The following is a 100136-nucleotide window of genomic DNA, read 5'->3' as shown; positions in this document are numbered from 1 at the left end:
GGCTGGGCGTGCGCGCCCGCGCGCTGGACGCCGAGCAGGCTCGGGCGCTGAGCGCCGCCGCCGGCTACCACGGCGGCCTGCTGTTCGAAGACGGCGGCCAGATCGACCCGCTGGCGCTGGCGCGCGGCCTGGCCGAACGCTGCCGCCGGCGCGGCGTGGTGCTGCTGGAGCGCTGCCCGGCCAAGCTGGTGGAAGCCAGCCCGCGCGACGGCATGCACGTGATCCGCACCCCGCGCGGCAGCCTGCGCGCCGGCCGCGTGCTGATGGCGGGCAACGCCTACAGCCGCGACGGCGTCGCCGAAGTCGCCCGCCACAGCGTGCCGCTGACGCTGGCGCTCGGACAGTTCGAACTGAGCCCGGAACAACAGGCGCGGGTGCTGCCCGCCGACATCCCCTTCTCCGACAACCGCCGCGACATGTGGTTTTTCCGCAAAATGCCGGAAGGCCAATTGCTGACCGGCCTGTTCGCGCTGCGCGCCGACGCCGAAGCGGAGCAATACGCCGCCGCCTTGCGCCAGCGCGTCCGCGCCGTCTTCGGGCTGGAGCTCGACGCCGCGCCGCGGCTATGGGCCGGTCAGGTCGGCCTCACCCCGTCCGGCCTGCCCAGCCTGCGCCGCGTCGGCGACGGCGTCCTGGCCTGGACCGGCTGCAACGGCCGCGGCCTGGCGCTATCCTTCATGCTGGGCCGAACCCTGGCGCGCCAGCTGATAGGCGCCGGCCCGGCCCTCTTGCCCTTCAACTCGCGACCGCTGCGCGGCCGCGCGCTGCTAAAGTGGATGGCCGAAACGGCCATCGCCCACGACCGCCGCCGGCGCGCCCGGCTCGCGCAGACCGAAGCGCCTACGCAAAAGGACACCCTCCAGTGAGTTCATGCGCCTTCCATTATCAGGAATACTGCTGTAGCCGCCCCGAGCTGATAGACCGGATGATCGCCCGCTACCCGCTGGCGCTGATCAGCAGCGAACACCAGGGCCGGCTGCACGCCAGCCACATCCCGCTGTTCCGCGTCGCGGACCGCAGCCTGTTCGGCCACGTCGACCGCCGCAATCCCCAATTCCAGGGCCGCGGCCGCTTTCCCGCGCATCTGGTGTTCATGGGCCCGCAAAGCTATATCCCGCCGGAAGCCTACCGCAGCCGGCTGCTGCCCACCTGGAACTACGTCGCCGTGCATATGGACGTCGAAATCGAAGTGCTGGACGACCTGGAATCCGCCCGCCGCGCGCTGAGCGACACCTGCGAACGGCTGCAGCCGTCGCAAGCGCCGTTCCAGTACGAGGCCGCCGATCCCCGGGTGATCGCCAACGCGCCGCACATCCTCGGCCTGCGCGTCCATGTGCTGCGCGAGGAAGGCCGCTTCAAACTGTCGCAGGATAAAAAGCCGGAAGACCAGCAAGCGGCGCTGGACCATCTGCTGCGCCGCGACGAAGCCGGCGAGCGCGCGCTGCTGGACGCCTTGCTGCGCTTCGCCGAAACCGCGGAGCCGGCGCATGGCTGAACCCTCCGCCCTGAGCCGGCGCTTCATCGATCAGGGCGTCGTGCTGGACCCCGGCCAGCGCCGCGCCGCCGACGCGCTGGACGCGCTGCGCCTCCAGGCGCGGCCCGGCCCCGCCTGGCCGCTGCGCCGGCCGTCGCCGCAAACCGGCGCCTACCTGTGGGGCGAGCCCGGCCGCGGCAAGACCATGCTGATGGACGGCCTGTTCGCCTTGTCCGCCGAGCCGGCGCAGCGCATCCATTACCACCAGTTCCTGCGTGATCTGCACCGCGGCCTGGCCCAGGCCGGCGGCGAACAAGCCAACTACCTGCCGGCGCTGGCGCGGCGCGTGGCCGCGCAAAGCCGTTTGTTCTGCCTGGACGAATTCCATCTGCACGACATCGCCGACGCCATCCTGATGGAGCGTTTTCTGACCGTTCTGCTGGAAGAGCGGGTGCGGGTGATCCTGACCTCCAACTACGCGCCGGAACAACTGCTGCCGGACCCGCAGCTGCACCGTTACGCGCTGCGGGTGATCGCGCTGATCCAGCGCCATATGCAAGTGCTGCACCTGGACGGCGAGCGCGACTACCGCTACCGCGAAGCCGCCGCCGGCGAACACTATCTGCACCCCTGCGGCGCGGACACGGAACAACACCTGCGCCGGCTGCTGCAAGAACAGGGCCGGACCGTGGGCCCCGCCGCCGCCGTCTCCCTGTCCGGCCGGCCGCTGCCCGCGCGGGCGCATAGCCCGGACTGCGTCTGGTTCGATTTCGAAACCCTCTGCCTGGGCCCGCGCTCGCATCTGGATTACCTGGAAATGTCGGAACGCTGGCACACCGTGGTCGTCTCCGACATCGTCCAGGCGCAGCTGAACAAGGCGGACGGCCTGCGCCGCTTCATCTGGCTGGTGGACGTGCTCTACGACCGCCGCCAGCGCCTGCTGCTGATCTCGGAACGCCCGATCGAAACCATGTTGCGCGAAATCACGCTGTCGGCGGACACCCACCGCACGCTGAGCCGGCTCGCCGAAATGCAATCCGCCTCCTTCGCCGCCGCCACCGCCATCGAAATGAGCCCCCTATGCCAATAGTCAGAATCGAAGACGCCGCCGCGCGCACGCCGGCCCAGCGCCAAGCCATCGTCCACTGCGTCTACGACGCGCTGCGCGCCGTGTTCGGCGTCAGCGACGAAGAGCTGCAAGCGCGCTACCAGCGCTACGCGCCGGAAGACCTGCTGCCGCCGGGCGGCGATCCGGACTACCTGCACATCGAAATCACCGTCTTCGCCGGCCGCAAGCCGGAAACCAAGAAAAAGCTCTACGCCAGGCTGGCCGCGGATCTGGCCGCGCTGCTGAACATCGCGCCCGCCTCGGTGCTGATCCTGCTGCGCGAAGAAGCCGCCGACAACTGGGGCATGCGCGGCGGCCAGGCCGCCAGCGAAATCGATTTCGGCTACGCCATCGCCGTCTGACGATGGGCCAAGACCAGCAGGCCCTGCGCCAAACCCTGGGCAGCTTCGCCACCGGCGTCGCCGTCGCCTCCGTCCTGGACCCCGAGCGCGGCCCGCTGGGGCTGACCATCAACGCCTTCAGCGCGCTGTCCCTGGAGCCGCCGCTGATCCTGTGGTGTCTGCGCCGGCAATCGCGCGCCGCCGCCAGCTTTCTCTCCGCCGATCGCTTCGGCATCCAGGTGCTGAGCCGGCAACAACTGGACCTGTGCCGGCTGTTCGCCGGCCCCGATCTCGACGAGCGCAAGCGCGCCCAGTTCACGCTGCGGCGCCACGGCGCGCCGCTGATCGACGGCGCCGCCGCCTGGCTGGCCTGCCGCCGCAAAAGCCATTATGAAGAAGGCGACCACCTGATCTTCATCGGCGAGGTGCTGGAAACCCATCACGACCCCGCGCGCCAGCCGCTGGTCTACTGGCGCGGCCGCTACCATCAAACCCATCCCCTAGCCCCTCTGGAACCGCAAACATGACGCAAAACAGCAAACACGTCCTGCGCAGCCTGATAGCAAGCCGCTCCGGCCTGCTGGTGCCCGGCGCCTACAACGCCCTCAGCGCGCGCCTCGTCGAAGACCTCGGCTTCGGCGCCCTCTATCTGACCGGCGCCGGACTGACCAATATGCAGCTGGGTCTGCCCGACCTGGGCTTCGTCGGCCTGAAGGAAGTGGCGGACCAGACCGCCGCCATCCGCGACGCGGTGTCCATCCCCATCATCGTCGACGCCGACACCGGCTTCGGCAACGCGCTCAATGTGCGCCGCACCGTGCGCGTGCTGGAACGCGCCGGCGCCGACGCCATCCAGCTGGAAGACCAGGTCCTGCCCAAGAAATGCGGCCATTTCGCCGGCCAGAGCCTGATCAGCGCCGCCGAAATGTGCGGCAAGCTTCAGGCGGCGGCGGACGCGCGCCAGGATGAGAACCTGCTGATCATCGCCCGCACCGACGCCTGCGCGGTGGACGGCATAGACGCCGCCATCGAACGCGCCGGCCGCTACGCCGAGGCCGGCGCCGACGTGCTGTTCATCGAAGCGGTGCGCGAACTGGACGACATCCGCCGGCTGCCGGCGCTGTTCGACCGCCCCTTGCTGATGAATATCGTCATCGGCGGCAAGACCCCGGCGCTCAGCGCCGCCGATCTGAAAGAACTGGGCTACGGTCTGGTGCTGTACGCCAACGCCGCGCTGCAAGGCGCGGTGCTCGGCATGCAGCGGGCGCTGGGCGCGCTGTCCCGCGACGGCATTCTGCAAGAAGACCCGCAACTGGTGGCCCCGTTCGCCGAACGTCAGCGCCTGGTCAACAAGCCGCTCTACGACGAACTGGACGCGCGCTACGGCGCGGCCGGGCGGGAGTGAGCGCGGCCGGGCCGCGACGAAGGGCGGGCGCCCAGCCCGCCCGTCTATTGGATTTCGTCCTTGATGAAATACAGCTCGTGGTCCGACTTCAGACCCAGCTTCTTGATCGCGGCCTGTTTCTGGCCGCTGATGGTCTTGATGCTCTTGGAGAACTTGTCCGCGATTTCGCTGACCGTCATGCCTTCCAGAAAACAGCGCAGCACCTCCAGCTCCCGCGGCGACAAGGCGGACAGGCGGACCACCCGGTCCATCGCGTCCGGCGCATGCGTGGAACTGTCGGCGGGCACGCTATCCGCCTGCTGGGCCTGCGCCAATTCCAGCGCCATTTCCGCGGTCAGATACACGCGCCCTGACGCCGCCACCCGGACCGCCCGCACCAGCTCGTCCAGGTCCTGCTGTTTGCCGACGAAGCCGCGCGCGCCGGCCCTCAAAGCCAGGGACACCGTGGCCGTGTTGTAATAAGAGGACATGATCAGGATCACCACCTCGGGAAAACGTGCGCGGATGGCGCGGATCAGGTTCAAACCGTCCATGTCCTGAGGCTGCAGCGCGTAATCCAGCACCAGCACGTCCGGCCGCTCATGATTCAAGGCCGCCAGAAAAGAGCGGCTGTCGCCGAAGCTGCCCGCCAAGACGATATCGCCCTCCTGCGACAATCTAAAGCCCAAGCCCTGTCTGACCACCTCGTGGTCGTCCAATAACATCACTTTGATTTTTCTTTTCTTCATTCCTCCTCCATGGCGATAAAAATCACTTCAGCATCAATTCAAACTCCCGCTCTTTGAAAAGCACGTCCCAATATAGCATGCGCCGTCAGCACGCCGCAGCCGGCCCCTCTCTCTTTCAAAACCCGCCGCAATATTTCAAGCGCCAACTTTGACCCATGATAAAACAAGGCAAAACAATTAAGACGCCGGACACCAATATCATGCAATAAAATCAAGCAAAATAAATATTTCTCAAAAGATCAAAATACAAAAACATACTCTGCGCGCGCAAACGCGCTTGCGCGCCGGATTGATAAAAAATGCTAAATGCCCGGACAAATCGGCGTCAACAAGACCATTCTCAAAGCCGGGCGTTCGCTAAGCGCTTATTTTCCAGGTAAAATAAGCCGCATGCAATTAACCGCCTTCCAGAACGCCGCATCGCCAAAACGGCCGGACCGACTATAATGCCCAAGAAAACACAGCAAAGACGGCGGCCGCATGGCAAACAATACAGCTAAGCAATCTATTCTCCCCTTTGCCGCCCCGCCCCTGCGCCCGCTCCTTAATACCGCGTTTCACGCCCTGCTTTGGTCCGCGCTGTTTATTATCTGGCTGGGCGCATCCAGCGCGGCCAGCCAGGCGGAGCCGCCGTCCTATACCACGGAAGAAATCGCCTGGATCAAACAGCACCCCACCATCTACTATTCCATCGATCCCTACTGGCCGCTGGAATATATTGAAAACGGCAGCCACAAGGGGCTGAGCTGCGCCTACCTGAAAGCCATTGCCCAAAAGAGCGGCCTGCGGTTTCAATTAGTCGCCGCGGCGAACACCCAGGACATGATAGGCAAGTTGAAAAGCGGGCAGATCTATCTGGCCACCATGGGCGCGACGCAGCTGATTCCCAAGGAATATGGCATACCGCTGCTGAATAGCCAGCCCTACGCCTCCACCGCCACCATCATCATCACCAAGGCCGGCGCCGAAGGCTTGTTCAACCCGTCCCAACTGGAACGCAAGGCCGTCGCGGTCAAGGGCGGGGGCGGTTATGAGCAGTATCTGCGCGCGCACTACCCTTATCTGCAACTGGTGCTGATCAACGACCCGGTGGCGGCCTTGAAGGCCGTCGCCGACGGCAAGGTGTTCGCCGCCATCGGCGCGGAAATCGTGTTCCGCCCGGTGTTGCAGGGACGCTTCCCCAAAACCCTGCAAATCTCCGGCACCATGCCGGAAATGTTCACCGGCCTGAACATCAAGGTGGCGCAGCAATATCCGGAGCTGCGCTCCATCATCGACAAGTCCCTGCTCCAGCTCAGCCCGTCCGAGACCGACGAGATTTTTGACGATTGGGTCGCCGACATCGACTTCGGCAAACCGTCCATGCATCAGATCAGCCGCTACTACCTGCCGGAAATCCTGCTGGTGATCTGCGTGCTGTCGGTGATGGTCTTCCTGTTCACGCAGGCCCGCTGGGCCAAACGCCGGGCGGTGGCCAGCGAGGAGGCGAAGTCGAAATTCATCGCCATGATGAGCCACGAAATCAGAACGCCGATGAATGCGATACTCGCCGCCATCGAACTCCTGCAGCAAACCCGGCAAAGCAAGCAGCAGCAGGAGCTCGCCGCGCTGGCCGGCTCCTCCGCCCTCAATCTGCTGGAGCTGCTGGACGATGTGCTGGACACCGCCAAGCTGGAAGCGCGGCATCTGGCGCTGGAAACACTGCCCACCGATCTGCTGGAACTGGCCAGAGGGATCAGCGACAGCCAACGCCTGAGCGCCAGCCGCAAAGGACTGGAACTGACCCTGGCCGCGGACGGGCTGGAAAACCGCCTGTTGATCCTGGACCCGTTGCGCATGCGTCAGATCATGACCAATCTGCTGTCCAACGCCATCAAATTCACCGATCGCGGCGAGGTGGCGCTCTTGATGCAGTTCAATCTGCAAAGCGCCAAATCCGGGAAGCTTCTGGTCACGGTGCGCGACACCGGCGTCGGCATCGCCAAGGCGCAACAGGAAAAACTCTTCCGCGCCTACAGCCAGGCGGAACGCTCCACCAGCCGCCGCTACGGCGGCAGCGGCCTGGGCCTGAGCATCTGCAAGCAATTGATCGAGCTGATGGGCGGCAGCATTCTGCTGGAGAGCGCCGAGGGCAAGGGCACCGCCGTCAGCTTTGTCCTGCATGTCGATGTCGCCGAACCCTCCGCCGCCGACGCGCAGGCCCCCGCCTCCGGACCCGCGCCCGACGCCCTGCCGCCGCAACGCCTGCTGGTGGTGGAAGACATGGAGGTGAACCAGCAGGCCATCCGCCGGCAGCTCGCGCAGCTGGGCTGCGACGCCGTCATCGCGGAAGACGGCCAGACCGCCTTGCGGCTACTGCGGCAAGGCGAAGCCTTCGCGATGATCCTGATGGACTGCAATCTGCCCGGCATCGACGGCTACGAAACCGCCAGGCGCATCCGCCAGTTGGAGGCGGAACGGAATCTGACCTTCACCCCCATCATCGCCATCTCCGCGATCACCGATCTGGCGCACAAGAACCGCTGCATCGCCAGCGGCATGGACGGTATGCTGTCCAAGCCGCTCAGCCTGCGGGATATCGAGGACATATTGCGTTTGTGGTTGACGACGGAAGGCGCCGCGCCGCCGCCGCTCGCCCTGCCCGCCTCGGCGCTGGACCTGGCCCGGCTGTACAGCCGCAGCGCGCGGCAGGACCTGCTCCAGTTCCGGCAAGCCGCCGCCAACCAACTGCCGGACATCATGCTCCACCATGTGCACCGGCTCAAAGGCGGCGCGCTGACGGTGGGCGCGGAGCCCCTGGCGCGGCTGGCCGCCCGGATGGAGCACGCGCTGCGGACGGAAGGCGAGCGCCCGGAGGAGGAAGCGCTGCTGGCCTGGCATCGGGAGTTCGAGCAGGCCTTGGCGCAATGGCGGCGGCAAGAAGCGCCCGAGGACGACGCCTAAAGCCGTTCAAAGCCTCGCAAGCAAGGACGAGACAAGGCCTTGCGGCGGAAGAAGCGGAATGGCCGGACGACGCATGGGCGTTTCGAAGCGGTTTTCAACGCCGTATCGCCGACGCGCGGCAGATCGTAAACAGGCTCTTAGCCCTGCTCGCCCGCGCACTGATCCACCACCACCCGGATCTCGTCGCCCAGGCCCACCCGCACCAGCGAGCGCCCCGTCAGCGGCGCCAATCGCGCCGCGCTGCCGGGCGCCTGTATCTTGGTGCTGCCGGTTTTGCCGCCGCAGGCCTCGTCCTGCAGCAGCCAGAAAGCCGCGTTGCCGGTATTGCGCAAAACACCGTGATCCAGATGGAAGTCCAGATAGGCCGCGCGCGGCCGGACAATCAACACGCTGCCCAGCGCCAGCGGATAATCCACCCAAGCCCCGGCCCGGCGCGCGCCCTGCGCGCCGGCCGCCGCCACCTCCACCACTTGCAAACGATAGTAGCGCTCCCGCCCCTCCATCGCCGCGCCGCGGTAACGCAGCTTGATCGCGCCGCTGGCGCCGGCCTTCAAGCTCAAACGCGCCGGCGCCGCGTCCACCGTGGCCGGTTCGGCGTCCTCGCCCGCGCCGGCCTCCAGGCCGGCCAAGGGCCGCAGAACGATGCGGTAGCTGTGCGGCTGCCGGGAATCGTTTTTCAACTCCACCCGCATCTCGTTCCGGTCGGCGTCCAACTCGATCACCGGGGCCATCTGCAAGGACCAGGCCGACATCGCCGGCAAGGCGCACAGCAGCGCCGGCAAGGCCTTTCGCATATTCATGAACATCTTCGTTTCCTTCCGCCGACGCGCGGGCCGAGACGGCCGCGCGCATCCGCCTGCTTATTGGGCGAGCTCCAGGCTCATGTCCACCCGCACCGCGCCCGAGCCCAGCGCGCGGCCATACCACGGCGCGCCCTCGGTGGTCAGCAGCGACACCGGATCGTCCAGCTGGAACCACAGGCTGAACGGCAGCTTCCGTTTCTCCAACCCTTGGGCGGGATCGCTGCCCTCGTCCAGCCAGGCGCCGGCGCTCAAATCGTGGCTTACCGTACCGGAACAATTGTCCGGCTCGCGCCGGCCGCCGCCGTCGGCGTCGAAGGTGAGCCAGGCCGGGAACAGCACCCCTTGCCGCGCATCGCTTTGCAGCGCAAAACGGCACATGCCCTCCCGCTGGCTCGCGCCGTGCTTGCCGTCCAGCGACAAGCTCGCCTTGACCGCGCCCAGGCCGCGCTGACTCAGGTAGCGCCGCGTCGCGCCGCGCTCCGGCCCGCCCGCCGGCGGCAGATTGGCCATTTGCGCGCGGATCAGGTAATCCAGCCGAATCCGGCCGTCCGGCGCGCCCACCCAGCCGCTGCCGCGATTCGAACCCTCGCTGGCCGGCAATACCGAAACACTGGACTTGGGCTGATAAATCCGCCCGATGGCGTATTTGGCGGCGGGCGGTTCCGCCTCCGGCTTGTCTTCGCTCAAGGCCGCGCCCAGCTCAAGCGCGCGCGTGTTGCGGACGCCATCGTCAAAGCTTCGCGTCGGCACCTCCACCACCATGCTCTCGCTGCCCTGCGGCAGAGTCACCGCGCCCCAATCGCCGGTGTTCAGCGCGGCGGCCAGCACCTTGTCCCCGTCCTTCACCGTCACCCGGCCGCCCTCGTAGCCATCGTCCACGGCCTGGCCGTCCTGAGGCCGGGTCCGCAGCCACAGGGTCAGCGCCTGGGCCGCCGGCGCGTTCAAGCGCAGCCGGTAACGCAGCGGCGCGCCGGCCGCCACATCGCCGCTGGACACCAGCGACTCCAGCGCCCAGTTCGGCACAATGGAGAAATCCTTGTCCAAGGTCTTGTCCCCCTCCAGGCTGACCGCGATATGGTAGGCGTCGCGGCGGCCGCTGACCGATTTGCCCTTGATGCCCAGCTGAAGCGTCACCTTATTGCCCTCGGCGGGCTTGAAAGTGAATACGCAATCCTTGCCGCATTGCGGCTTGATCTCGGTCTCGCCGAAATGGAGCGTGGGGATGTCCAGCCCCCAGGGCACGTCCTTGCCCGCCACGGTAACGGTCAGATTGCGCTTTCCAAGGGAGATCCCGTCGGTGAAGATCCGGTATTCCAAATCCTCCCCAACCCGGCCCTCGTCCGGCCCCTCGATCGAGGCCAGACTCAGGTCTTCCTCGATGATCTTCACCGAGGGATAGGACCAGCCGGAATAGTTGTACTCGCAAGACAGTCTAACAAGGCCTGGCTTTTCCCCAGCCTTGGTGCGCAAGGAGAACTTCACCGGGAACGAATATTGGCTGGGCAAAATTTCCAGTGTTTGGCTGCCCTTCAAGGGCAGCCTGCCGATAAACCTTTCATTGCTATCCATGAGCTCGACAAAGTCGGGATCGCCAAACAACTTATTGGCAGTGCCCAGATCGCACTCCAACGCGTGGTCATGCGTCCCCGCGCCAAGCCCATCGGCGATATCGATGGCGAACTCGACGTTGGTCTCCACAGCGGTGTTGACCCTATCCGGGCTGACGCTAACGTTATTGATTCTCGCCGCGGGCTTCTCAAACCAGCGGAACCATGGCGGTTGAGCGACTCCCCGGCCGTTGAAGGTCACCCCGACCGCCTTGGTTCCGGAATCCTTATCGATTGTGCACTCCTTCTTTTCATTCTTTTCAAAGCAGGCATGCTTAAAGTCGAAACTCAGCGCCTCGGTGCCTACCGGCAGTTTCAGCGTCTCGAGCAGTGAAATGTCTTGGTCGCCGAGCATGGCCGGCGAAAACGTCACATGCGCTTTTTTCTCCAATACCGAGTCGCTGACGCCGGCAAACCGGATCTCGTTCGGCCCGCCCGCCACCACCGACTCATTCAGCATCAGAGTGATGGAAGCCGGCACCGTTTTCATCATGCCCTCGTGACTGGAGCCGAAGACGAAGTCCACCTCGCCGCCCGCCGCCTCTGGCTTGGGCGCGTCTAGCGGCAAGACCAGAACATCGTCGCGCTCCCCGGAATAAAACACGGCCTCCATCCCCTGCGCCTGGCGGCCGCGCCCGGCCGGCGGCAGAAACAGCTCCACCGCCTTGGCGCCGGCGAACTCCGCCGCTTCCACGCTCTCGCCCAGCCGGCGCCAAGGCTGCGTCCCCACCCGGAAACGCGCCTTGGCCGCGATCTGCGGCCCGCGGACGCTGAAGCGGACGCCGCCGCCGCTCTGCGCCTGGGACTCGCCCGCGACCGAGCGCAGCGCACAGACCCGTCCCGCCATCCCGTCCACCGTCTCCGGACGGCAAGCGGCCTGCGGCGGGCCCAGGCGCAACATCGCGCTTTTTTCCGCCTGCGCCCGCACCGTCACCGGCTGGCCGCCGCGCTCCGCCTCCAGCGTCAGCAACTGGCGGCCGCCCAGAGGCAGACGCAGCCATTCCGCAAAGGCGCGCTCATTGAATACCGGATGGATTTGCCCCGGCTGCCGCATGGCGCGGCCGACGCTGACCCGCCCTTGGCGGTCGGAGAAACCGGCGATCAAGGCCGCGGGCAACGCCTGTCTGGCTTGCAGCTCGCCGCTTCGCCCGCTGGCCGTCTCCGCCTCCACATACCAGGTGGCGGCGCGCTGGCCCGCCCGCGGTCGCCGCGCGCCGTACAGGCTTTGCCCCGGCTCGGCTTGCAAGGTGGTGATGTAGTGTTGCTGGCTGGGTTCGTCCTCTATCGTCAGCAGCTTGAGCGCGCCGGCCTTGGCCTGCGGCGCCGGCAGATAGCCGTCCCTCAAGCTCAGCGCGAAGCGGTCCCCCTGGTGCTGGCGGCCGCTGGAATAGAAATAGGCCTCCACCAGCGAGGACAGCGCCTGCCCGCCCGCCGGCGCCGACGGCCCGCGCAGCAAGCCGGACGCGGCCGGCAGGAACAGCTCCAACTCACGGGCGCCGCTCAATTCGGCAACAGCCGCGCTCTCGCCCAGCCGGCGCCACTCCCGGCCCGCGCGGAAGCGCCCTCCGGGCAAGGGGCGCTTGGCGCGGATCAAGAGGCGGATGTCGCCGCCCGCGCGGCTCTCCGCCGCCAGCCGCCGCAACACGCAGCGCTGGCCGGCCACGCCGTCCACCGTGTCCGGCCGGCAAGCCGGCCCCTCCGGCGCGGCCAGGGTCAGCCTGGCCTGCTGGCTGGCGTTCAATTGGTAGCTGACCGCCTCCCCGCCGCTGCGCAAGCCCTCCACCGTCAAGCGCTGTTGCCCGCCCAGCGGCTGGTGCAGCAGCGCGGCGAACGCCGCCTCGCTGAACACCGGATTGAGATAGGGCGCGGCGGCGCTGAGGCCGCCCCGCACCTGGCCCTGAGCGTCGGCAAAACCGGCGAAACCGCCGGCGGGGCTGGCGCGGCCCAGCTGCTGCAGCGCGAACAAGGGCGGTCTCGCGCCGGCTTCCAGATACCAGGCGGCGGCGCGGCTGCCGTCTTGCGGATGGCGCTCGCCGTAAATGGCCTGATCCCGGCTGCCGCTGACCGTGGTCACGTACTGACGGCCGCTGGACTGATCGTCGATCAACAACAGACCCAGCCGCGAATAGCGCCGCTGGACCGGCGGCTTGCCCCCGCCCATGGCGGGCAATTGCAGATTGAAGCGGTCGCCGCGGAACAAGCGCGAGCGCGAGTAAAAACCGGCCTCCACCAAGCTATCCAGCCGGATCTTGGGATGGGCCGTCATAAAGGCTTGCAACTGCTCCGCCGGCGGCGGCACAAAGAAGACCTCCACCGCCCTGGCGCGGGCGAAGGCGGCGATGGGCACGCTGTCGTTGATATGCCGCCATTCCCCGCCCACCCGGAAACGGGCCTTGGGCGTTGCCAGCATCTTGGCGCGCACCGTGAACATCAGATCGCCGCCGCTGCCGGCATTGCTTTGGCCGGCAATGGTCCGCAACACGCACAGCTTGCCGGCGACGCCGTCCACCGTTTCATTGCGGCAGCTATTGGCCGGCGCGGGATTGAGGATCAGATGGGCGCGTTTGCTGAGCTGGGTCACAAAGCGGCGTTCGCCGCCGCCGGCCAGGGTTTCCACGAAGGACAGCTCGCGCGACGCGCCCGGCGCCGCTTTGGCGATGGTGTCGAAAGCCAGTTCGCTCAACACCGGGTTGACCTGGCGGCCCTGCGCCGGCCTGAAGCCGTCGCCGCTCAGGCCCATGGCCGCGCCGTGCGCGTCCGCCATGCCGCGGAAAGCCTGCAGCGGCTGCAACTGGCGGATCTCCCGCACCTGGGCGTCCGGCTGATGGGTATACCAGATGGCCACTTTCTTGGCGCCGCCGCGCGGCGCGCGCGCGCCGAAAACGGCCTGGGCCTGGCTGCCGGGCAGGATGCCGCCGCTGCTGCCCAGGGTGCTCAGATACTGAGTGCCGGCCAGCCGGTCTTCAATCAGGATCAAGTCCTGCTGGCTGCGCCACTCCTGCCGGCCCAAGGGTTCCGGCGGCTTGGCCGGCGCCGGAAGGGGCCGCACCGGGAGAAATCCCGCGCCGGGCGCGGCCTGCGAAACGCCGGCCGGCGTCGTTTGCGCCAGCCCCGCGCCGAGGCCGGCCATGAAGATCAGAGTTGAGATCCAGTATTTCATTTCAGTCCGTCTGTCCTGCTGGGATGGGGTGATGAGGGGATTGCGCACGCCGGCTCAGCCTTCGTCTTCGCGCAAGGGCGCGTAAATCCGGTCCGCGTCCCGGCCATAGACGATCTTGCCCAGCCAGGCCGTGGCGCCGGCGTCCTTCAAATCCAGATTGACCCGGAAGCGTTCCGCCGCGCCGGGTTCGACGCTGACCTCCGGATAACGCTGATCCACGTCGATGGCGAAGTTGCCCTGCTCGTCGGTCCGGGCCTGGCCGATATGGTTGCGCACCATGACATGCCGCAGCGGCGCGCCGTCGACGCCGGTCAGCTGACCGAACACCGTCACCATCCGTTTGATCTTGGGCGTCACCCGCACCACATTGCCCGGGTACAGCGTGTACTCATGGTCGGTGTCGGACACCTCGTAGCTGGCCTGCCCGCTTTCCGCGTCGCGCACATAGAAGTGATAAGTGTTGTAGGCCGGCGCCGCGATCCAATTGCGCCCCTGGCGCAAGCTGTGGCTTTGCTCGTTCAGCACCGCCTCCAGCGCACCGTCCGGCGCTCCCGGCACATCGACGACGATGCCGGCCTCGTCCTGCCCGCCGCCGGCGGCGACCGCGCCGCCGCCCCAGGCCAGGCCGCCCTGCATATTGACGCTGGCGCTGCGGCTGTCCCGCTCCGCGTCCACCGACACATTGCCCTGGCCGTAGCGGCCGTTGAAGCCGACGTAAGCGCCGAAGCTGGAAGACTGGCCGCCTGCGCCTTCGCGGCTGATGCTGGCATTGGCGCCCACATCGTCGATCACGCTGTTTTCAAACGACTTGCTGGCCGACAGGTCCAGCGTGTCGCCGCCGTCTCGATGCGACATGCCCACGCTGAAATTGCCGTCCATGGCCAGGTTGAAAGTCAGCATCGCGTAATACTGCTGATCCACCGAGCCGCCGTTGAGATTGCGGCTGCTGCCGAGCTGCAACTGAGCGCCGCCCCATTTGCCGTTGTACATCTGCCGCGAATAATCGGCGCGCATATAGCGATAGCCGCTGCTCCGGTCCCGGTCGTAACTGAGGTTGATCGACCCGGCGTCCACGCCCCAGCCGTGCAAATTGAAATTAGCGCCCAGCGAATCGTAATCCCGGGCGTAGAAATTCAGACGCCGGCCCTTGGCGCCGCGCTCCCCGGTCAGCCACAGGCTGCCGATGCCGCGAGGCAGCGCCAGATTGAGCGTGCCTACCCGGCGCCGGGCGCCGTCGCTGGCCAACAGGTTTTGCACGCTGGCGCGCAGCGCGCTGGACAGCTGCCAAGAGGCGAAACCTTCCTGCACCGTGGTCTTGTCGTTTTGATACAGGGTCAGATTCCAGTCCACCTCATGCCACAGCGCCCCCACCGACACACCGAACAAGGGCCGGTAAGCCCCGCCCTCGTCCTCCGGCGCGCCCTGATCGCCGTAGCGGGCCATCGCCTCTCCGGCGCCGCCCCACAGCTGCCAGTTCAAGCCGTCGCGCAGGCTGGAGCCGCCCACCGGCTTGTTGATCCGGTACACGCGGCGGCTTTGCACCTGGCCGGCCACCAGTATCTCCACCTCCACGTCGTAGACGCCGGCCTGCAAGGCCGAGGTGTCCAGCCGGTGATTGCCCATGCCCAGCCTTTGCGTGCTCAACAAGCGGCCTTCGCGCTTGACGCGCACCTCCCCGGTGGCCGGCAGATAGACATCGATGGGATTCAAGGACTGGCCGGGGTCCAGCTTCAGAGTCTGGCTGACGTTGCCGTAGGAGAACCCGTACATCCGGCTGCCGTTCAAGGTGGACACATTGCCCAGGCTTTGCAGGTTCCAGCCGTCCACCATGCCCAGCGCCAGCCGCTTGCCGTCGATATCGCGCTCATACATGACGCGGTCCAGCGTTACGGACTGATCCGCCGCCGAATCGTCCAGATAGGCGGAGCCCATCACATTGACGTGGTCCACGCCCAAGGACGTGGTGTCGTCGAAAGTGAGATAGCCGGAAGAATGGCCGCGCCCCTGATTGCGCGAGCTATAGCCGTTGAACGCGTACTTGAGCACGCTGGACAGCCCGCCCGAGGACGGCGCCTGCAACACGGACTCCCGCAGATGCGCATCGTCGGCGGCGAAACCGGCCGGCTCCAGAAACAGATCCACCCGCATCGCCATCATGTCCAGCTGCAAGCGCTCGGCGTCGCCCAGACTCAAGGCCCCGCCCGGCAAAAACGTCCGCCCCGTCGCCTGCCGCAAAGCCTGGACCGCGGACGGGCTCAACACGCTCTTGTTGTTGGCCAGCAGCGGTTTGACCTTGTCCAGCCGCATCGAACCGTCGGCCTGCAGCCTCACCGTCAGCGTGGCCGACACCACGCCCTCGTCCGAGGCTTGCCGCGCCGAACGCGCCACCAGCGGCATGGACACGCCTTCGCGCAGCAGGTCCTTGATCTCCGCCGACAAGGCAAGCTTGTTTAACTGCACTTGCTGCGCCAAAGGCCGCCGCTCGGCATCCGCCGCCGCCAGCGCCGTCTCCGCCAACAGCAGCGCACTTAAAAAAGCCATCCCGTTTTTAAGAACGATATCCCGCGCACGCTTCATCTCGCCTCACCCACCGTCGTCGCCGTCATGCGTCGTCAAGCGGCGCATCTTTCTCCGCGTCCAAGAATTTTCCATCCCGCTGCAACATCACTTTGTCCTGGCCCTGGCTGCTGTCTATCGTCTTGAAATTCACCGCGTAGCCCGGCCCAATCCAATAGCGCTCCTTGCAGACCTCGCCCAGCCGCTTTTGCTTGCACGGCCCGTAGGCAATCGCCTGAAACGACACATTGCCCCGGTTTTCCAGATGGCCGCGCCGATAGGCGTAGTCAAAACGCGGCTGCTTGGGCAGCACCAGCAGATTGGTCCTGATGCCGGTCAAAAACTCGACGTCGCCGCTTTTCTCGGAATCCGCGCCCTCGTCCGCCAAGCCCAGCAAGGCGTTCTTCCAGGTCACCTTGTAATAGCGCTCCCTGTCGTCCTTGGGGCCGCTGTAGATGAAGCGGACCGCCTGATCCTGCCCCGCCGCCAGCAACACCCGCGCCGGCGTGAATTGCAGGCTGGCGCCGTCCGTATTCAGCTCGCGCGCGCCCTCGTACGGAGAGTCCACCTGCGTCACGCTCACCGACAGCAAAGACGCCTGCTGCTCGGTGTTTCTGGCGTGGATCGTGACCGCCTCTTTATTGGACGGCATCGCCGCCGTCATATCGGAAACCTGAATCGCCCCGGCCCATGCCGGCAGCAGCAAACAGGCCAAAGCGTGAAATCTGAAGCACCCTGGCATAAGCTGAAACTCCTCAAAATAAAAAGGGAGCTAGGCTCCCTTTTTTGGCGCTACCCTTTGAAATCAGCGAACGGAGAATTGCGTATTCTCTTCTTCGGTTTTGACTGTTTTCTGCCAGGACGCGTCCAGGATCAAATCGAATTTGCCCACGTATTGGCCATCGCTCAATTTAGACGCTTCGGTCACCATGACGCCGCTGGAATCCTTACCGCCGGCAAACTCCGCTTTCAGCTGAGAAGTGCCTTTATTCTCTCCGGCGATGGAAGCCACTTTTGCGAATTCGCCAAAACCGGACAGGCCGTCCAGATCCTTCGGTTCGGCCGACAGTTTCACCTGCTTGCCGGCATGGTCCGTCACGCTGAGGTCAAAATCCATTTCCCCGATGGACGCGGTATGGCTCAGCTGATGCTGGACCGAGGAGGCTTTCACCTTATAGCCGCTGATGGTGTATTCATCCGAATTCAGCATGCGGATATCGAAATCCAGGTTTTTGGATTCAATGGTTTTGGAAATCGGGCTGTACACGAAATGCACATTCGGCTTTTTAGCCGTGATTTCGATAGCGTGCGAGCTATCCTTATCCGCGGTCACATCCCATTCGGCGGAAGCGCGAGTGGAACCAGGAATGGGGTCGGCGGCATGGGCGCCGACGCTGAATACCGCAGCCAGCAATGCAGGCAGCACGACTTTATTCATCATTTCGCTTTCAATAGAGGTCTATAAAATAAAACCTGCAAATACGGCCTTAAGCTGTACTTGGCACGTCATTATCGAAAAGCCGACGATCAAACTCTATAAGAGCACTCTCAAAACACCCGGCGGACGAGAACGCGCGGATGCCATCCTCCCCTCTCGACTCAGAGCGAATGGACCCGCTGGCGCGCAAAACAAGGGGAAAACACGAAGAAAGCCGGATGAAAGCGGAATGAAAATGGGATGAAAGCGGAATGCGGGAGCGGGATAAAAGCCTGTCCAAGAGGGCACTCACAGCCAGTCCCGCAGGGCCGGCAGCGCCCTCCCCGGCTTAGCGCCTCTTCTTCCGCCCCAGCTTGCGCGGCAAGGCGTCCAACTCGTCCAGGCTCAGGTAGAGCTGCTGCACCGCCGCCACATGCCGCGGCAGATCAATCTGCGCCACACCCAGGCTCAACAACATCTCCAGATAATTGAAGAAGCTCTTGCACATGCTGCGGCGGTGGCTGTGGTCGCGGAAATCCATATCGCAAGCGATGCGGAACAACAGCCCGCGCGCGGCGTGCTGGCGGTTGAGTTTCAGCAGCTGCGCCAGATGGGCCGCGTATTGACGGCCCAAGGCGCTGGCCTTGAACGCATTCTCCGCCTCGGCCGGCTGCCAGTAATGCGGATAAGTGCGGCCTTTGACGCGGCGGACAAAGGGCAGGCTGAGGTCTTTGGCTTCGCTGCCGACAAAACGGTAGCGCGAGCGCGGCCCTAGCGGCGGGAGTGGGGATGCGGCGTCCTGACGGATGTCTTGAGTTTCAGCAGGGGACGAAGAGAGATCGATGCCAAGCACCGGACGGACAAGCTTTACCATTTGCAACCTCCTGAGCAGAAGGGCCATGCCGCAAAGCGGCAGGGCGGGCACATGACAAGAGTTAGTCTACCGGTGGACTTCTACTAAAACCGGCGCGCCCGCGAGGGCGCCACTTGCCACGGCCCGCCCGAATAGGCAAAGCAATGGCAACGGATACGCTGTGGAAACAGCGCATCCGCGGTAGAAGTCCAAGTCGGGAGACTAAACCCGAGCACCGCGATTGCTGCGGCGCGGGGGCTATTGTTGGGGAGGAGCGGGAGAGCGTCAAGCCGGCGGCACCCGGCAGCACAAGAAAGCCGCGCCTGGCGCACCGTGCGCGGCGGAGGCAAGCCATCGCTGGGGCGCTGAAGCCGATCTGAAATAGCGTTAAGAGCCGCTCACAAAACTCAGTTTTACGGCTAAGAACCTGTTTACGATCTCGCGAGCAAGGGCGAGACAAGGCGTTGCGGCTGAAAAAGCGGAGTGTACATCCGGTACATGAGCATTTTGACGATGTTTTCAACGCGGTATCGCCGACGCGCAGCAGATCGTAAACAGGTTCGCGCAACACAGCATCAGGGGTTTGGTTAGCGACCCTAAACAGACTGCTTCGCAAAATGCTGGCGCACCCACTGCTCGCACAACAGCCAAAGCTGCGGCGCGCCCTTTTGGATCACCGGGCCATAACGGGACAGCACCTGCTCCAGCGAAACATCGCTCTGCGTCCAAGTCCCGCCGCCGGTAAAGACATTGATCAGCAAAGGCTGGAAACGGTCCAGCGCCTTGGCGAAACAGGCATCGGCGCTTTCCGCGCGCTCAAACTCCCGCCACAGCGCCAACAGCTCAGCGCCCTGCTCCGGCGGCAGCAAGCCAAACAAACGCTCCGCCGCCCTCGCCTCCGCTTCCGCCTGCGCCCCGGGCACAGCCTGGCCGTGGATGGGAAAATCCCCGGCGTCCACCTCCACCACATCGTGCAGCAGCAGCATCTTGATCACCCGGTCCGTGTTGACCGGACCGCTGGCGTAATCGCCCAGCAGCAAGGCGTACATCGCCAGATGCCAGGAATGCTCGGCCGAGTTCTCCCGGCGGCTCTGGTCCAGCAACGGCGATTGCCGCAGCACCGACTTCAAGCGGTCTATCTCTCTCAGAAAATTCAGTTGCCGTTCCAAGGCCGATACTTGCATCGCTTATCCCGCATTCAGATCTGTTTCGCCACGGAGGGGGATTATAGCTGTGGTCTGGGCCTTCGGCCCGGCTCAGAGCCTGCCCAAAGTCCCTCGAGCAAGGACGAGACAAGGCAAAAACGAATGAAAAAGCAAAGTGTACGAGTGGTGTGAGCTTGCTTTTTAACGCCCTTGCCTAGCAATCCCACCGGCCCTCAGCAAATCAGACCTCGCCCTCCCGCACCGGAATAGAAGGAGCGGTCTACAAAAACCAGGGCAGTCCACGATATTAGCTGCGCCCCAAGAACGCCAAAAGTCAGGCCGACTCTGACCTGCCGTTCAATGATCAATTACAGCAACTCAAGATAGATATTATTCAAATTTTAAGCTTATATACTTTATTCGCCGTACCAAAAAACAAAGCTTCCCTCTCACAAGTCGACATACTGTGAGTAAGCTTTTTAAATGCATTCCAACAATTCACATAACTATAAGAACCTTTGTCGACAGGAAAATTGCTTTCGAACATCGCCCTCTCTGGCCCGAATGCATCAATACAGGTTTCAACCCATGGCCGCCAGGCCTGCGCCAATATTTTTGACGAAGGCGCTTCTTCCAGTCTATCAAAATTGAAGCCATTTATTCTCATGCCGAGCCCGCCAATTTTAATATATACATTAGGCAGAGAGCTAATATTATAAATATACTTTCTCCATGTAGAGAAGACTTCATCTTGGCAATCAGCGTAAACACCTACGCGGACGCACCCTCCACAATGATCGATAATAACCGGTATTTCAGGATAAACTTTCGCAAGCTCAAAAAGCTCTGGAAGCTGAGGAAAGAATAGCCATGCATCATAGCTCAAACCAAACACAGCAAGCCGCGAAAAACCATCACGATAGCATTTATCTTGGAGCAAACCTTTTGACGCTGCAGACAAAGGATTAGCCAAAGAGCTATCGGCATCCCAGGCAACAAGATGGCGCACCCCCTTTACTCTACCTCCTCCTGCCTCAATATGTGCTTGTAAAACCCTATCAACCTCCCTTCCTATCCTCAAGTCGGCATAGCTTACGATGCCTCGAGCAATCTCTACTTGCTCACCTGCGTTGCGGTCAGCAAGCTCACGAACATACTCGGTCTCGCCAATTGGCATCAACAACTCATCACCCTCTGTTCTGTATCGTGTTAATGCCTGCATATAAACGGAGGCAACGATGTTATGCCCCATAGTAAGATCGGAGAGATATTCTTTTTCTTTGTAGTTCCAATCAGGCCTCTCATAGAAGTGGTGATGAGCATCCACTATCGGCAGCATAGGTTCAATGACTGCCTCCACTCCTTTTGATAACCAATCTTCACGTACAGGCAAGTAGTTGCCCGCCATTCCCCCTCCTAACAGACTCCGCCAACTATATTTTTGCGTTTAGTTTTTGAGAAATTCATTGCCACAACACGCATCAACCATTAATTACACCGGCATTCCGCATGACAGCCACGTCTTTAGCGGAATAGCCCAGTTCCTTCAGTAGTGCTTCAGAATGGCTACCAGGCAAAGGAACATCCAATCTAGAACCAAAACGTCGACCGTCCATCTCAAATGGCAGCATGGGTACCTTGACTGTGCGACCATCTGGCAAGGTCACATCCGTTAACCCTTGAGACTCCACCAAGTGCTTATCATCAAAGAGATCTTGCGGCCTTTGGATCGGAGCAAATGGCAATCCAGCGCGCTCGCAGATCAACATCAACTCCTGTTTGCTCATTTGACCAAAGTGTTTACGCACTACAGGCAGAAAACGATCACGCGCTTGCACTCGTTGGTTGTTCACAACCAATGACTCGTCAGCCGCTAGCTTGCGGAAGCCAAAAGCCTCACAGAACACCCTCCATTGGGAATCGCTCACCACTCCTACAAATACCTGCTCACCATCCCCCGTAATAAACACATCGTAAATGGCCCAGGCAGAGATACGGCTGGGCATGGGTGCCGCCGGTTTGCCAGTCACGGCATACTGCATCATATGTTGAGCCACTAAAAATACTGAGTTTTCATAAAGGCCGGACTGCACAAACTGCCCCTTTCCAGTACTTCTTCTCTCATGCAGTGCAGCCAGGATGGCGATAGCTCCAAACATGCCGCCCATGATGTCGTTGACGGAGGCGCCAGCCCGGAGTGGACGTCCTTCCGGACCCGTCATGTAAGCCACCCCCGTCATCATCTGCACGACCTCGTCAAGAGCCGTTCGATGATCATACGGACCAGGCAAAAAACCTTTCATTGAGCAGTAAATCACTTCAGGATTGATAGCCTTTACCCCGTCATATCCAATACCCAGCTTGTCCATTGAGCCGGGACGGAAGTTCTCGGTGACAATATCCGCAGTTGCCAATAATCTTTTGACTGCAGCCATCCCCTCTTCCGATTTGAGGTCAACAGCAAAGCTCTTTTTATTACGGTTATAAGTCATCCAATATCCAGCCCCCGACCCACCTAGGCGGCGGGTATTATCCCCTTCGGGAGCAGGCTCCACTTTGATGACTTCCGCCCCCAAGTCGGCTAGCACTAGCCCACAGGTTGGCCCCATAACCATGTGGACAAATTCCACGACACGTACGCCGGTTAGCGGCAATGGCTTAGCGTCTTGATTCATACAAGCTCCTTGGCATAGCGAAAACTTTTATGCAAACCCGCTCCTGGCACGTAGCCATAGAGCGGCTCACCTAGCAAACCACTGGCAAGAACCTCTCGCGCGGCTATGAGCCGATCTATATCCACGCCTGTACGCAAACCCATTGATTCAAGCAAAAACACCAGATCCTCAGTAACGATATTGCCGGTAGCGCCTGGCGCATAAGGGCAGCCGCCAATTCCACCCTGCGACGAATCAAAGGTCGTCACCCCCACATCAAGGGCGGCCACCACATTTGCCAGGCCCTGCCCATACGTATTGTGCAAATGCGCGCTACCCGTTTTATCAACACCGATCTCTGAGCGCAGACGCGGAAACATATGACGAATTTGACTGGGATTAGCCATTCCAGATGTATCAGACAAACCCACTTCATCCACTCCGCACTCGACCATCAGCGAAGCTAACCGGATCACGTCATCTTCAGGCACAACGCCTTGGATGCTGCATCCAAATGCCGTCGACAAACCCGCTTCGATCTGAATAGCTGGATACTGCTCATTACGAAGTGCCACCACCGCTTTGACTTCATCAATCATTTGCGCATGGCTTTTACGCACATTGGCAAGAGAATGAGACTCACTCACTGACACCGGTAAGGTGATTTTGTGAACACCTGCAACAAAGGCAGCTTGAGCTCCACGCAAATTGGGGCTTAGCGCCGTAACAGACAAATCAGGCAATGTCAGGGCATACGCCACCACCTCTGCTACGTCGGCCATTTGTGGCAACAGCTTGGCCGGAACAAACGAACCAACTTCGATCTCACGGAGCCCTGCCTCAGCTAATGCTGAAATCCAGTGGAATTTATGTTTTGTCGGCATGGTGGCTTTTACACTTTGCAAGCCATCACGCGGCCCTACTTCGCTAACCAGCACATCAACCTCTACCAAGCCTCTCATCGCTTGCTTCTCCTTCACAGATCTTGGGTATCCACTTCATAGGGACGGCTTTCATGCCCTCACCTAAGCAGGGATTGAAGCCCCTAAGTTTGTTCTACCTAACAGAACACAATTCTGTCAGACGGTACAATATAGAAACTGCTGATTTCAGTGTCAAGGGCGTTAGGAGCGCGCCAAAAGCCAGGAATACATGCTGAATAGCTATTTTGAAGATCAAAAATTCACTTTTATTTCAATCTGTTAAACAAAGCAGAGTGGCATGACGAGATTTCGTTACAGCCTGTCCCCTGACATGCGGCTCAGTTCTCTCCTCCATCTATCTCGCTCAGACGTACAGCTCAACAGGGAACTGTTCCGCATGAGAAGAAGTAGGTGTTGGCAAAATTACGACAGCTCCTTCCCCTACTTCAGCGCCCATCCCGACAGGCAATGTCGCCTCGTCAATCCCTTGTCAATTCATGCTTTGCACCGCTCTACCTTCCATCTCTCCCCTCTATCGGGTTTTCGTAAAACCGCGAGTCACCACATGTGCAGCATGTTCGTGGCGTTGACAGTACCCACATGCAGTTCTATCTTACAGAACATCGTTCTGCCAAATAGAACAACAATATTGACCGAATCAGGTATTCACCAAAGGAGACAAAGGATGAATCTAGACAATCTTTCCGAACCGTCCATATCACTGAAAGATGTAGCCGTGCAGTTCGGTCAATTCACTGCTGTGCGAGAGGTCAACCTTGATGTCAGGGAAGGCGAGTTCGTCGCAGTGGTGGGACCAACGGGCTGTGGCAAAAGCACGCTACTCAACGTGATCACTGGCTTGTTGCCGCATGTCCTAGGCAAGGTAATGGTGTATGGCAAGCCGCTGCAGGGCTTGAATCCGGTGGCTGGCTATATGCTGCAACAGGACGCGCTCCTTCCGTGGAAGACGGCGCTGGATAATGTCGCCATTGGCCTAGTATTTCAGGGCGTACCACAGGGCGAAGCGCGTGAGCGTGCGCGTCGGTGGATGCAGAAAGTAGGCCTATCTGGTTTCGAGGCCCGATATCCACACCAGTTATCGGGAGGGCAGAAGAAACGAGTCAGTATGGCGCAGATGCTCATCCTAGCCCCCAAGATCGTCCTGATGGACGAGCCCTTCTCAGCGCTCGATGTACATACCCGCCACCTGATGCAGAACGAATTGCTTCGCCTCTGGCAGGAAGATCGCAAGACCTTGATCTTCATTACTCACGACTTGGAAGAGGCCATTGCTTTAGCGGACCGCGTGGTGGTCATTTCCGCAGGCCCAGCGGCTCGTCCCATCGCTGAGATTGCGATCAATCTACCGCGTCCACGCATCGTCGAAGAAATAAACATGACAGATGACTACATAAGACTTTATCGGGAAATCTGGAGCATCCTCGGTGCCGAAGTGGAGAAGAGTCATGCTACGAGTTTCTAAGATTCGACGGATTCAGCTGATCATCCTGCTGGGGAGTCTCGGCCTTTGGCAACTCGGTACGCATAATGCTTGGATTGATCCGTTCTTTTTCTCTTCGCCCGTCAGCATTGCTGACCGCGTGTGGGTCTGGTTTACCTCTGGTGAGATTTATCGACACCTGTACATTACTCTGCTCGAGACTATTCTCTCCTTCATCTTCGGCACACTGATCGGTGTTGGATTGGGGGTATGGCTTGGGCTGTCGCCAACCGCCTCCGAGGTACTCGATCCATTTCTCAAGCTCCTCAACGCCATTCCTCGCATCCTTTTCGCCCCGATCTTCGTAATGTGGTTCGGCCTCGGAATGACCTCCAAAGTGGCACTGGGTGTGACCATCGTATTTTTCCTCGCCTTCTTCAATACCTATCAGGGAGTGCGTGAAGTGAACCCCGTGGTACTGGCTAACGCTCGCTTGCTCAGGGCGCGCAAGACAGCCTTGCTGCGGCACGTCTACCTACCCTCTGCAGCCTCCTGGATCCTATCCAGCCTGCGTGCCTCGGTTGGCTTTGCCGTAATGGGCGCGGTGGTGGCCGAGTACTTGGGTTCGTCCTCCGGTCTGGGACACCTAATTGCGCAAGCCGAAGGCGTATTCGATGCCACTGGGGTGTTTTCCGGAATTCTCGTGCTGTCGTTGTTCGTTATCGCGCTTGATCGTGTCGTCGACTTCATCGAGAACCACGTAATGGCATGGAAAAAAGCTGCACACTAAGGAGAGGACATCATGATCAATTTTAAGAAACTATACAGTCTGACAATTATTGCTCTGGGTTTGACGACACAACCGATTCAAGCCGCAACGCCAGAAAAGACCGAGCTCTCCATTTCGGTTGGTTCACAAATTCTGAATTACTTGCCCTTGTCTCTCACCGTATCCTTGGGTCATTTCAAGGAGCAGGGCTTGAACGTTCGCACCGAGAACTTCCAGGCGGGAGGCAGCAAGGCGCTGCAAGCCCTGGTCGCCGGCTCAACCGATGCTGTGGTTGGATTTTACGATCACACCATTTCGATGCAGTCTAAGGGCAAGGATATCGTGTCCGTTGTCCTGCTCAACGACATGCCAGGCATAGTGCTAGCCGCCCGAAACGAAGCCGGTCTCAAAAAAGGCAGCGATCTCAAGGGACATACGGTGGGGATTACCGCTCCCGGATCTTCTTCGGACATGATCGCCCGCTACTACGTCAAACGTAATGGCCTTTCTCAGAAGGATGTAAGCTTCATCGCTGTTGGTTCGGGAGCGCCTGGCATGGCGGCTTTGGAACGCAAGGAGGTCGATAGTCTGGTCAATTTCGATCCAGTCGCGACCTTGCTTCAGCAGCGGAGTACCACACATTTTCTGTTCGACACACGAACAGCAGCCGGTTCCAAAGCCTTATTCGACGGCAACTATCCGACAGCCTGCCTGTATGTAACGCGCCAATTCATGCGGCGTCACCCTGAAACTGTTCAGCGCCTAGTCAATGCCTTTGTTAAAACACTGAAATGGATCTACCGCAATACAGCAGAAACTATTGCTGACAAGACTCCGAAGGAGGCCATCACCGGCGACAAGGGAAGCTTCATCCGGGCCCTAAAAGGCTCCAAGGCGATCTTCTCCAGCAATGGCATGATGCAGCCTCAGGATGCCTTGACCGTTCAGAAGGTGCTAAGCGATTACGACGAGAATGTCGCGCGCGCCAAGATTGACCTGAGCAAAACTTTCACCAATCAGTTTGTGGCAAAAGCCAAGTAACGCACACGTGTCCGGCGGCGGGATCCAGATGAGACAATGGTAATATCACATCAAAGGCTCAACTGAATAAGGGATCTGGTCATGAGTGCCGAGAAAGTTTCGGAATCAAAAGAACAAACGGGTGGCGTTGCCGCAGTAGACAGAGCGCTACTGTTGCTAACGGTATTTCACCTAGGCGAAGCTGAATTATCTCTGGCTGATCTCGCCCGCCGCACGGGGCTTTACAAGAGCACTATCCTGCGATTGACAGAGTCGCTGCAGCGCTATGGTTTTTTGTGCCGCTTGGAAAGCGGCGCCTATGCGCTCGGACCGGAGTTGTTCCGGCTCGGCACGCAGTATCAGCGCTCGTTTCACCTCGAAGAACTGGTTCGTCCACGGCTAGCCATGCTGGCCAAAACACTGGGAGAAACCAGTTCCTTTTATATCAGGGAGGGCGAATGGCGGACCTGCTTAATGCGAGTGGAGCCCGACTCCGCCATCCGCTTGGTGCTGCATGAAGGAGATCGCCTACCCATTGCTCGGGGGGCGGCGGGTAAGGTGCTGCTGGCTTTTGGCGAATCTATGGCCCCAGAGTTCGCTGCTATACATGAGCAGGGTTGGGCCGCGTCATTTGGAGAGCGTGATCCCGAGGCAGCCTCAGTGGCGACACCCGTGTTCGGCGCTCAAGGCATCCTTCTCGGCGCACTGGCTGTCTCCGGCGTGCGAAGCCGTTACGATGACAAACGGGTTCAACAACTCAAATCCGTGCTGCTAGAAACCTCCACGGAGTTGTCCCACTTACTTGGTTACAAACCCTGATTGGCTTTGTTACACAAACCGGTTGCAAGGCCAAACTTGAGGCTCCCCCAGAATACGGATCGGTAGATAGTGGGACCTTCCGATTCTGGGGATTTATGAAACGTAGAAGTTCAGACCTGATCTGACAATCTCCCATTTTGACGGTACTAGACTGTCAGATCATTGATCGGAGAGAATAAAGTCTGTCATGACAACAAATCATAAGTCTATGATTTTGTTACCCTAAAACAACGTAACCGCCATAATTTTAAGTCTGTCACACAGTGACGATTTCAAGGGGTTACGTACATGCTTGTTGCCATAGTCTGTCAAAGCCAGCAATAGCAAGGGTTTCAGGACGGGGAGCGAAGAAACCGGTCAGCCAAACCCAGCGGTCAATGATGCGATGGTAATGGGCAGTTTACACAGAATTTCAGACACGCCCGTATTTGAGCAGTATGTGCAAATATTGCACGTGCAGTGGTATTACCACGCCGAACTCTGCCAGTAATCCTCGCATCTGATTGGCTTGCGCCGTCCGGGCTTTCACAAATCCCGCCCTAGCCCGGTGCACGGCGAGTAGCACCTGCTGTTCGGCTTGTTTTACAGGAACAAACCGCATGTTCGGCCGGGAAACGGCTTCACAGATCGCCTCAGCATCGGCGGCATCCGTTTTACTACCTTTGACATAGGGTTTTACAAACTGCGGCGCCATCAGTTTGACCAAATACCCCTGTGCCATGAGCTTCCTGGCCCAAAAATGTGCACTTCCACAAGCTTCCATGCCGACTATGCACGGCGGCAGGTTTGCGAAGAAAGCCGCTAGCTGCTGACGGGGTATTTGCTTACGGAGTACGACTTTGCCGTGCTCATCAACGCCGTGAATCTGGAACACCTGCTTGGCGAGATCGAGCCCAATGGTTCTACAGTTCATGGTAACGCTCCCTTCAGTCAGTGAGGCGGTTGCACTCTCACTGTGGCACCTCGATGCCGCTACTGGTAGGGGGCGTCCATTCCATTAACAAAGTCACTCAGAACCAGCTCATCCGGGAGGAAGGAGGCGAAAGGCGATACGGCGGCCACTCTCCACCATCCATACTGCAGTGAATGGCTCTATGGTTGCGGTTTGCCTAAAAATGACAATGGCATTGCTAACAAGTTCATCGTCTTCCTGCGTATCTTCGCCATCAACAGATATAAGCAAGGTCCGCGTATCCGAGTAGTGTTTCCCTTGTTTTTTTTGGAGTGCATTCAAGAGCATTAATGCAAGCTTTTCGGAGGAGTAGCTAGCTCTGGATGTGTAAAGGCTTTCCGGCGCGGAGCCGTGTGCGACCTGCCGTCGGATTTCGTGAGCATTATCCGGCAGCGCTCGGACGACCACCAAGATAGTCCCTCCAATTTGCGCATCAAAGTTCTCTGCCTCTCCACCGATCTTAATGTCGCAAGATTCGGGAACGTTTGTGGTTCGCACAAAGCCATAGATTGCAGTTAATTCATCTCGGAATTGCTTTGCGTCTTTTGACTTGTGTGTCAAGAAGCTCACAAGAGAGTCAAGCCCACCTGACAGAATAGAGTGAGCTTGTTGTTCGTATTGTACTTTGAAATCGGAGACATTCACGATGCCTGTCCTTAGTTTTGAATTTCGCTATTGCAATAGCCTAATTTATAATTAACCATCTTTGACAACAACTGGGAAAAGTTAATTATTTATCGTGATTCACTCTAGCAATGCCGTTCAGTTCGCGCTTGAAAGCACACTCTCGAAAATATTAATTATTGCACGTTGATTATTATCAAATTGCCCATAAACTGAATTTTCCAGCATGCTTAACAAAACATTATCATCAAATGGAACAATAACGCTCCTTCCCTTGCAGTTTCGTCTATGGTCGGCAACACACCCAAGGAGCTCATGTGAGAGGGGTTTTCTGGTCACCAAGAAGCCTACGGAAGCAAGGGCTGAAGGAGAGAGATACCTCTCAAGTTGGTGTATATGATCACCCTCATTTACTTTACAGTTCTTTGCTTCAACTATAATATTATTGGCTGTGAGACCTGCATAGAAAAAGTGGCTTTGCAATAAACAACCTTGCCTCAAACGGAGTACAATATCTCGCCTTACTCTTCCATTATAAGATCTTGATTGATTGTCAACTGAAGACAGGCAGGTATTTAAGGAAAAAACGAGTATCTCACTAACCAAATTTTCGTACGCAGCTCCATCACCAGTTGCTAGATTAACAAGCCGGCTTTTCAATATATTGGCAACACCCGATCTAACGTAATAACCAAGCGGCTCCTCCTCCATTAGAAGTTGAGGATAGCCTCTCCATGCATCAAGTACGTTGCAGGCATAGATGCGAAAATCAGGCGAAATATCATATACATAATCTCCAATATAGTAAAGCTCTAGCCTTCTAATATTTGAGAATTCTGAAACTTCATTTATCAGCGATTGTTTTGCCGAAAAATAATCACTGGACAAGCAAAATTTAATCACAGACCTAAAACCATCATCATGGTCCACATAAAGCGAGCCATTTCCCCAACTAAGCTCAGAGAACGACGCTTCCTGGTCATAAATAAATTGAAAAAATTCATTCAGAATATCATTATTTGCCATATGATCACCTTTTTTACTTCCACTGAATCGCCCCTCCCTTCCTAGATACCTCAAGAGCCACACAGCTTTGTCCCAAGGGCCGAGGTAGTTCAGCTTTCTTATCTCACTGTCTGACAGGACTGGAACAGGCTAGGGATTGGCTCCCATACAACCTTCACGCCGTATGTGGGCTCAATTTGAGTTGCATATCTGCTCATAAGCCTCGTCCCTTGCCCCTCCGAGATGGGCGTGAAGGCTGAGAGCCAGAAGGTGCTCCGCTGTACCCCTCTTCAAGAAGCTTTAGATCGTCTTGAAACTGCATGTCAACGTATTGTTTCTTGCGGACAAGCCACCCCCGCTCGTCTCTTGGTTTACCAGTATCCCCCCTGAAAGACAGCCAGTTAAAGCTAGTCGTCACTGCAAAGGAGTCATCACAGACCAACGATTTCCGATGGGTATTACCTACGTAGACAAAACGGAAATTTTTGTATTTATGTACCAAGCCTTCAAGGTCGTTCTTAGCTTGCAGGGTGATGGGAAGCTTATTCTGGGCTCCGTTGTTCTTTTGTGCATCGCCAGCATCAATGCCATAGCCGATGTATACCTGTACTCCCCGCTTCAAGGCGTCTCCCAAACAGGTAATGAACTCCCAGTTGACTACCTGGTGACGAATCCAAGGGGAAATGATTAGGAGCCTTTGCTTTGCGTTCAGCAGGGCATCCTTGAGCAGCCCCGGATGTTCATGGCAAAGAACGGACTGCATCGTATCTACCATAACCTCCTGAGGCCTCTCAGGCGACGAAGACTCCGCTTGGAGTTCGACTGTATCAAGGAGAAGCCGAGGTGCAGACAGCGTTTGTGAGGGCTGCAAGCTCTCATCCGGCATGCTTGGGGCAGACTCAGCCAACACCTGGGCGCCAATCAACCCAGGGCCTCCGAATGCCCGGAAATAGTTCTCGTGCTCGAGGCTTGGGCCGTCCTCCCGCCAGAAAGCGACTTCAATTTCGTCACGTTTTGACAGACTGCGATAGAACAGGGTGACGCATTTCAAGTAGCGTAACTCGCGACGCTCAATGCGGCGTATCGCAAGCAGCTCACCCTTGTCTTCTTCTCGCGCCTGCATGCGCTGTAGCATTCTATCGAAATCATCTATGGGGATGTCATCCACGTCAGGCCGCTTACTGTTACAGTGGGGTACCTCAAAGTACCCGTAATCCTTCATCTCGCGAGGCTTGTTCAATTGCTCTGGTGCGATGAACAGGAGTTTCTTGGCCAGCGCATCAAAGCAAACACGGACCATTCGCTCTTGAGGTCGAACGGATGATGCCTCTGCCAGGGCCAATCTGCCCTTGGCTGACAAAGTAACCTTTGCAGAATCGTCAACTGAGGCGCGAGAGTAGTTGATGAGCTCGTTCGTGTTGAGACCGGCGAGGACTGGAGTGATGACAGATGACTGTAACCCCAGAAAAGCAACAATGTCCTGCGGTTCTGAAAGGCCAGCCCTCACCGCGCGCAGGACAGCCTCATCAATCGGGCCGAGCGGCTTTCGCTCCAGGACCAGGATTCGAAGGGTCAGGACATAAACCGGAAGACCCGCTTCCTTGAAAGTCGACAGCTCATAGCCTGGCCGAGCATGCGCAGCTTCCATGAGAGTGTTCTCCAGCGTCATTACGACAACTCCTCCAGCATGCATGTATCCGGGTTCCGGCGGATGTAATCAAGCACATCCTTCAAAGGGTTCACGACATCAGGTACGGTCTGGCAGTAAAGATGGTCACCCACAATGGCCAACAACTCTTTCCCACGGGACAGCGCCACATTGATGCGTTCCATTTCACGAAGAAAACCCAAACCTCTGGCCTCAGAACGGGTAACCGAGAACAGCACAATGTCTGCCTCGCGTCCTTGGAATGCATCCACCACGTTCACAAATATCTCGGAGTAGCTCGACCAAATATGGCGCTTGGTTTCAACAGCGGTTTGTAATCGCTGACGCTGCTCCCCATAGCCGGTCAGGACAGCAACGCTGACTTGCTTGTCTTTTCCCTTGCCGTTCTGGATGCGAAAGTCCATGCGGCCCAGCAGGGTGATAATGAACTCGACTTCCAAATCGTTGTAATGTGAAGAGCCAACTTTCCTTGATGTATGATGCGGCTTCAGGCTGGTTGAGTACCAGGTGACCGGGAGGGGGAGGGCCCCTTTCAAGTACGAGGCAGGCGGTCTCTCCACACTACGAAGCTCACTGCAATAGAAGCACTCTGACACGAGATTGCCGATGGCAGGCAGCATCCTATGTTGCGTTGTAAGCGTCTTACGCAACTCTGCGGGCAGACTCTCACTGAGATAGTTGAACAGGGTCGACTTCTGGTCCTCAGCCCGCAATCTGAAGCGATCAAGCAACCCTGAAGTTCGCAGCTCAGGATCCTGAAATGGTGAAAGCTGCTTGCTGTCGCCCACCAACACAGTACGCCTTGCCCTAGACATAGGCACCAGGACCTCGGTTGGTGTAGCAATCGAGGCTTCATCCACGATACACAGGTCGTAGACGATCTCACTCCTGCCGGGAACGCTCATCACGCCCAAGCAAGTACCGGCAACGATCTGGGCGGAAGCTATCACCGCAGCCTTGAACTCGCGGCTTCGGCCAAACCGAGTTTCCCAATCCGCGTGAGCCAGAAGCATTTCTTTCAGTTGCCCTCCCTCTGGCGTTCCGACGGCAAATGCCTCAGCCCATCCCCTCAAGTCTGCCGCAGAACACTCTGAGAACTCCTTGAACTCCTCTTTCGTTTCGACGTGTTCCTCCAGGTCCTGGAGGGACTCCTTCAAAGCTTTGACCAGCTCCTCCCGCTCTTTGCTCAGCCCTTGGTATTGGTCATCCAACTCCGCTCGAGCTTCCGAGTCCAGCGTCTTGCGGTAGTCATCCGAAACCTTGGGCGCAAGCTCTTGTAACTCGCCTTGCACACTTTCAAGGCGGTCTTTCAGGCCAGCATGTCGCTCAAGGGCCATGGCCCTTCGAGTTTCCTTGAGGCTGAGCCCGTGATCCTGAGCCCATTGCTCTATAAAGGCACGGCCCGACGCTAGCGCGGTTTTGCGCAGTTCAGGCAACTTGGCGTCTAAGAGCAGCTTTCTGGTACTGTCAGCAATCCGGTCATCGGATTCATGACCAATACGAACAGCGCTGACTCGCCCCCCTGAACGGTGCACGATACGTTCGAGTGAATTATCCAGCGCAACGTGGGTCTGGGATGTCAGCAGTACTCGTGCATTCGGATTAGCGAGCAGGGTCTGGAGTACAAGCTCCGTGATGAATGTGGTCTTGCCCGTTCCTGGAGGGCCCTCCACTACCATCAAATCCGGACCTGCCAGAGCGGTCAACACCGCCTGCTTCTTATCCTCGTCGATTTCCTTCTGAAAGAATTCGATTTCCACCGCCGGCGGAACTTGCACTTCTGCTGGATTGACGATGAGTTTTCCCAGCTCGGGATTGACGGACCGGCCGTATCGGACTGTTTCAACAGCAAACTTCTGCTTGTCTAGGGCAACGTCCGACTTCGTGGTGTCGGTCTCGACAAATCCGTGTTCAGGGACGAACGACAATTCAAGCTTATTCCGCTCTCCTGGACGAATTACGATACCGGCGTCAGAGGCGGATGTGACCGTACCTGTGAAATTGCCCAAAGCACCAGCGCCGATTATGACATCCTGATGCAACAGGGAGGCTGCACCCGACTCCGGCTTTGGGATGAGTCGTAGGAACTCACCGGACACCTCACGGAAAAGGTACTGGATGCGTACCTTGCGCTTCTTTTCCAGTTCAGTCTTGGCACTCAACAGGTTCAGCCATGTTCTGTAAAGCGCCTGTTCTTTTTCCTCAAGGCGTCTTTGCTTCTGGTCACCAGCAAAGATCAACAGCCGCTCGTGCATTGCCTCAATGGTCTCAAGGGACGCTTGGCTACCTGCACCCGAAAATGCAAACCTGACCTGCAAGTCGCAGGCGTTAGTGCGCTTGCGCTCCAAATCTGATGGTGCGAACTCCAGCGCATCTACGATACGCAGCTTGCTTTCCGTCTCGTCAGGGACCACGGTGTAGCCGTACTTCGCCCCAAAGACCCGCATGCTACGTCCTGGACGTTCAGCCGTGGAGGGAATTTCTTCCCCCTTGGATTCAGTGAGATCACGCTCTAGGAAGCGCTCTGCCAGGTTACCTCGAAGCCCCATATCGGACTCCACAATGCTCCTCACCCGAGAGGTAACGACGATGAGCACAATTGGCAGAGGCTCTGTAATCGCAGGGGCGGCGCGCCCCAACTCTGCCTGGAGCATTACCGCGTTCTGTGGCCGAGCACCAGGAATATTCAAGGACAGGCAACCACGCAGCACTCGCCTCACCGGTTCATCGATGGGGCCCCTTTCCAAGGCTGCCAGTATGTCCTCATGCGTAGTGACGGTTTCCCCACTGAGAAGTACAGCGCTCAGGGCAGCGAACCCGAAGACGTCTCGGCTATAGCTGTAGCTCCCGTCGTCTAGCTCCGGCGGTGCATACGGTGCTGACGCGAACTGAGCCAGAGTTACCCCTGGAGCCAGGAAATTTCGTATCTTCGAGATGCCAAAGTCGCAGAGTTTGACCTGGCCCTCTGTGCTGACCAGCACGTTAGTCGGCTTAATGTCACGATGGGCCGTCGAATGCGAGTGTGCGTAGACCAATGCCTCCAGGATGCCTCGGCCAATGGACTGAAAGTAATCAGCCCAGTTGGCAAATTTGTTCGACTCACAATAGCTTTTCAGATCCTGCGCCACCCACTCCATGACAATGTAGTGAGCATCGTTATCTTCATCTCTACCTGACCCCAGAATCCGCACTATGTTGGGATGCTTCAGATCAGACAAGGCTTGCACTTCACGACGGAAAGACTCTTCAATGACCTCATCTGTACAACCACCTGACCGAAACACCTTGAGAGCGACCATACTGCCCGTATCGGTATCCATCGCTTGATACACAGAGGCAAGGCCACCGCTCCGAGGAGCTCCCCGGGTCACATATCGACCATTGGCGAAGAAGAGTTTTTTAGTCTCCTTACGGGTGGTGGTTTGCTCCGTCAGTGCAGAGTCATCACTCATACTTGCTCATCTCCCTAGATCACCGCGTAATTTTTTCTTTCTCACTTAGCAGTCTGTGCTGCAACTGAGACCACTAGCTTGAGCCAATATGCCATATGTGTTATATGTCAAAACCGTATTTTGTATTAGTTTTAGCCAAGAATACATGCAAATGACCTAATGACCGAAGAGTAGTCTGGATAAAGGGGCTGGTCTGTCCCATTCACCGAGGACACTAGCTTATGGGAGCTCAACTGTCCCGGCTCGTGCGGGCAGAGCAACCGGAAGATACGGTACGGTAGCCCTACCCTGAAATGCCTGGCAGAAGACTACTGCCATGAAACGGCATGGGCACTCAACGGTGGTGACTCCGCTTCAATTTTCGGTATCCAGGGGCATCTCCCAGTATCACCCGCACGATTGAGCGATTCGCGTCCAAAAGATGGCCTTGTCCAACGTGATAGCCATACAGTTGATGTAACGCCCTTGCTATCGCGCATGAACGTGAGTAGCCACCTTCGCAATGAATAATCAGGGTCGAAACCTCCTCGGGCAGCGCTTCGACAAAGGTGCAGACTGCGTCTCTTTGCTCTTCCGTAAAAGCATGTGCGAGCTTTTTCCGGGCTTTATCGGACAGGACGGGGTTGAGGAAATCGACATCAGCGAAGCTCATGCGCAGCACGTGGCGAAAGTCACCGATATTGGCCGGTGGCCGTTCGGGAGCGGTGATGGAGATGAGCGCAATCGATGGCAGCTCCGGCAGCCTTTCCGCATCAGCCCTCGATAGCGTAAACACTTGCCGCCCACCGTCAGTTGGAGGCGTGCACAGTCTGCTGAAAATGTTCTTCAATCGCTGTGCCATTCCGTCGCCCTCAATTGCCGGCCCCAAAAACACCGCGGCCGACCGGACCATGCAAGCAGGGCAGCCCTAAGAGGGCGGCAAAGTTGCTTGCCTCCATGACACGAACCCAGATCGTAAGGCATAAGCATCTGCCAAGGCATGATGCGGGGGCAGGTCTGCACTATAAGTGGCAGCCAATGCGCGCTGGAAAACCTCCGTGCCCATCACCTCGGGGGTCAGTAGCCATTTCTCGCCCAGGTTGGTCGGAAATGGCAGACCTGCCTCACCTTGCAGGGCATCAGCGAGCAGATCCCAGTCAGCCGCGTAATCGAACACCAATGTAACTTGCTGATCGAAGGCGGCAAACCATCCGTGCAGCCTAGTTGTCAGCTCCTGGGCGGAGCAGCTGGCATTCTCCATGCGACCTAACAGAGGAAGGACGTAGGCGCGAACGAAGTCACTGCAATCTTCACGACGATAGTCATTCCGTTCGGCATAGAACTCTCGACCATCCTCAGCCACTAGGCCGATCGAAACCAGTTCTATCTGGATGAAGTCCGTGAACTCCGTATCAACAAAGACGAGCATGTGGCCCACCCCCTATCAGGTAGCGGCACTTGGGAGACACCTATATATAAGTAGCTGATCGCCCCGATCAGCAGCCTGCTCCCTGGGTATCTGCACGGTAATGCCTCATCGGGGCACTACGGTTACCGTCTCGTACGATCCAGTACCTCATCCCTGACACCACGCATGGCGCCAATCAACGGGGCAAAATACAAACGTGGCCCTTCTTTTGCCGCCAGCCAAAATTCCTGCACAAATCTGCGCATGATTGTGCTCCTTTCATTATGGTTTGAGCGTCAGCCGCTCACCTTGCTTGGTCAGCACCGACCAACGTTTGCCTTTGCTAATGCGATCAACGTGCTTCTGCAAGTCACGTCCCCATTCGTAACCTGCAGCCAATCCCAGATCACGTACTAGCCGTACAACTTTTACCCGAGGGCAGTGTGAAAGCAGCGCATCTAAAACGGGTATCCGTAGGGTTCGCAGAGACACTGCCAAATTGTTAGCCTCTTCTAATGATTGGCCCTTTCCGACATCCGATACCAGTTCAAGCAGCCCTCTTTCGACACTTGAAACAAGCACACCAGAATGACCAACCGGCAGGGGAGTCAGCCATGACTCGTATGCCAGTCCCTCATCAAATAGCAGTGTGGTCTGGTAAGAGTAGAGCATGACGCCGCTGACCCACTCAGGAAACTTATAGGGTGTTCGCCCCCAGAGTACTACTCGCTCCCTGAAGGCGATGTTGTGCCTTACCCCCCGCCATGCCAGAGCAGTCTTGCCCCCAACATGCAAACCTTGGATCTTTCGACTGAGGAAAGCAATCGCACCGTCGCGGGTAGGCTTGTCACCGACCAGCATGTACGCCCCTGGCGACAGGCGGTACATCCACCCCAGCTTCACCAGGTAGGACGCCATCGCCATGCTGACTCCCAGCTCTACTAGCTGCTTGGTATCCATCGGCTGCCCCTTAGGCGCCATTTGCATCAAGCGTTGCACGATATGCCGAGTCATCATCGGTCCAGCTGCATAGGTTATTCGTACATTCCCATCGTATGCTTTGAATTTCACAACTCAAAACACGCAATATTAGTGGAATGACTTAGCCAGCCAATTACTTCCTGCCACTCAAAGCATAGACAGGGCGGATTGCCATCCCCCCGAAGGACCGGACGTGTAACTCCTTCAGCCTTCCTGACCATAGCGTTTCCGTCCACCTTCCAACAGCGACTCGAGGGTCCTTGGCGGCGCCTTTTTACGCTTCTCCCCAGACGGTTTGCGCCCACTTCCTTTGGCCCCCTTCACAGTGCCACCGGCAGCAACGTACGAGCGCTTCTCTGCAGGAGAAAGCGAGGCAGCAGTAGCTTGATCTGTGACCTTCTCGAAGTGTCGTGCTTCCTGCTCCTCCATCCTGATCTGGGTTTCCTCTGCATCCATTTCAAATGGAAAAATAAGGTCTTTGCGTGAACTGGGACGCCCCAATTGGATGCTGATCAGCTCTTCGACATCCACACGGTGTTCGCAATACTCCCCTGAACAATAGGCCCATTCGATATCTTGCATAGTTGCAGCGTACCGGCCCTGCAGACGAGCATGCCCATAAGCAATCCGGAAAAGATCGAGCAACTTCCGTCGTAAACCGAAGGTATAGCAATGAAGTGGCTCCGCGTCATTTTCTGGATTAAAAGCCAGCGAACCACCGGAAATCACAATGCATTCCTCCAAGTACGCTTTCCATGCCTGAAAATCTTCAGGAATAGCAAGCATCTCTGGCAATAAAGGCACATGCCGTGAAAGTAGGCGATCTCGATCTTGCTGTCCCCTATTTTTCAAACGATGCACCATGTCATAGTTGGATGCAAAAACCAGAGGTGGACCAAGGTATGTCATCTCCAGCAATGTCTTAGTCACTGCAGTATTAGCCGCCGTGCTTTGAGTAAGAAACTGGAGTTCATCAAGAATCACGGCTGCGATGCCATCTCGACTTGCCAATCTCTGAGCCAAAGCAAGTGCCTTCGTGACCGATTTCACTGTTTCCGACTGCGGCTCGTTTATACTCCCCTCTTTCAGGGTTAATGCCAAACAGCTTTCAATAAATGCCTGTAAAATTTGAGCATCACGACAACCTCGATAGACTTTGTAATAAAAAAAAGTCCGCATTGGAAGCCTGTGCCCACCGCCGGCATCAATCTGGTCAGTCTCATCAAACAAGCGACTCATGGCTTTCAGCAGAGTGCTTTTCCCTACACCCGCCGGACCAGTAAGGCATATTGCAGGCAACGGATCGACTACCGGGTTGTAAAGTCGGCTCTTAAATACCTTTTGATCTGAATATGCCTGCCCAGAATAAGCACTCGCCTCGGCAATAATTCGCCTGATTACTTTTAAAGTCCTCGGCGTGAGAATAAAAATTTCGCGCAGCGTATTCCACAACAGGTTTGCGGCCTCGTATGCGGGATACGCATCCAGGTTTAGCAGCGGCGACGGAGTGAATCGAGTACGAGCCTCAACCACCCCGTCACTGAGCTCCATAAACCTTGTTGCCCATGGAGTCATTACCATACGGACCTACCTATGCATCGTAGCTTTTTTAGTTACACCAGCAGCCGCCTTGCGACTACGAGACCGATTTTTCTTGCCAGCACGCCAGCGGCCAGCAGTCGGCTCCTTACCGGTGGCAATCACACACGCTTTTCTGTAGCTCATAGTGACGGCCACATTAAAATCCTCCTGCTTGGCCTTTCCCTGATTAAGCGAGGCCTGCTCGGCTTTAAACTCATCCAAGCTGACATATAATTGCCGCTCATCATCACGGATTGGCAACAATGCCTGAACCTCGACTAACCGGTTATCAACCTCTAGCCAGGCATATTTTACACAGAGATTCATGGCATAGCCACTTACCTTCAGGGTCTGGCCTTTGGGTATCCGTCCCCGAAAACCTAGCTCACATAATTCAGCAGAGTCAAACCGGCGATGCCCCAGCTTGATACAGTTTCGGGTAACCGTAAATTGAACAGGGGTAAGGAATGTCCGGATCGCCTTTTCAAGACTAATTTCGTAGCCACTTGTTCTGGCTCGCCGATCTAAGTAGGCCCATATTGCCGTCGGATTAGGAGCAACCCCAGACCTTATCATATCGGGTGTCATACGCTCGCTCGCATCACCACTCCAATTAGCCTTGATGGCGCGGAGCACCTCGCGCTTAGCAGCCTCTACCGGAGTGAAGGCACTCTGGTAGGTCATAGGAGCACCTTCCATTTGGGTCATTCGGGGATGCGAGGACTCAACGGTAGCTTTACTTTTCGGCTGAAATGATCCAACCATCTCAATAAATGGGATCAGGTCTTTACTCGCTACCAGATTTACACTTGCCCCAGGGCCCCGATCGACAATCACGTGTGCAGGCAAGCCGCGGCAGGGCCACTCCTCATCGCTAATCTCCACGCCCAATAGTCTGCCAAAGTATGACTTTGATACAGCAGCACAAAAAAGTGCCATTTGATACGCAGAAAGGTTTTCCGCTCCCGTTGCGAACCCAATTCCTAATCGGCAGTTAGTCGCCTGATCAATAAACGTCACTCTACAGAAGCTGTCGCCAAATGGTTGCCCATCGAAATCTACGAGCTGCTCATCCAGATAATCGCCATCCGCCTCTGCCTTTTCCAGAATATTGGCGACACCCTCGCTAAAACGCCCGGCATCTGGCGTCATATTGTTACGCACGCGTGCAGTGCCATATCGCGTTTCTCGCAACATATCCGGCTTAAATAATTTTCGAACACGATAGCGAAACTGATTAAAGGTCGGGTAAGGCTTACCACCTGGCGAAATAATTCGCCTGCCTTCCCCTTTACCTTTTACCGTACACCCAAACTCAGTTTCCAAAGTGTTGCTGTAAACGGTCACCTCCGTCACACCATGGCCAGCGTGCCTGACATAGCCATTCTCAATTTTCTTCTCTACGTCTTTGTCAATCTTACACTTTCCGCGACAAACCGCACGAGCGGGGCGGCCTGCCGAATAGTTCTTGCCAGAGCGCGGAGTCCGATCATACTGCCCTATCCGGCAATAGCTTGGATAAAGAGCCGCAGAATCTCTACCAAATACCAAATAGCATGAAAGCCAAAAACGGACCCGCGTAGCATTTTGATCAGGGGCATTATCCTTCACCCAGTCAGCAATGAACTTAGCAGGGTCAGAAGATGAAAAGATCTCTTTTTCCCTGGCAACCAAGGGCTGAATAATGCACTCTCTAGCCTCAGCACACTCATAGTTAGAGCGCTTCGCTCCCGTTCTTTCGGCCTCGAACGTTTGAATATTCAAACCCTTAATGCGCTCAAGCCAGACCGGAACCTTCTCTTCCGACATCGATATCTGGCCATCAAGCAATCCTTGCTCAAATTCTTCACGTTGAAAAAAATGAAAATCAGCTCGGCGAGTATTTTTCGCAAAAACAAGCTCAACGCAGATAACCCGATCAGCCGATGAAGAGTTACTCAGCAGGTATAGCGTCTGATTGCTGGAAATCGAACCGAAACCATTTGGAAATTTAAACTGAGTACCAACGTTCATTTTCCGCTCCTCGAGAAAAATTGCGAGTACTTGACATACCACTCTTCCTTAGCCGATTGCATAGGCGCATCGAACAAGACAGCGCGGAACAAATTAACCTGCAGCTGGCGGTACCAGACAGCCTGATAAAAAACGGTCAGACAGTCTTGCCGCGAGCAGTCGAATCGGTGCATGAGTTCTTCAAGTAGATCGAGGGGGGTGTATTTGGTATCGATGATCCTGCGGTAGTACCTAATCATCTCGTTCTGAGAGACCAGAGTCAGCCTAGTTGGTCGAGACAGCCATGCCATACACATTCTGAGATTGGCAACGAATACCTTATCGAAGGTGATGCCCGTGATCCGGCGCGTCGGAATCCCTGCCTGTGCATAGCACTCAGTTTCAATACGTAACCGGGCCTCCGCCTTTTGTTGGCTTACCAAGCTTTGCCTTCGAAGTGGTCTCCGATTCTGCCTTTCAAGGAAGCCAGACTCATCCAACTTGATCGTCCAGTTCACCCCATACAAACCCTCTTGGTCGCGAAGAATGAGCAGAATGTCCCCGACCAACGGCAGCGGCACGTGGGATAACTCATCGCCATCGTCATCTAGTAGTGATGGGTGGAATGCAAGCAAGCCGCATTGTTCAGCAACGGCCAAAGTTCCTGGCAGCCCTGGCAGGCGATGACCGCGCATTTCGGGATATAGCGCGATCGGATTGATATCCAGCAATGGAGGTAGGCAGCGTTGCTCCAGAATATCCCTGATCCGAGGATGTGCTGCCGCCACAGTAACAGCCGCAGTTTCCGACGCACTCAAGGTATGGATCGCTCGGTCGTATCGTGGAACAAAGATACGAGCACACCGCCCTAGTGACGGCGCCTCGCCCTTGACCGCCTGAATGGCCGGTTGATACTCAGCCCCGATGCGTGGCACCCCTTGGCGTGCTTTGTAGCGGTCGACCAAGGACTTCATACGTTTATTCACCATGATTTTCCCTTCCACAGGCAAAACTGATCCCGACCACCGCTCGTGCTGAGCCGGTGGATTCCGGTATTTGCTGTAACGATGGGGAAAGCGGGCCGACAACGGACCTTGACAACGGCCACGCTGTGGTTGAGGATGAAAGCAGATCTCCCTCGAAAGTGATCTACTGCACCCCAAAGGACCGTCTGCTCCTGCAAGAGCTACGGTCCTTGTGCTTTTCCCCTACTGGACTACTCCTCAGCCATCGGGGCCTCCTTTTCTTCTGTCGATTCCTGCGTTATCCGTTTGATCAGACCATCGCTCACACTGGGATCCTTCAGGCCTAGGGCCACAGCAATCCTGTGAGCCTCCCCCCTTGCACCTCGTACCCGTCCCCGCAAAACGCTATAGACCAGGTCCGTCTTGAAGCCATTCTGCTTCGCCCAGTCTGCGATGGTCAGACCGCGTGCGAGGAAGGCCAAGCGTACCTCCTCAGCGGTGTAGATCTGCATGACTGCGTTTTTCCTCCATTTATCACCAGTTCTCTCCAGTTCACACCAAAAGAGCTGATCTCGCTCCTGCTCGATCCAGCTTCACTATGGTCTACACTGCAGTCACTAGCAAGAAATATTTAAAAATACCCTAGTATTGATAATCAAATACTTACATGTAGACATACGCCGTGAGTATCGAAAACCATGCTTAACAACGTACTGGACCTCGAAACCCCACAGCACCGGCTTCCTGGCTGGTTGCCTGATGAGAGCCTTTTCAGCTGGGCTAGTCGGTTTCACTGGCTCTCGGGGCATGTACAAAGTGCAAGAACAAGCCGAATGCTGTTTGGCCATGCACGGTCTGGAACAGCTCATGATCTGCCCGGAGGGCTTGGCCATCTCGTCGAAGGCTCAGGAGGAGAATTGGGAGGGGTTGAGACGATCCTGCAATGGCACACCATCGCCCCTGTGCTGCTAGCTTTTCAGCCGCTAGAAAAGATTGAGCACGTCATCGACCAGTTGCGTACCTCAAGTCCGGGCATGCTGAAATTTCAACTCGGGCTCGTCACAGCACAATTCAGGGCAAACTTTCCACTGAAGGCGTGCCCTGAGTGCATGGCCCGCGATTACGTTGAGCATCAGATCGCCTATTGGCATCGCGTTCATCAACTCCCTGGCGTCTGGATCTGCCCCTTGCATGGTGCTGCGCTGCTCGAGGCGCAATGCAAGGCTAATGGTGTAGGGCGGTTTGAATGGGTTCTGCCTGCAGCTGCGGAATTAAGCGCCCCACAGAGCGCCGATGGCCGATCTGTCATGGCCACGGAGAACACTGTCTTGACTCAACTGGCCAGCTTTGCCGTGGTCCTTGCGGAAAAGTCACTGCGCCAGCCACTAGTAGCAAACGCCGTTGTGCATAGTCATACAAAGGCATTGACCGAGGCGGGCTATGCAACACTGACCGGTAAACCCCGTATCAGCTTGGCGGTACCGAGCTATCTGGAACATTGCACCAAACTACGCGAAATCCCGGAGCTCGCTTCCCTACCTGCCACCCCGTTGGAGGCAGAGAACCACCTTCGTCGGCTGCTTTCCATCCCACGTTTCGTACGCCACCCGCTGCACCAGATGGTCATGATCAGTTGGCTTTATCCCACCCCTGATGCGTTCCTGGCCGCGTACAACGCTGAGCAGGTGTCGACACCAGGCAGCCCAGGATTGAAGCAGCATAAAGCGCTGAAAAGCACAGCCGTCACATCAACTGTGATGGATTGCTATGCCAGGGGAGAAATCTCGGCTCGTAAAGCTTCGGCCTTGGCAGGTGTAGATATCAAAACCTTCATGGCGCATGCAGCAAGCCATGGCCTGACGAGTACTCGTCGCCCCAAGAAACTTAAGCCTGATCTCTACCTGCGACTGGTCCAAGATCTCGAATCAGGAACGGACAAGACCGTTGCAGCCGACAAGTATGGGATTTCCCCACACACAGTCACTACCATTTTACGAACGGTTCCAGGCTTACAGTCTCTCTGGCACACAAAGCGGCAACAGGCTGCAAAAACACAGGCGAGGCAAAGCTGGCAGAAAGCTCGGCAAGAGGCTCCAGAGCTCAATAACAAAGCACTTCGCCTATTACTACCAGCCGTCTATGCCTGGTTGTACCGCAACGATCGAGAGTGGCTCCAGATCCACGCCGGTCCAAGTTTTCCTGACACCCCAAAGGTCAGGGTCCGCTGGGACCAACGTGACATCGAACTTGCGCATCTCGTGGAACAAGCTGCATTGGAAATTGCTCAGGCTGAACCACACAAGCGCATCACCCTCCAGGCGCTGTATAAAAAACTGCCACTTTTACGCATGCGGCTTGGCGCCCTTGCGCGTCTGCCGCTCACCTTGCAAATAATCAAACGAATCACAAAGAAGCAGCCCCAACCCTCGACGACCCTCTTTCCAGAAAAGTAGCCCACACCTGGCACTTGCCTTAATGCATTTATGTGATTTATATGCATAATGAAGGCATGACCGCAAGTACCCCAAAACAACTCGCTCTTGCCCTTGCACCTCAGTTCAAGTCGGCCGGATTGACACAAGCTGAAATAGCCAATGCGATTGGAGTAAGTCAGTCACAGGTTAGCCGGGTGCTGTCTGGCCACATCAAGCGTCGTACCAAGTTGCTTGAAAAATTATGCATTTATGCAAATAAGCAGATGCCACACATCGAAAGACCGGATGTGCGGACAAACAGTGAGCTGATGTCGGCTTTAGCTGAGGTATGGGATGGAACCGAAGAGCATGCGCAGGCATTGGCGCAGGTAATACGTAGCCTGGCGCAACTTCACCCAGTGACAACAAAGTTGCCGTAGCAAGGAGGATACCCATGGTCATGGTTGTCGAACCACTGCCTGATGAGCTTGGGAAGGCTCATGCAGGTCGGATTGCCTACCTCAACGCTCTACCTAGATTGGAAAAGCTTCTACACCACACCTTGGGTCCCGCGAAGGACCACCTGAAGCGAGATGAATTCCGGCAACAGTTTCACTATCTCGCCACGCAATTAGCCATGAAGCCAGAGCAGTATCTGGCACAGCATTCCATGCTCCCCTTTCTTTATGCCTACGTGGGACGGAGGAACACGGGGCAGACCTATATTCCCCTTATCCGCCAATGGCTCAAGCAAGCAGATAGCCCCATTCTGCAATACGTCCGCTCTTGTCCTCATTGCATTGAGAAACAAGAAGCAGACATAGCTAAGCTGGTGGGTACGGAGGCACCAGATTCCTGGCCTCGACGTTTGCCCGCAACACAAGGTTCCACTCATCCAAGTTCAACGCCAAAATACCTTCTTGTACACCCCCGGCGTTTACCTAGCTAACTCACTTTGCTCTACGGAGTCGGCCCCTTCCTGGAATCATCCGACAGTAGCCCGCTACCACGAGTTTGCATTGTGGTTCCTGTCCCAACCGGTACGGCTCCATCCAAAGGATCTCGAACGTTGTATCAAGGTACGATGTGACGAACTAGATATCGCTATCGCCATCAAGACCCCCATTCAACACTCCTCGCTGAGCCTGTACGTCAGATCGGCATTTCCCGTAGACTGGCTAACAAAGCACTATCCCGCACTTCTGAGCGAAAACTATCAAGGGCGTGAAGTGGGGATCGATGCAGCCTTCAGGGGGCAGGGTGCATCTGGACAAGTTATTGCAATGATTTTGGCTTCGTTATACGAAAACCCCACCCTTTTACTCGCAAAATTGGAAGAGAAACTCGAGCAGTCCCCACGTAGACGGAGCAGGAACTCTCAGTCGATGCCAAATACACCGATCCGATCACGCGAAGGATTCGTCCAGAGCTATATTCAAGCCCATGGCCAAGCAGATCGAATTGCGCCCCTGCTCAGCTGCCATATCGATGTCATCTATCGACGGCTTCAACGATACGGGTTACCCGCAATGGGACGCGCTCAACCTCACCATAGGACAAAAATCCTACAACGGTTAAAAGACGCGACTCTGGCTGAACTTCAGGTGTGGGGAAAGGCCATGCAGGCGCATTGGGAGCGGAATGGCAAGGGGCATGCTAGTCAAGACATCCTTGTCTTTGCCGCGCTGCTAGGGATCGGTTAAAAAGGCCTAATGGGAATATAGGCAGATCTTCGGCCAAAGTCGCCATTAACAAGGAATACCGCGGTCGTCCGGTGATATTCCTAAATCGGCCGTTGCGGCTCCCGATATTCCGCCTCTTCTGGCTATCGAGCACAACTGCAAAAGAGAATGTCGAGTACACTCTACTGCAGCGTGTAGTAATGCCCTGCCTTATTCAGCCGCTTCACTTCCTGCCAGCTTGATCCCATCCCAACGTATACCACATGTGCCCTTCAGCGAGTCAGATCAAGTGATCCATTCAACACCGGCATGGTCACCCCGTCTGAAGCAGGCACTGTTTAGGGATGCTGCCGCTTGCATCGGCTCACTCATCAGCTCCCAGCCAATGGCAGTTTGCATCGACTGCAGGCCGTTGGGTGCTACCGCGCAGAAGTAGACATTGCGTATCTGTCCGGCCGAGTGGCGATGAACGATACGTCGGCGAGGCAACATGGCGATTGCTGCGGGGCCGAGGTAGAAAAGATGCAACAACGTTTATGCGGCCTTCCCGCTATCCCCTTGGGGGCAGGCATAGCCGATGAATGCTATCAAGATGAAAACATTGTGCTCGAAGCGCTGCATAGGCCTGTATAGAGCCTAGCTGGAAGAACTGTTCAGCCATCTATGCGTCCTTGCTATGAGTGCTACCAGTCGATTTGTGCAGCCCCGTTAGCTATGACAATAGGGCATCACAGGAGGGCGATGCCATATTTCACGGGAGAGGGGGGGCTCCATCTTTCGGGATTATGATCCGGTCGGCATTACAATTTTGCTCTGCAGGTTGTTGTCCGTTTTGGAAGGGATACGGTACAGGCCCGTGATTCTTCAAGTTCCAATCCGTAACCTTCAGACCTCTCTCGTTAAGAAAGTTGCGAAGCTCGACGAAAAAACTGACCCAGAATGATTGTCCCTTGCAGAAAAGATTCTCCTCCTTTGGGTTTGCCCGTAACAGTAGATTCATTAGGGAGGTTGAATCTCGATCGACAGCCTTCGAGTAGAAGGTCCATGTTTGCCCATCGGAGCTGGCCATTAACCCGAATCCACGATTACCCGCCACAGGGTGCATGCCCCCGGCCTCCGATTCGACGGTAGAGAATATGAAATCTGATTGAGAAGCGCACGTCACCTGAACATCCCCGGCTTTCTCTATTATTGCCAAACGTCCCTTTCCGGGCCTCCCCGACCCAACGGCTCCAGCGGCTGGCCATGCCGAATCCAAATTAAAGCTCATCAGAGCTCCGGTCGGATCGTCTGAATCCCACTTGGAGAGATTGGTGACGCGGACGGGGTCATTCGACGCTGTGCTTGCCTCGTAAGGTCCAAAGCCGAAGATGTGGCTGGTGCCACGAGCAAATTTTTGGAAATTTAGTCGCATGGCTTTAAAAAACTGAGGGATCGTTACACCCATTGGCGCAGAGAAGCTGACGTACAGGAAGTCGATGTTGGCGTTGCCCTTACCGGAGGTCACTGGCTCGAATTTTTTCACTCCTTTCGCTGGAGCAGCGGTGGTCGGCGCCTGAATATCCAAGAAGTGCGCGGGGTCTCGATCCGAGAAATCAGCTAAGGGACTAAAGCACTTTGTTTCGCCTGCTAAGGCAGCGGTCCCTGCTACCAAAGAAAGTAAAGCCAATGTATACGGTGTCCATCTCATGATTGTCAGCCCTCTAGGCTGAAGGAAGAGAGATCAAATCCGAAACGCCTCCTTACAACGCACAGGGGCTTGGATGACACATCAAAGATCCCCTCGAAGTAAGTTCGATCTTCGACAGCGAATGTGTCGAATGGCAGTCTCGCGCTGGCATCGCGCCCTAAGGGCTCGCTCACACCGTCTCGAAAGTGTTCTCGCGCCACCTCGAAGCTCAATGTCTTGTCGAAAACCGGTCCAATGGTGACGTGTACGCGGTCGCCATGCCGCACCCATGACACCTGTTCTCCTTGGATAACCATGCTGTAAACCCAAGTGGCGGAACGGGAGAGCTGTAGCCCATCGTGCGCGTGGGGTTGATGGCGGTAGAGCGCGAGGCCCACCCAGCCGGCGAAGGGCTTTGCCAGTTCGAGATCACAGTACCAGAGCTTGAGCACGTCATCCCAGTGCAGGGCGAGACTTGCAAGGGCCAGACGCGCGTCATCGGAGGCGAGCGCATCTGTGTCCCGGATGACGTCGTCGAAATAAAGTACTGGATCAGAACCTTCCGGGCTGTCGGGCGGATAAAGCGCGTCTTCCAGAGCGAAAGGATCGTTCGACAATGCTCCGCGAAAGTCCATAGCGCGTGGTAGAGCGCGGCTTGCGTCTAGCTCTAAACGTTGGATTGGATCCTCGCCCCATTGTGTGAAAAGCTTATTTAGATTCGCGCGAGGGCCGGTTGGCACCGCACCTGTGTGACAGCCAATTGCTAGGCGCTCTCCTAAGCCTGAAAGGAACCAGGGCCGCCGAACATAGATTCGGAACCCATACAACCTTCGCGCTTCGTTTCGATTTCCATCCCTTGTTTTGAATTCGCGAACGATGGGAAGGATGTGACTGATTTGCGGCGCAGGAAGCGGCATGGACGCCGGCACATCACAAACCACGGCTTCGGAGCGCGCCTCAACCGCCGTGGCTGATTTGTCGGGAAAATGCGCCTCATAGCGGCCACGTCCGGTTGCAATGCAACTGATGCGGCGCCTGCGGGTATCCGGCAGCGGTAGCGCGCACTCGGCCGTATCTGGATTCACACCAGGGAGCGGCGTAACCCCTCCAAGGAATAACTTGTTCTCAGCGCAGTGCTTTCCGATGTTCTGGACGGAATGGGATATGACCGACGCACCTTTGCCTCCGAGGAGGGACGCCATGGCCGCGGTTGGCGCCGGTGGTACATAGTCGCTGAATGTCAGGCTCCTCGGGCGAGAGACGCAACGGCCCGCTTGTAGAAGAAAGCGTGGATGGAAGGGTGAGTCGTCGATTTCTTCCCAGGAGCCCTCGATTTGGAGGGAGCCTGTGGATGCTGCATCGACATCTATTCGCCCAATCAACTGAGCCGGCGCCGAGAGTCGCTCGCGCTTCAATAATGGAACAAAGGCGGACCGAGGACCAACGGCGCCGACTTCCGTGACAATCACCGGTCGCATTGCTGGTTCCGGAGCGCAGTGGATGACTCGGATTCTATGCTCGACTACTGGCCAGTCAGAGGTGAGTCCCTCAGACGCTGCATCCAGGGCGCGCGTCAATCTTTCGGAGGACAGCATGGGCGTGAACACTACGTCGATCTCGGCAAAGAGCGGCACCAATACCTCGACTCTGGAGCCATCTCGATCGACATGAAGCTTGGGCTTGGCGTCACAGGTCGTTTTGAACGCCACTTCGATCGGACGGAAGCGGCGCCAGTCCCCATTTGCGCCGAAGCGTGCCGAGGCTGGTCCGAGGTGCAGGGGCTGCACGACTTCGCAGTAAGCACCCTCCCGGTATATGAAGCTTCGCCCGGTCGATTCTGGGGCGCCGTTTCGCATCCAAAGTTCGACACCAATTTCACTGACTTCTGGGTCGCAATAATATGGGGCTTCGATCCCTTCTTTTGCCAAATAGTTGGGGAGATCACTAACGAATGCCCGGTCGGCATCACGTTCTGGCTCATCCGCCCCGTTTAGAAACTGCCCATTGTAACGAGCGATGTCCGGATCCACAGGTGCTGGCGCAATAAGTATCTTTAACTTTGGGGCATCCTCAGAGAGGAACACGAACATCTGTTTGGTATCGCGGTCGGGACCACCGTGCACAGATCCGACAATTTCTCCTGCGCGGAAGGATCGCCCGCGTTCGAATCGTGTAGTCCCCACGTAAGTGGATTGCCCCATTGGCAGTCCGGGATCGTCATGTCGCAGACTCACGCCACCTTGAAAGACGTTTCGCAAGCGATATGCATAGTTTTGCCCGAAACGGAGCGGCGTCGCGTCGATGCCTTGTTCTGCGGTTGCAGTGAAAGGAGCGCCGGGCGTGGCTGCAGGTTGTTGGTAAGTGCCTAGGAACCGAGAGTATTCCACCGCCTGGGCGGTGGACATCCCCGTGTAACGCAGAATCTCGGTACTGACAGCAGTGTCCATCTGGTTGGCGGGTTCGCGGGGTGTAAAGTCCTCGGATTCGCCGCGAAGCACTTTACCGGAAGAAAACGTTACACACCGTATCTGCCTGTGGGTGCTTCGGAGAGGATCGCCTTCGGCGGCAAGGTCAAGTTTGTAGCCCGTCCAGAGATCTTCCAGAAATAGGCAGGGCAGATCCGCCTCGCGTGTGGTGGACTTTAGCGGGTCGGGAACCACCAAATCCTCCGCGGGTGCGGAGAAAGTGAGGCCGACGGCCTCCATCTCATTCACTCCAAACTGTTCGGAAGAAAGTTCCACAGGCGGGCGATCATCACGTTGCCCAGCTGCGGGGGGGGCTGCCGGCGCTCCGCTGTTAGAGAGGGAGTTCCCGGCCTGCAGAATAGTGGCTTGCACTATGGCCGTTTCAGCGTTTACCGAAATACAGGTGTAACGAGGATGGCCTGCCGTGTCGGTCACCATCGCGAGCCCGCCGTTGGTGGTGGCCCTCCCAAGGTCGGCGTGGGACAGAGGGTGAGTTGCCTCATTGCGGCGTAGCGCTGTCTTGCGAAAAACGACGGTCCCATCAGCCGGAAATGCAGCTGGATCCAGGACCAGCACGTAGTCTCCTTTCAGCGGGGCAGCGCTGTCCGCCGTCCACGACGTCACCAAGCCGCAGGCGCGCGCGACGAGCTCCTCCGTCAGGGCCGCGTGGATCGCAACGTTGGGATCGTCCGCTGACGCGCCCCCATTGGGTCCGCCCTGTATTCTGAACTTGCTGCCGCTAGGGCGCGGAGCAGTCGTGGCTGGGTCAAGCCGCCTTGCAACAGCTCCAATGTCCCGATGAAGCTTCGATATATCGGACGGCGTGGCCTGTAATTCGATATTCGCGATCTCAACCCTGTTGCGAAGCAGGTGAAGGAGCGCCGACTGGACTCCGGCGTGCAGCCAACGACGGCGTGCATAAGCTACTGACTGGTCCGAAAGATCGCGGGGAGTGGTAAAGGAACTTAAAGTTGCCGCATGGGCAACGTGGGTTGCCAGAGTTTTCCTAAGCTGAACGATCTGCTTGTGCGTCGCCCCTAGGTCCACGAAATCTAAGGCACTACGCTTGTCATGCGTGTCGTCATGTCGGACTGCCTCGACATGCATGGGGGACGATCTGAAAAGGTAGGTGCGCAGGTTATCGAGAAGAGTGCCGAACTCTGTGTCACCGGCATAGTGTAGTGTGACCGACGTTACACCCGCTCCTCCAGCAACGAATCGTTGCGGAGCGGCGCGCCAGTCGTCGTAATGCATCACAAGCGCACGCAAAGTCTGCGGAGCTCTTCCAGCAAACAACGGGTGGGCGGCCAGAACACTAGCGATCTCCGACGGGGACACTACCCCGGAGGAAAACTCAGGAATCGCCAGAATTTCCACGCGAAAACGTGCAGGTGAATTGGCAGCAGAAGCAGAATCTAGCGGTATCGGAATCAGGGAATAGGATGCAGTCATTGCAGACCTCCAGATCTATAGCCGGCAAGTAAGGTTTCGAATGCCCTCCGCCGCTCAATCGAGAAGCCCTCTCCGAACGGTGCGATCGCTGAAATAGGTGCCACCAAGGGTGATTTGGATTCCTCCGTAGCGACAAGTCTCATATGTGTCGCTGCACCACCTGACATTGTGGGATGTGCGGCTTGGCCGCCGTGCTGCCTTTCTTCATGCTTTGCAGTGAACGTATATGACACGCGCACAAAGCCGATCTTGATTGAGACGCTAACGCCTGCCTCCCCTCGAATCAGTCGGCCATTGGCGTCAATGACATAGCTTAAGCTGATATAGATTAGCCCGTAGAACTGGATGATCCCGGCGACGGTGAGGTTGGCGCTGGCTTTCACGAAGCCAGCCAGTACGACTTGACCGCTGTCATGAGCGTCGTCCTGCTGGAGAAGGTAGAACAATCCGGCAGTAAGTGAAGCCTGCCCTGTCGCGAGGCCCCCGCTCCAAGTAATTGGGATCAGAGCCCCATACTCCATACTGAATTCGACCAATCGGCAGCCGCGCGTTGTGACTTCCAGCAGCAGGTAGGCTTTCCCACCGTACCAGGGAGGAACAAAGATAGTCAGCGGCTTTTCGCGAGAGGCAATGGCGAACGACGCGGACAGCACGTCACGGCCCATCAGTGGAACGGTTACGGCCCAGCTCAGGGTAAGATTTGTAACCTGGGCCGGGCCAATGAAAAGAGGCTCTCCATTTGTCGGGAAGGCTAAGGTCTGCAATATCTTTGCGCGCTGCGGACTAATATCGACGCGGATCTGGGATCCGCCACCCAGTCCGCCGAACAGGCTTTGGACCTGGTTGATGAAGTCCAAAGGAGGTAGGAGATCAACCGAGGCAAGCTTCGGGGAAAATGTCTTCGAACCGTCTGCGGCGATGTTAAAGGAGACAGAGGAGAAATTGAGCCGGATTGCGCTGAATACTTCGACGGAAAAGTCTCGAAGGGAGGTAGAGGCGGTGACCGTTGGCTTACCAGGTGCGAACGACAAATTAGGCGGGTCGCCCTCAATCATGACAACGCCGAGATCGACCCTTGTGACTGCGTCAATTTCTATGCTTGTGTCACCTGTAGGCACGAACTTGGCAGGGCCTATGTCCTTCTCGAAGAAGACATTGTTCGACCACGATAAGGTCGCTTCCACTCCCATCGACAATGGCGTAGCTGCGGAGTCGGGTCGGGCCTCTGCAACGATCGCTGGCAGTAATTGAGACAGTATGGCAGCAGCGTCCGCCTGGGTCTGCAGTTTGGTCAGCCATTCTATGCCAGTGAGCTTGACGTTCCAGGCAAGCGGCTCCGCAGCCAGTTTATTGGTGCCCATGTTCCCAGAAAGGGGAGCAACGCTTTCAGGTGAACCGGCAAGTGGTACGTCCGAAAAAAGGTCGGAGAACCGCATCCCGGGGATAAGCTGAGCGTCGATCCCGAACAAGTCTCCAAGCTTTAATTCGGGTGCGAAGGTGCTACCAAGTCGCGGCTCCGGCGAAAGAGCAGGTGCCTGCGCGGCGGCAGCGGGGAACCCCATCATGCTGCGCGCTGCCGCAACGGCGGCCGCACGATCAGCAGGCGTGACAGTATGATCAAAGGGAGCTTGATCCAGCGGTGCCCGCTGAGTTTGCGCGTAGGCTGCGAAGTCAAGTCGATGGGCGGCCGCGAGCTTCGATTTCATGGCCGCAAAGCCCGGCCATCGCCGCTCATTGAAGGTTGCGTCACCGACCAGCCCCAGACGACGATTAAGGGCGCTCAAATGCGTATCGGGCACAGTAAGACCACCGACCCCCTCTGCCGATGCGGTGGCTCCAAATCGAACTTCGTTGTTGATCCCAGCGAATAGACTGGTCGGCGGTGCGTGTCCGGTATCCGAAACCCGGAAATACAGGTCTCGGATATCCATTGCCACCTGGGCAGCAGCTCGCGAAGCTGGCGTTCCGACTTCGGGCGCCAGCGGTCGCGTTTCAAGGACGTATATGTATGGTAAGTCCGGATCTGATGACCCGGACGTCACGTTCGTGAAGTAGATGTTCGCCGGTGTTGTCGGTTCTGGATCTAGGAATGGGGCGCTAGTAAATCGAATGTCTCTATAGGTCGCCAGAATCGCAGACGGCTCGTCAGAAAGATATTCGGTCGCATGCAACCGTAAGCGCATCGTTCGCGCCCGCGGTCGGAACGGGGCGGCCATAGCGGTACACGGCGCTAGATCAGGAATGTTTCCGCGTGTCCACTCGATCCACTCGACCTTCTGCGCGGTATCACCCTTACTTTGCCCGCCCGCCAGTGAAACTGTCACGCCACCATACTGGGCGAAGCGGCCAGCTTGGAGCGCCCAAAGCTTGTCCACAACTCGAAACCCGTCGCCTCCTCGCGGTATTGTATGAGGTGACGCCGGTGGCGCACCGGCGGTGTCCGGAGCCCAAGGGTATCCCGGCTCCCAGATCAGCCCATTTGGCGCGAGGGAAGCATTGCTCACGAAAACGAGCGGCATCGACGCGCGTAGGGTGTCTCCTCCCCAATCGGTCCCTACGTGTTCGAAGGCAAAAGGAATCCCGTTTACGGTAGGAAGGAAGTAATCAAACCTCCCGTAATCGCTTGGGTCGCCGCTTGGAGGCAAATCGAGCGGCAGCGTTTGCGGGGTCAGTACCGACAAGTAGACGAAAGGGCTCTCCGTATGTCCCACAGTCACACTGTTGGGCTGGGGTATCCGCAGAAACACCTGTTTGATCAGGGGTGCAACGAAGTGGCCTTTGCTGTCCTTGGCGAAGACACGATCTGAGAGCGTAACGAGCTCGCATGGCGTGCCGAAGGGATATAGGAACCCACGCCGAACAATCTCCACATGATTGTAGCGGCCGCCAGTGGTTGATACGGTTAGGCCTGATAGCGCCGACCCAGGAAAGGGCGCCCACTGACCATGCAAGTCGAGGTAGCCGCCACGGCCGGAGATCCTATATTGGTCCACTTGGAGTGCGCGCCCTGCAGCGTAACTCGCATTGAAAGTAGTGCTTTCGTCGACGAGCCGGATCTTGGCGGTATAGCCTAATGAGCAGATTTTTCCCGTGTATGTGAATCGCCGCGAGAGGTTCGCTGCGAACTCTGCCCTCTCCCAGTTCTCGATGGGGGGGGACTTCGCAGGTAGACTGTCGCCCAGGTTCGTCTTGTAGGTCACCACGAGGTCACCGGTTGCGATGGCTCCCGTCGTCGTCGTACGGGTAAAGCCCCGAATGCTAAATATCTCCATGGGGAGAGAGGGTGTCTGCCCAGGCGGGCTCGATGGTCGCAGCGCTGACGACCACAGTTCTGTCCAGCCGCGCTCGCTCTTTGCCTTGGAACTTCCCGTGAAAATGAGCCTTTGGGACATGTTTTCTGGCGCAAACTCAATCCCCCAGAGCATTTCCACCCGGCTCAATGGCTTTTGCTCATTGAGGGGAACCTCGAGATCGTAAGGTGTTCCGGAGGTATTGAGATCCGGAAATAGAGCCTCAAACTGTTCCCAGGCTAGCAGCGATTCCACACGCAGTGGCATGGGTCTTGGGGGGACGCGGAAAACCAGTCGGCCAGGGACGGAGGGCGAAAGCGTGATGGCGCGCAAGTACTGTTCGTCGAGTACCTCGGGAATTACGGGCAGCGCAATGGCCGGCTCGGAGAACTGCTGAGGCGGTATCTCGAAGACCAGAAGGTGATCGACAGCGTCCAGAGCCGGGTCCAATATCCGGCTGCCTGGCTTCATTCGGAAGCCGACCGCCTTAACTCGCAGAAACAGTTCATCCTCTTCGCGTACTACGAAGAACTCGAGTATGGAGCCAGACTCTTCACCGCTTGACAGTCGACCAGCGCCAAGTTCAGCACAGCCGCTGACCGCGCATCCGCCAAGGACGACGCTATATCGAATGAAGTCGCGCCGTGAGATCCAAAAGCGCTTTTTCGAGTACCCCTCTTCCATTGAAGGCTCCTTACAGACTTTCCGATGTCGTGTGCAGTAGGCAGTACGGCTGCGATCTAAGCGAAACCCTCCTGAGAGGCATGACGGTGCTTTCGTGAATCGTCATCTTACGGGGGGGGGCAATCCGGATTATGCCATATGAGTATCTGACTATGCGCGCGCTACTCTTCACGTGCGTGCGCCTAGAACACGGATCATTTCCGTCCTCCTTGAACGCCTGCCAGTCGGCACTGATGGTTCGACTCGGCTGGTTCTCGATCCCATGCCTGCAGGGTATCCGGCGAAACAGAACTTGCCATCGTTCTAGCTCAGGGCGATTTGAAGGACAAGGTGTCAGAAGAAATACTTCAAGAATATTTTTGTTAAATTTGTCAGAAGGCTGCTGAAGCGCCTCCGCGAGAAGGTCGAGAGATATGCATCGAATGTTCAATATGGTGACGTAAATGGTACGGCCGTTGCCTTGAGTTTGACAGGAGGGCGCACCAAGCGCTTTTCTGGATTACTCTTGAGCTAAGCACTTGTACCATCGTTAGCCAGCTTCCCGCGCAACCCCATCCAGTGCATCAAGATGCGGGATGCTTTGGGCATGAGAATACTTTTTGGCGCGGCGGCTAATGCCATCCAGTGTGGATGGTCGCATGGTGCTCACTACCCCTGCAGCTGCGTCACCCATCTACCGCCGCACCCAGGGTTAAAGATAACTATGGAAAGTGAATTACGTGGACAGGCAATACCAGAACTACACGCGCGCTCGGCAGATACTCTCATCTGGAGTAACGGAGCCGGTTACCGGTCTTTGCCTTTAAAGAAGGCGTAGGATGTCTTGCACGAAGTTTCGCACCAGTATGATCGACTAGCGCTTTCGGCCGAGGAAGTTTGAAGTGACCAAAGGTGGAGACAATTGATCGGCCTATGGGGGGCTAGCCCAGATATCCTTTGGCTTGAGCGGCGGCTTCTGGCCGACAAGCTTGCCCTTGTTCCAAGCTTCGTGCGTATGGATAGTTTCCATCACAGACTCCTTGGTTGTTGATCGGAGTCTGATTGTTCAATGGGGACGACAGCTTAGGTTTACCGATACATAGTGAAATTGAAGATGTGCGACGTTACAAACTCGTCACCATTCCACCCCACGATAGCCAAATCTTCTGGAGCGCGAAGGCCAAACTCACCCTACGCCGTCTTGTCCGAAGGCAAGCACGGCGTCGAGATGCCGCATCACCTGCTCGAAATCGGAGCCGAGCACTGGTGGGCGATCCCCTACCTTCTCGGCAAAGGCCCGGTGAAGAAGCACTCGCGAGCGAGCGTTAGGGGTCCGGTAGGCAAAGGCTACCTTCTCCGGAGAATCCAGACCGCGACGAATTGCATAAGCCAATATCTCAAGAACTGCCGGATTTGCAGTTACCTTTCCCTTGGCCGCCAGTGTCTGCCGAATGACCTCGGATGTAGCTGCGGCGACCATATAGAGCTGCCGGTTAGCGATCTGATTGATGAGGTCGCGTGTACGCTTGCAGACACCGATCTTGGCAGAGGGGACGCCAAGCGACGCCTCAATTCGATTGAAAGGCTCGCCCTTCAACCACGCGGCCAGTCCAGTTTTCAAGAGAGCCATCTCTGCAGCACTGCTTTCCCCGCCGGTCTTTTTCCCTCGCGTCACAGCCTTCACGGTTTCGACGGCAGGCCCAAAAAGCAAGGTGTAGCTGACGCGATCGGCAATCATGAAATCGACAAGCCATTCCATCCAACCACAGACGGTCGATGGCAGAACGTCAATGTCCTCCTCGGCCTTCGCTGCGATAGCTGCGAGCGGTTCAACGGCCAGGCCTGTGAAGGCGGCGATCTGCATGACGGGCGCCGAGGCCTCCTCCGTCGCGGTTACGAGCGCAATCTTCAACGCACTAAGCTTTTCGTCGAAATCCGCATTTTCCTTGGCCTGTCGCGCCTGATAGCCGGCAAAGGAACGACTGATCATCTCGACCGCACTGTCGACCGCTGTCGCTTCAGCCTCGCCCGCACGAAGTCGGCTCATGAAGTAGCGAACGTCAGCACCCGACAGCGCACCGGCTTGGATGCTGTCAAGCAGCGGGGTCAGCGGATCGTCGATATTGACGCATTGATCATTCTGCGGCAGCACCGCCTTGAGCATCTTGAAGGCTTCCTCCTCGGGCACCGAGTTTGCGTCGAATTGCACGACCGGTTCGGGAATCAGCAATACCGTCCCATTGGCGAGATGGCCGGCGCGCCCCGCTCGACCGGCCGCATTCAGTATCTCATGCCCTTCGAGCGGCTTACGGCCCTCAACGTCATGCCGCATCGTCCCGGCAAGAATAGCAACCTGCGCCGGGAGGTTCATGCCTTGTGCAAGAGTCGGCGTCGCAACGATGACATTCACACCTTCGACCTTCTTGAAAACAGATTCCGCGAGACGACGTTCAAGCGGGATCATGTCTCCGTTATGTGGAATCGCCGGGGCTACGGGATCGAACAGCGAGCAGCTTTCCGCACCTAGCTCCGCCACGGCATCCCCCCACAGGCTGTTCTCGTTTTCTGTGAGATCGGATGGTGGCGGTAACTGTCCAAGAAGGCGCTTTGCCGTTGAAGGTGCATGATCGGCCTGCTGTACGAACATGATCGTCTTAAGCCCCGCGACGGCAGCGTTCTTGGCCAAGGCCGCGCCCACATCATTGGCGTTGGGGCTGGCACCGCCAACCCCGTGTCCGAGCTCGATGGGAGCATCCGACAATCGAACAAGCCTGGTGTCGGTCGCGACAGTCTTAAGCCAGGCATGGTGAAGGCCGAACAGTGCGTAAGGGTCGGCATGGAGCCTTGGCGCTTTATAGGCCTTTTTAAGTTTTTTCTTCCGCCGGACTACGATATTTGCTGCATCGACCTGCCTTTTAGGATAGAGCACCACGCCACGCGCCTGCCGGCTCGGCTTCCACGAATCATGAAAACTGATGCACGGACGCTCGGTTATTGTGGAGAGCCAATCTGCTACTTCATCGGCATTTTTGAGCATGGCCGAGAGCATAAGGAGATCAGCGTTTGGCGCGCGCTTGATGGCGTGGAGTAGGCTCAACATCGCGTCAACGCTACGCGCCCCGCCGCCATCGGGACTCAACAGATGGCATTCATCAAAGACCAGCAAGCCGAGATCGCTCATATCCGTCTCGGCGAAACTCAGAAGCGCCAGGCACCGTTCTGGGGTCATGACCTCAATCGACTCGAGTTCCGGACCACGGATCAAAGCGGTAAGGTCGCCATCGGCCGACACCACACTGGCGATCAGGCTTTCGGGGAAACTCTCTGCAAGATCGTCGCGAAGCTGGTCGACTAGGGCGAGCGTCGGGACAAGGAAGATGACCTTCTTACCGGCAGACAAGGTCGACGCGATTTTGAGTTCGGACAGCGTGGTCTTCCCGGCCCCGGTCGGTAGCACGAGAATCGCCGACTTCCCGATATCGAGAAAGTCAGTCGCCACCGCCGCACGATGGTTTGGCCAGAGCACGGGCTTGCTCGACGCACGATGGCGAACCCATAGCTTCCACGCATTCTCTCCCGTGCCGGCAGGCGGCGGGATCTTAGTAACACCGGCGTGCTCAAGACCGTCTGATACGTGCATGAGCAGCCGCGCCAGATGGCGCGGTCCCGCATAGCTGGATATGATGTTGAGACCGCTGTTTTCCGGGAGATCAAGCGAGCGGGTCGCCAGTTCTACCACTCGGAGGAAGGTCTGCCTCGGCGTGCCGAACTCCTGATAGGCGGATGTAACACGGGGGCGATCTAGTAGGCTCGTGACCATCTGCACCAGCCCACTCCAACATAAACCATACAAGGCCTGTGTGGCGCGTTCGTCAAAAGGCGCATCTGCTTCCGGTCGTAATCCCGCCAAACGATCAGCCCGATCGAGGATGGCTTCAAAGCGCTCCAAGGCCAAGTCTTCGATGCTTTCGATCAGCGCACCACGATGGATATCGTCCAGCCGTGGTCCAGCGAGATCACGAACTGCCTCGCGCGCATCCGGGCTTTGTTCGGCGATCAAGAAAAGAAGCGGAGCAGACACACGCGGGTCGATCGCATGTGCCGTCAAAAGATCGCCACGCACCTGCAGAGCTGGGCGGATTCTCACCAGCAGCTGGTAAGCGGTCGCTGCGACGAAGGCTGCGGCACGCCGCTCGTGACCCTCGGCACCGCTGTCGACGAGTGCCTCATAAATAGTCGCGATTCGCTCGATCCGCTGGAGTTGTGCCAGGTAGCCTGGTTGGTCGGCGAGCACCGCCGCGCGCAGTCGCAGCCCAGCAAGCTCAGCGTAGATACCGGTCAATTCCTGGGGCAGCATCTCCGGGTCAACTCCGGCTAGGGCTGGCGCGCTGCGGATCAGTGTGGCTGTCTGAGCGTCAAACATCAAACTTCTCGATTTGTCCCCAGACGCGATCTGCGAAATCAGCAAACCAAGCCCGCACGTCGTCTAGCGGCAGCGTGTTACCACCACGCATATCCGACTCGACTGAAAGCGAATCATAGTCCTTGAAGAGCGCGATGCACTTAGCCTCCGGAAACACAGACGGAGAGACGGTCAGAGAAGCTTCAAATGCTAGCGGGCGAGTCTGGATCAGCGTGTCGTAGGCGGCCTTGAGTTGTATCCCAGTGAATCCGAAATTTTCGAGCAATGCCAACACTGCTTGGGCAAGTTGGTTATCACGTTCGCCCGAAATATACTCCCGGAACGACTTCAGAACCTGGCTTTGGAATTTCTGCCGGGCGTGAATCGTGCATTTATATTCATAGACCGTCGCCTTCGTCAGCGTCTTCGTTGCAGGATTGACCGTGACTTTGACGCCATCGGTACCTTGGTTGGTCGATTTAAGGTGGGAACTATCGATTTTCTCGTCGCCAGTCTTACCTTTGCGGGCAGCTATCCAGCAGATAATTTCAAACAAAAGGCCATCGCGATGTTCAATGCCTTTATCAGTCGTCGGATGCAGATCTTTGTCGAGCGTCTCCTTCAAATTCGCTGTGATTTTCGGCGCGCCCAGCTGCGTTCCCTCAAGGATCAAGCCCGCGTGGAAGGCCTGACCGACCAGTACAAGCGCCACCAGATGCGCGAGCTGGTCGGGGGCATTAACGATCCACTGCTCACCCTCACATTGTGGGAGCGCGGACATTGGGTTGAGGGTGATCGGCATGGTTATCTAGAATTTTCAAGCAGCATTCAATAGTCATCAATGATTTTGCATCGCCTTGATCGCGGAAACAAGCGTATTCCGATCTGAATAGGCCATCTTCAGTAGACGTCTCAGAATCCATAATTTCAGTCCGGGAGCATCCTCTCAGATTGAAAGTATGGGTGCGGACGCAATGAAACCGGAAGTTGGAAGATACTAAGCCCCCAATGTCTGGTATCTGATAGATAGAGGACCGCTTTAACCAAGCAACAGGCAGTCGATCTGCCCTACCTCCAGAACGATCGTGGCGACGGGTTCCCCCATACACAATGAGGCCCTGAAGGGCCTCATCGATTTCTATCCGCTGCGAGGCAATCATGCCGATAGCATTACAGACTTCATTACCTCGTGACAGACTTTATTCTTTCTGATCATCATCGGCCTGACAACCCCGCCTCACTCCACCGTCACGCTCTTGGCCAGGTTGCGTGGCTTGTCGACATCGGTGCCGCGCGCCAGCGCCACGTGGTAGGCCAGCATCTGCACCGGGATGGCGTGCACCACCGGGCTGAGCACGCCGACATGGCGCGGGGTGCGGATCACGTGCACGCCGTCGGATTCGCTGAAATGGCTGTCCAGGTCGGCGAACACGAACAGCTCGCCGCCGCGCGCGCGCACTTCCTGCATATTGGATTTCACCTTTTCCAGCAGCGCGTCGTTGGGGGCGATCACCACCACCGGCATGTCTTCGTCCACCAGCGCCAGCGGGCCGTGCTTGAGCTCGCCGGCCGGGTAGGCTTCGGCGTGGATGTAGGAGATTTCCTTCAGCTTGAGCGCGCCTTCCAGCGCGATGGGGAAATGCAGGCCGCGGCCCAGGAACAGCGCATTGTCCTTGGCGGCGAACTTGTCGGCCCAAGCCTTGATCTGCGGCTCCAGGTTCAGCGCATGCTGCACGCTGCCCGGCAGGTGGCGCAGTTCGTCCAGGTAGCGCGCCTCGTCGGCCGCGCTGACCTTGCCGCGCATCTTGCCCAGGGTCACCGCCAGCGCGAACAGGCCCACCAATTGGGTGGTGAAGGCCTTGGTGGAAGCCACGCCGATCTCGGCGCCGGCGCGGGTGAAGAACACCAGTTCGCTGGCGCGTGGAATCGCGGATTCGCGCACATTGCAGATAGACAGCGCGTAGCGGTGGCCCAGTTCCTTGGCGTATTTCAGCGCTTCCATGGTGTCCAGCGTCTCGCCGGATTGGGAGATGGTGGTCACCAGGTAATTGGGGTTGGCCCAGGCGCTGCGGTAGCGGTATTCGCTGGCGATTTCCACATCGCACTGCACGCCGGCGATGGTTTCGATCCAGTATTTGGCGGTCAGGCCGGCGTAGTAGCTGGTGCCGCAGGCCAGGATCTTGACGCCTTCCAGCTGCGGCAGCACTTCGCCGGCGCGCTCGCCGAACAGCTCGGGATTGAAGCCGTAGTCCTGCACCGCGTCTATGGTGTCGGACAGCGCCTTCGGCTGTTCGTGGATTTCCTTCTGCATGAAGTGGCTGTACGGGCCCAGTTCCAGCGAGGCCAGCGACACATCGGACACGTGCACCGGGCGTTGCGCCGGCTGGTCGTCCTTGTCCAGCAGTTCCACGCCGTCGCGGGTCAGCCGGCCGATGTCGCCCTCTTCCAGGAAGATCACGCGGCGGGTGGCGGACACGATGGCGGAAACGTCGGAGGCGATGAAGTTTTCGCCGTCGCCCAGGCCCACCAGCAGCGGGCAGCCCATGCGCGCGCACACCAGTTCGTCCGGGCGGTCCACCGCGATCACGCCGATGGCGTAAGCGCCGGTCAGCTCGCGGCTGGCGCGCTTGACCGCGTCGAACAGGCTGTCGCCGGCCTGGTAGTAGTGATGCACCAGGTGAGCGATGACTTCGGTGTCGGTCTGGGATTCGAAGGCGTAACCCAGGCCTTTCAGGCGTTCGCGTTGCTCTTCGTGGTTTTCGATGATGCCGTTGTGCACCACGGCGATCTTGCCGAAGGATACGTGCGGGTGGGCATTGGGTTCGGTGACGCCGCCGTGGGTGGCCCAGCGGGTGTGGCCGATGCCCACCTGCCCTTGCAGGCTTTCTTCCGCCGCGGCGTTTTCCATCTCCGCGACGCGGCCGACGCGGCGCACGCGACGGATGGCGTCGCCAGCCAAGACCGCCACGCCGGCGGAGTCATAGCCGCGGTATTCCAGCCGCTTCAGGCCGTCCACCAATACCGGAACCACATTACGCGCCGCGATGGCGCCGACAATGCCGCACATTACTTTCTCCTTGGACTATCAGTGGGCGAGGACGCGCAGATCAGCGCAATGCCCTTCGCCTGAATTTGGGTTCTGGCCTCCGCCGACAAGGCGTCGTCGGTCACCAGGGTATGGATGCGCTCCCACGGCAATTCCAGATTGGGGATGCGCCGGCCTATCTTTTCCGATTCCACCATCACGATGACTTCGCGCGCCACTTCGGCCATCACCCGCGACAAGCCCACCAGTTCGTTGAAGGTGGTGGTGCCGCGCTCCAGGTCGATACCGTCCGCGCCGATGAACAGCTGATCAAAATCATAGGAACGCAGCACCTGTTCCGCCACCTGGCCCTGAAAGGATTCGGAATGCGGGTCCCAGGTGCCGCCGGTCATCAGCAGCGTGGGTTCGTTCTCCAGCTCGCGCAGCGCGCCGGCCACGTTCAGGGAGTTGGTCATCACCACCAGGCCGCGCTTATTGCCCAGCAGCGGAATCATCGCGCTGGTGGTGGTGCCGCTGTCTATGATCACGCGGTTGTGGTCGCGCAGCCGCTCGGCGGCGGCGCGGGCGATGGCGATCTTTCGTTTTGAAACCTGCTCCGCGTCTTCCTCAACCACCATCTCCGACGGCAAGGACACCGCGCCGCCGTAGCGGCGCAGCAGCAGGCCGCCGGTTTCCAGCAGGGCCAGGTCTTTGCGTATGGTCACTTCGGAGGTGGAGAAGCGCTTGGTCAGCTCGTCCACGCTGACCTCGCCGCGTTCCTGCACCAGGGCGGCGATGGCGTGACGGCGTTGCTGAGTGTTTCGCTTGGTCATTTTATGTTTCGTTTCGAAAGTTTCGCGATCATAGCAGCGCCGCTTCGGCTTTGACAAGCGCCGGCCGCGGAAGCGTCGCGCCGCGGCAAGGGGCTGTCGCAAGAATGCCGCCATGAAAAACGGCGCCCATCCTCCAAATCAGGAGAATGGGCGCCGCATGGCGACGGAAGGGAATCAGTCGGTTTTTTTCTGCGGCCGCTTCCAGCCCGGCACCGTGACCTGACGCGCGCGCGCCACCGTCAGTTCGCCGGCCGGCGCGGTCCGGCTGATCACCGAACCGGCACCTATGGTGCTGTAGGATTCCAGCGTCACCGGCGCCACCATCAGGGTGCCGGAGCCGACGAAGACGTTGTCGCCGATCACGGTCTTGAACTTGTTGATGCCGTCGTAATTGCAGGTCACCGAGCCGGCGCCTACATTCACCTTGCCGCCGATCTCGGCATCGCCGATATAGCTCAGGTGGTTGACCTTGGAGCCTTCGCCGATCACGCTTTTCTTCACTTCGACGAAGTTGCCGATATGCACGTGGCCGGCCAGTTTCGCGCCGGGGCGCAGCCGGGCGTAAGGCCCGATCCGGCATCCCTCGCCCACCACCGCGTCTTCCAGATGCGAGAACGGCGCGATCTTGGTCCCGGCGGCCACTTTGACGTTTTTCAGCACGCAGTGCGCGCCGATGTCCACTTGTTCGCCCAGCTCCACCACGCCTTCGAACACGCAGCCCACGTCTATGCTCACGTCCATGCCGTGGCTGAGTTCGCCGCGGATATCGATGCGCGCCGGGTCCGCCAGCGTGACGCCGGCTTCCAGCAAGGCTTGCGCCTGGTTGCGCTGCAAGATGCGCTCCAGCTCGGCCAGCTGCACCTTGTTGTTGACGCCGGCCGCTTCCCAGCTGGCGTCCACGCTGGCGCTGTCCACGCTCACGCCGTCCGCCACCGCTAGGGCCAGCACGTCGGTCAGATAGTATTCGCCCTGGGCGTTGCCGTTGTTGAGCGCGGCGAGCCAGCCGGCCAGCCGCGCATTGGGCAGGGCCATCATGCCGGTGTTAATTTCGCGGATCGCCAGCTGCTCCGGCGTGCAGTCCTTGTGCTCGACGATGGCCTGGAGCTTGCCGTCCGCGCCGCGCACCATGCGGCCGTAGCCGCTGGCGTCGTCCAGCACGTCGGTCAGCACCGCCATGCCGGCGCCGGCGGCGTCGGACAAGCGATGCAGCGTGTCCGCCTTGGTCAGCGGCACATCGCCGTACAACACCATGGTCTTGCCGTCCCGCGGCAGATGCGGCAGGGCCATCTTCAGCGCGTGGCCGGTGCCCAGCTGCTCGGCCTGTTCCGCCCAGATCAGGTCCGCGTCCGGAATCGCCGCCCGCACTTGCTCGCCGCCGTGGCCGTACACCACGATCAGCCGCGCCGGCTTCAAGGCGCGCGCGGTGCGGATCACCCGCGCCAGCATCGGCTCGCCGCCTATGGGGTGCAATACCTTGGGTTTGGAGGAGTACATGCGCTTGCCCTTGCCGGCAGCGAGAATGACGATGCTGAGACTATCCATGGTTTTTTCACGACTCGAAAACGGAAAAAGGCTGCCACTTGCGTGGCAGCCTACTATACACGATTACATCTCTTATCAGTGGGCGCGCTTCTTGAGGAAATCCAGCGCCTTCAACTCCGCGATGGCCACTGCCAGAGCAGCGTGCGCCTTCGCGGTGGAGAGGTCGTCGGTGGCGCGCTTGAGAGAATCCTCCGCAGCGCGTTTTGCCTCATTGGCGCGGGCCTCGTCGAGATCCTCGCCGCGAATCGCCGTATCGGCCAGCACGGTGATCAGGCTGGGCTGCACTTCCATCATGCCGCCAGACACTGCCACCAGAACTTCTTCGCTGCTGCCCGGCACTTTCAGACGCAGCACGCCGGGCTTGATACGGGTCAGGAGCGGCACGTGTTGGGGATACACACCGATCTCGCCTTCGGTAGCCGGCGCAACCACGAACTCAGCTTCGCCGGAGAAGATCATTTGCTCGGTGCTGACCACTTCCACACGCATCTTGGACATCAGCCCTCTCCTTAGTTAAGGGTCTTGGCTTTCTCGGCAGCTTCTTCAATGGAGCCAACCATGTAGAACGCTTGTTCCGGCAGATGGTCGTACTCGCCAGCGAGAATGGCCTTGAAACCCTTGATGGTTTCGCGCAGCGGCACGTATTTGCCCGGCGAGCCGGTAAATACTTCAGCCACGTGGAACGGCTGGGACAGGAAGCGCTGGATCTTACGGGCGCGAGCCACGACCAGTTTGTCTTCCTCGGACAGTTCGTCCATGCCCAGAATCGCGATGATGTCGCGCAGTTCCTTGTAACGCTGCAGCGTGGACTGCACGCCACGGGCTACCGTGTAGTGCTCGTCGCCAACCACCAGCGGATCCAGCTGACGCGAGGTGGAGTCGAGCGGATCCACCGCCGGGTAGATACCCAGCGAAGCGATGTCGCGCGACAGAACCACGGTGGCGTCCAAGTGGGCGAAGGTGGTCGCCGGGGACGGGTCGGTCAAGTCATCCGCAGGCACGTATACGGCCTGGATGGAGGTGATCGAGCCATCGCGGGTCGAGGTAATGCGCTCTTGCAGACGGCCCATTTCTTCCGCCAGCGTCGGCTGATAGCCCACGGCGGAAGGCATACGGCCCAGCAGAGCGGATACTTCGGTACCGGCCAGGGTGTAGCGGTAGATGTTGTCCACGAAGAACAGCACGTCGCGGCCCTTGCCGCTTTCGTCCTTCTCGTCGCGGAAGTGCTCGGCCATGGTCAGACCGGTCAGCGCCACGCGCAGACGGTTGCCCGGCGGCTCGTTCATCTGGCCGTACACCATCGCCACTTTGTCCAGTACGTTGGAGTCCTTCATCTCGTGATAGAAGTCATTGCCTTCACGAGTGCGCTCACCAACGCCGGCAAACACGGACAAACCGGAGTGTGCCTTGGCGATGTTGTTGATCAGTTCCATCATGTTCACGGTCTTGCCCACGCCGGCGCCGCCGAACAGGCCCACTTTGCCGCCTTTGGCGAACGGGCACAGCAGGTCGATCACCTTGATGCCGGTTTCCAGCAGGTCGGTGGCGGGGGACAGTTCGTCGAACTTCGGAGCGGGCTGGTGGATGGCGCGGCGAACATCGGTCGCTACCGCGCCGGCTTCGTCCACCGGGTTGCCCAAGACATCCATGATGCGGCCCAGGGTGGCGCTGCCCACCGGCACCGAGATCGGTGCGCCGGTGTTGACTACGCTCATGCCACGCTTCAGGCCGTCAGAGCTGCCCATGGCGATGGTGCGCGCTACGCCGTCGCCCAGCTGCTGCTGGACTTCGAGCGTCAGGTCGGCATCAACCAGCTTCAGGGCATCATAAACCTTTGGCATGGCGTCGCGCGGAAACTCCACGTCGATCACCGCGCCAATGATTTGTACGATTTTACCTTGGCTCATTATCGGTTCCTAAACATTAAACTTTTTCAGTCTGCGACGGCTTACACCGCTGCGGCGCCTGCCACGATTTCAGACAATTCGGTAGTGATCGCCGCTTGACGCGCCTTGTTGTACACAAGTCGCAGTTGCTTGATCGTGTTACCGGCGTTGTCCGTGGCGGATTTCATCGCCACCATGCGGGCAGCTTGCTCGGAGGCCATGTTCTCGGCCATCGCCTCGAACACAACCGACTCGATATAGCGTTTGACCAGGAACTCCATCACGGCAAGGGCGCTCGGCTCGTACAGGTAATCCCACGAGTGCGAGTGCTCCACCACCATGTGTTCCGAGGTCAACGGCAGCAGCTGTTCAGTCGCCGGCTCCTGCTTCATCGTGTTGATGAAACGGGAGTAAACGATGTAGAGCGCGTCCAGTTCGCCTTCGGCGTACTGCTTGAACAGCACCGTAAGCGGGCCAATCAGTTTTTCCATCTTCGGCACATCGCCGAGCTGGGTTGCGCTGGCCACAACGTTGAGGCGCGCGCGCTGGCATGCCGCCAGGCCTTTTTGGCCCAGGCAGCAGACATCCACTTCGATGCCCTGATCCTGCAGATCCTTGACTTGGGCGAAGAAGCGCTTGAGCGTGTTCACGTTCAAGCCGCCGCACAGGCCCTTGTCGGAGGTCATCAGGATGATGCCGGCGCGTTTGACTACGTCGCGGCTTTGCAACAGCGGGTGCTCAAGATCCGTGTTCGCCTGAGCAAGGTGCGCCATGACTGTGCGCACCTTCTCGGCGTAAGGACGGGCAGCGCGCATACGCTCTTGCGTTTTGCGCATCTTGGAGGTCGCCACCATTTGCATTGCGCGAGTGATCTTCTGCGTGTTTTGCACGCTTCGGATCTTGGTGAGAATCTCTTTGCCGACTGCCATTCCTGAACCTTTCCTAGTAACTGTTTGCGTTAACCGAAAAGACTCAGTTGTAGCTGAAGCCAGCCTTGAACGATTCCATCGCCTTGGCCAGGATTTTCTCGTTGTCGCCGGACAGATCGCCGGAAGCGTTCACCGCGGCCAACACGTCGTGGTGGTTCGCGCGCACATAGGCGAGGAACGCCGCTTCGAAAGCCAGGGCCTTCTTCACCGGAACGTCTTCGTAGCTGCCCTTGTTCACAGCCCACAGGGTCAACGCCATTTCGGCGGTGGCCAGCGGCAGGAACTGCTTCTGCTTCATCAGCTCGGTCACCACTTCGCCGTGTTGCAGTTGCTTGCGGGTAGCCTCGTCCAGATCGGAAGCGAACTGCGAGAACGCAGCCAATTCACGGTACTGGGCCAGGGCCAGACGAATACCGCCGCCCAGCTTCTTGATCACCTTGGTCTGCGCGGCGCCGCCAACGCGGGATACCGAGATACCGGCGTTGATGGCCGGGCGGATGCCTGCGTTGAAGAGGTCGGTTTCCAGGAAGATCTGACCGTCGGTGATCGAGATCACGTTGGTCGGCACGAAGGCGGAAACGTCGCCGGCCTGGGTTTCGATGATAGGCAGCGCGGTCAGGGAACCGGTCTTGCCTTTCACTTCGCCGTTGGTCAGCTTGGCCACTTCGTCTTCATTGATGCGGGAAGCGCGTTCCAGCAGACGGGAGTGCAGATAGAACACGTCGCCAGGGTAGGCTTCGCGGCCCGGCGGACGGCGCAGCAGCAGCGAAATCTGACGGTAGGCGACGGCTTGCTTGGACAAGTCGTCGTACACGATCAGCGCGTCTTCGCCGATGTCGCGGAAGTATTCGCCCATCGCGCAGCCGGAGTACGGGGCGATGAACTGCAGCGCGGCGGCTTCGGAAGCGGTCGCGGCCACCACGATGGTGTGGCCCAGCGCGCCGTGTTCTTCCAGCTTGCGCACCACGTTGGCGATGGAGGAGGCCTTTTGGCCAATCGCCACGTAGATGCACACTACGCCGGTGCCTTTTTGGTTGATGATCGCATCCAGCGCCACCGCGGTCTTGCCGGTCTGGCGGTCGCCGATGATCAGCTCGCGCTGACCGCGGCCAACCGGAACCATCGAGTCGATGGCCTTCAGGCCGGTCTGCATCGGCTGGGATACCGATTGACGCGCAATCACGCCCGGCGCGATCTTTTCGATCGGGCTGGACAGCTTGGCGTTAACCGGGCCCTTGCCGTCGATCGGCTGACCCAGGGCGTTGACCACGCGGCCAACCAGTTCCGGACCTACCGGAACTTCCAGAATGCGACCGGTACAAGTAACTTCGTCGCCTTCCGAGATGTGCTCGTACTCGCCCAGAACCACGGCGCCGACAGAGTCGCGCTCCAGGTTCATCGCGAGGCCGAAGGTGTTGCCCGGGAATTCGAGCATTTCACCCTGCATCACGTCTGCCAGGCCATGGATACGAACGATGCCGTCGGTCACGGAAATCACGGTACCTTTGGTACGGGTTTCTGCGCCTTCGGCCAGGTTCTGAATCTTCGCCTTGATCAGATCGCTGATTTCAGAGGGGTTCAACTGCATGATCTCTCCTAATTCTTGAGGCTTACTGCCATGGCTTGCAGTTTGCCGCGCACGGAAGCGTCGATGACATCGTCGCCTACCAACACACGAACCCCGCCGATCAGGTCAGGGTTGTCACGCACATCAATCCGTACGGATTTGCCGTACTTCTTGGAAAGCGTGTCGGTCAGTTCGGCTTGCTGTGCATCGTTCATTGCAAACGCCGTTTCCACCACGGCATCCACAACGCCTTCCGCTTGCGCCTTGAACACTTCAAACTGTTCGGCGATTTGCGGCAGCAGCGTCAAACGGTTGTTCTCGATCAGCGCGGCCAGAAAACGTTTTACGTCTTCGTTGCCGCGCGCGCCCAGAACATCCAGCATCAGCGCCTCAAGCTCTTGTGCGGTATGTTTCGGATTGGTGATGACGGCTTCCAAATCCGGGTTCTTCACCATGGCAGCCAGCCACGACAGCGATTCCGACCATTGCTGGGTGGCGTGCTGCTCGGTGGCGAGGCTGTATACCGCTTCGGCATAGGGCCTAGCTACGGTAATGAGTTCTGCCATGAGTTAATTAAAACTCCGCTTTGATGGAGGCAAGCAGATCAGCGTGCTTGGCCGAGTCGATCTCTTTGCGCAGGATCTTCTCTGCGCCCGCAACCGCCAGGTCGGCCACTTGCGCGCGCAGGGTTTCCTTGGCGCGCAGGACTTCCTGATCGATCTCAGACTTGGCGTCGGCCACAATGCGCGCGCCTTCAACGCGTGCGGCATCCTTGGCTTCGTCCACGATCTGGCTGGCGCGCTTTTCAGCGGCCATCACGATTTCGGTCGCTTGCTGTTTGGCCTTGCGGAGTTCATCCGCAACGCGCTTTTCAGCGGCTTCCAGATCTTGCTTGCCACGCTCGCCGGCGGCCAGGCCGTCTGCGATGCGCTTGGCGCGCTCATCCATCATGTTGGTAAGCGGAGGCCAAACAAACTTCATGGTGAACCATACCAGGATGGCGAACGTGATCGCCTGGCCCAGTAGTGTTACGTTGAATTCCACGCTTGTTTTCCTCCAGTAGTATTACTGCAACAACCAATTCCGCTTAAAAATTAAGCGCCGGCTTTCAGAGCGGCCAGAGCGGCGGACAGGAACGGGTTATTGAAGGTGTACAGCATGGCGATACCAACACCGATCATGGAGATGGCGTCCAGCAGACCGGCCAGAATGAACAGTTTGGTTTGCAGAACCGGGATCATTTCCGGTTGACGGGCGGAGGACTCGAGGAATTTGCCACCCAGGATGGCAAAACCCAGAGCAGTACCGATGGCGCCCAGGCCAATGATCAGGGCAGCGGCCAGTACGGTCATGGACTGGATCTGAGAAACGAGTGCTTCCATTGTGTATCTCCTAAGACTTAATCAAGGATGGTTGGTAAAAAAGCTAAAAAAACAAAGGTAAAACAAAGAAACCGGTATTAGTGCGCTTCCACCGCCAGGCTCAGGTACACGATGGTCAGCATCATGAACACGAAGGCCTGCAGGGTGATGATCAGGATATGGAAGATCGCCCACGGCGCGCCCAGCAGCCATTGCAGGCCCCAAGGCAGCAGCGCGATCAGGATGAAGATCATTTCGCCGGCGTACATATTGCCGAACAAACGCAGGGACAGCGAAATCGGCTTGGCCAGCAGTTCCACCATCTGCAACAGGAAGTTGGCCGGAGCCAGCAGGATCTTGCCCACGGTGCCTTCCGCGTGGAAAGGCGCGGTGAACAGTTCTTTGGTGTAACCGCCCACGCCCTTGGCGCTGATGGAGAAGCCGATGATGCAGAACATCACGGACAAGGACATCGCGAAGGTGGCGTTGACGTCGGCGGACGGCACGACGCGGAAGTAAACATGATGCGGCTCGGCGCCGAAGAATGTGTAACCCACCCACTGGGCCAGCGTCGGCAGCAGGTCAACCGGCAGCAGGTCCATGAAGTTCATCAGGAAGATCCAGCAGAAAATGGTCAGCGCCAGCGGAGCGATCACCTTGCTCTGGCCGTGGAATACGTCGCGCACCTGCTTGTCCACCATCTCCACGATGCTTTCCACAAACAGCTGCAGCCGGCCCGGATTCTCCAGCTTGGCCTTGCGCGCCACGACGGCGAACACGCCGGCGAAGATGAAGGCGAGAACCAGCGAAATGGAGAAGGTATCAAGGTGCAGGCTCCAGAAGCCGGCGGAAGGATCCGAATTCCAGAAGGTGAGGTGGTGCTTGATGTAGTCAGTTGCGTTGCTTGCCATCGCTCATTTTCTCAATTTTTGATTAAAAGCCCGAACCAGTAGCCGGATACGGCGGCAAAAAATCCGCCAAAAAGACCGACTATCGATAAATCCTTGAAAAATACCAAAGTCGCACCAAATATCAGGATGGTGAGGACGTATTTGACGGCCTCTGCCCTGAAATGCGCTTTCATCAGTTCCGCGGGAGCGACATGGCGCTTGGCGTAGGCGATTCTGGCGTACACCAGAGCCGGCACCAAGGCCGACAATCCGCCAAGCAAGACAGAAACCGGAACGGCCAGGTTTCCTCCCCCTGCAACCATTCCGATCAGCAGCGCGACCCCCACCAGGGTGCACTGCAGGCGCAGTATACGCTTAACTTCTGGATTAACCATGTTTACCCAGCAAAAAAACCGCCGAATTATAGGCTTCACGCTTGATTTGCGTCAACTTGCCTGTCATTGACATGCTGCGTTGCAACAGTCTCATTTGCTTGAAGTTTTCTGCAGCTTTTCCAACAAGCCTTCCAGCTCGTCCAGCGTTGCATATTCTATGACCAGCCTGCCGTTGCCGCGGTTTGCGTGACGGATGCTGACGCGCGCGCCTATGCGTTCCGACACCTGTTCCGCCAGCCGGCTCACGTCCGGGTCTGTCTGTTTTTGCTGCGGTGCAACTGTGGTTTTTTCCACAGCTTTCTGCTGTACCCTGCGCTCCACCTCGCGCACGGACAGGCCTTTCTCGCCCACCTCCTGCGCCAGACCCAGCTGCTCAACCACCGGCAGCGCCAGCAAGGCGCGCGCATGGCCCATCTCCAGCCGCCCCTGATGCAGCATGGTCTGCACCGGCTCCGGCAGGGCCAGCAGACGCAATAGATTGCTGACCGCGCTGCGCGAACGGCCCACCGCGTCGGCGGCGGCCTCGTGGGTCAGGCCGAACTCGTCGATCAGGCGCTTGAGGCCCTGGGCCTCCTCGATGGGGTCCAGTTCCTGGCGCTGAATGTTTTCGATCAGCGCCATCGCCAGCGCCGCTTCGTCCGGCACGCTCTTGATCACCGCGGGCACTTCGGACAAGCCGGCCTTGCGCGAGGCGCGCCAGCGCCGCTCGCCGGCGATCAGTTCGTAATCGCCAAAGCCGATTTCGCGCACCACCAGCGGCTGAATCACGCCCTGGGAGCGAATGGACGCGGCCAATTCGTCCAGCGCGCCCTCGTCCATGAAGCTGCGCGGCTGGTATTTGCCGGGACGGATGCTGTCGATGGGAAGGGAAGTCAATCTGTCGTCCACTGTCTCGGCAGTGGACAGGAGCGCGTCCAGGCCGCGCCCCAATCCTTTTAATTTGGCCATATCGCTTAGACGGAGGGGGTTGTGGTTGCGGGCTCTAGCCTGTCCGCCAGCTCTTGCGCCAGCGCAAGATAGGCTTGCGCGCCGCGCGAGGCGCGATCGTAGACCAGGCCAGGCAAGCCGTGGCTGGGCGCTTCCGCCAGCCGCACATTGCGCGGTATCACGGTGTCGAACACCTTGGCGCCGAAATGGCGGGCCAGTTGCTCGGACACCTGCTGCGACAAATTATTGCGCGCGTCGAACATGGTGCGCAGCAGGCCCATGATCTCGATCTTGGGATTCACCGCCACTCGCACCTTGCGCAAGGTCGCCACCAGGTCGGACAGGCCTTCCAGCGCGTAGTATTCGCACACCATCGGGATCAGCACGCTGTGCGCCGCCACCAGCCCGTTCAGGGTCAGCAGGTTCAGCGAGGGCGGGCAGTCTATCAGCACGTAGTCGTACTGCTCCTCCACCGCCTGCAGCGCGTTCTTCAGCCGCGCCTCGCGCGCCAGCTCGTTGACCAGTTCCAGCTCCGCGCCGCCCAGATCGCGGTTGGCGGGCAGCACGTCGTAACCGCCCTCCTTCGCCGGCTGGCGCGCGTCTTCGATCGAAGCCTCGCCCAGCAGCACGTCGTAGCCGGACAGTTTCAGGGATTGCTTGGCGATGCCGCTACCCATGGTGGCATTGCCCTGCGGGTCGAGATCGACAATCAGCACGCGCCGGCCCAAGTCGGCCAGGCCCGCCGCCAGATTCACCACAGTCGTGGTCTTGCCGACCCCGCCCTTCTGGTTGGCGACCGCGATCACCCTTGAATTCATTGCGCACCCACCCCTTCCAGGCGCATTCTCACCAGGTGCCGTTCGGCATCCAGGCCCGGCACTGTCACCGGCAATACTTCGGAAACCACCGTACCCTGCGGCAACAAGGCGATTTCCTCGTAAGGATAGACACCCTTCATTGCTACATATTGACCGTGATCCGCCAGCAAGTGGCGGGTCAGCTTGACGAACTCGGCCAGCTCGGAAAACGCCCGGCTGGTGATGCGGTCGAACTTCTGTTCCGGCTGGTAGGCCTCCACCCGCTCGGTCATCACCTGCACATTGGGCAGGCCCAGTTCCACCACCACCTGACGCAGGAAGGTGGTTTTCTTATGGTTGGAATCCAGCAGCACCACTTGCAGATCCGGGCGGGCGATCGCCGCCGGAATGCCGGGCATGCCGCCGCCGGAGCCGACGTCCAGCAGGCGGCTGCCGCCGTCCAGATGCGGCACCAGGCTCAGGCTGTCCAGCAGATGGTAGCTGACCATGCGCTTTTCCTCGCGCACCGCGGTCAGGTTATAGGTCTGGTTCCACTTGGCCAGCAGCGCCAGATAGCGGTCCAGCAAATCGATTTGCGCGTCGCTCAGTTCCAGTTTCAGCTGCGACAGGCCTTGTTGTAGTTCTGCGTTATGTGTCATGCGGTTTTCGTTGCGTCGGCAAAGCCGCGTTTCAGGTGGACCATCAAAAGAGCAACCGCCGCCGGGGTAATGCCCTGGATGCGCGAAGCCTGCCCCAGGGTTTCCGGGCGTTGCTGGTTCAGTTTCTGCTGCACTTCCTTGGACAGGCCCTTGACCAGACCGTAGTCGATGTCGGCCGGCAGGCGCACGTCTTCAAGGTTGTCGCGGCGCGCCAGTTCTTCGTTCTGGCGGTTGATATAGCCTTGGTATTTGACCTGAATTTCCACCTGCTCGGCAACCGCCTCGTCCGCCACCGCGCCGCCGGCCTCCGGCAGCGTCATCAAATCGGCGTAGGCGACATTGGGCCGCTTCAGCAAATCGTACAGGCTGTATTCGCGCTCTATCGCCTTGCCCAGCAACGCTTGCAGCGCGGCGGCGTCGCTCAGGCGCGCCGGATGCAGCCAGGTGGCCTTCAGGCGGGCCTTCTCCGCCTCCACCGCGTCGCGCTTGCGGCAGAAGCTGTCCCATTGGGCATCGCCGATCAGGCCGTGTTGGCGGGCAATCTCGGTCAGGCGCAGGTCGGCGTTGTCTTCGCGCAACTGCAGGCGGAATTCGGCGCGGCTGGTGAACATGCGGTAAGGCTCGGCCACGCCCTTGGTGATCAGATCGTCCACCAATACGCCCAGATAGGCTTCATCGCGGCGCGGACACCAGCTAGCCTGGTCCCGAGCGAACAGGGCGGCGTTCATGCCGGCCAGCAGGCCCTGGGCGGCGGCTTCTTCATAGCCGGTGGTGCCGTTGATCTGGCCGGCGAAGAACAGACCCTGGATCGCCTTGGTCTCCAGCGAGGCCTTCAGGCCGCGCGGGTCGAAGTAGTCGTATTCGATCGCGTAGCCGGGCCGCAGGATGTGGGCGTTCTCCATGCCGCGGATCGAACGCACCGCCGCCAGTTGGATGTCGAAGGGCAGGCTGGTGGAAATCCCGTTAGGGTAGAACTCGTGCGTGGTCAGGCCTTCCGGCTCCAGGAAGACCTGGTGGCTGTCCTTGTCGGCGAAGCGGTTGATCTTGTCTTCGATCGACGGGCAGTAACGCGGGCCAACGCCTTCTATCACCCCGGTGAACATCGGGCTGCGGTCGAAGCCGGAGCGGATGATCTCGTGGGTGCGTTCATTGGTGTGAGTGATCCAGCACGGCAGTTGCTTGGGATGCAGCGCGCGGCTGCCGCGGTAGGAGAACACCGGCTCCGGCGTGTCACCCGGCTGCTCTTCCATCACCGAAAAATCGACGCTGCGGCCGTCGATGCGCGGCGGCGTGCCGGTTTTCAGCCGTCCCACCGGCAGGGCCAGTTCGCGCAAGCGCGCGCCCAGCGTGGACGCGGCCTGATCGCCGGCGCGGCCGCCGGTGTAGTTCTCCATGCCGACGTGGATCTTGCCGGACAGGAAGGTGCCGGCGGTCAACACCACGGTCTTGGCGCGGAAGGTGATGCCGATGGCGGTGATGGCCCCGGCGACGCGGTCGCCCTCTATCAGCAGATCGTCCACCGGCTGCTGAAACAGCGTCAGATTGGGCTGGTTCTCCAGCATCTCGCGGATCGCCGCCTTGTACAGGATGCGGTCGGCCTGGGCGCGGGTGGCGCGCACCGCCGGGCCCTTGGAGGCGTTGAGGGTGCGGAACTGGATGCCGCCGATGTCGGTGGCCAGCGCCATCGCGCCGCCCAGGGCATCCACTTCCTTGACCAGATGGCCCTTGCCGATGCCGCCGATCGACGGATTGCACGACATCTGACCCAAGGTCTCGATGTTGTGCGTCAAAAGAAGGGTGTCGCAGCCCATGCGCGCGGCCGCCAGCGCGGCCTCGGTGCCGGCATGGCCGCCGCCCACCACTATCACGTCGAAGTTTGTCGGATAAATCATGGCTTTGTCGGAAAGAGCAAATCGAACGGAAAAACGGCCTATTCTACGCCAAATCCTGAACCAGCGTAAGTCGTTGATTTCAATAAATCCAGCCGGTAACGACGGCGTCAAGCGCCGGTCACCCGATAGTCATATTAAAGACATCGCCGCGTCAAACAAGCTGCCTAGCATGGGACTCACCACAAAAGGGAGCAAAACATGCTGCTAAATGAACAGCTTGCCGTGAGCGCCAAACCGCGCCTAAGCGTGCGCGTGGCCAGTGAAGCGCGGGATATCCGCCGCGCGCAGAAGCTGCGCTTCGATGTGTTCGCCGGGGAAATGGGCGCGGAGCTCGGCTCCCGCGACCTGGGCATCGATTGCGACGAATACGACGAGTTGTGCGATCACCTGATCGTGGAAGACGCCGCCAGCGGCCTGGTGGTGGGCACTTACCGCATGCTGTCCCCGGCCATGGCGCGCCGCGCGCCCAGCCTGTATTCCGAACACGAATTCGATCTGACCCGGCTGGCCCACCTGCGCGCCGGCCTGATCGAAGTGGGCCGTTCCTGCGTGCACCGCGACTTCCGCTCCGGCGCGGTGATCGCCCTGCTCTGGTCCGGCCTCGCCGATTACGTGCAACAGCACGGCGGCCAATACCTGGCCGGCTGCGCCAGCGTCTCGCTGAGCGACGGCGGCCACCAGGCGGTCAGCCTCTACCGCCAATTGGAGGCCAAGCATCTGTCGCCGCCGGAATGGCGGGTGTTCCCCCACCTGCCGCTGCCGCTGGACCGGGTCCGCGACGACGCCCCCTCCGCGCCGCTGCCGGCGCTGATCAAGGGCTATCTGCGCGCCGGCGCCTATATCTGCGGCGAACCGGCCTGGGACCCGGACTTCAACTGCGCGGATTTCTTCATGCTGCTGCCAATGGGCCGGCTGAGCAGCCGCTACAACAAGCACTTCGTCGGCTAGCCGCCGCAGATCGCGCCCCTGGCCGGATGCTACAATCCGGCCATGAGCTACACCTTCGACACGGTGGGCGTGATCCGCTCGCCCTACCGCGAAAAATTCGGCATCCCGCGCCAGCCCTCGCTGGTCAACGCCGCCCGCATCACGCTGGAGCTGCTGCCGCCCTACGACCACCCCGACATGGTGCGCGGGCTGGACGCGTTTTCCCACGTCTGGATCAGCTTCGTGTTCCATCAAACCGCCGAGCGCGGCTGGCAGCCGCTGGTGCGGCCGCCGCGGCTGGGCGGCAACGCCAAGGTCGGCGTGTTCGCCAGCCGCGCCACCCATCGCCCCAATCCGCTGGGCCTGTCCCTGGTGCGGCTGCTGCGCGTGGACACCCAGCCCAAGGTGGTGCTGACGCTGGAGGGCGCCGATCTGCTGGACGGCACCCCGGTGCTGGACATCAAGCCCTATATTCCCTTCGTCGAAGCCCGGCCGGAAGCCCGCGGCGGCTTTGTCGACGGCCCGCCGCCGCAATTGAGCGTGGGCTGGGACCCCGCCGCGCGCGCGCAGCTGGCCGCCGAAGCCGGCCTGCCCGGCGATTTCGCCGCGCTGGTGGAACAGGTGCTGGCCCAGGACCCGCGCCCGGCCTATCAAGACGACCCGCAGCGGGTCTACGGCGTGGCGCTGCACCACTGGAATGTGCGTTTCCGCGTGGAAAAAAACCATGCGCAAGTCATTGAAATTCAGCCGTTGACCCCGAACTAATCTTTTGCGCCCCAGTCATACCGGGGCGATACCAACCACTCAGGAAAAAAGCAAATATGACCACCCGCGCGAAGACGATCATGCTCGCCTTCACCATGGTTTCCATGTTGGCCGCTCCGTTCGCGGAAGCGGCCCGCCTAGGTAAAGGCAAGAGCGCCGGCATGCAGCGCTCGGCCCCCACCCGTTCTTACCAACAACAAGCGCCGGCGCGCCCGGTTGCGCCGCCCGCGCAAGCGCCCGCTCCGGTTCAAGCTCAACCCAAGTCCGGCCCGGGCATCGGCACCGCCGTAGCCGCAGGCGCCGCGGGCGCGGCCGCCGGCTATATGCTGGGCTCCGCCATGAGCGACAAAGGCGGCCAGCAACAAGCGCCGGCCGCGGCCAACGGCAACGCCGATCCGGCGCTGGCGGCGCAAGCCCAAAGTCAGCAGCCGCAGAAGAGCGGCGGCATGCCCTGGGGCACGCTGGCCCTGCTGGGCCTGGTGCTGGCAGGCGGCTACATGTTCTTCCGCCGCAAGGCCGGCGCGGCGCGTCCGGCCATGGCTGCGCCGCAAGCAGCGGGCATGCCGCAGAATATGGGCGGCTATCAAGAACCGGCCCGTTTCGACTCCATCCCGAAAATCGGCTCCGGCCTGGGCGGCGCGCAAGCCGGCTTTGGCGGCGGCGCGATCAGCGAGGCGCCTGCGCGCCTGCCGGACGGCACCGAGACCCCGCACTTCCTGCGTCAGGCCAAGGCCACCTTCTTGCACCTGCAAAACCTGAACAGCACGGAAAGCCTGGAAGAAGTGCGCAAGTACATGACGCCGGATCTGTTCAACGCGCTGCGCGAAGACATCGCCGCCAATACCGAAGTGGCCGATTTCCCGCAACTGGACTGCCAGCTGTCCGAAGCCAGCATGGAAGGCGGCCGCTACATCGCCAGCGTGCGCTTCTCCGGCACGGTCAGCGAGGCCGTGGGCGCGTCGGCGGAGCCGTTCTCCGAATACTGGCACTACATCAAGGACGACAGCACCAACGGCAAGTGGTTGGTGGCGGGCATCCAACAGTAGCAAGCTTCTTAACATCTTTATCCAAACGGGCCGCATGGCCCGTTTTTTATTTTTAATGGCGATGCACTAAACTGGAATGCCGATTGCTTCAGGCAAAAAAACAATACCGGCCGTAGAGTCCGCGCCACGGAGGGCAGCTATTCCATGAAAGAATTCGAGCATGCCGGCTTGAAACTCGGCAGTCACTTCCAGCCTATCTACAGTCTGGCGCATCGCCGCACGATAGGCATGGAAGCTTTGCTGCGCGCCAGACAGGACACGTCCCCGCTGACGCCGGCGGAGGCTTTTTATTCCGTCGTCTCGCCCGAACGCCGCCACCAGCTGGATCTGGCGGTGAGCGAAGCCCATGCCGTCCGTTTCAGCCAGATGCAAAGCGATCATCCCTGCTGGCTGTTTCTCAATATCGACGCCGCGTCCTTGTCGCGGCCGGAACGCGCGATGGCGCTGGCCAACGGCATCAAGGCCGCCGGGCTGGACCCCAGCCAGGTGGTGCTGGAAGTGCTGGAACATGTGCTGGAAGTGGACGAGGCCTTGATCGAAGGCGTCAATGTGCTGAAAAGCAGCGGCTTCCTGATCGCCATCGATGACTTCGGCGTCGGCCATTCCAATCTGGACCGCGTCTGCCAGCTGGAGCCGGACCTGGTCAAATTCGACCGCCACCTGCTGCGCGCCGCCGTCCACCAGCCGCGCACCCGCAACCTGCTGGCCAAGCTGGTGCGGCTGATGCACGAAATTGGTGCCTTGGTGGTGGAGGAAGGGATAGAAACCGATCAGGACGTGCTGATCGCGCTGGAATCGGGCTGCGATTTGGTGCAAGGCTATTTCGTCGCCCACCCCAGCGATCAGCCGGATCAGGACCACGTCATCACGCCGCGCATCGACGAACGCTGGGACGAGCTGATGGCGCGCGAGCTGCTCAAGCGCAAACTGACGCGACGCCAGATCGAGCTGGCGCGGCAATCCTTCGTGCAAAGCGCCATCTCGCTGATGCAGGGCACGCCGTTCGATCTGGCCGCCAAGCCCATGCTGGCGCTGCCCGACGTGGTGCGTTGCTTCCTGCTGGACAGCGCCGGACGCCAGATCGGCCGCAACCTGAACAGCCGCCAGCCGCGGGCCGCCGCCAATCCCAAGTTCGCGCCGCTGGTGGACACCACCGGCGCGGTCTGGTCGCGGCGCAGCTACTTTCAACACGCGGTGGATCAGCCCGGCGTGCTGTATATGAGCGAGCCTTATCTGTCCATGACCGACACCCGCTCCTGCGTCACCATCTCGATGGCGATAGAAATCGACGAGATCATGCACGTGCTGTGCGCCGACGTGCTGATTCCCCAGCACTGACGCCAGCCGCGCGCCAGGATCAGCGAAACTTCAGGATGTCCTCGGCCGCGGGCTGCGGCGTGTAGGCGGCCTTCAAGGATTCGTCCTCCTCGCCGGCCTCCGGCGCGGCGCCCGGCTTGGGCGACATCTTGATCCGGGCCACTTCCGCCTTCATCGCGGCGCTGGCGCTGGATTGCAGCAATTCGCCGCGCAGTTTGGCCAGCGCCGTTTCCGCCGCCTGGCCGTCGGCGGCGCTCAGGCGCAACTCGTTCTGAGACCGCAACAACAGGCTTTTCGCCTCGGACAGCTCCCGCTCCAGTTCGCCAACCCGGACCTCGGCCTTGTCCATCCGCTCCCGAAACGCCTCCGCCTGCGGCTGCGCCACCGCCAGGTCCTGCGCCTGCTGCGCGGTCAAGGCCAGGGAGGCCGACAACTGGCGGCGCGTGGCGTCCAGCTCCGCCGCCTGGCGTTCGAAAGCGCCGGCGAGTTCGGCGCGCAGATGATCCAGTTCGGCCCGCTCGCGCTCCCAGGCCGCCTGGGCGGCGCTCAGGCTGTCGTTGGCCAGCGCCTTGGCCTGGGTCCAGATCGCCTCCAGCGCGGCCATCCCCGCCTGGCTGACGCCTTCCGGCACCTCGCCGTCCAGGGCCGCCGCCGTCGCCGGCTGCACCCGTCGCCAGTCTTTCAGCACCACGCTGGCGGCGTCCATGTCCACCCCCGCCAGCTGGCGGACCTGGTCGACGGCAGGGTGCCGCTGGCGGCCGGACTTCTCGTATAGTTCCGTCGCCGCCGCGATGATGCGCTCCCGCGCCTCCGCCGATATCTTGCCCGCCTGGTTCATAAAGCCGCGTCCTCGCCCATCTTTGCCAACTGCGTTGCCGGTACCGCCCGGCCAAAACCGGGCGTCAGAAATTGCGCCGAAACGCGAGGTTTCGGCAGCAAGGCAGATTGCAGCAGAAGCGCCGGCGAGCGGACATAGGATTTTTCCTAAAAAACCCAGGAATTCTCCGCCGCCCCGCCGCCGAACAATGAAAAAGCCCGGCCTAAGCCGGGCGTGTGATCGCGGGACATCCGCCTTACTGCGCGATGTCGTTGATGTATTCGAACAAGGTCACCACTTTCTGCACGCCGGAGGTCTCGCTGACCACCTTGGCCGCCGCCGCGCCTTCCGCCTGGGTCACCATGCCCAGCATGTAGACCACGCCGCGCTCGGTCACCACTTTGACGTTGTTCGGGTTATAGCCCTTGCCGTCCAGCAGGCGGGTGCGCGCCTTGCTGGTCACCCAGGTGTCGCTGCTGCGCTCGGAGAAGCCGGACGCCGGCGCCACCACGGTGTAGTTGAACACGCGGCGCACATTGGGGATGCCGCGCGCGGTCAGCTCCGCCTGCTGGCGCGCCTGCTCGCTGGGCACTTCGCCGGTCAGCAACACCGCGCGGTTGAAGCTGGTGGTGTTGACGTGGGCAGACGGCAACAGCTTGCCGATCTGGTCGGCGGCTTTCAATTCTATGCCCTGGTCGTCCACATAGGCGCCGCTGGTGCGGCGATCCGTGGCCACCAAGGCGCCGCCGGCCGCGCCCGCCGCCACAACGCCGAAACAACCGCTCAGAGCGCTGCTGAAGCCAGCAGCCAGCAATACCGCGAATACGCGACGCTTCATCATTCACCTCCCAACAACATGTAATCGATGGTGTCGCACAGGGCGTGGACCATCAGGGTGTGCACTTCCTGAATCCGGCAACGACGCAGCGCCGGCACAATCAGCTGTATGTCTTCCGGCGACAGGATTTCGGCCACCTTGCCGCCGTCCATGCCGGTCAGGGCGATCACGCTCATGCCGCGCTCATGCGCCGCGTAGATGGCCTCGATCACATTGGCGGCGTTGCCGGACGCGGAAATCGCCAGCAGCAGGTCGTTGGTGTGGCCCAAGGCCCTGACCTGTTTGGAAAACACCATGTCGAAATCGTAATCGTTGCCGATCGCGCTCAGGACCGAGCTGTCGGTGGCCAATGAAATCGCCGCCAGGCCCGGGCGTTCCTTCTCGAAGCGCCCGACCATTTCCGCGGCGAAGTTCTGCGCGTCCGCCGCCGAACCGCCGTTGCCGCAAGTCAGAATCTTGCCTTCGTTCATCAGGCAAGCCACCATCTGTTCCGCCGCCGCGGCTATCGCCGGCGACAACAACTCCATCGCCTCTTGCTTGACGGCGATGCTTTCCAGGAAATGCCCGCTGACGCGGTCAATCAAATCCATGGGACATCCTTATCTTTTAGGGTCGGTCGACCCATCGCACTACATGAAAATATTCTGCAACCACTGCGGCTCCGCCTCGCCCACGGTCAATACCGCGTCAAAACGGCATGGCGCGTCTATTCCCTTTTGGGACAGATAGACCTCGGCGGCCAGCATGAGTTTCCTTTGCTTGGCCGCCCCTATGCTGGCGGCCGCGCCGCCGAAGGCCGCGCTGGCGCGATGGCGCACCTCGATAAACACCCAGTAGCGCCCATCGCGCATGATCAGATCGATTTCGCCGCCGCGGCAGGACCAGTTGCGCTCCACCAGCGTCAGGCCCCGCCTCAGCAGCCAGGCCAGCGCCTTGTCCTCGGCAAGCCGGCCTTGAAGATTCACTACGGCTGCTCCACGCTCAGCACCGCCATCGGCAGCTGGCGCTCGAACAGGCGGTCGCGCCCCAGCCTCAAATCGCCGGTGACGCCGTCCAGCCTCAGGCCCAGCGGCTGCCGCGCGCCCGCCAGCAGCACCGCCAGCCGCCAGGCGTCCACGCCCAGCGCGTACAGGCGCTCGGTCTGCATCGTCAACGCCGCCGCCGGCCGCGGATAGCGTTTCACCGCCGGATGCTCCGGCATCAGGAACCAGGGCATGTCTATCACCCTCACCCCGGCCAGCGCCACCGCGCTGCCGCGGCCGTTGAGCTGGGAGGTGCCGTACACCGGCAGTTCCGGCGCCAGCGCGGCCTTGACGATGCCGGCCTCGTGCGCGTCCAGCGCCATGAACACGGCGTCGGCGCCGGCCGCCGCCTGCAGAATCGCCGGCAGGCTGTCCGGCTTGGCTTCCAGCGCCATCGGGGATTTGCCGCGGCTCAGGCTTCGCCATTCGTCGATGAAGGCCTGGCGCAGCCGCTGCGACAGGCTGTCCGCGCCGAACAGCAGCAAGGGGTTGGCGCGGCCGTCTTCGTACATCAGGCGCGCCACCTGGCGCGCCTCGCCCTCGACGATCAGCGACAGCGAGAACAGCTTGGGATTGGCCGGCACTTCGCGGCCTATCGAGTTCAAAGCCAGCGTAGGCACCGTGACCGCGGGCGCCACCGCGGCGATGGCCCCGCGCGACAGCGGGCCGATCACCACATTGACCCCGCTGGCCAAGGCCTGTTTGTAGCCGGCCACGGCGGTGTCCTCGGACGCCTCTATGGGCACCAGCTCGGCGTTCTGATCCACGCGCGCCGCCGCCTCCACGCCGCTGCGCACCACCGCGGCGGCCTCGCCCAGGGTGGCGGAGCCGGTGGGCAGCAGCAGGCCGACGCGCAGGCGGCCGCCGGCCGGCTGCGGTTTCGCCGCCGTCGCGCTGGCGTCCCGCGGCGCGGTCGCCGGCACGGCCGGTTTCGGCGCCTGCTGGCCCAACAACTTGAGCGGCGCGGTATTGCTTTGGATGATATAGTCCGGGGTTTGCGCCATTGTCGGCGTCAACCAAGTCATCAAGACGCCAACCAACAGCGGAGTCAGTCTTTGCATACTTCGTTCGCTCATCTGCTTGAATCAGCCAGGGAAAGTTTCTGTCGCGGCACATTATATGTGGTGGCCACGCCCATTGGAAATCTGGCCGACATCAGCGCCCGCGCCTTGGCCGCTTTCAGCGCCGCCGACGTGGTCTGCGCCGAGGATACCCGCGTGACCGGACAGCTGCTGTCCGCCTACGGCATTCACGCCAAACGCCTGGTCAGCCTGCGCGAGCACAATGAGCGCGGCATGTCGGAACAAGTGGTGCGCTGGCTGTCCGAAGACCATATCGTGGTGCAGGTGTCCGACGCCGGCACGCCGGCGGTGTCCGATCCCGGCGCGCGGCTGGCGGAGGCGGTGCGCGCCGCCGGCCTGCCGGTGCGGCCGGTGCCCGGCTCCAGCGCGGTGATCGCCGCCTTGTCCGCCAGCGGCCTGACCGCGCCGTCCTTCCTGTTCCACGGCTTCTTGCCGCCCAAGAGCGGCGAGCGCCGCAAGACGCTGCGCCAATGGCTGTCCGCGCCGCATCTGACCGTGTGCTACGAGGCGCCGCACCGCATCGTCGACACCTTGCGCGACATCGTCGCGGAGCTGGGCGCGGAGCGCCGGCTGCTGCTGGCGCGCGAGTTGACCAAGACTTTCGAAACCTTCCGCAATCTGCCGGCCCAGGACATGCTGGAGTGGGTGGAGTCCGACTCCAATCAGCAGCGCGGCGAGATCGTGCTGATTCTGGACGCCGCGCCGGCGCGCGAGGACGCCGACGACGCGGTGCCGGAAGACACCGTGCGCGTGCTCAAGCTGCTGGCGGCGGAATTGCCCACCAAGCAGGCGGCGTCGCTGACCGCGCAGATCTGCGACGGCAACCGCAAACAGCTCTACGACTTGGCGCTTAAATTGAAGCAGGAGTGAACCGCGGCCAAGCGCCGGGGAAAAAAGGATTTACAAAGCGATTTGCTATCGCTATTATTCTCCTTCTCGGAATGCCGAAGACGCCCGGATGGCGAAATTGGTAGACGCAGGGGATTCAAAATCCCCCGCCGCAAGGTGTGTCGGTTCGAGTCCGACTCTGGGCACCAGCGATTTTGGCAGGCCGAAACATCAAAAACCCCGCACAGCGCGAGCTCTGCGGGTTTTTTGTTGTCTCAAGCAGCCGTTCTTATTCCGGCAGGCGCACCGCCGACAGTTTCCAGCCCAACCAGCCGTCGCGCTTGAACACCAGACCCAGCGACTGTTCGGCTTTGTCTTTCTGCTTGACCGTCACCACGAAACGATCGATGTCTTCATAGCCCATGGCCGTGTCGACGCCGGCGCGCGGCTCCGTCGACGCTGCGCCGTCTCCGCCGGCCGCCGGCTCATCCGCGCCGCCTTGCGGCAGGCCCGGCTTGGGCTTGATCCCTCGCATCATCAAAGCCAGGCTTTCCGGCGTCACCATGGCGTCCACCACCGGGGCGACCACCGCGTCGGCAATGGCCGCGCCCATCGCCGCCAGCGGGTTCTTGTCCTTGGATTGGTTCAGGTCCAGCACCGATTTGGGCACGACGGACTCTTTCAGGCTGTTGCGCAAGGCCGGGTAGTCCACATAGCCGGACAGTTTGGCCGCGTCGCGCGCGTCCAAGGCCTGCTGCATGCCCCGCACCGCCAAATACGGCGTCGCGTAGAACCACGCCCCCAGGGCCACGACCGCCGCGCCCAGCGTCAACTTCATTTTCATGCTCATGTTTATCCCCCTGAATCAAGCGGCCGCCTCATGCGGCTCATAAAGTCTACAGACCGCCGGCCGGCGCGCAGATTCCCGCCGGCCGCGGCAAAAAACGCGCGGCCGGCGGCTCAGAGCCTGTTCAACGTCTCGCGAGCCAGAGCGAGACAAGGCGAAAACGAGCAAAAAAGCGGAATGTACGAGGGGTACATGAGCATTTTGAGCTTGTACTCGCCGTGCAACGCTCCACGAAGCACAGCGGACTCTGAACAGGTTCTCAGAAGCGCGCTTCCATCCCCATCCGTATGGTCCGCCCCGGTATCGGCATGCTGATCACGGAACCGGTGTCCACCGCATAGCGGTTGGTCAGGTTGTCCACATTGAAATTCAGATTGACCTGCTTGTTCAGCCGGTACTCGATGAACAGGTCCACCAGCCGCTCGGACGCCAGTTCCAGCACCGGCTGCGCGCCGGTGCCTTTCAGCCACCCGGCCGGATTGGTCTTGCCGGCATGGTATTTCAGGCGGCCGCCCACGGTCAGGTCGCCGTTCAGCCAATGCTTGCCGGCGGAAATCACGTACACGCTCTTGGGCGGGATGCGGGTCGGAATCAGGCTCCAGGCGAAGCCGTTCTGATTGCACACCGCGGCGTCGCGCCGGCTCGCCTGGTTCACCGAGCACACTTCCGGGTCCAGGTAGCGCGTGGCGGCGGCCTCCACGAAGAAGGACGGGCTGTGGTAGTCCACGCCGAACTCGAAGCCGCGCAGCTCCACCTTGTCGTAGTTGAGGAAGGTCAGATTGCCCTGCCACGACGGCATGCCCGGCGTCCGGTCCAGCCAGGCGCTGGAAATATAATCCGCCACCTTGTTGTTGAAATAAGCGGCCTTGAAGCCGATGCGTTCCTGATCGCGGAACACATCCTGGAAGCTCGCCTTCAAGCCCAGTTCCAGGTTCAGCGAACGTTCCGGCCGCAAGGGATTGTACGGGTTGTAGCTGAACACCTCGGAGGAGGTGGTGGTTTCATACAGGCTGGGAGTGCGATAGGCGCGGCCGCCCTTGGCGTAGACATCCAGCCACTTGGCCAGGTGCACGTCGACCTGGCCGGTCAAATCCAGCTTGGGCGCGTAATCCGCTTCCAGATTGGTCGCATAGTCGCGCGTGGTCGAACCATGCAGATTCGCGCCCAGGGAGAAGCTGGCCCAGCGATAGGACAGCACGGCGTTGCCGAACAGGCTGCGCTCGTTGCGCACGCCGTTGCGCGAGGCGACCAGCGTCCGCGGCTGCTCGGTGTAGCGGCTGGTGGGCTGGGTGCGCTCCTGCTGGAAGGCCAGGCCGTAGCTCAGGCTCAAGGGCAGCGCCTCCAGTTCCGAGCGGTTGAGCAAATTGAAGCCATGGCGCTTGTTGTTGTAGGCATGCATGTACTGATCGCCGTAGGACGCGCCGGGACGGCCGGCCCACAAGCCGTTGTGCTGGTCCAGATCCGCCTCGGTGGCCCACAGGCCCAGGTTCAGGTCGATCAGCTTGTTGTCGCTGGGCGTATAGCTGTAGTTGGCGCTGTAGGCGTGCACGACGGCGCTGCCCAGCGCCCATTGCGGCATGGACTCCACGCCCGGCGGCAGTTCCTGGAAGTTCTTGTCGTTGGAGTTCTTGTACCAGTAGGCGGCCAGCAGTTCGCCGGCCTGCTGGCGGTGGCGGCGGAAGATCAGCTTCAGTCGCTGCGCGTCGTTCAGCGCGAAGCCCAGCTTGGCCAGCAGCGAATCGCTTTCGTAACTGGTGTTCACCACTTCCTGGCCGCGCGACACCACCGCCTCCGGGTAGCCGTCGAAACCGTGGCTGCCGGCGAAGTAATTGCCGGTGCGCCGCTTGCTGTAGGCCAGCAAGGCGTCCAGGCCGGGCTGCCGATAGGCCAGCGCCAGCGTGGCCGAGCCGTTGTTGAAGGTGCGCGGGCTGAGGCCGTTGTTGAGCTGGTAATACACCTGGTCGCGCTCATCGTCCGGCACCCGGGGCGTCTTGTTGTTGTTGTACACGCTGCCCTTCAGCAGCACGCCGAAATCCTTGCCGGGGCGCAGCACGTCCTCGACGCCCAAGGTGCGCATCTGCACCAGGCCTCCGATCGCGCCGCTGGAGAAGGCGCCGTTGCTGGCGCCCTCCTCCACGCTGACCTTGCTGATCAGGTCCGAATCGATATAGGTGCGGTCGCTGGTGCCCTGGTAGCCGCGGGCGGTGTGGGTGGATTGCAGGCTGCCGTCTATCAAGACCGGCACCCGGCCTTCGCCTTGCAGGCCGCGGATGCCCAGATCGATGGCGCCGGCTTCGTTGCGGATATTGTTGACCTGCACGCTGGGCAGGCCGGAGAAGATGTCGGCGTTGCCGGTGCCGCGCGCGCGGCGCAATTGCTCCGCGTCCAGCACCTCGCCATGCGAGAGCGCGGCTTTGCGCTCGGCGTTGACGTGGACGGTTTCCATTTGCGGCGCGGGTTCGGCGGCCAGCAGGGTTTGCGGATGGGCTGCCAACAATAACAGGCAGGCGGAAAGGCTCCGGTATTTCATGGCGTGGGTGGGGTGGGGTTCAGGAGCGCCGAAGTTAATGCTAATGATTCTCATTAACAATGGTAATTATACCAATCCCTCTCCGCGCCGGCCCCACCCGGCACGCGGCTATTTACCGTCCAGCGGCACTTGCCAGCGCTGATCCTTGAGCGTGCGCATCACAATATAGGAGCAGATGTCGCGCATGCCGGGAATGCGGTTCAGCCGCTCCACGATGAAGCCGCTGAAGGCGGCCAGATTGCGGCAACGGACATGCAGCACGTAGTTGCTGGGACCGGCGACGATGTAGGCGGCGGCGATTTCCTCAAACTGCCGGATGCGCTCCATGAAGTCTTCATGCCAGTCTTCGCGCGCCCGATCCAGCGTCACGTGGACGATGGCTTCCAGCTCGTAGCCGAGCAGGGCCGGGTCCAGTTGGGCGTGATAGCCGCGGATCAGTCCCTGGCTTTCCAGCGCGCGCACCCGCCGCAGACAGGCGGACGGAGACAGGGCCACCTGGTCGGCCAGATCCTGATTGCTGAGCCTGGCGTTGTGCTGCAATGCGGAAAGAATCCGGCAATCTATCGCGTCAAGCTGCATTTGCAATTTCCCATCGTTATCTGTCTGCTCCGCTGCAGTTCCTGCGAAAAGCATGCCATTAGCAAGACCAACTTGCAATTTCTGGCGGATGCCTTGGTGCTAGCATGATTCCAGGCTTCTTACCGCTCAGGAACCGTTCCATGTTGCTCGATATCAGCCCCCCGCTGCGCGCCGGCCTGCCGGTCTGGCCCGGCGACACCGCCTTCGACGCCAGCCCCGCCTGGCAGCTGGACGCCCACTGTCCGGTCAATGTGGCGCGGCTGACGCTGTCGCCTCACAGCGGCGCGCACGCCGACGCGCCGGCTCACTTCCAGGCCGCCGGCCAGGGCATAGGCCAGGTGACGCTGGACGCCTATCTGGGGCCGTGCCGGCTGATCCATTGCCTGTCCCCCGGCCCGCTGATCCGGCTGGAGCAGATCCGCGCGCGGCTTGAGGCCCGGCCCGGCCTGCTGCCCCCGCGGCTGCTGATCCGCAGTTACGCGCGCTATCCGCTGGAGGCCTGGGACGCGGACTTCCCCGGCGTGGAGGCCGCCGCCATCGACTGGCTGGGCGGCCAGGGCGTGCGGCTGATAGGCGTGGACACCGCCTCGCTGGACCCGATGGACAGCAAGACCATGGACGCCCATCACGCCACCGCGCGCCAGCGCATGGCCATCCTGGAACAGCTGCTGCTGGATCACGCGCCGGAGGGCGATTACGAGTTGATCGCGCTGCCGCTGAAGTTGATGAACCTGGACGCCAGCCCGGTGCGCGCCGTGCTGCGGCCCTTGCCCGTTTCCACCCCTCTCGTGTAGGACCCGCCATGAAACACACTCGCGAAGCTTGTCTCATCGCCGATCAGCAAGACCCGCTGGCCGGCTTCCGCCAGCGGTTCGACCTGCCGGCCAACACTTTCTATCTGGACGGCAACTCGCTGGGCGTGCTGCCCAAGGGCGCGCTGGAGCGCAGCCGGCAGGTGATCACCGGCGAATGGGGCCATGATCTGATCCGCAGCTGGAACACCGCCGGCTGGTTCGACATGCCGGCGCGTCTGGGCGACAAGCTGGCGCCGCTCTTGGGCGCCGGTCCCGGCGAAACCGTGGTCACCGACACCACCTCGCTGAATCTGTTCAAGGCGCTGGCGGCGGCCCTGCGCATCCAGCGGCAAGCGCATCCGGAGCGCAAGGTGATCCTGTCCGAGCGCGACAACTTCCCCACCGATCTCTACATGATCCAGGGCATGATCGAATTCCTGCAGCAGGGCTATGAATTGCGTCTGATCGACGAGGCGCTGCCGCTGGAACAGGCGCTGGACGAGGACGTGGCGGTGCTGCTGCTGTCCCACGTCAATTACCGCACCGGTTATTTGTACGATATGGCCGCGGTCACCCGCAGCGCCCATCAGCGCGGCGCGCTGGCGATCTGGGACCTGGCGCACTCGGCCGGCGCGCTGCAAGTGGACCTGAACGGCGCGGACGCCGATTTCGCCGTGGGCTGCACCTACAAATACCTGAACGGCGGACCGGGCTCGCCCGCCTTCATCTGGGTGGCCCCGCGCCATCAGAACGCTTTCTGGCAGCCCTTGTCCGGCTGGTGGGGCCACGCCAAGCCCTTCGAGATGGCGGCCGACTACGCGCCGGCCCAGGGCATACGCCGCTTCCTGTGCGGCACCCAGCCCATCGTGTCGCTGGCCTTGGTGGAATGCGGTCTGGACGTGGCGCGCCAGGTGGATGCCCAGCAGCTGCGCGCCAAATCGCTGGCGCTGACCGATCTCTTCATCGAGCTGGTGGAGCAGCGCTGCGGCGGCCACCCGCTGACCCTGATCACCCCGCGCGAGCACGCGCGCCGCGGCAGCCACGTCAGCTTCCGCCATCCGCAAGGCTTCGCGGTGATGCAGGCCTTGATCGCCAACGGCGTCATCGGCGATTACCGCGAACCGGAAGTGCTGCGCTTCGGCATCACTCCGCTCTACCTGAGCCATGCCGACATCTGGGACGCGGTGGAAATCCTGCGCGAGATTCTGGACAGCGGCAGCTGGGATAAACCTGAGTTCCACCGCCGCGGCGCGGTGACCTGAGCCCAGAACGGCGCGACGGCCCCTGCCGCCTCGCCTCCACAGAGCCGCCGCCCGCGATAGCTACGCGGCCGGCGGCTCTACAGCGCAAGGGACGTCAGATCCCGCCAGACCGCGCTGCATAGACAGAGGAGAACATCATGAGCAGTTTCCAGGACATCAAGGATAGGGAACAGGGCCTGCAGCGCCGGCTCAGCGCCGGACAGATGAGCATGATCGCCATCGGCGGCGCCATCGGCACCGGTCTGTTCCTAGGCAGCAAGTTCGCCATCGGCTTCGCCGGCCCCAGCGTGGTGCTCAGTTACGCCATAGGCGGCCTGATCACCCTGTTGCTGATGGGCTGCCTGGCGGAGATGACGGTGGCGCACGCCACCTCCGGCTCCTTCGGCGCCTACGCCGAGCACTACGTCAGCCCGCTGGCCGGCTTCCTGGTGCGCTACAGCTATTGGGCCTGCGTGGTGCTGGCGGTGGGCACCGAAATCACCGCCGTGGCCGAATACATGCGCTACTGGTTTCCCGACACCCCGCCCTGGATCTGGATTCTGCTGTTCTCCAGCGCGCTGATCGGCGTCAACGCCACCAGCGTCAAGGCCTTCGGCACGGTGGAGTACTGGTTCTCCACCATCAAGATCTTCGCCATCGTCGCCTTCATCCTGATGGGCTGCTATGTGGTGTGGGGCAGCGGCAACCCCGCTTACGGCGCGCGCAACTTCAGCGCCGACGGCGGCTTCTTCCCCAACGGGATCTGGGGCATGTGGGTGGCGGTGGTGATCTCCATCTTCAGTTATCTGAGCGTGGAGATGATCGCGGTGGCCGCCGGCGAGGCGGAAAACCCGGAACAGGCGGTGCGCCAGGCTTTCCGCGCCACCATCGCGCGGCTGGTGGTGTTCTATCTGCTGTCCTTGAGCCTGATCATCGCCATCGTGCCCTGGGGCCGGATCGGCGCCGGCAACAGCCCCTTCGTCACCGTGATGCAGGTGCTGAACATCCCCTACGCCGCCGGCATTCTCAACTTCGTGGTGGTGGTGGCCGCGCTGTCGGCGATGAACAGCCAGCTCTACATCACCACCCGCATGATGTTCAGCCTGTCCCGCGCCGGCGACGCGCCGATCGGGCTGGGCAAACTGAACCAGCGCGGCATCCCGGTCAACGCGCTCCTGCTGTCCACCAGCGGCATCGCGCTGGCGGCGGTGCTGTACGTCTTGTTTCCGCAACAGGCGTTCACGCTGATGATCGCGCTGTCGATGTTCGGCGCGCTGTTCACCTGGCTGATGATTTTCTACACCCATCTGCGTTTCCGCCGCCATCACGATCAGGCCGGCGGCCTGGATCTGCCGTTCAAGATGCGCCTGTTTCCCTACACCACGCTGGCCGGCCTGGTGTTGATGCTGGCGATCATGATCACCACCGCCTTCACCGAGGTGTTCCGGCTGACCCTGGTCTTCGGCCTGCCCTTCCTGCTGCTGCTGGTCGTGTTGTTCCACACCGTGCGCAAGCCGCGGCCGAAGCCGGCGGCGCAACAGGGCTAGACCGTCATACGAGGGCCCGCCCGAGAGCCGCTTCAGGATCCGCCGCGCTTCGCGCGATACGGGCTTGAAGCGGTTCTGACACCGCGATCGGATTCGGCATAGAATATTCGGCTCGCACCCAATCCGGATAATCCGCCCCCGCCATGTCACGCCCGTCCGCTCTCGCCCCCGGCGCCAGCCTGTCCGCGCTGCTGCGCGACTTCGTCCTCCGTCATTGGCCTTACTACCTGCGCGCGGCGCTGATGCTGGCCGCCGTGGCGGTGCTCACCGTGCTGATTCCGCGCCAGATCGGAGAAATCGTCGACCTGCTGGCCAAGGGCCAGCTCGGCGCCCCGCAACTCATGCGCGAGCTGGGCTGGCTGCTGCTCTTCGGCGTGGTGATCTATCTGCTGCGCGCCGGCTGGCGGCTGCAGCTCTTCGCCGCCGCCTACCAACTGGGCGTGGAATTGCGCACCCGGCTGTATCAGCGGCTGAGCCGCCAGGGGCCGGGCTTCTACCATCACCAGCGCACCGGCGATCTGATGGCGCGCGCCACCAACGATATCGACGCGGTGGAAATGGCCGCCGGCGAGGCGATGCTGGCCGGCTTCGACGGCAGCCTGACCCTGGTGATGGTGCTGGCGATGATGACCTTGGGCATAGACTGGCGGCTGGCCGCCGCCGCGCTGCTGCCCTTCCCGCTGATGGCCTTCGCCTTCTGGCGCATCACCCGCCGCGTGCACCAGGCCTGGGCCGGCTCGCTGCAAAGCTTCAGCCGGCTCAACGACCACGTGCAGGAAACGCTGAGCGGGGTGCGCACGCTGCGCACTCTGGGCCTGGAGGAACGCAATAGCCGCGAGCTGGCCGGCCTGGCCGCCTCCGCCGCCGACAACAGCCTGGAGGCGCAACGCTGGGAGGCGGCGTTCGAACCGGTGGTGGGGCTGACCCTGAGCACCGCGGCGGCGGCCACGCTGGGCATCGGCGGCTATCTGGTGTGGCAGCAACAGCTGACCATAGGCGCGCTGACCAGCTTCAGCATGTATCTGGGCCAGCTGATCTGGCCGATGTTCGCCGCCGGCTGGGTGCTGTCGCTGCTGGAACGCGGCCGCGCCGGCTGGAACCGGCTGGAGCCGGTGCTGAGCGCGCCCGAGTCCGTGGACGACAGCGGCGTCAACGCCACGGAACCGGCCGGCGAACTGCGCTGGCGCGATCTGAACTTCACTTATCCGGGGCAAAGCGCGCCGGCCTTGCGCGCGATCGATCTGCGCCTGGGCCGCGGCCAGACCCTGGGCATCGTCGGCCCCACCGGCAGCGGCAAGTCCACGCTGCTGCGCCTGCTGCTGCGCCAGTACCCGCTGCCGGCCGGCAGCGTCAGCTGGAACGGCGTGCCGCTGGAGGAATACAAGATGGACGCCTTGCGCGCGGCGATCAGCTGGGTGCCGCAGGAGTCCTTTCTGTTCTCCGCCTCGGTGGCCGACAATATCGCGCTGACGCGCCCGGACGCCGCCGAACGCGAGATCGAACGCGTGGCGCGGCTGGCGGCGGTGCACGAGGACATCCTGCGCCTGGCCCAGGGCTACGCCACCCCGGTGGGCGAAAAAGGCGTGGCCTTGTCCGGCGGCCAGCGCCAACGGCTGGCCATCGCCCGCGCCTTGCTGGCGGACGCGCCGCTGCTGCTGCTGGACGACGCCTTGTCCGCGGTGGACACCCAGACCGAGACCCAGATTCTGCAACATCTGCGCGAGGCGCGCCGCGGCCGCAGCGTGATCATCGCCAGCCACCGGCTGTCCGCGGTGGCGGACGCCGACCACATCGTCGTGCTGCAGCACGGCGGCATCGCCGAAGCCGGCAGCCACGAGGCGCTGCTGCAATTGAACGGCTGGTACGCCAGCCAGTGGCGCTATCAACAACTGGAGGCCAGCCTGGATGAAATCTGATCAATCCGCGATCAACCGCAGCCGGGCGGTGGCCCTGCTGCGCCACTCCGCCGCGCCGGAAAAGCGCCATGTGCTGTGGGGCACGCTGTGGCTGATCGCCGCCGCGCTGATGGAGGCGCTGTCGCCGCTGCTGGGCAAGGTGTTCATCGACCGCTACCTGCTGCCGCGCGCGCCGCAATGGCTGGAAATGGGCCTGCTGCTGCTCGCCTGTCTGATGGCCGGCTACGCCGCGTCCAGCCTGCGCTATCTGCAGCTGGTGCGCCTGTCCGGCGTGGCGATGCGCTCGGTGCAAAGACTGCGCGAACAGGTTTACCGCCACGTGATCCGGCTGCCGATGGCCTTTTTCGACAAGGCGATCACCGGCCAGCTGGTCAGCCGCGTCACCAACGACACCGAATCGGTGAAGGCCTTGTACGTGCAGGTGCTGTTCGTGATGCTGGACAGCAGCATCGTGGTCATCGGCGTGATGGCGGCGATGGCCTGGCTGGACTGGCGGCTGATGCTGCTGGCGGCGCTGCTGCTGCCGGCGATGCTGGCCATCGTCTGGCTCTACCAGCGCTGGAGCGCGCCGTCGGTGACGCGCGCCCGCGCGCTGCGCAGCGACATCAATGCCCAGATGGCCGAGTCCATCTCCGGCATGAGCGTGTTGCAGGCCGCCAACGCCACCGGCCGCTTCGCCGCGCGTTTCGATCAGGCCAACCACAATTACTACCGGGCGCGGATCGCGGAGTTGAGCGCCAACGCCTGGCTATTGCGTCCGGCGCTGGACCTGCTGAAAGTGCTGTTGCTGGCCGGAGTGATCTACAGCTTCAGCCAGCGGCCGCTGGGCGCGCTGCAGATCGGCGTGCTCTACGCCTTCATCAGCTATATCGGCCGCATGGTGGACCCGCTGATCCAGATCACCATGCAGTTCAGCCAGCTGCAGCAGGCGGTGGTGGCGGCGGCGCGGGTGGACGCGCTGCTGCAGGAGCCGGCGGCGGCAGCCGGCCACGGCCAGGGCCGCATCGAGCGGGGCGCGGTCAGCTTCCGCCGGGTGAGCTTCGGCTATCAGCCTGAGCGGCCGGTATTGCCCGATCTTTCGCTGGAGATTCCGGCCGGCGGCTTTATCGGCATCGTCGGCCACACCGGCAGCGGCAAATCCACGCTGCTGTCGCTGCTGCTGCGCTTCTACGCGCCGCAAGGCGGCGAGATCCTGATCGACGAGCAGCCGCTGGCCGCTTTCGACGACGCCGCCTTCCGCGACGGCGTCGGCCTGGTGCCGCAAGAGCCCTTTCTGCTGGCCGCCAGCGCGCGCGACAATATCGCCATGGGCCGGCCGTTGACGCAGCAGCAGATCGAGGACGCCGCGCGCGCGGCCGGCGCGCACGATCTGATCCTGGCCCTGGAGCAGGGCTACGACACCGATATGGGCGAGAGCGGCTCGCGGCTGTCCAGCGGCCAGAAACAGCTGATCGCCATCGCCCGCGCGCTGGCGGGCAAGCCGCGCATCCTGCTGCTGGACGAGGCCACCTCCCACATCGACAGCGAAACCGAACAACTGGTGCAAGGAGCGCTGGAACAGCTGCGCGGCCAGATCACCCTGATCTCCATCGCCCACCGGCTGTCCACCATCCGCGACGCCGACCGCATCATCGTGCTCAACCACGGCCAGATCGCCGAAACCGGCAATCACGAGGCCTTGATGACCGAGGGCGGCATCTACCAACGGCTATACTTGCTGCAGCAATTGCAGCCGGAAGCCGGCTGAACGAACGACGAATCCGCCATGCACCGTTTCCCCGCCCTGCCCGCGCCCGGCGCGCTGATCGACACCCACTGCCATCTGGACGCGCCGGAATTGGCGCCCATGCTGTCCACCGTGCTGGAGCGCGCGCGCGCCGCCGGCGTCGGCCAGATCCTGGTGCCGGCGGTGCGCGCCGACACCTTCGACGCCGCCGCCGCCATGCGCCGCGATCACGGCTGCTGGATAGGCTTCGGCCTGCATCCCATCTATCTGGAACGGCATCTGGACGAGCATCTGGAGCAGCTGGAGCGCGCGCTGCGCGAGCAGCGGCCGGAAGCGGTGGGAGAGATAGGCCTGGACTTCTATCTGCCGCAGCTGGACCCGGCGCGGCAGGAGGCCTTGTTCGTCGAACAGCTGAAGCTGGCGCGCAAATACGCGCTGCCGGTGGTGCTGCACGTGCGCCGATCAGTGGACCGCGTGCTCAAGCATCTGCGCGAGCAGCGCGTCGAGCGGGGCATCGCCCACGCCTTCAACGGCAGCCCGCAGCAAGCGGACGCGATGCTGCGCCAGGGCATGAAGCTGGGCTTCGGCGGCGCGATGACCTACTCCGGCTCCCAGCGCATCCGCCGGCTGGCGGCTACGCTGCCGCTGTCCGGCCTGGTGCTGGAAACCGACGCGCCGGACATCCGCCCCGAGTTCGCCCAGGACCGGCCCAACGAGCCGGCCCATCTGGCCGCCTTCAGCGCGCAGCTGGCCGAGCTGCGCGGCCTGCCGGAGACGGCGCTGCGCCAGGCCTTGTACCGCAATAGCCTGGAGGCGCTGGGCATCGCTGGCTGAGATGAAGCCCCTTCCCTCAGGTGCGGAAGCGCCTGAGATTGGAGTCCAGATCCACCGACAACTGCTGCAGCTCCTGCGATAGCTGGCTGGCCTGGCCGGAGGCCTTGGCGGTGCTCTCGTTCATCTGCGCCATCTGCTCCACATTGCCCGCCACCAGTTGGCTGGCGTGGCTTTGCTCCTTGATCGCGTTGGCGATGTCGGTGATGCGTTCCACCGAGTGCTGGGACAGCTGATGGATTTCACGCAGCGACTCGGCCACGCTGGAGGTGCTGCTGACGCCGCTCTCGATGCGGGCGTTGGCCTGCTGCATGCTCTGGTAGGCGCGCTGGGTATCGGTCTGCACCCCTTCGATATGGGTGGAAATCTCGGTGGTGGCCTGGCTGGTGCGCTCGGCCAGCTTGCGCACCTCGTCCGCCACCACCGCGAAGCCGCGGCCCATCTCCCCGGCCCGCGCCGCCTCGATCGCCGCGTTCAGCGCCAAGAGATTGGTCTGCTCGGCGATGTCGCGGATCACCCGCACGATGTCGCCGATATCGCTAGAACGCTGATTGAGCTGCCCCATCACCGTGGAGGTTTCGGTAATACCGCTGGCGATCAGCTGGATCTCGCTGGCGGCTTTTTCCGCCAGGCCGTTGCCGCGATCCGCCTGCGCCATGGTCTGGCGCGCCTGGCCTTCCACGTCGCGGGTATTGTCCGCCACCAGATTGATGCTGACCGACATCTGCTCGATCGCCGCCGCGCCGCTGGCGGCGGATTCCGCCTGATTGGCCGCGGCGCCGGACACCTGGGAGCTGACGTCCGCCATCTGCCCCGAAGCGCTGGCCAGTTGCGTGGCGTGGCCCTGGGCTTCCTGCACCAGCCGGCGCACGGTGCCGACCAGCGAGGCCAGCGATTCGCCGACGCTGCCCAGCTCATTGCGGCCGAAGTCCGGCAGTTCCAGGTTCAGATCGCAGGTTTGCGCCAGTTGCTGCGCGGAATCCCGCATCTGCAGCAAGGGCACGCGGATGGAGCGGATGATGTACCAGGACACCACCAGGCTGGCCAGCAGGCCGACCGCCACCGTGGCCAGCAACTGGCTGCGCACCGCGTCCGCGGAGGCATCGATCTGGCCGCGCAGCCCCGCCACCGCGTCGGAAGCGCCCTTGGCCAGTTTGGCCGAGACCTCTTCCATCTGGTGGATGCTGCCCTTGTACTGGCCAAACGCCTTGTTGGCGTCGCTGGTGCTGGCCAGTTCCTGCTTGTCCACCTTGGCGCCCACCGTCTTGAAGCCGTCGGCGTAGCTGTTGAGCAGCCCGTCCAGCGTCGTCAGCTGCTGGGCGGCGTCGCCGTTCAGCGGATGGGTGCCGGCGCTCTTGATCGCCGCGTGCGCGCCGTCCAGCGTCTTGCTCCATTTCCCGCTGTACTCGCTCCGCTTGGCGGCGTCGCCCAGATTGATGAAATAGTCCTTCTCGAAACGCCGCAGATTGCCCATATGCTGCTGCAACTCCACCACGTCGCGGTAAAAGGCCAGTTCATGAGTGCTGACATCCTCCACCCGGCTGGAAATGCTGCCCAACCCCATGAAGGCCAGCAAGCTGGTCACCGCCAGCGCCACCAGCAACAAGGCGAAACCCAGGGTGATCCGGGCCGCAATCGTCATATTCCGCATTTACACACTCCCCAACCAAACTATGTTTTTTTTGGATTCCCGCCGATTCAAGTCCGCGGTTTCGCCGCGATGGTAAACCAAGCCGTTCACGGTTTTCACCGCATGACTCCGGCAAGTTTCACACTCTGCGCCCGGCATGCGCGGCGGACGCAAAAAAAGCCGTCAGCATGAGCTGACGGCTTCCTTTTGGCTGCGCGCGAGGTCTACTGCGGCTGACGCGACAACTTGAAGGTTCTGGCAAAGCCCAATACACAGACGAAGAATAGTCCGCTTAAGAAGATTTCGCCCCATGCAAGTTGTTGCGACAGGCCGCGATCCGCCCAACCGCGCATCACGCCCTCGGTGAAATAAGCCAGGATGAACATGCTGGCCCATTGATAGGTGTACAGGCGCTGGGCCAGGATGCCGCGCAGCGGCAGCAGCAGCACCGCCGCCTTGAGCGCCAGCAGCGAGCCGCCCGGACGCAGCGGCGCCAGCCACAGCTCCCAGGCCAGGCACAGCAGGATCAGGGCGATCAGCGACGCCGACGCGCCGTAATGCCAGGCGTTTCGATTCATGAACCATCCTCCAGCAAAGGGCGCTCCTTCTTGCGGCCCAGGAACACCGCCAACAGAATGCCCGCCTCGTACAACAGCCACAGCGGCACCGCCAGCAGGGTTTGCGACAGCACGTCCGGCGGCGTGACGACGGCGGCCACCACGAAGGCGCCGACGATCACGTAAGGCCGGCCCTGGCGCAGTTTTTCCACCGACACCACGCCCATGCGCACCAGCAGGATCACCACCACCGGCACCTCGAAGGTGACGCCGAAGGCCATGAACATGCCGAGCACGAAGGACAGGTATTTATCGATGTCGGTCATCATGCTGACCCCGACCGGCGTCACCGCCGACATGAAGCCGAACACCACGGGGAAGACCAGGAAGTAGGCGAAAGCCATGCCGGTGAGGAACAGCAACAGGCTGGCCACCACCAGGGGCAGCACCAGCCGTTTCTCATGGTGGTAGAGCCCGGGCGCGACAAAGGCCCAGATCTGGTACAGGGTATTGGGCAGCGAGATCAGGAAGGCCACCAGCATGGTCACCTTGACCGGTACGAAGAACGGCGCGGTGACGTCGGTGGCGATCATGTTCGCCCCCTTAGGCAGCGCGTCCAGCAGCGGCTTGGCCAGCAGATGGTAGATGTCCCCGGACCAATGGAACAGGCCGAGAAACACCAGCGCGACGCCGAGCAGCGCCCGTACCAGACGGGTGCGCAACTCGATCAGATGCGCGAGCAAGGGTTGTTCATTCATGCGCGGGATGTCCAATGGATTCAG

80 protein-coding genes, 1 tRNA gene and 1 pseudogene are annotated in these 100136 nt (G+C 60.2%); 27 read left to right on the top strand and 55 right to left on the bottom strand.

The genetic code is table 11. The features are described from left to right. The 6 genes from NK214_RS05790 to NK214_RS05765 all read left to right on the top strand — a co-directional run. The coding region (locus tag NK214_RS05790; RefSeq protein ID WP_253313945.1) for an FAD-binding oxidoreductase at positions 1 to 866 on the top strand (866 nt) is incomplete at its 5' end. Beyond that, a complete protein-coding gene (locus tag NK214_RS05785; protein WP_253313944.1) occupies positions 863 to 1495 on the top strand; it encodes an FMN-binding negative transcriptional regulator in 633 nt (210 codons plus the stop codon). The genes NK214_RS05790 and NK214_RS05785, both read left to right, overlap by 4 nt. Next, complete coding sequence (gene zapE, locus NK214_RS05780; RefSeq protein WP_253313943.1) at positions 1488 to 2564, top strand: cell division protein ZapE; 1077 nt, start codon at positions 1488 to 1490, stop codon at positions 2562 to 2564. Before NK214_RS05785 ends, zapE begins: the two co-directional genes overlap by 8 nt. Beyond that, positions 2555 to 2944, top strand: coding sequence for a tautomerase family protein (locus NK214_RS05775; RefSeq protein ID WP_107800885.1), 390 nt, complete (start codon positions 2555 to 2557; stop codon positions 2942 to 2944). The genes zapE and NK214_RS05775 overlap by 10 nt, the downstream gene beginning before the upstream one ends. Before the next feature lie 2 nt (positions 2945 to 2946). Continuing rightward, entirely contained in the window at positions 2947 to 3450 is a 504-nt protein-coding gene (locus NK214_RS05770; RefSeq protein ID WP_107800886.1) for a flavin reductase family protein, read from the top strand. Beyond that, positions 3447 to 4328 (top strand): oxaloacetate decarboxylase, encoded by an 882-nt coding sequence (locus NK214_RS05765; protein ID WP_235085959.1) that lies wholly within the window; start codon positions 3447 to 3449, stop codon positions 4326 to 4328. The genes NK214_RS05770 and NK214_RS05765 overlap by 4 nt, the downstream gene beginning before the upstream one ends. A 44-nt stretch (positions 4329 to 4372) precedes the next feature. Here the strand turns inward: NK214_RS05765 and NK214_RS05760 are convergent, their stop codons facing one another. After that, the gene (locus NK214_RS05760) at positions 4373 to 5056 is read right to left on the bottom strand and encodes a response regulator transcription factor (RefSeq protein ID WP_107800888.1); all 684 of its coding nucleotides are present in this window, start codon (positions 5054 to 5056) and stop codon (positions 4373 to 4375) included. A 480-nt stretch (positions 5057 to 5536) separates the two neighbouring features. On the opposite strand from NK214_RS05760, the gene NK214_RS05755 reads away from it, so the two are divergent. After that, on the top strand, positions 5537 to 7999 hold the full coding sequence (locus NK214_RS05755) for an ATP-binding protein (RefSeq protein ID WP_253313942.1): 2463 nt from the start codon (positions 5537 to 5539) through the stop codon (positions 7997 to 7999). Positions 8000 to 8136: 137 nt separating this feature from the next. Here the strand turns inward: NK214_RS05755 and NK214_RS05750 are convergent, their stop codons facing one another. The 10 genes from NK214_RS05750 to NK214_RS05705 all read right to left on the bottom strand — a co-directional run bounded on the left by NK214_RS05750 (position 8137) and on the right by NK214_RS05705 (position 23156). Then, positions 8137 to 8799 carry a hypothetical protein gene (locus NK214_RS05750; RefSeq protein ID WP_227105474.1) on the bottom strand — a complete coding sequence of 221 codons (663 nt, stop codon included), beginning with the start codon at positions 8797 to 8799 and terminating at the stop codon, positions 8137 to 8139. A gap of 60 nt (positions 8800 to 8859) precedes the next feature. Then, positions 8860 to 13569, bottom strand: coding sequence for a hypothetical protein (locus NK214_RS05745; RefSeq protein WP_253313941.1), 4710 nt, complete (start codon positions 13567 to 13569; stop codon positions 8860 to 8862). A gap of 54 nt (positions 13570 to 13623) precedes the next feature. Beyond that, positions 13624 to 16110, bottom strand: coding sequence for a TcfC E-set like domain-containing protein (locus NK214_RS05740; protein WP_253313940.1), 2487 nt, complete (start codon positions 16108 to 16110; stop codon positions 13624 to 13626). Positions 16111 to 16171: 61 nt separating this feature from the next. Further along, complete coding sequence (locus NK214_RS05735) at positions 16172 to 16867, bottom strand: fimbria/pilus periplasmic chaperone (RefSeq protein ID WP_107800893.1); 696 nt, start codon at positions 16865 to 16867, stop codon at positions 16172 to 16174. A 63-nt stretch (positions 16868 to 16930) separates the two neighbouring features. Beyond that, on the bottom strand, positions 16931 to 17566 hold the full coding sequence (locus tag NK214_RS05730) for a hypothetical protein (RefSeq protein WP_107800894.1): 636 nt from the start codon (positions 17564 to 17566) through the stop codon (positions 16931 to 16933). Positions 17567 to 17891: 325 nt separating this feature from the next. Then, positions 17892 to 18416, bottom strand: a complete 525-nt coding sequence (locus NK214_RS05725) for a hypothetical protein (RefSeq protein ID WP_253313939.1) — start codon at positions 18414 to 18416, stop codon at positions 17892 to 17894. A gap of 575 nt (positions 18417 to 18991) precedes the next feature. Next, entirely contained in the window at positions 18992 to 19579 is a 588-nt protein-coding gene (locus NK214_RS05720) for an HD family hydrolase (RefSeq protein WP_253313938.1), read from the bottom strand. 355 nt (positions 19580 to 19934) lie between these two features. Further along, positions 19935 to 20948, bottom strand: a complete 1014-nt coding sequence (locus NK214_RS05715) for an amidohydrolase (RefSeq protein ID WP_253313937.1) — start codon at positions 20946 to 20948, stop codon at positions 19935 to 19937. A 73-nt stretch (positions 20949 to 21021) separates the two neighbouring features. Beyond that, positions 21022 to 22215, bottom strand: coding sequence for a CaiB/BaiF CoA-transferase family protein (locus tag NK214_RS05710; RefSeq protein WP_256477373.1), 1194 nt, complete (start codon positions 22213 to 22215; stop codon positions 21022 to 21024). Next, positions 22212 to 23156, bottom strand: a complete 945-nt coding sequence (locus NK214_RS05705; RefSeq protein ID WP_253313936.1) for a hydroxymethylglutaryl-CoA lyase — start codon at positions 23154 to 23156, stop codon at positions 22212 to 22214. Before NK214_RS05705 ends, NK214_RS05710 begins: the two co-directional genes overlap by 4 nt. A gap of 646 nt (positions 23157 to 23802) precedes the next feature. Between NK214_RS05705 and NK214_RS05700 the strand changes: the two genes are divergently transcribed. From NK214_RS05700 to NK214_RS05685, 4 genes are all read left to right on the top strand, one after another. Next, positions 23803 to 24600, top strand: coding sequence for an ABC transporter ATP-binding protein (locus NK214_RS05700; protein ID WP_253313935.1), 798 nt, complete (start codon positions 23803 to 23805; stop codon positions 24598 to 24600). Next, entirely contained in the window at positions 24584 to 25348 is a 765-nt protein-coding gene (locus tag NK214_RS05695; protein WP_253313934.1) for an ABC transporter permease, read from the top strand. Before NK214_RS05700 ends, NK214_RS05695 begins: the two co-directional genes overlap by 17 nt. 12 nt (positions 25349 to 25360) lie before the next feature. Then, on the top strand, positions 25361 to 26368 hold the full coding sequence (locus tag NK214_RS05690) for an ABC transporter substrate-binding protein (protein ID WP_253313933.1): 1008 nt from the start codon (positions 25361 to 25363) through the stop codon (positions 26366 to 26368). A gap of 81 nt (positions 26369 to 26449) precedes the next feature. Further along, on the top strand, positions 26450 to 27166 hold the full coding sequence (locus NK214_RS05685) for an IclR family transcriptional regulator (RefSeq protein ID WP_253313932.1): 717 nt from the start codon (positions 26450 to 26452) through the stop codon (positions 27164 to 27166). Positions 27167 to 27608: 442 nt separating this feature from the next. On the opposite strand, the pseudogene NK214_RS05680 reads toward NK214_RS05685, so the two are convergent. From NK214_RS05680 to NK214_RS05625, 12 genes and pseudogenes are all read right to left on the bottom strand, one after another. Next, positions 27609 to 28079, bottom strand: a pseudogene (locus NK214_RS05680) (IS110 family transposase); the annotation flags it as partial. 108 nt (positions 28080 to 28187) lie between these two features. Next, positions 28188 to 28763 (bottom strand): hypothetical protein, encoded by a 576-nt coding sequence (locus NK214_RS05675; protein WP_253313931.1) that lies wholly within the window; start codon positions 28761 to 28763, stop codon positions 28188 to 28190. A 117-nt stretch (positions 28764 to 28880) separates the two neighbouring features. After that, complete coding sequence (locus NK214_RS05670) at positions 28881 to 29768, bottom strand: hypothetical protein (protein ID WP_253313930.1); 888 nt, start codon at positions 29766 to 29768, stop codon at positions 28881 to 28883. A 193-nt stretch (positions 29769 to 29961) separates the two neighbouring features. Further along, positions 29962 to 31416, bottom strand: a complete 1455-nt coding sequence (locus NK214_RS05665; RefSeq protein ID WP_253313929.1) for a phospholipase D-like domain-containing protein — start codon at positions 31414 to 31416, stop codon at positions 29962 to 29964. After that, positions 31416 to 34868, bottom strand: coding sequence for a serine/threonine-protein kinase (locus NK214_RS05660; RefSeq protein ID WP_253313928.1), 3453 nt, complete (start codon positions 34866 to 34868; stop codon positions 31416 to 31418). Before NK214_RS05660 ends, NK214_RS05665 begins: the two co-directional genes overlap by 1 nt. A gap of 334 nt (positions 34869 to 35202) precedes the next feature. Next, entirely contained in the window at positions 35203 to 35709 is a 507-nt protein-coding gene (locus NK214_RS05655) for a hypothetical protein (protein ID WP_253313927.1), read from the bottom strand. A gap of 66 nt (positions 35710 to 35775) precedes the next feature. Beyond that, positions 35776 to 36276, bottom strand: coding sequence for a 3'-5' exoribonuclease (locus NK214_RS05650; protein WP_253313926.1), 501 nt, complete (start codon positions 36274 to 36276; stop codon positions 35776 to 35778). Between the two features lie 261 nt (positions 36277 to 36537). After that, positions 36538 to 37242 carry a type IV toxin-antitoxin system AbiEi family antitoxin domain-containing protein gene (locus tag NK214_RS05645; protein ID WP_256477378.1) on the bottom strand — a complete coding sequence of 235 codons (705 nt, stop codon included), beginning with the start codon at positions 37240 to 37242 and terminating at the stop codon, positions 36538 to 36540. Between the two features lie 198 nt (positions 37243 to 37440). Continuing rightward, positions 37441 to 38787: an ATP-binding protein gene (locus NK214_RS05640; protein ID WP_253313924.1), complete on the bottom strand. Its 1347-nt coding sequence runs from the start codon at positions 38785 to 38787 to the stop codon at positions 37441 to 37443. Between the two features lie 36 nt (positions 38788 to 38823). After that, a complete protein-coding gene (locus tag NK214_RS05635; RefSeq protein ID WP_253313923.1) occupies positions 38824 to 40830 on the bottom strand; it encodes a hypothetical protein in 2007 nt (668 codons plus the stop codon). Then, positions 40827 to 41798 carry a hypothetical protein gene (locus NK214_RS05630; protein WP_253313922.1) on the bottom strand — a complete coding sequence of 324 codons (972 nt, stop codon included), beginning with the start codon at positions 41796 to 41798 and terminating at the stop codon, positions 40827 to 40829. Before NK214_RS05630 ends, NK214_RS05635 begins: the two co-directional genes overlap by 4 nt. 227 nt (positions 41799 to 42025) lie before the next feature. Continuing rightward, on the bottom strand, positions 42026 to 42286 hold the full coding sequence (locus tag NK214_RS05625) for a DNA-binding protein (protein ID WP_253313921.1): 261 nt from the start codon (positions 42284 to 42286) through the stop codon (positions 42026 to 42028). Positions 42287 to 42472: 186 nt separating this feature from the next. On the opposite strand from NK214_RS05625, the gene NK214_RS05620 reads away from it, so the two are divergent. The 4 genes from NK214_RS05620 to NK214_RS05605 all read left to right on the top strand — a co-directional run bounded on the left by NK214_RS05620 (position 42473) and on the right by NK214_RS05605 (position 45891). Beyond that, positions 42473 to 44227 carry a TnsD family Tn7-like transposition protein gene (locus tag NK214_RS05620; RefSeq protein ID WP_253313920.1) on the top strand — a complete coding sequence of 585 codons (1755 nt, stop codon included), beginning with the start codon at positions 42473 to 42475 and terminating at the stop codon, positions 44225 to 44227. Between the two features lie 41 nt (positions 44228 to 44268). Beyond that, entirely contained in the window at positions 44269 to 44628 is a 360-nt protein-coding gene (locus NK214_RS05615) for a helix-turn-helix transcriptional regulator (RefSeq protein ID WP_253313919.1), read from the top strand. Positions 44629 to 44642: 14 nt separating this feature from the next. Then, a complete protein-coding gene (locus NK214_RS05610) occupies positions 44643 to 45137 on the top strand; it encodes a TniQ family protein (protein WP_253313918.1) in 495 nt (164 codons plus the stop codon). A gap of 70 nt (positions 45138 to 45207) precedes the next feature. Beyond that, positions 45208 to 45891, top strand: coding sequence for a hypothetical protein (locus NK214_RS05605; RefSeq protein WP_253313917.1), 684 nt, complete (start codon positions 45208 to 45210; stop codon positions 45889 to 45891). Between the two features lie 730 nt (positions 45892 to 46621). Here the strand turns inward: NK214_RS05605 and NK214_RS05600 are convergent. The 21 genes from NK214_RS05600 to mnmG all read right to left on the bottom strand — a co-directional run bounded on the left by NK214_RS05600 (position 46622) and on the right by mnmG (position 76514). Further along, entirely contained in the window at positions 46622 to 47560 is a 939-nt protein-coding gene (locus NK214_RS05600; protein WP_253313916.1) for a hypothetical protein, read from the bottom strand. Between the two features lie 5 nt (positions 47561 to 47565). Beyond that, positions 47566 to 51456: a hypothetical protein gene (locus NK214_RS05595; protein WP_253313915.1), complete on the bottom strand. Its 3891-nt coding sequence runs from the start codon at positions 51454 to 51456 to the stop codon at positions 47566 to 47568. Then, positions 51453 to 55430 (bottom strand): hypothetical protein, encoded by a 3978-nt coding sequence (locus tag NK214_RS05590; RefSeq protein ID WP_253313914.1) that lies wholly within the window; start codon positions 55428 to 55430, stop codon positions 51453 to 51455. Before NK214_RS05590 ends, NK214_RS05595 begins: the two co-directional genes overlap by 4 nt. A 1165-nt stretch (positions 55431 to 56595) precedes the next feature. After that, a complete protein-coding gene (locus tag NK214_RS05585) occupies positions 56596 to 59832 on the bottom strand; it encodes a DEAD/DEAH box helicase (RefSeq protein WP_253313913.1) in 3237 nt (1078 codons plus the stop codon). Beyond that, positions 59825 to 60613, bottom strand: a complete 789-nt coding sequence (locus tag NK214_RS05580; protein ID WP_253313912.1) for a hypothetical protein — start codon at positions 60611 to 60613, stop codon at positions 59825 to 59827. Before NK214_RS05580 ends, NK214_RS05585 begins: the two co-directional genes overlap by 8 nt. 435 nt (positions 60614 to 61048) lie before the next feature. Continuing rightward, a complete protein-coding gene (gene glmS, locus NK214_RS05575; protein WP_107800953.1) occupies positions 61049 to 62878 on the bottom strand; it encodes a glutamine--fructose-6-phosphate transaminase (isomerizing) in 1830 nt (609 codons plus the stop codon). Beyond that, positions 62878 to 63669 carry a DeoR/GlpR family DNA-binding transcription regulator gene (locus NK214_RS05570; protein WP_048413207.1) on the bottom strand — a complete coding sequence of 264 codons (792 nt, stop codon included), beginning with the start codon at positions 63667 to 63669 and terminating at the stop codon, positions 62878 to 62880. Before NK214_RS05570 ends, glmS begins: the two co-directional genes overlap by 1 nt. A gap of 174 nt (positions 63670 to 63843) precedes the next feature. Beyond that, positions 63844 to 65211 carry a bifunctional UDP-N-acetylglucosamine diphosphorylase/glucosamine-1-phosphate N-acetyltransferase GlmU gene (gene glmU / locus NK214_RS05565; protein ID WP_253313911.1) on the bottom strand — a complete coding sequence of 456 codons (1368 nt, stop codon included), beginning with the start codon at positions 65209 to 65211 and terminating at the stop codon, positions 63844 to 63846. Between the two features lie 75 nt (positions 65212 to 65286). Then, positions 65287 to 65709: a F0F1 ATP synthase subunit epsilon gene (locus tag NK214_RS05560; protein WP_019103740.1), complete on the bottom strand. Its 423-nt coding sequence runs from the start codon at positions 65707 to 65709 to the stop codon at positions 65287 to 65289. A gap of 11 nt (positions 65710 to 65720) precedes the next feature. Further along, a complete protein-coding gene (gene atpD / locus NK214_RS05555; protein WP_019103741.1) occupies positions 65721 to 67118 on the bottom strand; it encodes a F0F1 ATP synthase subunit beta in 1398 nt (465 codons plus the stop codon). 41 nt (positions 67119 to 67159) lie between these two features. Then, a complete protein-coding gene (atpG, locus tag NK214_RS05550) occupies positions 67160 to 68026 on the bottom strand; it encodes a F0F1 ATP synthase subunit gamma (RefSeq protein WP_048410022.1) in 867 nt (288 codons plus the stop codon). 43 nt (positions 68027 to 68069) lie between these two features. Further along, entirely contained in the window at positions 68070 to 69614 is a 1545-nt protein-coding gene (gene atpA, locus NK214_RS05545) for a F0F1 ATP synthase subunit alpha (protein ID WP_107800956.1), read from the bottom strand. An 8-nt stretch (positions 69615 to 69622) separates the two neighbouring features. Beyond that, entirely contained in the window at positions 69623 to 70159 is a 537-nt protein-coding gene (locus NK214_RS05540) for a F0F1 ATP synthase subunit delta (protein WP_043589588.1), read from the bottom strand. 7 nt (positions 70160 to 70166) lie between these two features. Continuing rightward, the gene (locus NK214_RS05535; RefSeq protein ID WP_048410019.1) at positions 70167 to 70637 is read right to left on the bottom strand and encodes a F0F1 ATP synthase subunit B; all 471 of its coding nucleotides are present in this window, start codon (positions 70635 to 70637) and stop codon (positions 70167 to 70169) included. A 50-nt stretch (positions 70638 to 70687) separates the two neighbouring features. After that, positions 70688 to 70975 carry a F0F1 ATP synthase subunit C gene (atpE, locus tag NK214_RS05530; RefSeq protein WP_019101091.1) on the bottom strand — a complete coding sequence of 96 codons (288 nt, stop codon included), beginning with the start codon at positions 70973 to 70975 and terminating at the stop codon, positions 70688 to 70690. 77 nt (positions 70976 to 71052) lie between these two features. Further along, positions 71053 to 71865, bottom strand: coding sequence for a F0F1 ATP synthase subunit A (gene atpB, locus NK214_RS05525; protein WP_048413016.1), 813 nt, complete (start codon positions 71863 to 71865; stop codon positions 71053 to 71055). A gap of 11 nt (positions 71866 to 71876) precedes the next feature. After that, positions 71877 to 72239 (bottom strand): ATP synthase subunit I, encoded by a 363-nt coding sequence (locus NK214_RS05520; RefSeq protein ID WP_048413015.1) that lies wholly within the window; start codon positions 72237 to 72239, stop codon positions 71877 to 71879. Positions 72240 to 72329: 90 nt separating this feature from the next. Beyond that, positions 72330 to 73187 (bottom strand): ParB/RepB/Spo0J family partition protein, encoded by an 858-nt coding sequence (locus NK214_RS05515; RefSeq protein ID WP_227105520.1) that lies wholly within the window; start codon positions 73185 to 73187, stop codon positions 72330 to 72332. A 5-nt stretch (positions 73188 to 73192) separates the two neighbouring features. Further along, positions 73193 to 73984: a ParA family protein gene (locus tag NK214_RS05510; RefSeq protein WP_107800958.1), complete on the bottom strand. Its 792-nt coding sequence runs from the start codon at positions 73982 to 73984 to the stop codon at positions 73193 to 73195. After that, positions 73981 to 74622 carry a 16S rRNA (guanine(527)-N(7))-methyltransferase RsmG gene (gene rsmG, locus NK214_RS05505; RefSeq protein WP_048410014.1) on the bottom strand — a complete coding sequence of 214 codons (642 nt, stop codon included), beginning with the start codon at positions 74620 to 74622 and terminating at the stop codon, positions 73981 to 73983. Before rsmG ends, NK214_RS05510 begins: the two co-directional genes overlap by 4 nt. Beyond that, on the bottom strand, positions 74619 to 76514 hold the full coding sequence (gene mnmG, locus NK214_RS05500; protein WP_227105522.1) for a tRNA uridine-5-carboxymethylaminomethyl(34) synthesis enzyme MnmG: 1896 nt from the start codon (positions 76512 to 76514) through the stop codon (positions 74619 to 74621). The genes rsmG and mnmG overlap by 4 nt, the downstream gene beginning before the upstream one ends. A gap of 198 nt (positions 76515 to 76712) precedes the next feature. Here mnmG and NK214_RS05495 point away from each other — a divergent pair, with 198 nt between their 5' ends. The 4 genes from NK214_RS05495 (at position 76713) to NK214_RS05480 (ending at position 80590) form a co-directional block, all read left to right on the top strand. After that, positions 76713 to 77462, top strand: coding sequence for a GNAT family N-acetyltransferase (locus NK214_RS05495; protein WP_107800960.1), 750 nt, complete (start codon positions 76713 to 76715; stop codon positions 77460 to 77462). Between the two features lie 42 nt (positions 77463 to 77504). After that, complete coding sequence (gene tsaA, locus NK214_RS05490) at positions 77505 to 78206, top strand: tRNA (N6-threonylcarbamoyladenosine(37)-N6)-methyltransferase TrmO (protein ID WP_227105524.1); 702 nt, start codon at positions 77505 to 77507, stop codon at positions 78204 to 78206. 56 nt (positions 78207 to 78262) lie between these two features. Further along, complete coding sequence (locus NK214_RS05485) at positions 78263 to 79252, top strand: Tim44 domain-containing protein (RefSeq protein WP_253313910.1); 990 nt, start codon at positions 78263 to 78265, stop codon at positions 79250 to 79252. A 144-nt stretch (positions 79253 to 79396) separates the two neighbouring features. Further along, positions 79397 to 80590 carry an EAL domain-containing protein gene (locus NK214_RS05480; RefSeq protein ID WP_107800963.1) on the top strand — a complete coding sequence of 398 codons (1194 nt, stop codon included), beginning with the start codon at positions 79397 to 79399 and terminating at the stop codon, positions 80588 to 80590. A 19-nt stretch (positions 80591 to 80609) separates the two neighbouring features. Here the strand turns inward: NK214_RS05480 and NK214_RS05475 are convergent, their stop codons facing one another. The 5 genes from NK214_RS05475 to NK214_RS05455 all read right to left on the bottom strand — a co-directional run bounded on the left by NK214_RS05475 (position 80610) and on the right by NK214_RS05455 (position 84307). After that, the gene (locus NK214_RS05475) at positions 80610 to 81407 is read right to left on the bottom strand and encodes a DNA-binding protein (protein ID WP_227105526.1); all 798 of its coding nucleotides are present in this window, start codon (positions 81405 to 81407) and stop codon (positions 80610 to 80612) included. Positions 81408 to 81642: 235 nt separating this feature from the next. Next, the gene (locus NK214_RS05470) at positions 81643 to 82224 is read right to left on the bottom strand and encodes a BON domain-containing protein (RefSeq protein ID WP_227105528.1); all 582 of its coding nucleotides are present in this window, start codon (positions 82222 to 82224) and stop codon (positions 81643 to 81645) included. Then, positions 82224 to 82814, bottom strand: a complete 591-nt coding sequence (locus tag NK214_RS05465; RefSeq protein WP_107800966.1) for a phosphoheptose isomerase — start codon at positions 82812 to 82814, stop codon at positions 82224 to 82226. Before NK214_RS05465 ends, NK214_RS05470 begins: the two co-directional genes overlap by 1 nt. Positions 82815 to 82853: 39 nt before the next feature. Further along, on the bottom strand, positions 82854 to 83189 hold the full coding sequence (locus NK214_RS05460) for a YraN family protein (protein ID WP_107800967.1): 336 nt from the start codon (positions 83187 to 83189) through the stop codon (positions 82854 to 82856). After that, on the bottom strand, positions 83189 to 84307 hold the full coding sequence (locus NK214_RS05455) for a penicillin-binding protein activator (RefSeq protein WP_253313909.1): 1119 nt from the start codon (positions 84305 to 84307) through the stop codon (positions 83189 to 83191). Before NK214_RS05455 ends, NK214_RS05460 begins: the two co-directional genes overlap by 1 nt. On the opposite strand from NK214_RS05455, the gene rsmI reads away from it, so the two are divergent. Next, a complete protein-coding gene (rsmI, locus tag NK214_RS05450) occupies positions 84302 to 85198 on the top strand; it encodes a 16S rRNA (cytidine(1402)-2'-O)-methyltransferase (protein WP_371926188.1) in 897 nt (298 codons plus the stop codon). The genes NK214_RS05455 and rsmI overlap by 6 nt on opposite strands. Before the next feature lie 82 nt (positions 85199 to 85280). Continuing rightward, positions 85281 to 85365 (top strand) — tRNA-Leu (locus NK214_RS05445). Between the two features lie 80 nt (positions 85366 to 85445). Here the strand turns inward: NK214_RS05445 and NK214_RS05440 are convergent. From NK214_RS05440 to NK214_RS05430, 3 genes are all read right to left on the bottom strand, one after another. Continuing rightward, on the bottom strand, positions 85446 to 86006 hold the full coding sequence (locus NK214_RS05440; RefSeq protein ID WP_235085917.1) for a DUF2939 domain-containing protein: 561 nt from the start codon (positions 86004 to 86006) through the stop codon (positions 85446 to 85448). Positions 86007 to 86262: 256 nt separating this feature from the next. After that, positions 86263 to 88587, bottom strand: coding sequence for a TonB-dependent receptor domain-containing protein (locus NK214_RS05435; RefSeq protein WP_253313908.1), 2325 nt, complete (start codon positions 88585 to 88587; stop codon positions 86263 to 86265). A gap of 54 nt (positions 88588 to 88641) precedes the next feature. Continuing rightward, the gene (locus NK214_RS05430; protein ID WP_107800972.1) at positions 88642 to 89112 is read right to left on the bottom strand and encodes an Lrp/AsnC family transcriptional regulator; all 471 of its coding nucleotides are present in this window, start codon (positions 89110 to 89112) and stop codon (positions 88642 to 88644) included. Positions 89113 to 89252: 140 nt separating this feature from the next. Here NK214_RS05430 and kynB point away from each other — a divergent pair, with 140 nt between their 5' ends. The 6 genes from kynB (at position 89253) to NK214_RS05400 (ending at position 97170) form a co-directional block, all read left to right on the top strand. Next, entirely contained in the window at positions 89253 to 89906 is a 654-nt protein-coding gene (kynB, locus tag NK214_RS05425; protein WP_253313907.1) for an arylformamidase, read from the top strand. An 8-nt stretch (positions 89907 to 89914) separates the two neighbouring features. After that, positions 89915 to 91168, top strand: a complete 1254-nt coding sequence (gene kynU, locus NK214_RS05420) for a kynureninase (protein ID WP_235085909.1) — start codon at positions 89915 to 89917, stop codon at positions 91166 to 91168. A gap of 137 nt (positions 91169 to 91305) precedes the next feature. Then, positions 91306 to 92694, top strand: coding sequence for an amino acid permease (locus NK214_RS05415; protein ID WP_235085907.1), 1389 nt, complete (start codon positions 91306 to 91308; stop codon positions 92692 to 92694). A gap of 143 nt (positions 92695 to 92837) precedes the next feature. Beyond that, positions 92838 to 94610, top strand: coding sequence for an ABC transporter transmembrane domain-containing protein (locus tag NK214_RS05410; RefSeq protein WP_107800976.1), 1773 nt, complete (start codon positions 92838 to 92840; stop codon positions 94608 to 94610). Then, positions 94600 to 96357, top strand: coding sequence for an ABC transporter ATP-binding protein (locus NK214_RS05405; protein ID WP_107800977.1), 1758 nt, complete (start codon positions 94600 to 94602; stop codon positions 96355 to 96357). Before NK214_RS05410 ends, NK214_RS05405 begins: the two co-directional genes overlap by 11 nt. 18 nt (positions 96358 to 96375) lie before the next feature. Continuing rightward, positions 96376 to 97170, top strand: a complete 795-nt coding sequence (locus NK214_RS05400) for a TatD family hydrolase (RefSeq protein WP_253313906.1) — start codon at positions 96376 to 96378, stop codon at positions 97168 to 97170. A gap of 16 nt (positions 97171 to 97186) precedes the next feature. Here the strand turns inward: NK214_RS05400 and NK214_RS05395 are convergent, their stop codons facing one another. The 3 genes from NK214_RS05395 to tatC all read right to left on the bottom strand — a co-directional run bounded on the left by NK214_RS05395 (position 97187) and on the right by tatC (position 100112). Then, positions 97187 to 98818: a methyl-accepting chemotaxis protein gene (locus tag NK214_RS05395; RefSeq protein WP_107800979.1), complete on the bottom strand. Its 1632-nt coding sequence runs from the start codon at positions 98816 to 98818 to the stop codon at positions 97187 to 97189. Positions 98819 to 99021: 203 nt separating this feature from the next. Further along, positions 99022 to 99375 (bottom strand): DUF2069 domain-containing protein, encoded by a 354-nt coding sequence (locus NK214_RS05390; protein WP_107800980.1) that lies wholly within the window; start codon positions 99373 to 99375, stop codon positions 99022 to 99024. Further along, the gene (gene tatC / locus NK214_RS05385) at positions 99372 to 100112 is read right to left on the bottom strand and encodes a twin-arginine translocase subunit TatC (protein ID WP_107802034.1); all 741 of its coding nucleotides are present in this window, start codon (positions 100110 to 100112) and stop codon (positions 99372 to 99374) included. The genes NK214_RS05390 and tatC overlap by 4 nt, the downstream gene beginning before the upstream one ends. Positions 100113 to 100136: the final 24 nt, after the last annotated feature.

This window comes from Chromobacterium sp. S0633 (genome assembly GCF_024158805.1).
Taxonomy (GTDB): domain Bacteria; phylum Pseudomonadota; class Gammaproteobacteria; order Burkholderiales; family Chromobacteriaceae; genus Chromobacterium.
Note: the sequence above shows the minus strand (reverse complement) of the source record. Positions and strands in the feature narration are given on the sequence as shown.

Coding starts and splice junctions, on each gene's coding strand:
- zapE (WP_253313943.1), top strand. CDS start 1,488: ATGGCTGAACCCTCCGCCCTGAGCCGGCGCTTCATCGATCAGGGCGTC.
- NK214_RS05775 (WP_107800885.1), top strand. CDS start 2,555: ATGCCAATAGTCAGAATCGAAGACGCCGCCGCGCGCACGCCGGCCCAG.
- NK214_RS05770 (WP_107800886.1), top strand. CDS start 2,947: ATGGGCCAAGACCAGCAGGCCCTGCGCCAAACCCTGGGCAGCTTCGCC.
- NK214_RS05765 (WP_235085959.1), top strand. CDS start 3,447: ATGACGCAAAACAGCAAACACGTCCTGCGCAGCCTGATAGCAAGCCGC.
- NK214_RS05760 (WP_107800888.1), bottom strand. CDS start 5,056: ATGAAGAAAAGAAAAATCAAAGTGATGTTATTGGACGACCACGAGGTG.
- NK214_RS05755 (WP_253313942.1), top strand. CDS start 5,537: ATGGCAAACAATACAGCTAAGCAATCTATTCTCCCCTTTGCCGCCCCG.
- NK214_RS05750 (WP_227105474.1), bottom strand. CDS start 8,799: ATGAATATGCGAAAGGCCTTGCCGGCGCTGCTGTGCGCCTTGCCGGCG.
- NK214_RS05745 (WP_253313941.1), bottom strand. CDS start 13,569: ATGAAATACTGGATCTCAACTCTGATCTTCATGGCCGGCCTCGGCGCG.
- NK214_RS05740 (WP_253313940.1), bottom strand. CDS start 16,110: ATGGCTTTTTTAAGTGCGCTGCTGTTGGCGGAGACGGCGCTGGCGGCG.
- NK214_RS05735 (WP_107800893.1), bottom strand. CDS start 16,867: ATGCCAGGGTGCTTCAGATTTCACGCTTTGGCCTGTTTGCTGCTGCCG.
- NK214_RS05730 (WP_107800894.1), bottom strand. CDS start 17,566: ATGATGAATAAAGTCGTGCTGCCTGCATTGCTGGCTGCGGTATTCAGC.
- NK214_RS05725 (WP_253313939.1), bottom strand. CDS start 18,416: ATGGTAAAGCTTGTCCGTCCGGTGCTTGGCATCGATCTCTCTTCGTCC.
- NK214_RS05720 (WP_253313938.1), bottom strand. CDS start 19,579: ATGCAAGTATCGGCCTTGGAACGGCAACTGAATTTTCTGAGAGAGATA.
- NK214_RS05715 (WP_253313937.1), bottom strand. CDS start 20,948: ATGGCGGGCAACTACTTGCCTGTACGTGAAGATTGGTTATCAAAAGGA.
- NK214_RS05710 (WP_256477373.1), bottom strand. CDS start 22,215: ATGAATCAAGACGCTAAGCCATTGCCGCTAACCGGCGTACGTGTCGTG.
- NK214_RS05705 (WP_253313936.1), bottom strand. CDS start 23,156: ATGAGAGGCTTGGTAGAGGTTGATGTGCTGGTTAGCGAAGTAGGGCCG.
- NK214_RS05700 (WP_253313935.1), top strand. CDS start 23,803: ATGAATCTAGACAATCTTTCCGAACCGTCCATATCACTGAAAGATGTA.
- NK214_RS05695 (WP_253313934.1), top strand. CDS start 24,584: ATGCTACGAGTTTCTAAGATTCGACGGATTCAGCTGATCATCCTGCTG.
- NK214_RS05690 (WP_253313933.1), top strand. CDS start 25,361: ATGATCAATTTTAAGAAACTATACAGTCTGACAATTATTGCTCTGGGT.
- NK214_RS05685 (WP_253313932.1), top strand. CDS start 26,450: ATGAGTGCCGAGAAAGTTTCGGAATCAAAAGAACAAACGGGTGGCGTT.
- NK214_RS05670 (WP_253313930.1), bottom strand. CDS start 29,768: ATGGCAAATAATGATATTCTGAATGAATTTTTTCAATTTATTTATGAC.
- NK214_RS05665 (WP_253313929.1), bottom strand. CDS start 31,416: ATGACGCTGGAGAACACTCTCATGGAAGCTGCGCATGCTCGGCCAGGC.
- NK214_RS05660 (WP_253313928.1), bottom strand. CDS start 34,868: ATGAGTGATGACTCTGCACTGACGGAGCAAACCACCACCCGTAAGGAG.
- NK214_RS05655 (WP_253313927.1), bottom strand. CDS start 35,709: ATGGCACAGCGATTGAAGAACATTTTCAGCAGACTGTGCACGCCTCCA.
- NK214_RS05650 (WP_253313926.1), bottom strand. CDS start 36,276: ATGCTCGTCTTTGTTGATACGGAGTTCACGGACTTCATCCAGATAGAA.
- NK214_RS05645 (WP_256477378.1), bottom strand. CDS start 37,242: ATGCAAATGGCGCCTAAGGGGCAGCCGATGGATACCAAGCAGCTAGTA.
- NK214_RS05640 (WP_253313924.1), bottom strand. CDS start 38,787: ATGGAGCTCAGTGACGGGGTGGTTGAGGCTCGTACTCGATTCACTCCG.
- NK214_RS05635 (WP_253313923.1), bottom strand. CDS start 40,830: ATGAACGTTGGTACTCAGTTTAAATTTCCAAATGGTTTCGGTTCGATT.
- NK214_RS05630 (WP_253313922.1), bottom strand. CDS start 41,798: ATGGTGAATAAACGTATGAAGTCCTTGGTCGACCGCTACAAAGCACGC.
- NK214_RS05625 (WP_253313921.1), bottom strand. CDS start 42,286: ATGCAGATCTACACCGCTGAGGAGGTACGCTTGGCCTTCCTCGCACGC.
- NK214_RS05620 (WP_253313920.1), top strand. CDS start 42,473: ATGCTTAACAACGTACTGGACCTCGAAACCCCACAGCACCGGCTTCCT.
- NK214_RS05615 (WP_253313919.1), top strand. CDS start 44,269: ATGCATAATGAAGGCATGACCGCAAGTACCCCAAAACAACTCGCTCTT.
- NK214_RS05610 (WP_253313918.1), top strand. CDS start 44,643: ATGGTCATGGTTGTCGAACCACTGCCTGATGAGCTTGGGAAGGCTCAT.
- NK214_RS05600 (WP_253313916.1), bottom strand. CDS start 47,560: ATGAGATGGACACCGTATACATTGGCTTTACTTTCTTTGGTAGCAGGG.
- NK214_RS05595 (WP_253313915.1), bottom strand. CDS start 51,456: ATGACTGCATCCTATTCCCTGATTCCGATACCGCTAGATTCTGCTTCT.
- NK214_RS05590 (WP_253313914.1), bottom strand. CDS start 55,430: ATGGAAGAGGGGTACTCGAAAAAGCGCTTTTGGATCTCACGGCGCGAC.
- NK214_RS05585 (WP_253313913.1), bottom strand. CDS start 59,832: ATGTTTGACGCTCAGACAGCCACACTGATCCGCAGCGCGCCAGCCCTA.
- NK214_RS05580 (WP_253313912.1), bottom strand. CDS start 60,613: ATGCCGATCACCCTCAACCCAATGTCCGCGCTCCCACAATGTGAGGGT.
- glmS (WP_107800953.1), bottom strand. CDS start 62,878: ATGTGCGGCATTGTCGGCGCCATCGCGGCGCGTAATGTGGTTCCGGTA.
- NK214_RS05570 (WP_048413207.1), bottom strand. CDS start 63,669: ATGACCAAGCGAAACACTCAGCAACGCCGTCACGCCATCGCCGCCCTG.
- glmU (WP_253313911.1), bottom strand. CDS start 65,211: ATGGATAGTCTCAGCATCGTCATTCTCGCTGCCGGCAAGGGCAAGCGC.
- NK214_RS05560 (WP_019103740.1), bottom strand. CDS start 65,709: ATGTCCAAGATGCGTGTGGAAGTGGTCAGCACCGAGCAAATGATCTTC.
- atpD (WP_019103741.1), bottom strand. CDS start 67,118: ATGAGCCAAGGTAAAATCGTACAAATCATTGGCGCGGTGATCGACGTG.
- atpG (WP_048410022.1), bottom strand. CDS start 68,026: ATGGCAGTCGGCAAAGAGATTCTCACCAAGATCCGAAGCGTGCAAAAC.
- atpA (WP_107800956.1), bottom strand. CDS start 69,614: ATGCAGTTGAACCCCTCTGAAATCAGCGATCTGATCAAGGCGAAGATT.
- NK214_RS05540 (WP_043589588.1), bottom strand. CDS start 70,159: ATGGCAGAACTCATTACCGTAGCTAGGCCCTATGCCGAAGCGGTATAC.
- atpE (WP_019101091.1), bottom strand. CDS start 70,975: ATGGAAGCACTCGTTTCTCAGATCCAGTCCATGACCGTACTGGCCGCT.
- atpB (WP_048413016.1), bottom strand. CDS start 71,865: ATGGCAAGCAACGCAACTGACTACATCAAGCACCACCTCACCTTCTGG.
- NK214_RS05520 (WP_048413015.1), bottom strand. CDS start 72,239: ATGGTTAATCCAGAAGTTAAGCGTATACTGCGCCTGCAGTGCACCCTG.
- NK214_RS05515 (WP_227105520.1), bottom strand. CDS start 73,187: ATGGCCAAATTAAAAGGATTGGGGCGCGGCCTGGACGCGCTCCTGTCC.
- NK214_RS05510 (WP_107800958.1), bottom strand. CDS start 73,984: ATGAATTCAAGGGTGATCGCGGTCGCCAACCAGAAGGGCGGGGTCGGC.
- rsmG (WP_048410014.1), bottom strand. CDS start 74,622: ATGACACATAACGCAGAACTACAACAAGGCCTGTCGCAGCTGAAACTG.
- mnmG (WP_227105522.1), bottom strand. CDS start 76,514: ATGATTTATCCGACAAACTTCGACGTGATAGTGGTGGGCGGCGGCCAT.
- NK214_RS05495 (WP_107800960.1), top strand. CDS start 76,713: ATGCTGCTAAATGAACAGCTTGCCGTGAGCGCCAAACCGCGCCTAAGC.
- tsaA (WP_227105524.1), top strand. CDS start 77,505: ATGAGCTACACCTTCGACACGGTGGGCGTGATCCGCTCGCCCTACCGC.
- NK214_RS05485 (WP_253313910.1), top strand. CDS start 78,263: ATGACCACCCGCGCGAAGACGATCATGCTCGCCTTCACCATGGTTTCC.
- NK214_RS05480 (WP_107800963.1), top strand. CDS start 79,397: ATGAAAGAATTCGAGCATGCCGGCTTGAAACTCGGCAGTCACTTCCAG.
- NK214_RS05475 (WP_227105526.1), bottom strand. CDS start 81,407: ATGAACCAGGCGGGCAAGATATCGGCGGAGGCGCGGGAGCGCATCATC.
- NK214_RS05470 (WP_227105528.1), bottom strand. CDS start 82,224: ATGAAGCGTCGCGTATTCGCGGTATTGCTGGCTGCTGGCTTCAGCAGC.
- NK214_RS05465 (WP_107800966.1), bottom strand. CDS start 82,814: ATGGATTTGATTGACCGCGTCAGCGGGCATTTCCTGGAAAGCATCGCC.
- NK214_RS05455 (WP_253313909.1), bottom strand. CDS start 84,307: ATGCAAAGACTGACTCCGCTGTTGGTTGGCGTCTTGATGACTTGGTTG.
- NK214_RS05440 (WP_235085917.1), bottom strand. CDS start 86,006: ATGAGCATGAAAATGAAGTTGACGCTGGGCGCGGCGGTCGTGGCCCTG.
- NK214_RS05435 (WP_253313908.1), bottom strand. CDS start 88,587: ATGAGAATCATTAGCATTAACTTCGGCGCTCCTGAACCCCACCCCACC.
- NK214_RS05430 (WP_107800972.1), bottom strand. CDS start 89,112: ATGCAGCTTGACGCGATAGATTGCCGGATTCTTTCCGCATTGCAGCAC.
- kynB (WP_253313907.1), top strand. CDS start 89,253: ATGTTGCTCGATATCAGCCCCCCGCTGCGCGCCGGCCTGCCGGTCTGG.
- kynU (WP_235085909.1), top strand. CDS start 89,915: ATGAAACACACTCGCGAAGCTTGTCTCATCGCCGATCAGCAAGACCCG.
- NK214_RS05415 (WP_235085907.1), top strand. CDS start 91,306: ATGAGCAGTTTCCAGGACATCAAGGATAGGGAACAGGGCCTGCAGCGC.
- NK214_RS05410 (WP_107800976.1), top strand. CDS start 92,838: ATGTCACGCCCGTCCGCTCTCGCCCCCGGCGCCAGCCTGTCCGCGCTG.
- NK214_RS05405 (WP_107800977.1), top strand. CDS start 94,600: ATGAAATCTGATCAATCCGCGATCAACCGCAGCCGGGCGGTGGCCCTG.
- NK214_RS05400 (WP_253313906.1), top strand. CDS start 96,376: ATGCACCGTTTCCCCGCCCTGCCCGCGCCCGGCGCGCTGATCGACACC.
- NK214_RS05395 (WP_107800979.1), bottom strand. CDS start 98,818: ATGCGGAATATGACGATTGCGGCCCGGATCACCCTGGGTTTCGCCTTG.
- NK214_RS05390 (WP_107800980.1), bottom strand. CDS start 99,375: ATGAATCGAAACGCCTGGCATTACGGCGCGTCGGCGTCGCTGATCGCC.
- tatC (WP_107802034.1), bottom strand. CDS start 100,112: ATGAATGAACAACCCTTGCTCGCGCATCTGATCGAGTTGCGCACCCGT.